115 protein-coding genes, 2 tRNA genes and 2 pseudogenes (2 of these 119 only partly in view) are annotated in these 112,873 nt (G+C 65.5%); 41 read left to right on the top strand and 78 right to left on the bottom strand.

Going from position 1 to position 112,873, the window contains the following annotated elements:
* Positions 1-189 carry the 5' portion of a hypothetical protein gene (locus tag OKW87_RS03360; protein ID WP_265542286.1) on the bottom strand. Its footprint begins 159 nt before the window's first position, so the window shows 189 of its 348 coding nt (coding positions 1-189); it begins with the start codon at positions 187-189; its stop codon lies off the left edge, out of view.
* A gap of 110 nt (positions 190-299) precedes the next feature.
* Between OKW87_RS03360 and OKW87_RS03355 the strand changes: the two genes are divergently transcribed.
* From OKW87_RS03355 to OKW87_RS03345, 3 genes are all read left to right on the top strand, one after another.
* Positions 300-1,622 (top strand): MFS transporter, encoded by a 1,323-nt coding sequence (locus OKW87_RS03355; RefSeq protein WP_265542284.1) that lies wholly within the window; start codon positions 300-302, stop codon positions 1,620-1,622.
* Complete coding sequence (gene cysK, locus OKW87_RS03350; RefSeq protein WP_265542283.1) at positions 1,619-2,539, top strand: cysteine synthase A; 921 nt, start codon at positions 1,619-1,621, stop codon at positions 2,537-2,539. Before OKW87_RS03355 ends, cysK begins: the two co-directional genes overlap by 4 nt.
* A gap of 287 nt (positions 2,540-2,826) precedes the next feature.
* Positions 2,827-4,143 (top strand): cell wall hydrolase, encoded by a 1,317-nt coding sequence (locus tag OKW87_RS03345; protein WP_265542282.1) that lies wholly within the window; start codon positions 2,827-2,829, stop codon positions 4,141-4,143.
* Here the strand turns inward: OKW87_RS03345 and OKW87_RS03340 are convergent.
* The 4 genes from OKW87_RS03340 to hisI are packed head-to-tail and all read right to left on the bottom strand — an operon-like array spanning position 4,140 to position 7,265.
* The gene (locus OKW87_RS03340; RefSeq protein ID WP_265542280.1) at positions 4,140-5,942 is read right to left on the bottom strand and encodes an acyl-CoA dehydrogenase C-terminal domain-containing protein; all 1,803 of its coding nucleotides are present in this window, start codon (positions 5,940-5,942) and stop codon (positions 4,140-4,142) included. The genes OKW87_RS03345 and OKW87_RS03340 overlap by 4 nt on opposite strands.
* A 10-nt stretch (positions 5,943-5,952) precedes the next feature.
* Positions 5,953-6,378 (bottom strand): MerR family transcriptional regulator, encoded by a 426-nt coding sequence (locus OKW87_RS03335; RefSeq protein ID WP_265542278.1) that lies wholly within the window; start codon positions 6,376-6,378, stop codon positions 5,953-5,955.
* Positions 6,379-6,414: 36 nt separating this feature from the next.
* A complete protein-coding gene (locus tag OKW87_RS03330) occupies positions 6,415-6,897 on the bottom strand; it encodes a hypothetical protein (protein ID WP_265542276.1) in 483 nt (160 codons plus the stop codon).
* 8 nt (positions 6,898-6,905) lie between these two features.
* Positions 6,906-7,265, bottom strand: a complete 360-nt coding sequence (gene hisI, locus OKW87_RS03325) for a phosphoribosyl-AMP cyclohydrolase (protein WP_265542274.1) — start codon at positions 7,263-7,265, stop codon at positions 6,906-6,908.
* 119 nt (positions 7,266-7,384) lie between these two features.
* On the opposite strand from hisI, the gene purF reads away from it, so the two are divergent.
* Together purF and OKW87_RS03315 are read left to right on the top strand one after the other, a co-directional pair.
* Complete coding sequence (gene purF / locus OKW87_RS03320; protein WP_265542273.1) at positions 7,385-8,842, top strand: amidophosphoribosyltransferase; 1,458 nt, start codon at positions 7,385-7,387, stop codon at positions 8,840-8,842.
* Positions 8,843-8,863: 21 nt separating this feature from the next.
* Positions 8,864-9,577: an SDR family NAD(P)-dependent oxidoreductase gene (locus tag OKW87_RS03315; RefSeq protein ID WP_265542272.1), complete on the top strand. Its 714-nt coding sequence runs from the start codon at positions 8,864-8,866 to the stop codon at positions 9,575-9,577.
* On the opposite strand, the gene OKW87_RS03310 is transcribed toward OKW87_RS03315, so the two are convergent.
* From OKW87_RS03310 to OKW87_RS03280, 7 genes are all read right to left on the bottom strand, one after another.
* Positions 9,574-9,909, bottom strand: a complete 336-nt coding sequence (locus tag OKW87_RS03310) for a type II toxin-antitoxin system RelE/ParE family toxin (protein WP_265542271.1) — start codon at positions 9,907-9,909, stop codon at positions 9,574-9,576. The two genes, OKW87_RS03315 and OKW87_RS03310, sit on opposite strands and share 4 nt — an antisense overlap.
* A complete protein-coding gene (locus OKW87_RS03305; protein ID WP_265542270.1) occupies positions 9,902-10,180 on the bottom strand; it encodes a type II toxin-antitoxin system Phd/YefM family antitoxin in 279 nt (92 codons plus the stop codon). The genes OKW87_RS03310 and OKW87_RS03305 overlap by 8 nt, the downstream gene beginning before the upstream one ends.
* 55 nt (positions 10,181-10,235) lie before the next feature.
* Positions 10,236-11,417, bottom strand: coding sequence for a serine hydrolase domain-containing protein (locus tag OKW87_RS03300; RefSeq protein WP_265542269.1), 1,182 nt, complete (start codon positions 11,415-11,417; stop codon positions 10,236-10,238).
* A gap of 2 nt (positions 11,418-11,419) precedes the next feature.
* Positions 11,420-12,586 carry an SAM-dependent methyltransferase gene (locus OKW87_RS03295; protein WP_265542268.1) on the bottom strand — a complete coding sequence of 389 codons (1,167 nt, stop codon included), beginning with the start codon at positions 12,584-12,586 and terminating at the stop codon, positions 11,420-11,422.
* A gap of 55 nt (positions 12,587-12,641) precedes the next feature.
* The gene (locus OKW87_RS03290; RefSeq protein WP_265543973.1) at positions 12,642-13,670 is read right to left on the bottom strand and encodes a 2-oxoacid:ferredoxin oxidoreductase subunit beta; all 1,029 of its coding nucleotides are present in this window, start codon (positions 13,668-13,670) and stop codon (positions 12,642-12,644) included.
* Between the two features lie 157 nt (positions 13,671-13,827).
* Positions 13,828-15,771, bottom strand: a complete 1,944-nt coding sequence (locus tag OKW87_RS03285; RefSeq protein WP_265542267.1) for a 2-oxoacid:acceptor oxidoreductase subunit alpha — start codon at positions 15,769-15,771, stop codon at positions 13,828-13,830.
* A gap of 78 nt (positions 15,772-15,849) precedes the next feature.
* Complete coding sequence (locus OKW87_RS03280; protein WP_265542266.1) at positions 15,850-16,764, bottom strand: histone deacetylase family protein; 915 nt, start codon at positions 16,762-16,764, stop codon at positions 15,850-15,852.
* A gap of 111 nt (positions 16,765-16,875) precedes the next feature.
* Here OKW87_RS03280 and OKW87_RS03275 point away from each other — a divergent pair, with 111 nt between their 5' ends.
* From OKW87_RS03275 to OKW87_RS03260, 4 genes are all read left to right on the top strand, one after another.
* Positions 16,876-17,355, top strand: coding sequence for an RNA pyrophosphohydrolase (locus tag OKW87_RS03275; RefSeq protein WP_265542265.1), 480 nt, complete (start codon positions 16,876-16,878; stop codon positions 17,353-17,355).
* A 42-nt stretch (positions 17,356-17,397) separates the two neighbouring features.
* Entirely contained in the window at positions 17,398-18,303 is a 906-nt protein-coding gene (locus OKW87_RS03270; protein ID WP_265542264.1) for a DUF481 domain-containing protein, read from the top strand.
* A gap of 174 nt (positions 18,304-18,477) precedes the next feature.
* Complete coding sequence (locus OKW87_RS03265) at positions 18,478-19,686, top strand: hydrolase (RefSeq protein WP_265542263.1); 1,209 nt, start codon at positions 18,478-18,480, stop codon at positions 19,684-19,686.
* Entirely contained in the window at positions 19,683-20,696 is a 1,014-nt protein-coding gene (locus OKW87_RS03260; RefSeq protein ID WP_265542262.1) for an arginine N-succinyltransferase, read from the top strand. Before OKW87_RS03265 ends, OKW87_RS03260 begins: the two co-directional genes overlap by 4 nt.
* A gap of 109 nt (positions 20,697-20,805) precedes the next feature.
* On the opposite strand, the gene OKW87_RS03255 is transcribed toward OKW87_RS03260, so the two are convergent.
* Positions 20,806-21,123: a DMT family transporter gene (locus tag OKW87_RS03255; RefSeq protein WP_265542261.1), complete on the bottom strand. Its 318-nt coding sequence runs from the start codon at positions 21,121-21,123 to the stop codon at positions 20,806-20,808.
* 93 nt (positions 21,124-21,216) lie between these two features.
* Here OKW87_RS03255 and OKW87_RS03250 point away from each other — a divergent pair, with 93 nt between their 5' ends.
* The 3 genes from OKW87_RS03250 to OKW87_RS03240 all read left to right on the top strand — a co-directional run bounded on the left by OKW87_RS03250 (position 21,217) and on the right by OKW87_RS03240 (position 24,440).
* Positions 21,217-22,488, top strand: a complete 1,272-nt coding sequence (locus tag OKW87_RS03250; RefSeq protein WP_265542260.1) for an N-succinylarginine dihydrolase — start codon at positions 21,217-21,219, stop codon at positions 22,486-22,488.
* A 64-nt stretch (positions 22,489-22,552) separates the two neighbouring features.
* A complete protein-coding gene (locus OKW87_RS03245) occupies positions 22,553-22,765 on the top strand; it encodes a hypothetical protein (RefSeq protein ID WP_265542259.1) in 213 nt (70 codons plus the stop codon).
* Positions 22,766-22,841: 76 nt separating this feature from the next.
* A complete protein-coding gene (locus tag OKW87_RS03240) occupies positions 22,842-24,440 on the top strand; it encodes a pectate lyase (RefSeq protein ID WP_265542257.1) in 1,599 nt (532 codons plus the stop codon).
* Positions 24,441-24,588: 148 nt separating this feature from the next.
* Here the strand turns inward: OKW87_RS03240 and OKW87_RS03235 are convergent, their stop codons facing one another.
* Together OKW87_RS03235 and OKW87_RS03230 are read right to left on the bottom strand one after the other, a co-directional pair.
* Positions 24,589-25,308: a DUF72 domain-containing protein gene (locus OKW87_RS03235; RefSeq protein ID WP_265542256.1), complete on the bottom strand. Its 720-nt coding sequence runs from the start codon at positions 25,306-25,308 to the stop codon at positions 24,589-24,591.
* Positions 25,309-25,334: 26 nt separating this feature from the next.
* Positions 25,335-25,411 (bottom strand) — tRNA-Arg (locus tag OKW87_RS03230).
* Positions 25,412-25,492: 81 nt separating this feature from the next.
* On the opposite strand from OKW87_RS03230, the gene OKW87_RS03225 reads away from it, so the two are divergent.
* Positions 25,493-25,984, top strand: coding sequence for a hypothetical protein (locus OKW87_RS03225; RefSeq protein ID WP_265542255.1), 492 nt, complete (start codon positions 25,493-25,495; stop codon positions 25,982-25,984).
* Here the strand turns inward: OKW87_RS03225 and OKW87_RS03220 are convergent.
* The 10 genes and pseudogenes from OKW87_RS03220 to OKW87_RS03175 all read right to left on the bottom strand — a co-directional run bounded on the left by OKW87_RS03220 (position 25,981) and on the right by OKW87_RS03175 (position 39,814).
* Complete coding sequence (locus OKW87_RS03220; protein WP_265542253.1) at positions 25,981-28,218, bottom strand: fused MFS/spermidine synthase; 2,238 nt, start codon at positions 28,216-28,218, stop codon at positions 25,981-25,983. The two genes, OKW87_RS03225 and OKW87_RS03220, sit on opposite strands and share 4 nt — an antisense overlap.
* A 22-nt stretch (positions 28,219-28,240) precedes the next feature.
* A complete protein-coding gene (locus OKW87_RS03215) occupies positions 28,241-28,792 on the bottom strand; it encodes a GNAT family N-acetyltransferase (RefSeq protein WP_265542252.1) in 552 nt (183 codons plus the stop codon).
* Positions 28,789-29,319: a GNAT family N-acetyltransferase gene (locus tag OKW87_RS03210; RefSeq protein WP_265542250.1), complete on the bottom strand. Its 531-nt coding sequence runs from the start codon at positions 29,317-29,319 to the stop codon at positions 28,789-28,791. Before OKW87_RS03210 ends, OKW87_RS03215 begins: the two co-directional genes overlap by 4 nt.
* A complete protein-coding gene (hemB, locus tag OKW87_RS03205; protein WP_265542249.1) occupies positions 29,316-30,302 on the bottom strand; it encodes a porphobilinogen synthase in 987 nt (328 codons plus the stop codon). Before hemB ends, OKW87_RS03210 begins: the two co-directional genes overlap by 4 nt.
* A 39-nt stretch (positions 30,303-30,341) precedes the next feature.
* A pseudogene (locus OKW87_RS03200) lies at positions 30,342-31,787 on the bottom strand (MATE family efflux transporter).
* Between the two features lie 129 nt (positions 31,788-31,916).
* Positions 31,917-34,715 carry a valine--tRNA ligase gene (locus OKW87_RS03195; protein ID WP_265542247.1) on the bottom strand — a complete coding sequence of 933 codons (2,799 nt, stop codon included), beginning with the start codon at positions 34,713-34,715 and terminating at the stop codon, positions 31,917-31,919.
* 161 nt (positions 34,716-34,876) lie between these two features.
* Entirely contained in the window at positions 34,877-36,913 is a 2,037-nt protein-coding gene (locus tag OKW87_RS03190; protein ID WP_265542245.1) for an alpha/beta hydrolase family protein, read from the bottom strand.
* A 50-nt stretch (positions 36,914-36,963) separates the two neighbouring features.
* On the bottom strand, positions 36,964-37,494 hold the full coding sequence (locus OKW87_RS03185; protein ID WP_265542244.1) for a DUF2497 domain-containing protein: 531 nt from the start codon (positions 37,492-37,494) through the stop codon (positions 36,964-36,966).
* 36 nt (positions 37,495-37,530) lie between these two features.
* Entirely contained in the window at positions 37,531-39,117 is a 1,587-nt protein-coding gene (locus OKW87_RS03180) for a TolC family outer membrane protein (RefSeq protein WP_265542243.1), read from the bottom strand.
* 13 nt (positions 39,118-39,130) lie between these two features.
* A complete protein-coding gene (locus OKW87_RS03175; protein ID WP_265542242.1) occupies positions 39,131-39,814 on the bottom strand; it encodes a protein-L-isoaspartate O-methyltransferase family protein in 684 nt (227 codons plus the stop codon).
* A gap of 176 nt (positions 39,815-39,990) precedes the next feature.
* Here OKW87_RS03175 and OKW87_RS03170 point away from each other — a divergent pair.
* Positions 39,991-40,064 (top strand) — tRNA-Cys (locus tag OKW87_RS03170).
* Positions 40,065-40,134: 70 nt separating this feature from the next.
* Here OKW87_RS03170 and OKW87_RS03165 read toward each other — a convergent pair.
* The gene (locus OKW87_RS03165; protein ID WP_265542241.1) at positions 40,135-40,560 is read right to left on the bottom strand and encodes a glycine zipper 2TM domain-containing protein; all 426 of its coding nucleotides are present in this window, start codon (positions 40,558-40,560) and stop codon (positions 40,135-40,137) included.
* A 214-nt stretch (positions 40,561-40,774) separates the two neighbouring features.
* Between OKW87_RS03165 and OKW87_RS03160 the strand changes: the two genes are divergently transcribed.
* Entirely contained in the window at positions 40,775-40,960 is a 186-nt protein-coding gene (locus OKW87_RS03160; RefSeq protein WP_265542240.1) for a hypothetical protein, read from the top strand.
* Positions 40,961-40,972: 12 nt separating this feature from the next.
* The gene (locus OKW87_RS03155; RefSeq protein ID WP_265542238.1) at positions 40,973-41,239 is read left to right on the top strand and encodes a hypothetical protein; all 267 of its coding nucleotides are present in this window, start codon (positions 40,973-40,975) and stop codon (positions 41,237-41,239) included.
* Positions 41,240-41,298: 59 nt separating this feature from the next.
* On the opposite strand, the gene OKW87_RS03150 is transcribed toward OKW87_RS03155, so the two are convergent.
* Genes OKW87_RS03150 through OKW87_RS03135 form a run of 4 tightly spaced genes read right to left on the bottom strand, consistent with a single transcriptional unit; the run spans position 41,299 to position 44,031 of the window.
* A complete protein-coding gene (locus OKW87_RS03150; protein WP_265542234.1) occupies positions 41,299-42,090 on the bottom strand; it encodes an SDR family NAD(P)-dependent oxidoreductase in 792 nt (263 codons plus the stop codon).
* 12 nt (positions 42,091-42,102) lie between these two features.
* Positions 42,103-43,290 carry a zinc-dependent alcohol dehydrogenase gene (locus tag OKW87_RS03145; RefSeq protein WP_265542233.1) on the bottom strand — a complete coding sequence of 396 codons (1,188 nt, stop codon included), beginning with the start codon at positions 43,288-43,290 and terminating at the stop codon, positions 42,103-42,105.
* A gap of 26 nt (positions 43,291-43,316) precedes the next feature.
* On the bottom strand, positions 43,317-43,865 hold the full coding sequence (locus OKW87_RS03140; protein ID WP_265542231.1) for an SRPBCC family protein: 549 nt from the start codon (positions 43,863-43,865) through the stop codon (positions 43,317-43,319).
* A gap of 10 nt (positions 43,866-43,875) precedes the next feature.
* Entirely contained in the window at positions 43,876-44,031 is a 156-nt protein-coding gene (locus OKW87_RS03135; protein ID WP_265542229.1) for a hypothetical protein, read from the bottom strand.
* Positions 44,032-44,262: 231 nt separating this feature from the next.
* On the opposite strand from OKW87_RS03135, the gene cysS reads away from it, so the two are divergent.
* Both cysS and OKW87_RS03125 read left to right on the top strand, forming a co-directional pair.
* Positions 44,263-45,711, top strand: a complete 1,449-nt coding sequence (gene cysS / locus OKW87_RS03130) for a cysteine--tRNA ligase (RefSeq protein WP_265542227.1) — start codon at positions 44,263-44,265, stop codon at positions 45,709-45,711.
* A 135-nt stretch (positions 45,712-45,846) separates the two neighbouring features.
* Positions 45,847-46,782 carry a D-2-hydroxyacid dehydrogenase gene (locus tag OKW87_RS03125; protein WP_265542225.1) on the top strand — a complete coding sequence of 312 codons (936 nt, stop codon included), beginning with the start codon at positions 45,847-45,849 and terminating at the stop codon, positions 46,780-46,782.
* 40 nt (positions 46,783-46,822) lie between these two features.
* Here OKW87_RS03125 and OKW87_RS03120 read toward each other — a convergent pair whose 3' ends face one another.
* From OKW87_RS03120 to rnk, 3 genes are all read right to left on the bottom strand, one after another.
* Entirely contained in the window at positions 46,823-47,938 is a 1,116-nt protein-coding gene (locus OKW87_RS03120) for a pyridoxal phosphate-dependent aminotransferase (protein ID WP_265542223.1), read from the bottom strand.
* 14 nt (positions 47,939-47,952) lie between these two features.
* Positions 47,953-48,777: a sulfite exporter TauE/SafE family protein gene (locus tag OKW87_RS03115; RefSeq protein ID WP_265542222.1), complete on the bottom strand. Its 825-nt coding sequence runs from the start codon at positions 48,775-48,777 to the stop codon at positions 47,953-47,955.
* Between the two features lie 204 nt (positions 48,778-48,981).
* Entirely contained in the window at positions 48,982-49,434 is a 453-nt protein-coding gene (gene rnk / locus OKW87_RS03110; RefSeq protein ID WP_265542219.1) for a nucleoside diphosphate kinase regulator, read from the bottom strand.
* 494 nt (positions 49,435-49,928) lie between these two features.
* On the opposite strand from rnk, the gene OKW87_RS03105 reads away from it, so the two are divergent.
* The 4 genes and pseudogenes from OKW87_RS03105 to OKW87_RS03090 all read left to right on the top strand — a co-directional run bounded on the left by OKW87_RS03105 (position 49,929) and on the right by OKW87_RS03090 (position 52,846).
* Entirely contained in the window at positions 49,929-51,296 is a 1,368-nt protein-coding gene (locus OKW87_RS03105) for a class II 3-deoxy-7-phosphoheptulonate synthase (protein ID WP_265543971.1), read from the top strand.
* Positions 51,293-51,754 (top strand): DUF2283 domain-containing protein, encoded by a 462-nt coding sequence (locus OKW87_RS03100; protein ID WP_265542217.1) that lies wholly within the window; start codon positions 51,293-51,295, stop codon positions 51,752-51,754. Before OKW87_RS03105 ends, OKW87_RS03100 begins: the two co-directional genes overlap by 4 nt.
* 5 nt (positions 51,755-51,759) lie before the next feature.
* Positions 51,760-51,966: pseudogene (locus OKW87_RS03095) on the top strand (3-deoxy-7-phosphoheptulonate synthase); the annotation flags it as partial.
* A gap of 520 nt (positions 51,967-52,486) precedes the next feature.
* Complete coding sequence (locus OKW87_RS03090) at positions 52,487-52,846, top strand: hypothetical protein (RefSeq protein WP_265542216.1); 360 nt, start codon at positions 52,487-52,489, stop codon at positions 52,844-52,846.
* A gap of 178 nt (positions 52,847-53,024) precedes the next feature.
* Here OKW87_RS03090 and OKW87_RS03085 read toward each other — a convergent pair whose 3' ends face one another.
* The 3 genes from OKW87_RS03085 to OKW87_RS03075 are packed head-to-tail and all read right to left on the bottom strand — an operon-like array spanning position 53,025 to position 54,455.
* Entirely contained in the window at positions 53,025-53,411 is a 387-nt protein-coding gene (locus OKW87_RS03085; protein WP_265542213.1) for a VOC family protein, read from the bottom strand.
* A gap of 20 nt (positions 53,412-53,431) precedes the next feature.
* On the bottom strand, positions 53,432-53,863 hold the full coding sequence (locus tag OKW87_RS03080; RefSeq protein ID WP_265542211.1) for a DUF488 domain-containing protein: 432 nt from the start codon (positions 53,861-53,863) through the stop codon (positions 53,432-53,434).
* Entirely contained in the window at positions 53,838-54,455 is a 618-nt protein-coding gene (locus OKW87_RS03075; protein ID WP_265542208.1) for a lysoplasmalogenase family protein, read from the bottom strand. Before OKW87_RS03075 ends, OKW87_RS03080 begins: the two co-directional genes overlap by 26 nt.
* 47 nt (positions 54,456-54,502) lie before the next feature.
* Here OKW87_RS03075 and trmFO point away from each other — a divergent pair, with 47 nt between their 5' ends.
* Positions 54,503-55,828 (top strand): methylenetetrahydrofolate--tRNA-(uracil(54)-C(5))-methyltransferase (FADH(2)-oxidizing) TrmFO, encoded by a 1,326-nt coding sequence (gene trmFO / locus OKW87_RS03070; protein ID WP_265542206.1) that lies wholly within the window; start codon positions 54,503-54,505, stop codon positions 55,826-55,828.
* Here trmFO and OKW87_RS03065 read toward each other — a convergent pair.
* Both OKW87_RS03065 and OKW87_RS03060 read right to left on the bottom strand, forming a co-directional pair.
* Positions 55,825-56,283 (bottom strand): EF-hand domain-containing protein, encoded by a 459-nt coding sequence (locus OKW87_RS03065; RefSeq protein WP_322740324.1) that lies wholly within the window; start codon positions 56,281-56,283, stop codon positions 55,825-55,827. The genes trmFO and OKW87_RS03065 overlap by 4 nt on opposite strands.
* 74 nt (positions 56,284-56,357) lie before the next feature.
* Complete coding sequence (locus OKW87_RS03060; protein ID WP_322740323.1) at positions 56,358-57,053, bottom strand: squalene/phytoene synthase family protein; 696 nt, start codon at positions 57,051-57,053, stop codon at positions 56,358-56,360.
* 59 nt (positions 57,054-57,112) lie between these two features.
* Here OKW87_RS03060 and OKW87_RS03055 point away from each other — a divergent pair, with 59 nt between their 5' ends.
* The 3 genes from OKW87_RS03055 to OKW87_RS03045 are packed head-to-tail and all read left to right on the top strand — an operon-like array spanning position 57,113 to position 60,335.
* Complete coding sequence (locus tag OKW87_RS03055) at positions 57,113-59,053, top strand: TadE/TadG family type IV pilus assembly protein (protein ID WP_322740342.1); 1,941 nt, start codon at positions 57,113-57,115, stop codon at positions 59,051-59,053.
* Positions 59,050-59,673: a TadE/TadG family type IV pilus assembly protein gene (locus OKW87_RS03050; protein ID WP_265542202.1), complete on the top strand. Its 624-nt coding sequence runs from the start codon at positions 59,050-59,052 to the stop codon at positions 59,671-59,673. Before OKW87_RS03055 ends, OKW87_RS03050 begins: the two co-directional genes overlap by 4 nt.
* Positions 59,670-60,335 carry a TadE/TadG family type IV pilus assembly protein gene (locus tag OKW87_RS03045; protein ID WP_265542200.1) on the top strand — a complete coding sequence of 222 codons (666 nt, stop codon included), beginning with the start codon at positions 59,670-59,672 and terminating at the stop codon, positions 60,333-60,335. The genes OKW87_RS03050 and OKW87_RS03045 overlap by 4 nt, the downstream gene beginning before the upstream one ends.
* Before the next feature lie 6 nt (positions 60,336-60,341).
* Here the strand turns inward: OKW87_RS03045 and OKW87_RS03040 are convergent, their stop codons facing one another.
* From OKW87_RS03040 to eno, 4 genes are all read right to left on the bottom strand, one after another.
* Positions 60,342-61,745 (bottom strand): pyruvate dehydrogenase complex E1 component subunit beta, encoded by a 1,404-nt coding sequence (locus tag OKW87_RS03040; protein ID WP_265542197.1) that lies wholly within the window; start codon positions 61,743-61,745, stop codon positions 60,342-60,344.
* A 1-nt stretch (position 61,746) separates the two neighbouring features.
* Positions 61,747-62,796, bottom strand: a complete 1,050-nt coding sequence (pdhA, locus tag OKW87_RS03035) for a pyruvate dehydrogenase (acetyl-transferring) E1 component subunit alpha (RefSeq protein WP_265542195.1) — start codon at positions 62,794-62,796, stop codon at positions 61,747-61,749.
* A gap of 120 nt (positions 62,797-62,916) precedes the next feature.
* Positions 62,917-63,234 (bottom strand): FtsB family cell division protein, encoded by a 318-nt coding sequence (locus OKW87_RS03030; RefSeq protein ID WP_265542193.1) that lies wholly within the window; start codon positions 63,232-63,234, stop codon positions 62,917-62,919.
* A 100-nt stretch (positions 63,235-63,334) separates the two neighbouring features.
* Complete coding sequence (gene eno / locus OKW87_RS03025) at positions 63,335-64,609, bottom strand: phosphopyruvate hydratase (RefSeq protein ID WP_265542191.1); 1,275 nt, start codon at positions 64,607-64,609, stop codon at positions 63,335-63,337.
* A 140-nt stretch (positions 64,610-64,749) separates the two neighbouring features.
* On the opposite strand from eno, the gene OKW87_RS03020 reads away from it, so the two are divergent.
* From OKW87_RS03020 to OKW87_RS03000, 5 genes are all read left to right on the top strand, one after another.
* Positions 64,750-65,280 (top strand): hypothetical protein, encoded by a 531-nt coding sequence (locus OKW87_RS03020; protein ID WP_265542190.1) that lies wholly within the window; start codon positions 64,750-64,752, stop codon positions 65,278-65,280.
* A 12-nt stretch (positions 65,281-65,292) separates the two neighbouring features.
* A complete protein-coding gene (locus OKW87_RS03015; protein WP_265542188.1) occupies positions 65,293-65,634 on the top strand; it encodes a phage holin family protein in 342 nt (113 codons plus the stop codon).
* On the top strand, positions 65,631-65,978 hold the full coding sequence (locus tag OKW87_RS03010; protein ID WP_265542186.1) for a hypothetical protein: 348 nt from the start codon (positions 65,631-65,633) through the stop codon (positions 65,976-65,978). Before OKW87_RS03015 ends, OKW87_RS03010 begins: the two co-directional genes overlap by 4 nt.
* Positions 65,975-66,343 (top strand): hypothetical protein, encoded by a 369-nt coding sequence (locus OKW87_RS03005; RefSeq protein WP_265542185.1) that lies wholly within the window; start codon positions 65,975-65,977, stop codon positions 66,341-66,343. The genes OKW87_RS03010 and OKW87_RS03005 overlap by 4 nt, the downstream gene beginning before the upstream one ends.
* A gap of 64 nt (positions 66,344-66,407) precedes the next feature.
* On the top strand, positions 66,408-66,635 hold the full coding sequence (locus tag OKW87_RS03000; protein ID WP_265542184.1) for a DUF4170 domain-containing protein: 228 nt from the start codon (positions 66,408-66,410) through the stop codon (positions 66,633-66,635).
* A 10-nt stretch (positions 66,636-66,645) separates the two neighbouring features.
* Here the strand turns inward: OKW87_RS03000 and OKW87_RS02995 are convergent, their stop codons facing one another.
* The 5 genes from OKW87_RS02995 to carA all read right to left on the bottom strand — a co-directional run bounded on the left by OKW87_RS02995 (position 66,646) and on the right by carA (position 72,756).
* On the bottom strand, positions 66,646-67,293 hold the full coding sequence (locus tag OKW87_RS02995) for a rhomboid family intramembrane serine protease (RefSeq protein ID WP_265542182.1): 648 nt from the start codon (positions 67,291-67,293) through the stop codon (positions 66,646-66,648).
* A gap of 1 nt (position 67,294) precedes the next feature.
* Positions 67,295-67,771, bottom strand: a complete 477-nt coding sequence (gene greA, locus OKW87_RS02990; protein WP_265542181.1) for a transcription elongation factor GreA — start codon at positions 67,769-67,771, stop codon at positions 67,295-67,297.
* 203 nt (positions 67,772-67,974) lie between these two features.
* Entirely contained in the window at positions 67,975-71,304 is a 3,330-nt protein-coding gene (gene carB, locus OKW87_RS02985; protein WP_265542179.1) for a carbamoyl-phosphate synthase large subunit, read from the bottom strand.
* Position 71,305: 1 nt separating this feature from the next.
* On the bottom strand, positions 71,306-71,572 hold the full coding sequence (locus tag OKW87_RS02980) for a hypothetical protein (protein WP_265542178.1): 267 nt from the start codon (positions 71,570-71,572) through the stop codon (positions 71,306-71,308).
* Complete coding sequence (gene carA / locus OKW87_RS02975) at positions 71,569-72,756, bottom strand: glutamine-hydrolyzing carbamoyl-phosphate synthase small subunit (protein WP_265542176.1); 1,188 nt, start codon at positions 72,754-72,756, stop codon at positions 71,569-71,571. Before carA ends, OKW87_RS02980 begins: the two co-directional genes overlap by 4 nt.
* A gap of 120 nt (positions 72,757-72,876) precedes the next feature.
* On the opposite strand from carA, the gene OKW87_RS02970 reads away from it, so the two are divergent.
* The 9 genes from OKW87_RS02970 to OKW87_RS02930 all read left to right on the top strand — a co-directional run bounded on the left by OKW87_RS02970 (position 72,877) and on the right by OKW87_RS02930 (position 83,056).
* Complete coding sequence (locus tag OKW87_RS02970; protein WP_265542175.1) at positions 72,877-73,329, top strand: GatB/YqeY domain-containing protein; 453 nt, start codon at positions 72,877-72,879, stop codon at positions 73,327-73,329.
* A 1-nt stretch (position 73,330) separates the two neighbouring features.
* The gene (dnaG, locus tag OKW87_RS02965; RefSeq protein WP_265542174.1) at positions 73,331-75,217 is read left to right on the top strand and encodes a DNA primase; all 1,887 of its coding nucleotides are present in this window, start codon (positions 73,331-73,333) and stop codon (positions 75,215-75,217) included.
* 43 nt (positions 75,218-75,260) lie between these two features.
* Positions 75,261-77,303 carry an RNA polymerase sigma factor RpoD gene (gene rpoD, locus OKW87_RS02960; protein WP_265542173.1) on the top strand — a complete coding sequence of 681 codons (2,043 nt, stop codon included), beginning with the start codon at positions 75,261-75,263 and terminating at the stop codon, positions 77,301-77,303.
* Between the two features lie 495 nt (positions 77,304-77,798).
* Positions 77,799-78,464, top strand: coding sequence for a DUF6975 family protein (locus OKW87_RS02955; RefSeq protein WP_265542172.1), 666 nt, complete (start codon positions 77,799-77,801; stop codon positions 78,462-78,464).
* A 36-nt stretch (positions 78,465-78,500) separates the two neighbouring features.
* Positions 78,501-79,346 carry an AAA family ATPase gene (locus OKW87_RS02950; RefSeq protein ID WP_265542171.1) on the top strand — a complete coding sequence of 282 codons (846 nt, stop codon included), beginning with the start codon at positions 78,501-78,503 and terminating at the stop codon, positions 79,344-79,346.
* Positions 79,343-79,765 (top strand): GFA family protein, encoded by a 423-nt coding sequence (locus OKW87_RS02945; RefSeq protein ID WP_265542170.1) that lies wholly within the window; start codon positions 79,343-79,345, stop codon positions 79,763-79,765. The genes OKW87_RS02950 and OKW87_RS02945 overlap by 4 nt, the downstream gene beginning before the upstream one ends.
* A gap of 100 nt (positions 79,766-79,865) precedes the next feature.
* Positions 79,866-80,438, top strand: coding sequence for a CHAP domain-containing protein (locus OKW87_RS02940; RefSeq protein WP_265542169.1), 573 nt, complete (start codon positions 79,866-79,868; stop codon positions 80,436-80,438).
* Between the two features lie 36 nt (positions 80,439-80,474).
* A complete protein-coding gene (locus OKW87_RS02935; RefSeq protein ID WP_265542168.1) occupies positions 80,475-81,869 on the top strand; it encodes a hypothetical protein in 1,395 nt (464 codons plus the stop codon).
* A gap of 8 nt (positions 81,870-81,877) precedes the next feature.
* Positions 81,878-83,056: a vWA domain-containing protein gene (locus tag OKW87_RS02930; RefSeq protein WP_265542167.1), complete on the top strand. Its 1,179-nt coding sequence runs from the start codon at positions 81,878-81,880 to the stop codon at positions 83,054-83,056.
* A 4-nt stretch (positions 83,057-83,060) separates the two neighbouring features.
* Here the strand turns inward: OKW87_RS02930 and OKW87_RS02925 are convergent, their stop codons facing one another.
* Both OKW87_RS02925 and OKW87_RS02920 read right to left on the bottom strand, forming a co-directional pair.
* Positions 83,061-83,948, bottom strand: coding sequence for a hypothetical protein (locus tag OKW87_RS02925; protein ID WP_265542166.1), 888 nt, complete (start codon positions 83,946-83,948; stop codon positions 83,061-83,063).
* A gap of 67 nt (positions 83,949-84,015) precedes the next feature.
* The gene (locus OKW87_RS02920) at positions 84,016-84,309 is read right to left on the bottom strand and encodes an Hpt domain-containing protein (RefSeq protein WP_265542165.1); all 294 of its coding nucleotides are present in this window, start codon (positions 84,307-84,309) and stop codon (positions 84,016-84,018) included.
* Positions 84,310-84,457: 148 nt separating this feature from the next.
* Here OKW87_RS02920 and OKW87_RS02915 point away from each other — a divergent pair, with 148 nt between their 5' ends.
* Positions 84,458-86,689 (top strand): hypothetical protein, encoded by a 2,232-nt coding sequence (locus OKW87_RS02915; protein ID WP_265542164.1) that lies wholly within the window; start codon positions 84,458-84,460, stop codon positions 86,687-86,689.
* A gap of 45 nt (positions 86,690-86,734) precedes the next feature.
* On the opposite strand, the gene OKW87_RS02910 is transcribed toward OKW87_RS02915, so the two are convergent.
* The 29 genes from OKW87_RS02910 to OKW87_RS02770 all read right to left on the bottom strand — a co-directional run.
* Positions 86,735-86,995: a DUF1467 family protein gene (locus OKW87_RS02910; RefSeq protein WP_265542163.1), complete on the bottom strand. Its 261-nt coding sequence runs from the start codon at positions 86,993-86,995 to the stop codon at positions 86,735-86,737.
* Position 86,996: 1 nt separating this feature from the next.
* Positions 86,997-88,574 (bottom strand): ribonuclease J, encoded by a 1,578-nt coding sequence (locus OKW87_RS02905; RefSeq protein ID WP_265543966.1) that lies wholly within the window; start codon positions 88,572-88,574, stop codon positions 86,997-86,999.
* A gap of 78 nt (positions 88,575-88,652) precedes the next feature.
* The gene (locus OKW87_RS02900; RefSeq protein ID WP_265542162.1) at positions 88,653-89,426 is read right to left on the bottom strand and encodes a type III pantothenate kinase; all 774 of its coding nucleotides are present in this window, start codon (positions 89,424-89,426) and stop codon (positions 88,653-88,655) included.
* An 11-nt stretch (positions 89,427-89,437) separates the two neighbouring features.
* Positions 89,438-90,199: a biotin--[acetyl-CoA-carboxylase] ligase gene (locus OKW87_RS02895; protein WP_265542161.1), complete on the bottom strand. Its 762-nt coding sequence runs from the start codon at positions 90,197-90,199 to the stop codon at positions 89,438-89,440.
* 2 nt (positions 90,200-90,201) lie between these two features.
* Positions 90,202-91,650: an NADH-quinone oxidoreductase subunit NuoN gene (nuoN, locus tag OKW87_RS02890; RefSeq protein ID WP_265542160.1), complete on the bottom strand. Its 1,449-nt coding sequence runs from the start codon at positions 91,648-91,650 to the stop codon at positions 90,202-90,204.
* Positions 91,650-93,230 carry an NADH-quinone oxidoreductase subunit M gene (locus tag OKW87_RS02885; protein WP_265542159.1) on the bottom strand — a complete coding sequence of 527 codons (1,581 nt, stop codon included), beginning with the start codon at positions 93,228-93,230 and terminating at the stop codon, positions 91,650-91,652. The genes nuoN and OKW87_RS02885 overlap by 1 nt, the downstream gene beginning before the upstream one ends.
* Before the next feature lie 7 nt (positions 93,231-93,237).
* Entirely contained in the window at positions 93,238-95,304 is a 2,067-nt protein-coding gene (gene nuoL / locus OKW87_RS02880; RefSeq protein WP_265542158.1) for an NADH-quinone oxidoreductase subunit L, read from the bottom strand.
* Positions 95,304-95,609, bottom strand: a complete 306-nt coding sequence (gene nuoK / locus OKW87_RS02875; protein WP_265542157.1) for an NADH-quinone oxidoreductase subunit NuoK — start codon at positions 95,607-95,609, stop codon at positions 95,304-95,306. Before nuoK ends, nuoL begins: the two co-directional genes overlap by 1 nt.
* Positions 95,606-96,220 (bottom strand): NADH-quinone oxidoreductase subunit J, encoded by a 615-nt coding sequence (locus tag OKW87_RS02870; protein WP_265542156.1) that lies wholly within the window; start codon positions 96,218-96,220, stop codon positions 95,606-95,608. Before OKW87_RS02870 ends, nuoK begins: the two co-directional genes overlap by 4 nt.
* Before the next feature lie 177 nt (positions 96,221-96,397).
* Positions 96,398-96,883, bottom strand: coding sequence for an NADH-quinone oxidoreductase subunit NuoI (gene nuoI / locus OKW87_RS02865; protein ID WP_265542155.1), 486 nt, complete (start codon positions 96,881-96,883; stop codon positions 96,398-96,400).
* Complete coding sequence (locus OKW87_RS02860) at positions 96,880-97,392, bottom strand: hypothetical protein (RefSeq protein ID WP_265542153.1); 513 nt, start codon at positions 97,390-97,392, stop codon at positions 96,880-96,882. Before OKW87_RS02860 ends, nuoI begins: the two co-directional genes overlap by 4 nt.
* Entirely contained in the window at positions 97,389-98,444 is a 1,056-nt protein-coding gene (gene nuoH, locus OKW87_RS02855) for an NADH-quinone oxidoreductase subunit NuoH (protein ID WP_265542150.1), read from the bottom strand. Before nuoH ends, OKW87_RS02860 begins: the two co-directional genes overlap by 4 nt.
* On the bottom strand, positions 98,441-100,456 hold the full coding sequence (gene nuoG, locus OKW87_RS02850) for an NADH-quinone oxidoreductase subunit NuoG (protein ID WP_265542148.1): 2,016 nt from the start codon (positions 100,454-100,456) through the stop codon (positions 98,441-98,443). Before nuoG ends, nuoH begins: the two co-directional genes overlap by 4 nt.
* 3 nt (positions 100,457-100,459) lie before the next feature.
* Positions 100,460-101,056, bottom strand: coding sequence for a hypothetical protein (locus tag OKW87_RS02845; RefSeq protein WP_265542146.1), 597 nt, complete (start codon positions 101,054-101,056; stop codon positions 100,460-100,462).
* A complete protein-coding gene (gene nuoF, locus OKW87_RS02840) occupies positions 101,053-102,357 on the bottom strand; it encodes an NADH-quinone oxidoreductase subunit NuoF (protein WP_265542145.1) in 1,305 nt (434 codons plus the stop codon). The genes OKW87_RS02845 and nuoF overlap by 4 nt, the downstream gene beginning before the upstream one ends.
* On the bottom strand, positions 102,357-102,530 hold the full coding sequence (locus OKW87_RS02835; protein ID WP_265542144.1) for a hypothetical protein: 174 nt from the start codon (positions 102,528-102,530) through the stop codon (positions 102,357-102,359). Before OKW87_RS02835 ends, nuoF begins: the two co-directional genes overlap by 1 nt.
* On the bottom strand, positions 102,527-103,195 hold the full coding sequence (locus OKW87_RS02830) for a complex I 24 kDa subunit family protein (protein ID WP_265542143.1): 669 nt from the start codon (positions 103,193-103,195) through the stop codon (positions 102,527-102,529). The genes OKW87_RS02835 and OKW87_RS02830 overlap by 4 nt, the downstream gene beginning before the upstream one ends.
* On the bottom strand, positions 103,195-104,430 hold the full coding sequence (locus OKW87_RS02825; protein ID WP_265542142.1) for an NADH-quinone oxidoreductase subunit D: 1,236 nt from the start codon (positions 104,428-104,430) through the stop codon (positions 103,195-103,197). Before OKW87_RS02825 ends, OKW87_RS02830 begins: the two co-directional genes overlap by 1 nt.
* Complete coding sequence (locus OKW87_RS02820; protein ID WP_265542141.1) at positions 104,427-105,338, bottom strand: NADH-quinone oxidoreductase subunit C; 912 nt, start codon at positions 105,336-105,338, stop codon at positions 104,427-104,429. Before OKW87_RS02820 ends, OKW87_RS02825 begins: the two co-directional genes overlap by 4 nt.
* Positions 105,335-105,871 (bottom strand): NuoB/complex I 20 kDa subunit family protein, encoded by a 537-nt coding sequence (locus OKW87_RS02815; protein ID WP_184083441.1) that lies wholly within the window; start codon positions 105,869-105,871, stop codon positions 105,335-105,337. The genes OKW87_RS02820 and OKW87_RS02815 overlap by 4 nt, the downstream gene beginning before the upstream one ends.
* Positions 105,862-106,236, bottom strand: a complete 375-nt coding sequence (locus tag OKW87_RS02810; RefSeq protein ID WP_265542139.1) for an NADH-quinone oxidoreductase subunit A — start codon at positions 106,234-106,236, stop codon at positions 105,862-105,864. The genes OKW87_RS02815 and OKW87_RS02810 overlap by 10 nt, the downstream gene beginning before the upstream one ends.
* 112 nt (positions 106,237-106,348) lie before the next feature.
* A complete protein-coding gene (locus tag OKW87_RS02805) occupies positions 106,349-107,170 on the bottom strand; it encodes an inositol monophosphatase family protein (protein WP_265542137.1) in 822 nt (273 codons plus the stop codon).
* 131 nt (positions 107,171-107,301) lie between these two features.
* The gene (efp, locus tag OKW87_RS02800) at positions 107,302-107,865 is read right to left on the bottom strand and encodes an elongation factor P (protein ID WP_265542135.1); all 564 of its coding nucleotides are present in this window, start codon (positions 107,863-107,865) and stop codon (positions 107,302-107,304) included.
* A 41-nt stretch (positions 107,866-107,906) separates the two neighbouring features.
* Positions 107,907-108,518, bottom strand: coding sequence for a M23 family metallopeptidase (locus OKW87_RS02795; RefSeq protein ID WP_265542133.1), 612 nt, complete (start codon positions 108,516-108,518; stop codon positions 107,907-107,909).
* A gap of 2 nt (positions 108,519-108,520) precedes the next feature.
* Positions 108,521-109,537: a L,D-transpeptidase family protein gene (locus OKW87_RS02790; RefSeq protein WP_265542131.1), complete on the bottom strand. Its 1,017-nt coding sequence runs from the start codon at positions 109,535-109,537 to the stop codon at positions 108,521-108,523.
* Positions 109,538-109,616: 79 nt separating this feature from the next.
* Complete coding sequence (thiE, locus tag OKW87_RS02785) at positions 109,617-110,306, bottom strand: thiamine phosphate synthase (RefSeq protein ID WP_265542129.1); 690 nt, start codon at positions 110,304-110,306, stop codon at positions 109,617-109,619.
* A gap of 127 nt (positions 110,307-110,433) precedes the next feature.
* Positions 110,434-110,829: a putative quinol monooxygenase gene (locus tag OKW87_RS02780; RefSeq protein ID WP_265542127.1), complete on the bottom strand. Its 396-nt coding sequence runs from the start codon at positions 110,827-110,829 to the stop codon at positions 110,434-110,436.
* A complete protein-coding gene (locus OKW87_RS02775) occupies positions 110,826-111,731 on the bottom strand; it encodes a fructose bisphosphate aldolase (protein ID WP_265542125.1) in 906 nt (301 codons plus the stop codon). Before OKW87_RS02775 ends, OKW87_RS02780 begins: the two co-directional genes overlap by 4 nt.
* A gap of 73 nt (positions 111,732-111,804) precedes the next feature.
* Positions 111,805-112,873, bottom strand: the 3' portion of a protein-coding gene (locus OKW87_RS02770; RefSeq protein WP_265542122.1) for a phosphoglycerate kinase. 122 nt of this gene lie beyond the right edge of the window; 1,069 of the gene's 1,191 nt are visible here — the last part of the coding sequence; the start codon falls outside the window, past its right edge; it ends in the stop codon at positions 111,805-111,807.

Genomic DNA, 112,873 nt, shown 5'->3' with positions numbered 1-112,873 from the left:
TTCGCGCGAAACCACCGACGCATCGACGTAAAGCGCGTCGTTGCGGGTGTAGAGGATGTGCGGCCCCAGGATCATCCGGGTGCGGTTATAGGTCACCGAGATGCAAAGCTGGCGGACGATCGCCTCCAGCACCGTTGGTGTCGGACCCGTGGGCGCTTCCGGGCGCTCGGCTTCTAGCGTCAGCTTCATCCCTCCTTATATCGTATTTTGCTGCGCTGCAGCAAGATGCAAATAATAGCTCGGTCGTTGAAAGGCGGTAGGGCGTTGCGATGAACCGCTCGACCCGCCAAGAGCCTTTGATGCCTCGCCATCCCTTCGCAGTCGCGAATTTTCGAGCCTATTGGATCGCCCGCCTGGCCGCCACGCTGGGCCAGATGGCGATGGTCATCGTCATCGGCTGGCAGGTCTACGACATCGCCCGCCAGACGATGAGCGTGAAAGAGGCGTCGTTCCAGCTCGGCATGATCGGGGTCGCCCAGTTCCTGCCGCTGCTCGCATTGTCGCTGTTCGCCGGCTGGGTCGCCGATCGGCTCGATCGCCGCTGGATCGCCCGCGCCGCGGTGACGCTCGAGGCAGGCTGTGCGCTTACCCTCGGCTTGCTGACCTACAGCGATGCGATCACCCTCCCCTGGCTGTTCGGTATCGCCGCCTTGCTCGGCGTCGGCCGCGCCTTCGCCGGTCCGGCGCTCGGCGCGCTCGCCCCCAATCTGGTGCCCAAGGCGATCCTGCCGACCGCGATCGCGCTCAGCGCCGTCGCCTGGCAGGCGGGCACGGTGATCGGCCCGGCGCTCGGCGGCTATCTCTATGCCGCGATCGACTGGCTGCCGTATGCGGTCTCCGCCGGCCTGTTCCTGCTCTCGCTGGCAATGCTGCTGCTGATCACCCCGGTGCCCCGCAGCGCCCGCAAGTTCGGGGGCAGCCCCTGGGCACAGATGATCGACGGCCTCCATTATGTCCGCCGCAACCGCCTCGTCTTCGGCGCGATCTCGCTCGATCTGTTCGCGGTATTGCTCGGTGGCGCGACGGCGATGCTCCCGGTCTATGCGCGCGACGTCCTCCATGTCGGTTCGGAAGGCTTGGGCCATCTCCGTGCCGCCCCGGCGCTGGGCGCCGTGATCACCGCAGTCTCCTTCTCATGGCGCCCGCTCAAGTCCGAAGTCGGCAAGAAGATGCTCATCGCGGTCGGAATTTTCGGCCTCGCCACGATCGTGTTCGGCGCAGCCGCCCCGCTGCTGCTGCCGATCCTCGGCCCGTCGGCGGTGGGCAGCGATTTCGCGCCGGCGGTATTGATCTCGCTGGTCGCACTGTTCGTGCTTGGTGCAGCGGACATGGTTTCGGTCTATGTCCGCCAATCGCTGATCCAACTCTATACGCCGGACGAGATGCGCGGCCGGGTCGGCGCCGTGTCTACCTTGTTCGTGTCGGGATCGAACGAACTGGGCGAGGCCGAATCGGGCTTCCTCGCCGCAGCGATCGGTCCGGTCGCCGCAGTAATCGGCGGCGGTATCGGTGCGATCCTTGTAACGATATTATGGGCGAGACTATTTCCCGAGCTCAGACGGGCGCGTACCTTCGACCCACCGGCCACCCTCGAACTGCCTCCCAAGGAGATGACGACATGAAGGCCAATTCGATTCTCGAGACGATCGGCAACACGCCGCACATCCGCGTCCAGAAGCTCTTTCCCGACACCGAGGTCTGGATCAAGTCCGAGCGCGCGAACCCGGCAGGCTCGATCAAGGACCGCATCGCGCTGGCAATGGTCGAGGCGGCCGAGGCTTCGGGAGACCTCCTCCCCGGCGGTACCATCATCGAGCCGACCAGCGGCAATACCGGCGTCGGCCTGGCGATGGTCGCCGCGGTGAAGGGCTACAAGCTGATACTGGTGATGCCCGAGAGCATGTCGCTCGAGCGGCGCCGGCTGATGCTGGCCTATGGCGCCAGTTTCGATCTGACCCCGCGCGAAAAGGGCATGAAGGGCTCGATCGAGCGTGCGATGGAGCTGATCGAGTCGACCCCCGGCGCCTGGATGCCGCAACAGTTCGAAAACCCTGCGAACATCGACGTCCATGTCCGTACCACCGCCCAGGAAATCCTGAACGACTTCCGGGACACCCCGATCGACGTGATCATCACCGGCGTCGGCACCGGGGGGCATATCACTGCCGTCGCCGAGACGCTCAAAAAGGCCTGGCCAAATCTCAAGGTCTTCGCGGTCGAGCCCGATCTCTCGCCGGTCATCTCGGGCGGCACCCCCGGCCCGCATCCGATCCAGGGCATCGGCGCCGGCTTCGTGCCGCGCAACCTGCATACCGACGCGATCGACGGCGTGATCAAGGTCGACGCCGGCGTCGCCAAGGATATGGCCCGCCGTGCGGCGGCCGAGGAAGGCATGCTGGTCGGTATCAGCTCGGGCGCATCGCTCGCGGCGATTCTCCAGAAGATTCCCGATCTGCCGGACGACGTGCGCATTCTCGGCTTCAACTACGATACCGGCGAACGCTATCTGAGCGTTCCCGACTTCCTGCCAGAGGCCTGAATCGAACCCGCGCAGGGACTCGCGGGCCGCGAGTCCCTGCCGCTTGCCCGCATGCGCCAGGCGTTTCGGTGCCGTTATGGTTCCATATGCCGCGCTGCTGCGTTATGGCCCGCGACCCCCGACCTGTGGAGCCGCCTGTGCCTGTTCGACCTCACCCCTTGCCTGCCGGGCCGCGCGCTCGCGCGACGGGCTGAGCGCGCGCCGATCGCATGACCTCCGTCTCCGATCTTCCGGCACTGCCCGACCACGCTCGCGCGGCGCCCGTCTCGCCGCTGTTGCAAGCCGTCATGGCGCTACTGGCGCTGCTGGCGATCGCAATTCCGATCCTCCTCGTCGCCACGACTCCGCGCGTCCTCATGCAGAAGCGCCCTCCGATCGTGGTGTCGAAGCGCGTGGTCCCCAAGGCGGAATTGCCCCCGGTCGAGCCGGTACTGCTCCAGGAAGTCGCGCCCGACGATGCCAAGGCGATCAATGGCGCCGTCCCCTTCTCGACGCTGCCCAATCCCGCCGCCCGCGCCTTCTCGCTGACAGGCGCGGTCGACAGCCGGGCGCGCGCGATCGATTGCCTTGCCGCGGCGGTCTATTACGAAGCCGGCGACGATGCGGTCGGCGAGCGCGCAGTCGCGCAGGTTATCGTCAATCGGATGCGCCACCCCGCCTTTCCCAAGACGATCTGCGGCGTGGTCTTCCAGGGATCGGAACGCAGCACGGGCTGCCAGTTCACCTTCACCTGCGACGGCGCCATGCTCCGCTACACGCCGAGCCCCGCCGCATGGGAACGCGCGCGCGAGATCGCCCGGATGGCACTCACCGGCTCGGTCTACCGCCCGGTCGGCCATGCCACCCATTATCACACCGATTGGGTCGTGCCCTATTGGAGCGCCAGCCTGGAAAAGATCAGTGCGGTCGACACCCATCTCTTCTTCCGCTGGGCCGGCTGGTGGGGCACCCCGCCCGCCTTCAACCGCGCTTATGCCGGCGTCGAGCCCAACATTCCCCAGATGGCCAGGCTCTCCCCCGCGCATCAGGGCGGCGCCGCAGAACTCGCCCTTCCCGGCGCCCCGGCAGGCGACGGCACGATCATCGATCCGGCCAGCATTGCCGACAGCGACGTCCCCGCAGCTGTTGGCGCGGGCGATGATGCCAATAATTTCCTGGTCACGCTCGATCGCTACATGAACCCGGACGCCTTCGCCGCGCTCGCGATCCGCACCTGCGGCGAACGCCCCTACTGCAAGTTCATGGCCTGGGCCGATCCGAAATACACGCCCGCCAGGCTACCGCTCGTGCCGGCGCAGTCGGCGGCGATGTCGTTCAGCTACCTGAGGGATGAGGCCCAGGGCTTCGCCAAGGCACTGTGGAACTGCCAGCAATATCGCCGGCCGAGCCCGCTGCAATGCATGCGCACCCAGCCTCCCCTCGCGTCGGCGCCCGTGCCCACGCCCAGCGTGAAAGCGGCGGAGCCCACACCGCTGCTCACCGGGGTGCGTCGCCGAGGCGAACCCGCCCCGGCCGCCGCCAAACCGCCAGTGGCCTTCACCTTGCCCGCCCCGCGCGCGACACCCGCGCCGAAAGCGACGCCGACCCCCGCCGCCCGGAACTAGGCCGCCCGGAACATCTCCGGGTCGAGCGCCATCACTGCATCGCTCCCCGCCTCGATCTTGCGACGCAGCCCGCCCGCGTTGGGCAGAAATCGCTCGGCGTAGAAGCGCGCGGTGACCAGCTTGGCTTCGAGGAACTTGGCATCCTCCGCACCAGCAGCGAGCCCCTGCGCTGCCGCCTTCGCCATGCGCAGCCACATCAGTCCGATCGCCACCGTACCGGTCAGCTGCATATAGGGGTAAGCGCCCGCACCGACATGGTTGGGGTTCTGGAAGCCGTTGGCGGCAAGCCACATCGTCGCACCCTGCAGATGGCCGAGCGCCTTCTCCAGCGCATCGGCGAAGCCCGCCAGCTTCTCGTCGCCCTTCGCGGCGGCGATCTCCTCGCTCACCATCTTGAAGAAGGCCTGCGCCGCGCGTCCGCCGTTCATAGCCAGCTTGCGGCCGACCAGGTCCATCGCCTGCACGCCGTTGGTGCCCTCATAGATCATCGCGATCCGGGCATCGCGGACATATTGCTCCATGCCCCATTCGGCGATGTAGCCGTGCCCGCCATAGACCTGCTGCGCGTCGGTCGCGACGCGGTAGCCGATGTCGGTGCCGACGCCCTTGATCACCGGGGTTAGTAGTCCGATCAGGTCGGCGGCGAGCTGGCGCTCTTCCTCGGTGGCGGCAGCATGCTCCAGATCGACCTGCAGCGCGCTCCACAGGCACAATGCCCGCAACCCCTCGGTCAGCGCCTTGCCCTCCATCAGCATGCGGCGGACATCGGGATGGACGAACAAAGTGTCCGCCTTCTCGCCGGGCTCCTGCGGCCCGGTCAGCGCGCGGCCCTGGCGGCGATCCTCGGCATATTGCACGGCATTCTGCTGCGCGACCTCGGCCACGCCGAGCCCCTGGAGGCCGACGCCGAGCCGCGCCGCATTCATCATGATGAACATCGCCGCGAGGCCCTTCATCTCGTCGCCGACAAGCCAGCCGGTCGCGCCGTCATAATTCATCACGCAGGTCGAATTGGCGTGGATGCCCATCTTGTGCTCGATCGAGCCGCAGGTGACGCCGTTGCGCGCGCCCGGCTCGCCATCGTCGCCGACCAGGAACTTGGGCACCACGAACAGCGAGATGCCCTTGCTGCTCTCCGGCGCGCCCGGCGTCTTGGCCAGCACGAGGTGGATGATGTTGCTGGTCAGGTCATGCTCGCCCGACGAGATGAAGATCTTGGTGCCGGTGATCGCCCAGCTGCCGTCCGGATTGGGCTCGGCGCGGGTGCGGATCAGGCCCAGATCGGTGCCGCACTGCGGCTCGGTGAGGTTCATCGTCCCGCCCCACTCGCCCGAGACCATCTTGGGGACGTACTTCGCCTTCTGCTCGTCCGAGCCTTTGACCAGCAGCGATGCGATCGCACCATGGGTCAGCCCGGGATACATGGCGAAGGCCATGTTCGACGAGATCATATATTCCTGGAAGGCGGTCGAGACGACGTGCGGCATGCCCTGCCCGCCAAATTCCTCGGGCGCGCTCAGCGTGCCCCAGCCGCTGTCGACGAACTGCCGATAGGCCTCCTTGAAACCGTCCGGCGTGGTGACGCTGCCATCCTCGTGGCGCGTGCAGCCCTGCTGGTCGCCCGAATGGTTGAGCGGAAACAGCACGTCGGCGACGAACTGCCCGCCTTGGTCGAGCACCGCCTCGACGACGTCCGGGGTGGCGTTCTGGAAGCCGGGCAGATTGGCGTAGCGATCGAGCCCGATCACCGAATCGAGGATGAAGCGCGTGTCGCGCACGGGGGGCGTATATTGCGGCATTTCAGGTTCCTCAGGGGGCGTCGCTGCTTTTGAGCAGTTCGACGAATTGCTGGAGTTCGGCGATGTGCGCGTCGATATCGTGCTTCTGATTCTCGAGCAGCGCGATGCGATCCTCGCACCGTTCGAGCGTGACCTGCCGCTGGACCCGGCGATCGTCGCCCACGTCATACAGGTCGATCATCTCGCGTATTTCGCCCAGGCTGAATCCGACTCGCTTGCCGCGCAGGATCCAGGCGAGCCGCGCCCGATCGCGATGCGAATAGACACGCTGGGTCCCCCGCCGCTCGGGCGAGATCAGCCCTTCATCCTCATAGAAGCGTAGCGCCCGCGGCGTGACGCTGAACTCGGCGCAAAGATCCGAAATCGAGAAGGCGTCCTGATCGGGACGCGGCTCGATCGGCGCCAGGGCCTCGACGGGAAAGGCGACTGCAGGCATGCCGCCTGTTACTTTCCCTTTACGTGAACGTCAAGCTCACTCGCTGCAGAGTCGCTTGCCGTCAGCATCGCGCATCGCCCGCGCCTCGGTCACCGATTCGCTCATCCGCGCCGCCTCCAGTCCTGCGAACGACGCGCGCCCGGCGCACAGCGAAGCGCAGCCGTCCGGCATACTGCCGGGAAAGTCGATCCGGTCGCCACCGAAGCGGGCGTCGAAGCCGCAGGCATCGCCCTGGCCCAATTCGACCCGCAGCCGGTCGCCGACGCGGCTGACCGTGCCCGATCCGCTGCAGGTGACTCCGTCGCCATAATCGACGAACGCGCCGATCCGGTAGCCGAGCCCCGCGGGGACGATGCACACGCGATCGGTGTCGCGCGCATACAGCCCGGCAATCTCGCTATTTTTGACATCGCGAACCAGACCGCGCTCGATCGCGACCGTTTCCAGGTCGCGCGGCTCGCTCTTGTCCGCCGGGGCGTCGCCGCCGGAGCACGCCGCCAGCGCCAGCAAGAGCGCCACCCCTGCCCTCATGCGTCGCGCACCAGCCGTCCGTCCTCGATCCGCCGGTAGAAACAGCTCGCCGCGCCGGTGTGGCATGCCGGCCCCTGCGGCTCGACCTTGAGCCACAGCGCATCCTGGTCGCAGTCGATCCGCACTTCCTGCACGAGCAGCACATGCCCCGACGTCTCGCCTTTCTTCCACAGCCGCCCGCGGCTGCGCGACCAGAAATGCGCCTCGCCGGTCTCCAGCGTCAGTGCCAGCGCCTCGGCATTCATATGCGCGACCATCAGCAGCTGCCCGCCGGGATCGGTGGCGACGGCGGTGATCAGTCCTGCGGCATCAAATTTGGGGTCGAGCGTCAGCCCGGTCTCGCGTTCGTCGGTCATGCAAACTCCTTACGGGGGCGGCATGGGAAGGGGGAAGAAAACATTTATGACCAATGGGCGACAAAGCCGTCGGGACCCCGTATAGCCCAGCTCGATAGTTCCGAACCCCTTGAGGGCCGATGCTTACCACGAACCCCTATGATGACGACAAGCTGCGCGAAGAGTGCGGCGTATTCGGCGTAGCCGGCTCCGAGGGCGCAGCCGCGCTGGTGGCGCTGGGGCTCCACGCGCTCCAGCACCGTGGCCAGGAGGCCGCCGGCATCACCAGCTGGGACGGGTACCAGTTCCACACCCATCGCGCGATGGGCCATGTCGCCGGCAATTTCGATCGCGACGATGTGATTCGCGCGCTCCAGGGCACGACCGCCGCCGGCCATGTCCGCTATTCTACCACCGGCGAGACCGCGATTCGCAACGTCCAGCCGCTCTATGCCGAGCTGGCGAGCGGCGGCTTCGCGATCGCGCATAACGGCAATATCTCGAACGCGATGCGACTGCGCCGCGATCTCGTACGCCGCGGCGCGATCTTCCAGTCGACCTCGGATACCGAGGTGATCATCCATCTGGTCGCCACCTCGCAATATCGCACGCTGATGGATCGCTTCATCGATGCGCTCAAGCAGGTCGAGGGTGCCTATTCGCTGATCGTGATGACCCCGGTGGGCATGATCGCCTGCCGCGATCCGCTGGGCATTCGCCCGCTGGTGATGGGCAAGCTCGACGATGCGGTGATCTTCGCGTCGGAGACGGTCGCGCTCGACGTGGTCGGCGCCGAATATGTCCGCGATGTCGAGCCGGGCGAGCTCGTCATCGTGCAGGACGGTGTGGTTTCCTCGCACAAGCCCTTCGCGCCCCAGGCGCCGCGGCCGTGCATCTTCGAATATGTCTATTTCTCGCGCCCCGATTCGATCGCCGAGGACCGCTCGGTCTATTCGGTGCGCAAGGCGATCGGCGCGCAGCTGGCGATCGAATCGCCGATCGATGCCGATCTCATCGTGCCCGTCCCCGATTCGGGCGTCCCCGCCGCGATCGGCTATGCCCAGCAGAGCGGCATCCCGTTCGAGCTCGGCATCATCCGCTCGCATTATGTCGGCCGCACCTTCATCCAGCCGGGTGACAAGGTCCGCCACTTGGGCGTCAAGCTGAAGCACAACGCCAATCGCGAGCTGATCAAGGGCAAGCGCGTCGTCCTGGTCGACGATTCGATCGTCCGCGGCACCACCAGCCTCAAGATCGTCCAGATGATGCACGAGGCGGGCGCCGCCGAAGTGCATATGCGCATCGCTTCCCCGCCCACCCGGCACAGCTGCTTCTACGGCGTCGATACGCCCGAACGCGCCAAATTGCTCGCCGCCAAGCTCGACGTCGGCGGCATGACCGACTTTATCCACGCCGACAGCCTGGCCTTCATCTCGATCGACGGGCTCTACAAGGCGCTGGGCGAAGCGCACCGCGCCGACATCCACCCCAAATATTGCGACGCCTGCTTCACCGGCGACTATCCGACGACGCTGACCGACCAGGACGAGCTCGCCCCGGTTGACCAATTCGCGCTTCTGGAGGAACGGGTCGGCTGAAGCCGTTTCCCGGAGCATACAGTGACCGACAAGCCCCTCGCCGACCAGATCGCCCTCGTCACCGGCGCCAGCCGCGGCATCGGCGCCGCCACCGCGCTCGCGCTCGGCCAGGCGGGCGCGCATGTGATCCTGACCGCCCGCACCGCCGGCGGGCTCGAGCAGGTCGAGGAAGCGATTTACGCCGCAGGTGGCACCGCGACGATCGCGCCGATGGACCTCACCGAGAATGAGAGCATATCCCGCCTCGCCGCCGCGGTCGCCGAGCGCTGGGCGAGCCTCGACATGCTCGTGCTCAACGCCGCCTCGCTCGGCACGCTCAGCGCCGTCGCCGCGATCGACTTCAAGGAATTCGCCAAGGTGCTGACGCTCAACGTCACCGCCCAGGCCGCGATCCTCGCCTCGTTCGATCCGCTGCTGCGCAAGGGCCGCCAGGCCCGCGTGATCGGCGTCACCTCCAGCGTCGGCCGCACCCCGCGGGCCTATTGGGGCATGTACGGCGCTTCGAAGGCGGCGTTCGACAATCTCGTGCTGAGCTATGGCGAGGAAGTCCGCCACGTTAGCGGCGTCCGCACCGCGATCCTCGATCCCGGCGCCACCCGCACCAAGATGCGCGCCCGCGCCTTCCCGGGCGAAGACGCGCTATCGGTGAAGCCCCCCGACGTGGTCGCCGAACGGATCGCGGCGCTGATGGTCGCGGGCTTCGAGACCGGGCATTTCGAGCGGGTAGACGCCTAGCCGCCAAGCAGGCGGCGGCGCAAAAGGGCCTTCATGTCGCGACGGCCATCGGCCACAAGGATCACGAAAACGCTGTTCTCGAGGACCCGATAGACGAGCCTGTATGGCGGCACGGTGAGCTGCCGGCTGTCGAGAACCCCCTCCTCTTCCAGTTCCTTGGGAACATTGCCGCGAAGTGGGTACGTCTCAAGCGACTCGATGCAGCCATCGAGCTTGTTGAGCAAGCGCGTGGCATCTTGTGGGGAGGCATTCTCGATAAGATAATTGCGGATTGATTCCAGGTCATCCTCGGCCTGAGCCATCAGGAAGACATTGAAACCCGGCTCAGCCATCGTGCGCGTCGGTCCTCTGCTTCATCTCGGCAATGACCTCGCGAAACGGACGATATTTGCCCTCCCGTATATCGCGTTCGCCCAGCGCCAGGATCTTCAAGAGCGCCAGCGTCTCTTGCACTTCCTGATACGAAGCGATATCCTGGATCACTGCCTTGGCTTCGCCATTCTGGGTGATGACCATTGGTTCGCGCGTATCGGCGAGATCGAGCATCACCTCGGCGGCATTGGCCTTGAAATAGCTGATCGGCTTGATCCGTTCCAAACGCATGGCTCACCTCAACTGAATGCGTACCGAATATAGTCCGATCGATCGCAATCCGCAATCATTTCGCCGCGGCAAACAGCCTGTCCAGAAACGCACTCCGCGCCGCGCCGTACGCCCCATCGGTCGCCTTTGCCGCCGCCGCGGAGATTACCACCACCGTGCGCGTCTTGGGATCCACCCGGATCGTCTGCCCGAAAATCCCCTGCGCGCCGTAGCGCCCCTCGGGATAGGTCCACCATTGATAGCCATAGCCATATCCCGGCCGCCCGACCTTTGCATGCGCCCGCGTCGATTCCGCGAACCAGTCGGCGGGCACCACGCCCTTCCCGCCCTCGAGCGCGAACTGCCCCAGCCGCGCATAATCGCGAAGCGACACCGAAAGGCAGCAGCCACTGACCTCGCTGCCCGAAGGATCGACCATCCAGAAGGCGTCCTGCTCCATGCCGTAAGGCTTCCAGACCTTCTCGCTCAGATAGGTCGCCAGCGGCTTCTTGGTCGCGCGCCTCACCAGCACGCCGATCAAATTGGTCTCGCCGGTCTTGTAGACCCATTTCGCCCCCGGCGCGGTCTCGCGCGGCAGCTTCTTCATGTAGAAGACGGTCGGATCCTCGCCCGCCGGCACCGGCTCGAGGAACATCCGCGCCACGTCCGAGGTCGGCGAGGTATAATCCTCGTTCCAGCGCACGCCCGACGTCATCGTCAGCAGTTGCGCGATCGAGACGCCGTCATAGCCGCTGCCCGCAAGCTCCGGAATATATTTGGTAACCGGCTCGTCGACCGACTTGATATAACCGTCGCGGATCGCCGCCCCCACCAGCGTCGAAGTGAACGACTTGGCGACGGAGAAGCTCGTCCACCGCCCCTTTGGCCCATAGCCCCGCGCGTAGCGTTCGAGCCGGACCTTGCCGTCCTGCAGGACGATCAGCCCGCTCACATTCTGCGCGGCGATGAAGGCGTCCACTTCCGCCGCGTCCACCGCCAGCGGCTTGCCGACAGGCAAGGCCCGAACCTTGCCGCCCGCCTTGACGATATGGCCGGGGAAGATCTTCTCCATATGGGGGAAGTTCGCGTCGCGCTGCGCCTGGCTCCAGAACAGCACCTCGGCGCCGACTTTACGCAACCCCGCATTGTCCGCGCGATTGACCGGCACCTCGGGCGAGGCCACCGCCTGCGCCGCGGCGCCGCCGCCCGTGAACAGACCCAGCGCCAGCGCACCTGCCAGCATCAACCCCTTGCCCATCCTCAATCCTTCACCAGCGTGATCTGCACCACGTCTATGCTTCCGCCGCGGAAGCCGCCTTCGCAATACATCAGATAATAGCGCCACAAGTCGACGAACTTCGCATCGAATTGCGCCGGCAGCCTGTCCGCATCCGCCGCGGCATCGAACCGCTCGCGCCACTGCCGCAGCGTCTCGGCATAGCTCGCGCCGAAATTGACCTGGTCCTGCCAGAGCAGCCCGTTCTCCGCCGCCAGCGCGCGGAAGGCGCTTTCGGAGATAAGCAAGCCGCCCGGAAAGACATGGCGCTGGATGAAGTCGACATTCGCGGCATAGGCCTCGAACATCGCATCGTCATAGGTGATGAACTGCAGCGCGGCATGCCCGCCCGGCTTCAACGCACGGGCGATCGCCGCGAGATAATCGGGCCAGTATCGGCGCCCCACCGCCTCCGCCATCTCGATGCTGGCCACCGCATCATAGGTCCCGGTCACGTCGCGATAGTCGGTCAGCGAAAAGCGCGCGCCCGCGTGCCCGGAAAGGCGCGTCTCTGCATAGGCCTTCTGCTCGGTCGAAAGCGTGATGCCGTGCACGCTCCGCCCCTCGCGCGCCGCCAGTTCGACGAACGGCCCCCAGCCGCAACCGATTTCGAGGATCTTGTCGCCGGGCGCCGTCGCGGTGCGCTCCAGCATCGCGCGCAGCTTGGCGGCCTGCGCATCCTCCAGCGACTCGGCGCCGCGAAAAATCGCGCTCGAATAGTTCATGCGCGAATCGAGCCAGGCTTCGTAGAAGTCGTTGCCCAGGTCGTAATGGAACCGGATATTGCGCCGTGAACCGCTGCGATGATTGCGCCGCAGCCAGTGCCACACGCGCTTGGCGAGCAGCGAAGGGCCCATCGCCCGCGCCTCCACGGCGAGCGCGGCGCGATTGCCCGTGAACAAGGCGAAAAGCTGCACAGGATCGGGGCTCGCCCACTCCCCCGCAAGCCACGCCGCATACCAGCCGCTCGAACCGTCCAGCGCCAGCCGTAGCATCGCCCGCCAGCTTCGCAGTTCGATCACCGCCGCGGGACCCGCTGCGCGTCCGCCCAGCACGCGCGTCTCGCCCGACGGCAGTCGCGCCGTCAGGCTGCCCTCGGCTATGCCACGGTTCATGCGATCGATCCGCCGCTCGAACAAAGGCGTGAGCATCCCGGCGAAACGCCGGTCCGCCAGCTCTCGATCTGCCCCCCGCGCGTTCACCGCCTCAGATCGCGTGCGGCGCCTTGTCCACCATCCAGGTCTGCCCCTTCGAGACCAGCTTCTGCAGATCGGCTGTCTTGCCCTCGGCCGCGGCCTTGTTCTGCGCAAGCAGTGCGCTCTCGAACGTCGGCGCGGGGTCGTCGTAGAGCACGCCCAACGCCATCGGGAAGGGCCCGAACGGCATCTCGACCAGCAGATGCGCGATCATCCGGTTGCGTACGTCGTGGACCAGCACGCCGGTCGTGTCGCCGTCGACCAGATCTACTACCTTCAGCGTCAGCGTCGTCGTATCGAGCGAAAGCCCCTTCGCACCATTTGCGAACACAAGCGGCTTGCCATGCTCGGCCCAGAGTTGGTTCAGCACCGCATTGGGCTTGGCCGTGAACGGCTCGAACACGTCGTCATTATAGACGATGCAATTCTGGAAAATCTCGACGAAACCGGTGCCCTGATGGGCATGCGCGGCCTTGAGAACCTCGGGCAAACGCTTGTGCACGTCGATCCCGCGCGCCACGAAGCGCGCACCCGAACCCAGCGCGAAGGCGCAGGGCTTGGCGGGGTGATCGACCGAGCCGAACGGGGTGGAAGGCGAACGGGTGCCCTCGCGCGAAGTCGGCGAATATTGGCCCTTGGTCAGGCCGTAAATCTCGTTGTTGAACAGCAATACCTGGCAGTTCAAATTCCGCCGCAGCAGATGCATCGTATGGTTGCCGCCGATCGACAGCGCGTCCCCGTCGCCGGTGATGATCCATACGTCCAATTCGGGATTGGCCAGCTTGACCCCCGTCGCCACCGCCGGCGCGCGGCCGTGGATCGTGTGGAAGCCATAGGTCTCCATATAATAAGGGAAACGCGACGAGCAGCCGATCCCGCTGACGAACACCGTATTCTCGGGCGTGCCGCCGATCTCGGGCATCGTGCGCTGCACGGCCTTCAGGATGGCATAGTCCCCGCAGCCGGGGCACCAGCGGACTTCCTGGTCGGTTTCCCAATCCTTGGGGGTGCTGGGGCGGATCGTGGTCAGTTCGTTCATCTTCATCTTACCTACTTTCCCTCTCCCCTTGTGGGAGAGGGAGGGAGCCGATGAAATCGGCGGAAGGGTGAGGGGGAGTGAGGTTCGTAACATCCCCCTCACCCTTCCCACCGCTGCGCGGCGGGCCCCTTCCCTCTCCCCATAAGGGGAGAGGGCGTTATGGATTTACGGCCTCGGTACTCGGCAACTGGCTATTGTCCGGCTCGACCGTTTCCGCCCGATCGCTGGTCAGATGCCGCGTGATCGCCGCCTCGATCTCCGCGATCGTGAACGGCTGGCCCGACACCTTGTTGAGCGGCACCGCGTTGACGAGATACTGATCGCGCAGCACCGTCTTCAACTGCCCGGTGTTCATTTCGGGCACCAGGATATGCTCATAACTCTTGAGCAATTCGCCCAAATTCTTCGGCAACGGCCAGATGTGGCGGATGTGGATATGGCTGACGTCCACCCCCTTGGCGCGCGCGCGGCGGACCGCCGTGGTGATCGGACCATAGGTCGAACCCCAGCCGACGACGACCAGTTTGCCGCCCGCCTGGCCCTGTTCGATCACCTGGTCGGGAATATCGATCCCCAGCACCTTGTCGCGGCGGATGTCGGTCATCGCCTGGTGGTTGCCCGGCGAATAATCGAGGTTGCCGGTGCCGACCGCTTTCTCGATCCCGCCGATACGATGGAGCAGCCCCGGCGTGCCCGGCTTGACCCAGGGGCGCTTGAGCTTCTCGTCGCGGGCATAAGGCAGGAACTTCTCGCCCTCGGCCGGCAGCTCGGTATGGTGCTTGACCGGGAAGGGCGCGTAGCTGCTCATGTCGGGCACCTTCCACGGCTCGGCGGCATTGGCGATATAGCCGTCGGTCAGCAGCATCACCGGCGTCATATATTGCGTCGCGATCCGCACCGCCTCGATCGCCACGTCGAAGCAGTCCGCGGCCGATCGTGCGGCCAGCACCGGCATCGGCGCGTCGCCGTTTCTGCCATACACCGCTTGATATAGATCGGACTGTTCAGTCTTGGTGGGAAGCCCGGTCGAGGGGCCGCCGCGCTGCGAATTGATGATCACCAGCGGCAGCTCGGTCATGATCGCCAGCCCCATCGCCTCGCCCTTGAGCGCGATGCCCGGGCCCGACGAGGAGGTGACGCCGAGCGAACCGGCATAGGATGCGCCCAGCGCCGAGGCGATCGCGGCGATCTCATCCTCGGCCTGGAACGTGGTGACGCCATATTCCTTGTAGCGCGCCAGGCTGTGCAGGATCGCCGAAGCCGGTGTGATCGGATAGCCGCCGAAGAACATCGGCAGATCCGCCAATTGCGCGCCGACGACCAACCCCATCGAGATCGAATCCGCCCCGGTCACGGTCCGGTACAGGCCAGGCTCGGCGGGAGCGGCCGACACATGCCGCTGCGAAATCCCCATCGCGCCAAGCTCGGCGGTCTCGCCATAAGCGTGGCCGGCGTTGAGCGCGGCGATGTTTGCCTGCGCCAGCTCGGGCTTGCTCGCGAACTTCGAGGTCAGCCAGTCGACGATCGGCTGGCGGTCGCGATCGAACATCCACAGCGCCAGCCCCAGCGTCCACATATTCTTGCAGCGCAGCGCCTCCTTGTTGCCAAGGCCGAAGGGCTTCACCGCATCGACGGTGAGCTGCGAGATGTTGAGCTTGAGCAATTGCCACTTGCCCAGGCTGTCATCCTCGAGCGGATTGGACGTGTACTTCGCCTTGTCGAGGTTGCGCTGCCCGAACTCGCCTTCGTCGGCGATGATCAGGCCGCCGGGCTTTAATGCCTCGACGTTGGTCTTGAGCGCCGCCGGGTTCATCGCGATCAGCACGTCGGGCTCGTCGCCCGCAGTCTCGATCGAGGTCGATCCGAAATTGATCTGGAAGGCCGAGACGCCGAACAGCGTCCCCTGTGGCGCACGGATCTCGGCCGGGAAGTCGGGGAAGGTGGCAAGATCATTGCCTTCCAGCGCGGTCGAGAGCGTGAACTGGCCCCCGGTCAGCTGCATGCCGTCGCCGGAATCGCCCGCGAAACGGACGACGACGGCTTCAGGAGTCGGATGGGCCGACGCCTCGGCGGGCGTCAGCATATGGGCGGCGGTAGCCATGGGCCGGATGTTCCTGCGTCTCTATTGTTGCGGGGGCTCTACGCCCCCCATGCGCGGAGCCCAAGGTAGAAAATCCCCTCATCGCTGCAACGGCTGCTTTGCCGTTCCTGAACCGAGCGACAGGATCGAGGCGACATGACGGCGCGAAACTTCGAGCGCGTCGAGGCCATAACCTCCGCCCAAAGCACTTGCGAGCGGCAGCCCGCGCGCGCGCATCGTCGCGGCGATCCAGCGATCGCGCGCGATCAGCCCGTCATAGCTCAGCCCCAGCCGCCCCAGCCGATCGCCCGCCAGGGGATCGACTCCCGCCTGATACAGGATCAGGTCCGGCCCAAAGCCATCGAGCAAAGGGATCAACGTCTCCTGCAAAGCCGCAAGATATTCCACGTCCCCCGTCCCGTCGGGCAACCCCACGTCGAGTGTCGAGCGCGCCTTGCGGGCGGGGAAATTCTTCTCGGCATGGATCGAATAGGTCGCGACGTCGGTCCGCCCAGCAGTCAGCGCCGCCGTCCCGTCCCCCTGATGCACGTCGCAATCGACGATGAGCACGCGCTCCACCGTCCCCTCCTCGACCAGCCGGATCGCGGCGATGGCGAGGTCGTTGAACACGCAGAAGCCCGCCCCCGTATCGCCCAGCGCATGGTGGCTGCCCCCGGCGCTGTTCGCTGCAAAACCCTGGTCGATCGCCAGCAACGCCGCCAGATAGGTGCCGCCCGGCACGCACTGCGCCCGCCACGCGACGGCGGGGGTGACGGGAAAGCCGATCCGCCGCTCCTTGTGCGCCGGCACCCGCGCCTCCAGCACCTCCGCGACATAATCGGGATCGTGCACCGCCTCCAGCCAGCGCCGCGGCATCGGCTCGGGCTCATGCCAGGCAAAGCTGTCGCCCTCGGCCAGCAGCAGGTCGCGGACGAGACCGTTCTTGTTCCACTGATACTGGCTGCGCTTCGGCGCCGGTGCGACATAGTCTGGATGGTGGACGATCGGGATCACTGCTCAGACCTAATCATTCCGTCATTCCCGCGAAAGCGGGGATCCAGAGCCAGGTGCGAACCAGCAGAGATCCCCGCTTTCGCGGGGATGACGATCTTTGTAGGTGAAGGCATGACCAATCCAACCACCCTCCCCTACCGCCCCTGCGCCGGCGTCATGCTCCTCAACCGCGAAGGGAAGGTGTTCGTCGGCCAGCGCCTGGATTCGACGCTGGAGGCGTGGCAGATGCCGCAAGGCGGGATCGATCACGGTGAGGAAGCGCTGGAGGCCGCCTATCGCGAGCTGTGGGAGGAAACCGGCGTCGAGCGCCGGTATGTCGAACTCGTCGCCGCCGCCCCCGACGAACTCTATTACGATCTCCCCGAGGATCTGATCGGCAAGGTCTGGAAGGGCAAGTGGCGCGGCCAGCGCCAGCTTTGGTTCCTGTTCCGCTTCCTCGGCGAGGATGGCGATGTGAACATCGCCACCGCCGATCCCGAATTCCGCGTCTGGCGCTGGGCCGATCCCGCCGACCTCCCCGACATCATCGTGCCCTTCAAGCGCGCGCTCTATCAGGAGATTCTCGGCATCTTTCAGCCCCATCTCGGCTGATCTGCCCTATTCCTGCCCGATCGACGGGGCTATCAGGCGGCCATGCGTGTCCTGCTTCTCGTCCTGCCGCTCCTGCTGTCCAACGCCGGCAGCGATCCGGCCACGACGGATCCGACGGTCCCCGATACGATCAGGTCGATGCTCGAAGCCGCGATGGATGCGGGCAATGAGGGCGATGTCGCGGTCATCGTCAAATATGCCCGCACCGCCGATCCGGCCAGCGCCGATCTCGTCGTCAAGATCGCCACCGATTGGCGCAACGATCGCATGGCCAAGGCACAGCGCCGCATCCGCGAGGCCGATTTCTTCGATCTGGTGAAGGGCCGTGCCGAAGTCGGCGGCTATGTCACCACCGGCAACACCCGCAACATCGGCGTGACCGCCGCGGTCCAGCTCCGCCGCGAGGCGCTGGAATGGCGCCACACGCTCAGGATCAACGCCGATTATCAGGAAAGCCTCGGCCTCGTCGCGCGCGAACGCTATCTGGTCGCCTACGAGCCCAACTGGAAGTTCGACGACCGGGCCTACATGTATGGCGCCGCCCAATATGAAAGCGATCGCTTCTCGGGTTTCAACGATCGCTTCTCGCTGTCCTCCGGCGCCGGCTACAGCGCGATCAAGCAGCCCGGGCTCAAGCTCGATCTCGAGCTCGGGCCCGCCTATCGCAACACCAGCTTCATCGACGGCAGCACCGAAAGCAACATCGCCGCGCGCGGATCGCTCGATTTCGACTGGAAGGTCAATCGCGGCATCACCCTCCAGCAAAATGCCTCGGCCTATCTCCAGGACGCGAACAGCACGGTCTCGAGCAAGTCGGCGCTGCTCGCCCGGCTGATCGGCCCGCTCTCGGCGCAACTCTCCTACACGCTGCAATATGAAAGCATGCCCCCGATCGGGCGCCAGACCACCGACACCACCACGCGCGCGGCGCTCGTCGTCGACTTCTGAGGCGTTTTCCTCGCTGCGAAGACGGGACTAAGGCGGACTTCGCCCATTTGCGCCCCACTCTCCTTCACGGGCGTAAGCGCAGGTCGAGCGCCGACCAGAGCTTATTCCCTGCGGGCATGCGTCTCCCCACTCACTGCGGATGACCGCAATGGCTTTCCGCGCTACGAACCCGCCATGACCAGCCTTTCGCCGATCGAGACCGACGCCGTCGCGCGCGCCGCGCAGGCGCCGATGCTCGCGCAGACCGAGGCCTGGGTGGCAATCAACAGCGGCACCCGCAATCTCGCCGGTCTCGCGACGATGGCAACCACTTTGGCCGACGCCTTCGCATTGCTCCCCGGCGACCTCAAACTGATCGAGCCCGACCCCGTCGAGACCGTCACCACCGAAGGCCGCGTCGAAGCGATCGGCCACGGCCGCCACCTCCATCTCGCAGTCCGCCCGCAGGCGCCGGTACAGATCCTGCTCACCGGCCATATGGACACCGTCTATCCGCTCGATCACCCCTTCCAGCACGGCCGCTGGCTCGACGACGGCCGCTACAACGCCCCCGGCGCCGCCGACATGAAGGGCGGCCTCGCGCTGATGCTCGCCGCGCTGGAGGCCGTGGAGGCCAGCCCCCTGGCCGCAAGGCTTGGCTACGAAGTCCTGATCAACTCCGACGAGGAAACCGGCTCGCTCTCCTCACGCGCGCTGATCGAGCGATCGGCGCGCGGCAAGGTCGCGGCCCTCACCTACGAGCCCGCGCTGCCCGACGGCACCCTCGCCGGCGCCCGCGGCGGCACCGGCAATTTCTCGCTCGTCGTTCACGGCAAGAGCGCCCATGCGGGCCGCAATCCCGACGAAGGCCGCAACGCAATCGTCGCCGCCGCCGATCTCGCGCTGCGGCTCTCGCGCGCAAAAGCCCCCGGCCTCTCGGTCAACCCGGCGCGGATCGAAGGCGGCGGCCCGAACAATGTCGTCCCCGATCTCGCCATCCTCCGCATTAATTTCCGCCCGCGCGATCCCGACAGCATCGCCCGCGCCCAGGCCGCGCTCGACGAGGCGACCGCTGCCGTCATGGCGGCGCACGACGTTCGCGTCGAAGTCCATGGCAGCTTCAATCGCCCGCCCAAGCCGCTCGATCCCGGCGCCGAGCGGCTGTTCGCGCTGGTCCAGCAGGCCGGCGCCGATCTCGGCATCCCGATCGCCTGGAAGGCCACCGGCGGGGTGTGCGACGGCAACAATATCGCCGCCTGCGGCGTGCCCGTGGTCGACACGATGGGCGCCCGGGGTGGCGCGATCCACTCAGACGAGGAATTTCTGATCCCCGAGTCGCTCCCCGAGCGCGCCGCGCTCTCCGTCCTCACTCTCCTGCGCCTGGCCGAGCGGGGCCGGCCATGAGCTTCGTCATCCGCGCCGCGCGCGACGAGGATCTCCAGCCGCTCTACGAAATGGCTAAGCTCACCGGCGGCGGCTTCACCAATCTCCAGCCCGAAAAGGATGTGCTGCGCGCCAAGCTCGCGCGCAGCCACGCCGCCTTCGATCGCACCGACGACAGTCCGGCCGAGGAGCTGTTCCTCCTCGTCCTCGAAAATACCCAGACCGGTGAGGTCCGCGGCACCTGCCAGATCTTCACCGCGGTCGGCCAGAAATGGCCTTTCTACAGCTACCGGATCGGCATCGACAGCAAGCATAGCCGCGAGCTCGACCGCACCTTCCAGTCCGAACTGCTCAACCTCACCAACGATCTGGTCGGCTGTTCCGAAGTCGGCGGGCTGTTCCTCCATCCGGGCGAGCGCGCCGGCGGCCTCGGCATGCTGCTCGCGCGCAGCCGCTATCTGTTCATCGCCCGCCACCGCGCCCGCTTCGCCGATCGCATCCTCGCCGAACTGCGCGGGGTGATCGACGAGGCCGGCGGCTCGCCTTTCTGGGACGGAGTCGCCGGGCGCTTCTTCGGAATGAGCTTCCAGCAGGCGGACAGCTTCAACGCCGTCCACGGCACCCAATTCATCGCCGACATGATGCCCAAGCATCCGATATACACCGCGATGCTCCAGGACAGCGCCCGCGCCGTGATCGGCCTCCCCCACCCCTCGGGCCGCGCGGCGATGCGGATGCTGGAGAATGAGGGGTTCGCGTTCGAAAACTATATCGACATCTTCGACGGCGGCCCGACGATGATCGCCCGCACCGATCAGGTGAAGACGATCCGCGATGCGCGAAGCACGACCGTGGCGGCGATCGAGGAGGGCGGCGAGCCGGTCCTCGCGGCGGCGGGCACGTTGGCCGGGTTTCGCGCGGCGTACGGTCTGGTGCAGCAACGCGAGGACGGGGTCGCCCTCGATCCCATCTGCGCGGAAGCGCTGGGGGTGCAGCAGGGCGACGCCCTGCTCCACGTCCAGCGGAGTTAGGGCTGCCCCTCTCTCAAACCGTCATCCCGGCGAAGGCCGGGATCCAGGGTTGCAAGGCGATGCCCTCTCGGCTCTGGATCCCGGCTTTCGGCGGGATGACGAAAAAATACTAAGGCGCCCCTACCTTCATCAACGCCAACCCGCCGACGATCATCACCGCGGCGAAAATCCGAACCGCCCCCGCCGCCTCGCCCAGCACGAAGATCCCCACTAGGAACGCCCCAACCGCGCCGATCCCGGTCCACATCGCATAGGCGGTCCCCAGCGGCAGCGTCTTCATCGAAACCGACAGCAATCCGAAGCTCGCAAACATCGCCACGAACGTCGCCAGCGATGGCCACAGCCGGCTGAACCCGTTCGATTGCTTCATGAAATAGGCCCAGACGACTTCGAGCACGCCGGCGACGATCAACAAAATCCAGGCCATGAAGCCCTCCTTGCGAAAGGCCGGGCCGTCCCGGACTTGTACCCATGTTTGGGGGAGGACGTGGCCTCGCCTTTCAGATAGCGTCGCCGGCCTATGGCTTCAAGCGACCCCCTGCGCACCGAGATCAACTTCGACGGCATCATCGGCCCGAGTCACAATTTCGCAGGCCTGAGCCCGGGCAACCTCGCCGCCACCCGCAGCCGCGGCCTCACCTCGAACCCGCGCGCCGCCGCGCTGCAGGGCGTGGCCAAGATGAGCGCCAATCTCGCGCTCGGCCTCCGTCAGGGCATCCTCCTCCCCCACCCCCGCCCGGATCACCGCTGGCTCGCCGGCCTCGCGACCGACTTCGCCACCGCCCCCGCGCACCTCCAGGCGCAGGCGATGTCCGCCTCGGCGATGTGGGCCGCCAACGCCGCCACCGTCTCCCCGGCCCCCGACAGCGCCGACGGCCGCTGCCACCTCACCGTCGCCAATCTCGCCACGCTTCCCCATCGCAGCCACGAATGGCCCGAGACGCTGGCCCAGCTGCGCCTCGCGTTCGCCAACCCCGCCTTCGCGGTCTACGGCCCCGTCCCCGCCCCCTTCGGCGACGAGGGCGCGGCCAATCACATGCGCCTCGCCGCCACGCACGGCGCGCCCGGCATCGAGATTTTCGTCTACGGCGTCCGCGGTGGTCCCTTCCCCGCGCGCCAGCATTTCGACGCCAGCCAGGCCATCGCCCGCCGCCACCGCCTCGATCCCGCCCGCACCTTCTTCGTCCAGCAGTCCGAGGAAGCGATCGCCGGCGGCGCCTTCCACAACGATGTCGTCGCGGTCGCCAACGGCAAGGTCCTCTTCGCGCACGAACAGGCCTTCGCCGAAAAGGACATCTTCTACGAACGCCTCCGCGCGGCGATGCCCGAAATCGAGATCGTCGAAGTCCCCGCCGCCAGCGTCACCCTCGCCGACGCAATCGCCTCCTATCTGTTCAACGCCCAGTTGGTCACGCCCCCCTCGGGCGAGATGACGCTGATCGTCCCCGAGGAAGCCCGCGAAACGGCGCCCGTGTGGAACTGGCTGCAGGCGCACATCGCCGGCAACGGCCCCATCCGCCGGCTCGAGACGGTCGACGTCCGCGAATCGATGGGCAATGGCGGCGGTCCGGCCTGCCTGCGCCTGCGCGTCGTCGCCGATCCCGCGACGATAGACCCGCGCTTCCTGGTCGACGAAGCAAGGCTGGATCGGATCGAGGAGGTGATCGCCGCCCACTGGCCCGACGCAATCCAGGCTTCCGCGATCGCCGATCCTGCGCTTGTTGCCCAGATCGAAAGCGCCCGCCGCGCGCTGCTCGAAGCGCTCGGAATCGTCGAGTTAATTGACAGGTAACCATCGGCGTTAACGCGAAACGACGCGTTTCCGCGCTTGGCCCAGGGCTTGCTACGCGACGCGCATGTTCCAGCGCTTACGCCAGCTTTTTACGATCAAATCCAAGTTCGAGGCCTATCTGATCATCTATGGCCTGGGCACCGGCGCCACCGAGCGCGGGCTCCATTACCTGCAGCAATTCCCCGGATGGGGCGGGTGGATGCTATTCCTCTTATGTCCCGTGGCGGTGTTCATGGCCGGGGCGAAGATACTCGACAGCTTCGACGTCCCCGAATGAGCGGCACGAAGGTGCTACCGGTGTCATCGTTCGCTTGCTAAGCTTCCGAAAGAAAAGAGACTCGGGAGATGGATGCATGACCTCGCTGCTTTCCAGGGCGTCGCGCTGGCTGTTGTTGACGATTGCGACGCTCGGCCTGGCCAGCCCCGTGCTCGCCGCTACCGACGACAAGCGCATCGAGGACACGATGAAGCGCGCCACCCGCTTCATGGTCGAAAAGGCGTCGACCAACGGCGGCTATGTCTGGTCCTACACGTCGGACTTCTCGCGTCGCTGGGGCGAGATGGAGGCCTTCCCGACGATGATCTGGATCCAGCCGCCGGGCACGGCGACAATGGGACATGTCTTCCTCGACGCCTATCACGCCACTGGCGATGACTATTATTACCAGGCCGCCGCCAAGGTCGGCGCGGCGCTGGTCGCGGTCCAGCATGCAAGCGGCGGCTGGCATTATTTCGGCGATTTCGGCGGCAAGGCCTCCACCGACCGCTGGTATGCCACGATCGGCAAGAATGCCTGGCGGCTCGAGGAATTCCAGCACGATTGGGGCAACGCCACCTTCGACGATGCCGGCACGTCCGAGTCGATGCAATTCCTGCTGCGCCTCTATGTCGAGAAGCATGATCCGGTCTGGCTGCCCGCGCTGCAGAAGGCGCTCAACTTCGTGCTCGAGAGCCAATATTCGATCGGCGGCTGGCCGCAGCGCTACCCGCTCAAGAGCGATTTCAGCCACCACGGGAAGCCGGACTATACCAGCTTCATCACCTTCAACGATGATGTCGCCGGTGAGAATATAGCCTTCCTCCTGATGTGCTACCAGGTGCTTGGGAGCGGCGACGCGCGCATCCGCGACGCGATCGTCCGCGCGATGAACGTCTATCTGGTGACGCAACAGGCCGCCCCCCAGGCCGGCTGGGGTCTCCAATATACGCTCGATCTCAAGCCCGTCGGCGCGCGCACTTATGAGCCCGACGCACTCGTCACCCACACCACCGCGGCCAACATCCGCCAGCTGCTGCGCTTCTATCGCCTGACCGGCGACAAGAAGTTCCTCGCGCGCGTCCCCGAAGCGCTAGACTGGCTCAAATCGGTCAAACTCCCCGCCGACCAGGTGAAGGGCGGCCGCGCCTACCCGACCTTCGTCGAGATCGGCAGCAATCGCCCGCTCTACGTCCACCGCCGCGGCTCGAACGTCGTCAACGGCGAATATTATGCGGATTATGACCCCGCCAATCCGATCACCCATTACAGCTCGGTCCGCGCAATCGACGTGCCCGCGCTGCGCCGCGAACATGCCGAGCTGCTCGCCTCCAATCCGGAAGAAATCACCAAGGATTCCCCCTTGCGCGCCGGCCCGGCCCGCCCGCTGCCGCGCTACTTCCTCGCCGACGGTCCCGAGACCTCGGACCTCAACACCGCCGCCGGCAAGCGCAGCGCCGACGCGCTGGTGAAATCGCTGAACGCCCAGGGCTATTGGCCAACCGAGCTCCGCGCCACCAGCAACCGCTACGCCGGCGACGGCCCCAGGACCCCGCCCCCGGGCGACTTTAGCCAGACCAAGGTCGGCGACGCCACCGACACCTCGCCCTACGAGACCGACAAGCCGGTAACCGGCATCTCCACCGGTACCTATATCGAGAATATGAAGGTGCTGATTAGCGCGATTCGGGGATAAGCCGCTCCGACCGTCACCCCCAACACCTTCGTCACCCCCCGCGAAAGCGGGGGCCCATCTCCTGCAGCGGCTGCGGGCGACACGGCGGTAGGGCACTTGGCAGCCTCCGGAGATGGGTCCCCGCTTTCTCGGGGATGACGACAGAGAGTTAGAGCAGCTCCAACAGCCCCAGCGCATTGCCCAAGGCAGCGCCCGAAGCCGTATTGTCGAACACCGTCCAAACCTCACCACCCCCCGCACGCAACCCGGCAATCCGGGCCGCAAGGTCCCGGAGAAACGGTGGCTCATAGGAGGAATAATAAACCCGCGGCGCCCCATGCAGCCGGATATAGGTCAGCCCCCGCCAGCCGCCCGGCTCGGAGGCCGCCACGGGCACCGGCGGATCCGCCATCACCCGCGCGATCCGGCGCGCGGCGAGCATCGCGTCCACCTCAGGCGTGTACCAGCTCGCATGCCGAGGCTCGACGACGACCTGCCCACCCAGCGACCCGGCAACCGCATCGAAGAACCGCTCCGCCACCGCGCCCGGATAGGCAAAGCTAGGCGGCAACTGCACCAGCAACGGCCCCCGCTTCGCGCCCAGCCCGGCAATCTCCGCCGCGAATGCCGCGAGCAGCCCCTCGCACTCCACCAGCCTGGCCTTGTGCGTAATCGTCTTGGGCAGCTTCACCGCGAACCGGAAATCCTCCGGCACGGCCTCGGCCCAGCGGGCATAGGTCGAAGGCCGGTGCGGGCGATGAAAACTGCTGTTGATCTCGGTGGCGTTGAGCCGCGCGGCATAACGCTGGAGATGCGTCCCTTCGCCGGGAACCTGCCCGGCCACCTCCCGCGGGATCGACCATCCGGCAGTGCCGATCCTCAGGATCATCGCGTCTGTCCGCGGATGGGGGGAAGTGGCGCGCCCGGAACGATTCGAACGTCCGACCCTCAGATTCGTAGTCTGATGCTCTATCCAGCTGAGCTACGGGCGCTTGGGAGAGGCGTCCTTAGAAGCCGAATCTCCGGAGCGCAACCCCGTTGCGTCGCCTTTTCCACAAGCATAGAGGATTGGCATGCGCCCCCTCACCCTGCTCGCCCTGATCTCCCTCGCCGGCTGCGCGCAGGGAACCGATCGCTATCCGTCGCTGCTGCCGCGCCCGATCGAGACGCAGAGTCTGTCCGAGCCGGACGTGCCGACCCCCGTCGCCACCGCCGACGCCGCGCTCGACAGGCAACTGGCCGAAATCACCGCCTCGCTTCAGGCCGCCAATGCGCGCTTCACCAGCGCCGCCCGCGACGCCGAGGCCAAGATTGCCGTGGCGCGCGGTGTGCCCGAGGGTTCGGAAGCCTGGCTCGACGCCCAGATGGCGCTCAGCACGCTCGACGTGTTGCGCGCGCCGATCTCCACCATCGCCGCCGATCTGGAAGCCCTGGCGATCGAACGCGGCCGGCTCGGCCAGCCGGCGTATCCGGCGATCGACGCCGCCATTGCCGAGGCGGCTGCCGCCACGAAGGCGCAGGGCGCGCGCGTAACCAGTCTCGAGGCCGCCCTTTCGGGGCGCTAATCGTCCGCCAGCGACGGATTGAGGGCGCGGATCACCGGCACCACCGACGCAAAATCGTCGGTCCATTCGGTAAAGCCCGGTCGCGGCTCGAGCGGCGCCCATCCCGAATTGCCCGCGGTTAGCCGCGCCAGCGTGCGCGGATTGCGCGAAAGCGCGATCCAGTCCGACGTGCTGGCCTGGTCGTTCTGCTCGAGCGCGGAGGGATGATAGACCATCCGCGCGGCATGCCAGCCGCCCTTGGTAGCGGCGGCGGCCACCACCGGCGCGAGCGCCAGGAAGCGGTTCGAGATGTGCACCAGTAGCAGCCCGTCCGGCTGCAGCACCCGGCCATAGGTCTGGAACGCCTCGCTCGTCATCAGGTGCATCGGCACCGCGTCGGACGAGAAGGCATCGAGCGCGAGCATGTCGAAACTATGCGGCGCCGCCTCGGTCAGCCGGATCCGTGCGTCGCCCAGCGATATCTTCGCGGTCGGCGCGCATTGCGGCAGGAACGTGAATTTCGCCGATTCGCGTGCCAGCGTCACCACGGCGGGGTCGATCTCGTAAAAGTGCCAGCTCTGCCCCGGCTGCGCGTAGCAAGCGAGCGTACCCGTCCCCAGCCCGACCACGCCCACCCGGGCGGCGGGTCCGTAAATCTCGGGCAGCGCCAGCATCGCCAGCCCCACGCCCGATCCGGGCACATAATAGGTCGTCGGCATCCGCGAGCGGGCGCCCTTCAGCTGGATGCCGTGCAGCGTCGTGCCATGCGCCAGCCGCCGCTCATCCCCGGAATCGGTGACGGTATAGACCCCGAAATAGCTCCGCGTCCGCGCATCGGCGAGCGACATCTCGATCGAGCGATAGCCGCCGAACAGGAACAGCCCGCCCGCCAGCGCCACCAGATAGGGCACCCGCCGTCCGATCGCGGCCAGCCCGACGACGGCAACCGCCAGGAAGGCGATCTGCTCGTGCATCCCGCCGAACAGCCCCAACGGGTTCGAAATGCCGATCCAGACCAGCCCCACCACCAGCAGCGCCGTCGCGAGTATCTTGATACGCAGCGCCTGCCCCTCGCCGCGCCACAGGCTGCCGAAGACCGGCAACAGGAAGGTCTGCGGGATCAGCGCCCCCGCCGCCAGGATCAGCAGCGGATATTCATAGGTCCAGTCGAACAGCACCGGCGCGACGAGCCCGGAAAATACGCCGCCGAGCGCCCCGCCGACCGACATCGCAAGATAGAAGCCCGTCAGCCGGTCTGGCGCCGGCCGCAGCTGGTACATCCGCGAGTGACAGGCGATCGCCACCAGGAACAGCAGCAGCAGCCCGATGAGCGCGTTCATATATGCGAGCTTCTGGTGCCCCGCGATCAGCGTCGCGCCGAACAGCAGCAGCACGACCGGCGCGAACTTGCCGATCAGCTGCGGGATCGCGTCGCTCTCGCGAAACGCCACCGAGAAGCTGAGCAGATAGAGGCCCAGCGGCATCACCCACAGCATCGGCACCGCGACGATATCCGTGGTCAGGAAGGTCGTCGTCGCCAGCATCAGCCCCGAAGGCACGAACGCGAGCGCGATCCAGTGCAACACCCGTCCCCGGCTGGCCGCCGGGCTTTCATAGGGCACATGCGTGGTCGCGGCTGGCTTGCGCGGAAGCATCGTCGCGCAGCCGGCGACGAGCAGGAACACGAGCAGATAGCCCCCGGTCCACAGCCAGCTCTGCGCCTTGAGCGCCAGCATCGGCTCGACCAGCAAGGGATAGGCGATCAGCCCGCCGAAGCTGCCGATATTGGATGCCGCATAGAGCGCATAGGGATCGCGCCCCCCCGTCGCCGCGCTATACCAGCGCTGGAGCAAAGGTGCCTGCGCCGAGATCGCGAAGAAGAGCGGCCCGATCGAGGCGCCGAACAGCCAGGGTACCCACACCGCCGGCTCGGCATCGGCGGGCAGCTCCATCCGCATCAGGCCGATCGGCAGCCACAGGGCCGCCACCGCGAGCACCGCCAGGTGGATCCCGGCCTGCATCCGCACCGGCACGCGCCCCAGCATATGCGCATAGGCGTAGCCGCCCAGCAGCAGCGCCTGATAGACCAGCATCGCGCTGTTCCACACCGCCGGCGCACCGCCCAGCTTGGGCAGCGCCATCCGCGCCACCATCGGCTGGACGAGAAACAGTAGGAACGATCCTGCGAGAATCGCGACGACGAACAGCCAGTGGTTGCGGCTTTGCACCGGTCCCTGGTCTTCGATTTCGGCCATGCACATACTCCCGGCGAGCGGTTTAGCCGTGGCCGCTTTCCAGCGGCTTAACCACTGGCCGATCGATGCGATAGGTGATATGCGCACGCAATCGTTCGATTGCCGCCGGATGGGCGAACGCCCCGCCGGGCACCGGGCGCATGCCAAGCCGTTCCATCAGTCCCCAGCTGCGGACATTGCCGGGCGTGGTGATCGCGACGACGGTGTCGATGCCGCGCACCCACGCCCAGTCCAGGTTCGCCTGCGCCGCCTCGCGCGCATAGCCCTGCCCCCAATGGCTGCGGCCAAGCCGCCATCCGATCTCCACTTGACCCTCGATCGGCGTCCCCTCGGCACCCGGATTGAGCCCGCAGAAACCCAGCAGCGCGCCGTCCTCGCGCCGCTCGATCGCCCAGAAGCTGTATCCCACGCGGTCGACATGGCCGTTCAGCCAGTCGATCAGTCCATCGCTTTGCGGTCGAGTCATCACCGGGCCCAGCGTCTCCATCACCTGCGGGTCCGAGCAGATGGCGTGAAACGGCGCGCGGTCGCGCTCCTCCCAGCGGCGCAGGATCAGCCGTTCGGTCGCGATCATCGCGCCGGCCGATCGATCGCGAAGGTCACGGTGCGCCGCATCGGATCGTCGGCGGCGAATTTGGGATGGTCGAAATCGCCGTCCGCAAGCCGCTGCATGCCCAGCCGCAGCATCAATTGCTGGCTCTTGATATGCTCCGCCGCGGTGATCGCCACCACGCGCGGCGCGCGCGTCTCGGCCCAGGCCCAGTCGAGGCTCGCCTGCGCCGCCTCGCGCGCCAGCCCCTGCCCCCAATAAGCGTGCCCGAAGATCCAGCCGATCTCGATCTCGCCGTCGATCGGCGTACCCTCGGCGCCCGGCTTGAGCCCGCAAAAGCCGGCGACGGCGCCTTCCTGCTCGACCACCCAGAAACCGAGCCCATGCGTCTCGCGAAACCGCACATGCCGGTCGATGCTGGCCTCGGCGCTTTCGGGGGTCGGATCGCGCACCAGGTCGCGCATCAGCTCGGGATCGCTCAGCATCGCCCGCAGCGCCGCCCGGTCGCGCCCCTCGATCGGACGCAACAGCAGCCGCGCCGTCCGGATCACGCCCCCAGCAGCCGCGCCGCCAGCGGCGCATGATAGGTCAGCACCCCCGAGCAGCCGGCGCGCTTGAACGCCAGCAGCGTCTCGAGCACCAGCGTGTCGCGATCGCCCGCGCCCACTGCCGCCGCAGCCTCGATCATCGCATATTCGCCGCTCACCTGATAAGCGAATACAGGCACCTGAAACTCGCTCTTCACTCGGACTATGATGTCGAGATAGGGCAGCCCTGGCTTGACCATCACGCTGTCCGCGCCCTCTGCCAGGTCGAGCGCGACTTCGCGCAGCGCTTCCTCGGCATTGGCCGGGTCCATCTGATAGGTCTTCTTGTCGCCCTTCAGCAGCCCGCGCGAGCCGACCGCGTCGCGGAACGGGCCGTAGAAGCCCGACGCATATTTGGCGGCATAGGCCATGATCTGGACATTGGCGTGGCTCCCCGCCTCCAGCGCCTCGCGGATCAGCCCGATCCGCCCGTCCATCATATCCGAAGGCGCGACGATATCCGCCCCCGCCGCCGCCTGCACCAGCGCCTGCTCGGTCAGCACCGCCGCGGTCGCATCGTTGAGCACATAGCCGGCGGCGTCGACCAGCCCGTCATGCCCGTGGCTGGTATAGGGATCCAGCGCGACGTCGGTCAGCACCCCCAGATCGGGCACCGCATCCTTGATCGCTTTGATCGCCCGGCACATCAGATTGTCCGGATTGAGCGCCTCGCGCCCGTCGTCGCTGCGCAGGCTCGCCGGCGTGTTCGGAAACAGCGCCACGCACGGGATTCCCAGCGCCGCCGCCTCGCGCGCGCGTTCGACGATCCCGCCCAGTCCCCAGCGCGAAACGCCGGGCAGCGATGCGATCGGCTCCTCGCCATCCCCCTCGGTCACGAACAGCGGCCAGATCAGGTCCGCCGGGGTCAGCACGGTCTCGGCATGCAGCCGCCGGCTCCAGGCCGAAGCGCGGGTACGGCGAAGGCGGAGCGCGGGATATTGAGTCATGGCCCGGCTTTTGCGGCAGCGCTGCGAAACAGGCAAGCGTCAGCCCGCAAGCTGCCCCCTGCCCGCAGGCTCGCTGGTGGCAAGCACATGCTCCTCGCCCTCGCGCTCCGGCGGGATGGCGATCGCCCCGCCCCGCCAATTCCCCCAGCGATAATAGGCCACCGCCATCGCCAGCGTCGCCATCGATCCGATCGGAAAGCTCCACCACAGCGCGTCGCTGCCCAGCCAGGGCCGTGCGAGGATCGCGAAGCCGAGCCGCACCGGATACAGCGCGACGATCAGCGCGAACAGCGGCGCCCATACCGCGCCATTGGCCCGCACGGTAGAGAACAGGACCATCGTCATTCCGAACAGCACGAAATTCCAGCTCGCGATCAGCTGGATATGCCGCCCGATTGGTAGCGCCGGGCTGTCCGGGCCGAGGAACAGCCCCATCACCGGTCGATCAAACAGCAGCACGGCGGCGACCATCGATCCGGTGATCGCCACCGAATAAAGAAGGCCCGATCGCGTGATCGCCCCCACCCGGTCCCAGCGACCCGCCCCGATATTCTGCGCCGCCATCGAACTCACGGCCGCACCGATCGCCATCGCCGGCATCTGGATATAGGTCCAGAGCTGCTGCGAGACCGCATAGGCCGCGGCGGTATCGACCCCGAGCCGGTTGATCAGCCCGATCATCGTCAGCCCCGATACGGTCATCACCAGCATCTGCACGCCCATCGGCAGCCCCTTGGCGACCAGCAGCGCGATCATCGCCCGCTGCGGGATCAGCCATCGGAGCTCATGTCCGCGCAGCCGGATCGAAAGGTCGCGCGCATAGATGGTCGCGATCAGCCCCAGCACCGCGACATGGTTGGCGATCAGCGTCGCGGTCGCCGAGCCCGCAATCCCCATCCGCGGAAACGGCCCGATCCCGTCGATCAACAGCGGGTTCAGGCCCGAATCGAGCAGCACGCTGAGCCCCATGAACCAGAGCGGCGTCATGGCGTCACCGCTCCCGCGCAGGCCCATCATCAGCACGACGAGCAGCATCGACGCCGGCAGGCCCAGGAAGATCACCCGCAAATAGGCCAGCGCGAGCGGCAGCGATTCGCCGGGCGTCGCGAGCAGCGCGAGGATCTGCGGCGCGAACAGCCAGCCGAGCGTCGCCACCACAACCGATATGCCCAGGATCAGCCCGATCGCCGATCCGAAAGCCCGCCGCGCCCCCTCGACATCGCCCCGCCCCATTGCCTGCGCCACCAATATGGTCGCGGCCATTCCGAAGCCGAACACGGCCTAAAACATCAGGAACATGATGATGTTTGCGTTCGAGGTCGCCGCCAGCGCACTCTCGCCCAGGAAACGCCCGACCCAGATCGAATTGATAGACCCGTTGAGCGACTGGAGGATGTTCGATCCCAGCGTCGGCAGCGCGAACAGCAGCAGCGTGCGACCGACATCGCCTTGCGTGAGATCGCGGCGTTGGGGGGATCGGGGCATTGCTAGTTCGCTATCCAGTAAACCCGTCGCCCTCACCCTTCCCACCGCCTGCGGCGGCGGGCCCCTTCCCTCTCCCGTTGGGAGAGGGAAGGAGGCGCGAAGCGCCGGAAGGGTGAGGGTGCGTGACGATTAGCCCAGCCGCGCCAACGCCGCCGACAACCGCTCGGCCTCGGCGGATTTCTCGGCATGGTCGGCCTTGGCCTTCTCAACCGCCTCGGGCTTGGCCCTCTCGACGAAGCTGGGATTGTTCAATCGCCCGGCAAGCCCGTCGCGCTCCTTCTCGGCCGCGCCGATCGCCTTGGTCAGGCGGGCGCGCTCGGCCTCGAGGTCGACCACCCCGCCCAGCGGCACCACGAAGGTCGCTTCATCGACCACCACTTGCAGGGCATTGCCCTCGGCGGCATCGCCCGCGGCCTGATCGACTCGCGCCAGTCGGGCGAGCACGGTCTGTTGCCGCGCCAGTCGCTCGCTGGTCTCAGCCGAAGCATCGCGCACATGGAGTGGCAAACGCGCACCCGGCGGCACGTTCAGCTCGGTCCGCGCCGCGCGGATCTCGCTCACCAGCCGGATCAGCCAGTCGATCTCCTGCGCCGCCGCCGGATCGAGCGCCCGCGCGTCCGCCATCGGCCACTGCGCGACGATCAGGTCGTGCGAGCGCGCGCCGGTCTTCGACCAGAGCTCCTCGGTGATGAACGGCATGAACGGGTGCAGGATCACCAATATCTGATCGAGCACCCAGCCCGCCACGGCGCGCGTCTCGTCCGCGCCGGCGCCCGTCGCCGGCACCCCGCCTTCGCCCTGGATCAGCGGCTTGATCAGTTCGAGATACCAGTCGCAGAAGCGGCTCCAGGCGAACTGGTAGATCGTGTTCGCCGCCTCGTCGAAGCGCAGGTCGGCCAGCGCCAGGTCGAGTGCCTGCACGCATCCCACCGTCTCCGCGATGATCCAGCGATTGACCGCCAGCTCGGCCGCGGGCGGCTCCAGCGTGGTGCGCGCCCCGATCCCGTTCGACTGGCAGAAGCGCGCCGCGTTCCACAGCTTGGTCGCGAAGTTGCGATAGCCCTCGATCCGCTTCTCATCCATCTTGATGTCGCGGCCCTGGCTCTCCATCGCCGCCATGAAGAAGCGCAGCGCATCGGCGCCATATTGGTCGATCAGCCCCAGCGGATTGACGACATTGCCCTTCGACTTGGACATCTTCTGCCCATCCGCCGCGCGCACCAAACCGTGCAGATACAGCGTCTTGAACGGCACTTCGCCCAAAAAGTGCAAGCCCTGCATCATCATCCGCGCATCCCAGAAGAACAGGATATCGAAGCCCGAGATCAGCACGTCATTGGGATAGCGGCCCGCCGCCTTCGCGTCCGCATCCGGCCAGCCCATCGTCGCGAACGGCCACAGCGCCGACGAGAACCAGGTATCGAGCACGTCAGGATCCTGCACCAGGACGACCCCCGCGCCCGCCTGCGCCTGCGCCTCGGCCTCGCTTTCGGCGACATAGATGCTGCCATCCTCGGCGAACCAGGCCGGGATCCGGTGCCCCCACCAGAGCTGCCGCGAGACGCACCACGGCTGAATATTCTCCATCCAGTTGAAATAGGTCTTTTCCCACGATTTCGGCACGATCTTGGTCGCGCCCGATCGCACCGCCTCGATCGCCGGCTTGGCCAGCGTCGCCGCGTCGACATACCATTGGTCGGTCAGCATCGGCTCGATCACCACGCCGCTGCGATCGCCGAACGGCTGCATGATCGTCTTGTCCTCGACGGTCAGCATCAGCCCCTCGGCAGCGATGTCCGCCACCACCCGCGCCCGCGCTTCGTAGCGATCGAGTCCGCGATAGGCGTCAGGCACCAGGTTCAGCGTATCGACCTCGGCCGCATCGACCGCCGCGCCGCCCGCAATCTCCCGCGCCCGCGCCGCCGCCTCGGCATAAGGCGCGCCGTCAGTCCGCATCGCGGCATGCTCGTCCATCAGCCGATAGAGCGGAATGCCGTTGCGCTGCGCCACGCCATAATCGTTGGCGTCGTGTGCGCCGGTGATCTTCACCGCGCCCGATCCGAACGCGGGATCGGGATAGTCGTCCGAGATGATCGGGATCAGCCGGCGATGCTCCTTGGGCCCCACCGGGATTTCGCACAGCTTGCCGACGATCGGGGCGTAACGCGCGTCGCGCGGGTTCACCGCGACCGCGCCGTCGCCCAGCATCGTCTCCGGCCGGGTCGTGGCGATCGCGATATAGTCGCGCTCTTCCTCCAGCACGATCTGCCCCTCGGCATCGCGCTCGACATAAAGATAGGTCTCGCCCCCCGCGAGCGGATATTTGAAGTGCCACATATGGCCCGCGACTTCGCGAGTCTCGACCTCGAGGTCGCTGATCGCGGTGCGCAGCGCCGGGTCCCAATTGACCAGCCGCTTGGCGCGATAGAGCAGCCCCTGCCGGTGCAGCTCGACGAACACCTTGAGCACGGCCTTCGAAAAGCCCGCATCCATCGTGAAGCGCTCGTTCGCCCAGTCCATCGAACAGCCGAGCCGGCGGAGCTGCTGGGTGATCTCGCCCCCGCTCTCTTCCTTCCACTCCCAGACCTTCGCGACGAATTCTTCGCGGCTGAAGTCGGTGCGCTTGGCGCGGGCGGCGTTCAACTGCCGCTCGACCACCATCTGCGTCGCGATCCCGGCATGGTCGGTGCCGACCACCCAGCGCGCGTTCTTGCCTTTCAGCCGCGCGTGGCGGACGAGGATGTCCTGCAGCGTATTGTCGAGCGCATGGCCGATATGCAGGCTGCCGGTAACGTTGGGCGGCGGGTTCACCAAGGTCCACGGATCGGCCCCCGGCCGCTCGGGCGCGAACAGGCCTTCGCGCTCCCAATGCGCATACCAGCGCGATTCGATTTCGGCGGGGTCGAAGGTCTTGGGAAGCTCGGTCATGCAGGGGCTTTAGCGGTGTACGGAAGTCTCGCACAACCCGTGCCGTAGTCGCTCCCCTCCCGCTTGCGGGAGGGGTCGGGGGGAGGGGCCGGCCACAAACTATATGGCCCGCGGCTCTCCCCTCCCCTAGCCCCTCCCGCAAGCGGTAGGGGAACGACCTGTCACTTCGTATATTTCCCCAGCCACCCCAGCACTTCGCCATACCATTGCATGCTGTTCTTCGGCTTCAGCACCCAGTGATTCTCGTCCGGGAACACCAGCAGCCGCGAGTCCACGCCGCGCCGCTGCAGCGCCGTGAACGCCGCCAGCCCCTGCGTATAGGGAATGCGGAAATCCTTCTCGCCGTGGATCACCAGCATCGGCGTCTTCCACTTGTCGACATGGTGGACCGGGTTCCATTTCTCATAGGCCGCGGGGTCCTCATGATAGGCCTTGCCGCCATGCTCCCATTCGTCGAACCACAGCTCCTCGGTCTCATAGGCCATCGCCCGCGCGTCGAACACGCCGTCATGCTGGACGATGCACTTGAAGCGATCGGGCCACCGGCCCTCGATCCAGTTCATCATGTAGCCGCCGTACGACGCCCCGAGCGCGCAGGCGTTGTCGCCGTCGAGATAGGAGAATCGCGCCGTCGCCGCCGCGAGACCCTTCTGCAGATCCTCGAGCGGCCAGCCGCCCCAATTGTTGCGGATCGCGTCGGTGAAGGCCTGGCCGTAGCCCGTCGATCCGTGGAAATCGACCGACACCACCGCATAGCCCGCGCCGGCAAACACCGCCGGGTTCCAGCGATACGACCAGCTGTTGTTGCTCGATCCCTGCGGCCCGCCATGGACGACGAACGCGACCGGCGCCTTGGCGCCCGCCGCCAGCGCCGCCGGTCGCACCGAATAGCCCCAGACCCTGTCGCCATTCGCCCCGGCAAACCTGAACCGCTCGACCTTGGGTAAGTCGATACCGGCCAGCTTCGTCGCATTCACCGCCGTCAGCCGCTCCTGTTTCTTCCCCGCGAGACGGTAGAAATCGTCGGGCGCAGTCAGGCTGTTCATCGCGAAGATCATGCCGTCGCGCGTCGGCACCACCGCGGACACCGCCCCCTCCTGCGTCAGACGTGTCATCGTGCCACTTTTCGGATCCACCGCGAAGATCGGCTGCTCCTGCACATCCTGCGCGGTGACATAGATGCGCTTGCCGTCGGGCGCCCAGGCGATCGAGCCGACCGAGCGATCCCAGCCCTCGGTGAGCGCCCGCGTCGCGCCTCTGGCCAGATCGCGCAACTTGAGCACCTGCCGGTCCGCCTCATAGCCCGCCCGCGCCATCGACATGTAGGCCAGCCACTTCCCGTCCGGCGATACGACCGGCAAGCTGTCGGTCCCGTCATTGTCGGGCGTCAGGTTTACCGGCGCCGCCGATCCGTCGGCAGGCGCCGCGAAGATGTCGAGATTGGTCGAGGTCGGCTCGATCCGCCCCGCTTCGCGCAGCGCGAAATAGACGGTCTTGCCGTCGGGGGACCAGTCGAGCTCCTCGCCGCCGCCGAACGGCTTAGACGGCGTATCGCCGATCAGCGCCCCGCCGATCGCAACCCCGTCGCCGCTGGCTCCGTTGGCGCCGAACGGCAGCACGAACAGTTGCGAGCGCTCGCCATTCGCCCATGTGTCCCAGTGGCGCACGAACAACTGGTCATAGGTGCGGCCCGAACCCGCATTGGGGTCCTTCTTGACCATCGCCGGCTCCAGGTTCGGCGCCCCCGGCTTGCGATCCGCCCAGACGAGCAACTTGTCGCCCGTCGGCGCTACCTTGAAGCCGCTGAACCCGCCCGGAATGCGCGTCAGCTGCGTCGCCGCGCCGCCGCCGACCGCGACCCCCCACACGGCATCCTCGCCGCCCTTGTCCGACTGGAAATACACGGTCGACCCGTCCGCCGAGAATTGCGGCCCGGTTTCATTGACTTCGGCCTCCGCCACCAGTTTCTCGGGCACGGCGCCCTTCCGGCGCAGGTCGAGCCGCCACAGGTCGAAGCGCCCGCGGTTGGCGGCAAGGTCGGTCTCGCGCTGCTGCCAGACGAGCCAGCGCCCGTCCGGCGATACCGCCGGCGCGCCGACTCGCGACAGCGCCGCGACGTCCTGGATCGTGAGGTCTCGTGCCGATGCCGGCACGGCGAAGGTGGCGAGCATGGCGCCCGCGAGCAGGAGATGCTTCATGCGGACGATAGAGCATCGAACGCCCCTTCCCGCAAGGGAAGGGCGCGGCGCTACTGCCGCCCGGTGATCCGCGAAATCTCGCGCGCCACCATCGTCTCGACGAGCTGCGGCAGATTGGAGTCGAGCCATTCACGCAACATCGGCTTCAGCATGTCGCGGACCATGCCTTCCAGCGTGTCGCTCCCGGCAACCTCCGGCCGCACGATCAGCCGCGACAACGCCTCGAGCGGCCCGCGAGTCGCTTCGGTGGCACGTTCGGACAGGATCGGCTCGGCCTTGGCGACCGGGTCGTGCGAGGGTTCGGCGCGGAGATTTTCGGCACGGGCGGGTTCGGGAGGCGTCGGTGCGCCCATCGCTCTTGGCCTTTCCCCGGGGAATTCGTCGGCGACCGGCTCGCTGAGCTCGAGCACTTCGTCGCTCCCCTGGTCGTCAAGTTCGTCGCGCGCCGCGCGGGCGGTGGCGGGCACGGCCCGGCTCCGCCGCGTACGCGTCGCAACCGCTGCATCGCCTTCCTCGGCGATGATGCGTTTGATCGATGAAAGGATTTCCTCCATCGAAGGTTCGGCGCTGATGTCCCCCATAGCCGGCCTATATCCTTCTGGCTGCCCCCCGCTCAATCAAGGATTAGTACGGGTGGTGTCAACCGATCGCTGCAGCAAGGGATCAACTTGTCCGGGCGGGACGATCGCGCCCTGCGCCGGGGTTCCGGTCGTCGGGGTGCTCGCGGCGGTCGGCGCGGGATCGTTCGACCAGTCGTTCCAGCGGCCCTTCACCCGATCGTAATTGACCGCCGGGTCGTACAGCGGCCCGCCGTCGAGGTTCAGGTCCTTCGCCTCCGCGCGGCCCATCGACGCAAGCAGCGTGAAGCCGGCGACATAGGCGTCGCGCTCGGCGGTGACATATTGCACCTGGCTGTTCAGCAATTCCTGCTCGGCGTTCAGGATGTCGAGGATCGTGCGGGTGCCGACGCTGTTCTCGGCGCGAACGCCCTCCAGGCTTAATTGGTTGGCCTCGACTGCGATCCGCGACGATTCGATCACCCGCAGCGAACTTTCATAGGTGGCGAAGGACGAGCGTGCCTGCGCGATCACGCCCCGCTCGGTGAGCGTCACATTCTCCATCGCCGCGGCCTCCCGCGCCTGCGCCTGGCGAATCTGGGCCGCTGGCCGCCCGCCCTGGAAGACCGGGATCGAGACCTGCGCGCCCAGCGTGGAGGCGAAGCCGTCGTCCTGAAAACCCAGCCTCGCGCCCTGGCTACCGACCGAGCCCAGATAATTATAATAATTGCCGCCCAGCCCGATGCTCACCTGCGGCAGCCGCCCGGCGCGCGCCACCCGCACGTCGAATCGGCTCGCATCGCGCGCGAGTTGCGTGGCCTCCAGGAAAGGATTGTTGCCCAGCGCGATCTGCTCCGCCGTCGCCACATCGTCGGGCAGATTGGGCAAGGGCGGCGGTGCGGCGAGCACCCCCGGCGGGGTGCCGACCACGCGGATATAATTTTCGCGGCTGCCGATCAGCCGCGCCTCGGCGGTCCGCAACTGGCCCTGCGCCAGCGCCAGCCGCGCCTCGGACTGGGCGACGTCGGTGCGGGTCAGGTCGCCTACTTCGAATCGATCGCGAGTTGCGCGCAGATTGACGTCGAGCACGCGAACATTCTGCTGGTTCAGCCGCACGATCGCTTCGTCGCGCAGCACGTCGACATAGACCGTCACCGCCTGGGTGAAGATATCCGATTCGGCGCCACGCAGATTGGCCTGGCCTGCATTCACCCGAGTCTCCGCCGCCCGAACCGAATTGCGCACCGCGCCGCCGCTGAAGACCGGCAGCGATATGTCGAGCCCCAGCCGGCCCGTTCGGCTCGGGCCGAAGGTCGCGTCGCTGTCGTACAGGCTGTCGCTGAGCGACATGTTCGAAGTGGCCCCGGGCCGTCCCTGCGATCGGGCGATCGGCACATTCTCGTCATTGGCGCGCTGGTTGGCGCGCTCGCCTGCCAGATCGGGGTTGCTCCGATAGGTCTGCACCAGCGCCGCGCGCAGGTCCGTCGTCGGTTGCGCGGCCGGGGCCAGCGCCGGAGTTGCGGTCTGCTCCCGCGTCTGGACGGTCACCGGCGTCGCGGTGCCCTGGCGAGTCGTCACGGTCTGCGCGGCGGCAGGCGTTACGACCGCAGTCAAGCTCGCGCCCAGAAGCAGAGAGGATAGTCGCATCATTGTCTTCTTTTCAGAAAGTGAAGGTCCGTACGCGTCGGAAACCAGGCAACAGGGCGCATTCCACGTCGAGGAAGTCGACCAGTCCGAAGCCCCCCTCGCTGCGCAGTCCGGAAGCGAGCCGCGTCACGCCGCGCTCGATCACCCCCGTCACCACGCGTCCGCCGATCGCTAGCTGCTCCACCAGCGCATCGGGCACCAATTCCACCGCGCCGTCGATCACGATCAGGTCATAAGGCGCCCCCGCGGCCCAGCCCGCCTCGAGCGATCCCTCCACGACTTCGACATTGCCGCCTGCCGCCAGCGCGGCGCGGGCGAGCCCTGCCAGCGATTCCTCGCTCTCCAGCGCCACCACCGAACCCGCGAGCAACGCCAGCACCGCCGCGGCATAGCCCCCCGCCGCGCCGATCAGCAGCACGCGATCGCTCGGCCGGATCTGCGCTTCGGTCAGCAGCCGCCCGGTCGCGAGCGGCGAATTATGGTTGCGCCCGCCGACCAGCGGCAGCAAGCCGTCGCGATAGGCGATCGCGCGCTGCGCTTCCGGCAGGAAGTCCTCGCGCGCCACTTTCGCCATCGCTTCCACCACGCGCGGGTCGTTGACCGCGTTGGTCCGCAACTGGCTCGCAACCATTGCGTGGCGCATCGCTTCGAAGCGGGTCGCTTCGACGGGCGAGGAATCGACGGGAAGGGCCATCATCACTCCGGCTCTGTCGCACAACCGTGTTAGTTGCGCAATACACTAGTTGATATCGCTACGCTTGTATCGCGCTGCAGCGTCATCGCCAAGCAAGGCCGGCGCATATTTGAAACAATGTTCGCACGTCCTTGTTGACAGGCGCCGCTCCCCCGGCGCATTTCGCCGCCTCGCATCGGGGCCCGATGGCGGAGTGGTGACGTAGAGGACTGCAAATCCTCGCACCCGGGTTCGATTCCCGGTCGGGCCTCCATCCTCAGACTGGAAACGCGCAAAGGGCGCCCGCGATTGCTCGCGGACGCCCCTGTCAATCCTGTGAGGGATTAGCGGCGGTAGCCGCGCCCGCCCCGGCCGCAATCGCCCCGGTCGATCTGGTTGCCGAGCAGCGCGCCTGCACCGGCGCCGAGCAGCGTTCCGGTTGTGCTGCGGCCGCGATAGCCCCGGCCGATCTCTCCGCCCAGAAGGCCGCCCGCGATCGCGCCGACGATCGTGCCGGTCGCGCCGTTGCTGCAGCGGCGGTCGTCAAAGCGCTGACGATAGGCGCGCTGGTTGCGATAGCCGCGATCGCCCCGATAACCGCGATCGTGGCCTCGGTCATACCCACGCCCGCCGCCGCGATAGTCCTGGCTGTAACCGCGATCGCCATAGCCATAGCCATAGCCATCATTCTGCGCGGCCGCCGGGGTGGCGGCAAGGCCGCCAAGGGCGACGCTGGTGGCAAGGGCTGCGCTGAGCAAGATCTTCTTCATGGGACATCCTCCGTGGGGGGCGGCATCGCCACCGTTGGTAGGGATATGCACCTTGCCACGTGCAGCGCGCCTGAACGCGTCCGTTAGCCGCCGTTCATAACCGGGATTGTGGCATCAGGGTCACGGCGCACGCGCGAAAGCTGCATCGGCCGCAGCCTCGGGAACAAACCGCGATTCCACACCGTTGCGGCAGGATCAGTTCGGAGAAAGACGGATGTATCGCGCTAGCTATCGGCCGCAGGAGGTCAATCATTGCCCAAGCTGCGGCAATTCGCAGTGGATGATCGGGCGGATGACCGCCGAATGCGCCTTCTGCGCAACCGCGCTTCCGCTCGTCGCCGGCGGCAATTTCGGCAACAACGTCCTGCGCAAGCGCCCGTTACGCGCGCTCGCCGCCTGATCGGAGTCCTGCATGACTGACATCGCCGTGACCTCGCCCGTCGAGCGGATTGCTCGCGTAATCGCCGCCGAGGCGCTCAGCATCAACGGCGAGGGCCAGGATCCAAGTGTCGGCAGTGCGGTCGACGCCGTCTGGGAGGCCGAAGTCGCGCGCGCCGTGGCGGTGCTCAAGACCTTGCGCGAGCCTACCTCCGAGATGGTCGAGGCAGGCCGCGCCGCCGGTTCGAACCCCGCCGAGATCTGGAACGCGATGGTCCGCGCAGCCGTCGAGTCCTACTGACGCGAACAGGGCGCCCCGGCCGAAGCCGGGACGCCCTCTTTCGCTTTGCGCATCAGGCCCTACCGCCCGCTTTTGCTCTCTTCCACACCGTCCGGCTTCGCCTGCCCCGTATGCATCTTGGCGAGCATGCTGTCCGGCGTCAGGTGGCTTATCGCCGCCTGGACCTTGTTCATGAAGCCCGAGACGACATGGCCCTTGCGGTCGGTCATCGCGTCCCAGCCGTCCTTCGCCACCTTGCCGGCATCGGCCTTCTCGCCTTCGCCCACCGGCGTGTCGAGCATGTCGGCGCGGCGGAAGAACTCGGTCTCGGTCGGCCCCGGCATCAGCACCGTTACGTTGACCTTGGTATCCTTCAACTCCTCGCGCAGCGCATAGGAGAAGCTGTCGAGATAGGCCTTGGTGCCGTTATAGACTGCCTGCCACGCGCCCGGGATCAGCCCGGCGATCGATCCGGTGATCAGCACATTGCCCTCGTCGCGTGCAACCATCTGCTGGAGCACCTTCTGGAGCAGATAGGTCGTGCCGACGACATTGGTGTCGATCACGTGGCGCCACTCGGCCGGATCCTGGGTCAGGAAGCCCTGCCCCAGCCCGCGCCCGGCATTGGCGACGAGGATGTCGATCTCCCGCCCGTTCGTGGCCGCAAGCAACGTGTCGTTGCCCTCGAAGGTCGAAAGGTCCGCCTCGATCGCCTCGACGCTCACGCCATAGCTGTCGAGTTCGCCCGCCGCGTCGACCAGCGGCTCGTCCGCCACCACGATCAGGTCATAGCCCTCGCTCGCGGCGATCTTCGCGATTTCCTTGCCGATGCCGGTCGAGGCGCCGGTGATCACTGCCAATTTGTTCGCCATTTTCGCTACTCCTTACGCCGCCGCAACCAAGCCCGGCTTGAGCACCACCTTGGTGCAGCTATTCTGCTCTTCCTTGAACTTCCGGTACCCCTCGGGCGCGTCCTCGAGCCCGAGCCGGTGCGAGATCAGGAAGGTCGTATCCAGCTCGCCATTGCCGATCATCTCCAGCAGCTGCGGGAGGTACTTCTGGACGTGCGTCTGCCCGGTCTTGAGCGTCAGCCCCTTCTCCATCACCGCGCCGAACGGGAATTTGTCGAGGAAGCCGCCATAGACGCCGGGCACCGACACGCGCCCGCCCTTGCGGCACGCGACGATCGCCTGGCGCAGCGCGTGCGGACGATCGGTGCCCAGGAAGGTGGACGCCTTGATCTGGTCGACGACATTGTCCGCGAAGAAGCCATGCGCCTCCAGGCCCACTGCGTCGATCACCGCGTCGGGACCGATCCCGCCGGTCATCTCCATCAGCGCATGATAGGTGTCGGTCTCTTCATAGTTGATCGTCTCGGCGCCGAATCCTGCCGCCAGCTCCAGCCGATGCGGGAAATGGTCAATCGCGATGACGCGCTCGGCGCCCATCTTGAACGCCGACTGCACCGCGAACAGCCCGACCGGACCGCAGCCCCACACCGCAACGGTATCGCCCGGCTCGATCATCGCATTCTCCGCCGCCATCCAGCCGGTGGGCAGGATGTCGGAGAGGAACAGGACCTTGTCGTCCTCCAGCCCGTCCGGGACCACGATCGGACCCACGTCGGAGAAGGGCACGCGGACCAACTCCGCCTGCCCGCCCGGATAGCCGCCGGTCAGATGCGTATAGCCGAACAGCGCCGACATCGGCTCGCCATACATTGTCTGGCCGAGGTCCTGGTTGTCGGCCGGATTGCCGTTCTCGCACGCCGAATATTGCGTCTTCGAGCAATGGAAGCAGCTGCCGCACGAGATGGTGAAGGGCACCACCACGCGCTGCCCCTTCTTCAGCGTCGACTTGGAGCCGACATCGACGACTTCGCCCATGAACTCATGGCCGAGGATGTCGCCCTTCTGCAGGGTCGGGATATAGCTGTCATAGAGATGCAAGTCGGATCCGCAGATCGCCGTCGAGGTGATCTTGATGATCGCATCGCGCGGATTGATGATTTCGGGATCGGGGACGGTTTCCATCCGCACGTCGTGCTTGCCGTGCCAGGTGAGTGCGCGCATTTCGAATTCTCCGGTAAAACTTTGAATCAGGAAGCGGGCTCGCGGTTCGGCGGCGTGGTCGTCGCGATCTCGCCGGCTTCCATGACCTGCTTGAAGCGCCGCAGGTCGCGCATCGACTGGATCTGCGGCTCCTTCTGCGTGAAGGTGGCGATCAGCTTGCCGATCACGCCCGCGGGCGGATCATAGGCCATCACCGCGCGCACGAAGGTGCCATGTCCCGCCGGCCCGTCGCGAAACTCGATGCGGCCGCTATTCTTGACGTCGCCATCGGCTTCCCAGGCGATCAGTTCGCCGGGCACGTCCTCGGTCACCACCGAATCCCATTCATAGGTCCCGTTCGGCCCCTTCACCTTCCAGTGCGAGCGCTTGTCGTCGAGGACGGTGATATCCTCAACGTTGAACATGAAGGTCGCCAGATTGCCGAAGTCGCGCCAATAAGCATAAAGCTCCGCGCGCGATCGATTGATGCTGACGGTCCGGCCCCACACGGTGCCTTCGCCGCCCTGGGCCTCGCTTTTCTGGATATCGCCGTCCTTGGAAACATAAGACGGAGCGTCGTCGCGAACATCGCTCATGGGATTCTCCTCAATTCTGCTCGTGCCCGCCGGGATAATCTTCCGGCACGGCCTTGCCCTGGTTCTTCACCGCCTGGCGGGATTCGTTCTGCAGGCCCGGATCGGAGTCTGGCGTCAGCTCGGCGCCCGCATCCTTCGCGCCGCCTTCGGATAGGTCCTTGGACATGAGTCATCTCCTCGGAAAGCAGGGCAATTTCCCGCTATCCGCCTGATATAGATCAGTTTTCGGGGCGCCGCGGGGCACGGACGCTTCGGATTTCTTAACCCTTCACAACGAGGGCCGTTCCCCACAAAACACCGTCATCCCGGCGAAAGCCAGGATCCAGGGTCACAAGTAATGTCCTAAGTGGCTCTGGCTCCCGCTTTCGCCGGGATGACGTGGAGAAACAGAGCCGCTATGGCCGCACGCATGTCTGCCCACCCCCTCACCCTCTACAACTCAATGACCCGCTGCCTCGAGCGTTTCACCCCGCTCGACCCGGCAAAAGGCGTGCGCGTCTATTCCTGCGGCCCCACCGTCTATAATTACGCCCATCTCGGCAATCTGCGCGCTTATGTCTTCACCGACACGCTGAGCCGCGTCCTCCGCTGGAAGGGATATGCCCTCACCCACGTCATCAACATCACCGACGTCGGCCACCTGACCAGCGACGCCGATGCCGGCGACGACAAGATGGAAGCCGCCGCCAGGGCGCAGTCCAAAAGCATCTGGGACGTCGCCGCGCATTACACCGCGGCCTTCAAGCAGAATATCGCCGACCTCAACATCAGCGAGCCCAGCCGCTGGGCGGTCGCCACCGATCACATCCCCCAGATGATCGCCTTCGCCGAGAAGATCGCGCCGCAGCACTGCTACGAGCTCGATTCCGGCCTCTATTTCGACAGCAGCACCGTCCCCGATTATGGCCGCCTCGCCGGCAATCAGGACGACGAACGCGAAGGCCGCATCGATCCCGTCGCCGGCAAGCGCCACCCCCAGGATTTCGCGATCTGGCGCAAGTCCCCGCCCGGCGAGCAGCGCCAGATGGAATGGGACTCCCCCTGGGGCAAAGGCGCCCCCGGCTGGCACCTCGAATGCTCGGTGATGAGCCTGCAATATTTAGGCGCCCCGTTCGACATCCACACCGGCGGCATCGATCATCGCGAGATCCACCACCCCAACGAAATCGCCCAGAACCAGGCCTTTTGCGGCTGCGGCGATTCGGGCGCGCGCTTCTGGATGCACAATAATTTCCTGGTCGATCGCCAGGGCAAGATGTCCAAGTCAAAGGGCGGCTTCACCACCCTCCAGTCGCTGATCGACGCCGGCGTGCACCCGCTGGCGTACCGCCTGATGTGCCTGCAAGCGCACTATCGCAGCGAGCTGGAGTTCACCGCAGAAAACCTGTCGGCAGCGCTCACCCGCCTGAAACGGCTAGTCATGGCGATCTCCGTACTAAAAGCACAAAGAGAAATTTCGCAGCAATCTCGCGCAAGCTTCGTATATTCAGAGCGACTTGATAAAGCCTTGTCGGACGATCTGAACACGCCGAAAGCCCTCTCTGTGCTTGACGAGCTGGTGAGCGACAAAGCTTTGATTGCGTATGATCGGATGGATCTCGTAAGAGAGTTCGACGCCGTCCTCGGCCTGAACCTGCTCGGCCTCACCCGCGAAGCCCTCCGCCTCGCCCCTAAAAGCGCAACGCTCACCGCCGAGGACGTCGAATCCCGCCTGACCGAACGCCGCGAAGCCCGCGCCGCCAAGGACTTCGCCCGTTCCGACGCGATCCGCGACGAACTCACCGCCGCCGGCGTGGAAGTCATGGACGGCGATCCGCTCGGCTGGGACTGGAAGCCCGCGCTTTAGGCGTTCACCGCCCCAACCCCAATCCGTCATCCCGCGAAAGCCGGGATCCAGAGCCAAGCAGCGCTGCCCTCCGCCACCCTGGATCCCGGCTTTCGCCGGGATGACGAACCAAGGTGGGTCGGCTATCCCACCCCCATGAAAGCCGTCCTCCCCGCTCTCGCCCGCCCGCTCGTCGAGCCCCACCTCCCCCCGGGCGTCGACGTCCACTGGTTCGCCACCCCGGAGCAAGCGATCGAGCTGGTCGCCGACGCCGATATCGGCTGGGTCGATTCCAACGTCCCCGGCCAATGGGCCGCCGCCGCCGCTGCCGGCACGAAGCTCAAATGGCTCTCCACCATCTATGCCGGGCTCGATCCGCTCGATAAGCCGAGACTCCTCGCACAGGGCACCCGCGTCACCAACGGCAGCGGCGTCAACGCGCATACGGTCGCCGAATACGCCGTGATGGGCGTGCTCGTCGCCGCCAAGCGCTTCGATCAGGTCGTCCGCGCCGCCGACCGGCACGAATGGCCGCGCGACGCCCCCGGCAAGCTCGAACTGTTCGAAACCCAAGCCCTCGTCATCGGCTACGGCACGATCGGCCGGCTGATCGGCGAGCGCCTCGCCGGCTTCGGCGTCACCGTCACCGGCGTCACCCGCACCGCCGCGCCCGGCACGATCGGCCCCGACGCCTGGCGCGCGCGCCTCCCCGAGTTTGACTGGATCGTCCTCGCCGCCCCCGCCACGCCCGAGAGCAAGGCGATGATCGGCGAGGCCGAGCTGCGCGCATGCAAACCCTCCGCCTGGATCGTCAATGTCGGCCGCGGCGATCTGATCGACCAGGAGGCGCTGATCGAAGCGATCAACAAGCGCCGCATCGCCGGCGCCTTCCTCGATACCGTCACCCCCGAGCCGCTGCCCCCCGAACACCCCTTATGGACCACCCCCAACATCATCCATTCGATGCACCTCTCGGGCCGCAGCCAGACGCGGATGTTCGTCCGCGCCGCGGAGCTGTTCGTGGCGAACGTGCACGCGTTCCTGGCCGGCGAGCCGCTCAAGAACGAAGTCGATCTGAGCGCGGGCTATTAGACCTACTAAAGCCCCTCCCCTGAAGGGGAGGGGCTAGAATTCAGGCCCTAACCACCCCCGGCAACGCCGCCACATAGCGCCGCACATCCTCGATCTTCCCCGTGCTCACCCGCGACCAGTTCTTCCACTTGCCATAAGCCCCGCGGATCAGGATCCCCTTCTCGGCCATCGCCTTCTGCACCGTGTCGGCATCGCCCACCTTCACGAACAGGAAGTTGGTCTCGCTCGGCAGCGCGGTCAGCCCGGCGCTCTTTACCGCCGCCTGCAGCATCCCCCGCGCCTCGCCGATCCGGTTCTTCGAGAAGGTCGTGAACGCCGTATCGTCATAGGAAGCGATCGCCGCGGCCAGCCCGGCGGTATTCCCCCCGAAGCTCGTCTCATAGTCGCGGATCTTCGCGATCGTATCGGGCCGCCCGACCGCATAGCCCACCCGCAGCCCCGCCATGCCGTAGATCTTCGAGAAGGTCCGGCAGACCACCACGTCGAGCCCTTCGTTCACCAGGCCCGCCACCGAGCTGTAGCCCGGCCGGTCGGTCAGCTCGATATAGGCCTCGTCGATCAGCACCGGCGCCTTGGGGCTCACCGCGCGGACGAAGCCGCGCAATTTGTCGCCGTCGAGCAGACGCCCGGTCGGGTTGTTGGGGTTGCAGATATGGACCATCCCGACATCGGGGCCCATCGCCGCGGCCATCGCGTCCAGGTCGACCTCGAGCCCGTCGGTCATCGCCACCCGCTTGAGCTTCGCGCCCTTCGCCTCGGCATAGAGCGCGGTCGTGTCCCAGAACAGTTCGGGGCACAGGATCGCGCCCTTCCCGGCGAAGGCCATCCCCGCCGCGCTCAGCACTTCGGTCGATCCGCTGCCGATCGTGACATGGTCGGGGGTCACGCCGAAGCGCTCGGCGATCATCGCGGTCAGCTTCTTCGCGCCGCCATCGGCATAATAGCATCCCTTGCTCGCCCACTGGTTGATCGCCGCGATCGCGCTCGGCGCCGGGCCATAGGGATTTTCGTTGCGCGACAGCAAAGCCACCCCCGCCGCCGGCCCGAAGAGCGGCGCCGCGTCCGTCTCGGCCCGCCGCGCATGCGCCGGAAATGCCGCGCACGCGGCGGTTGCGGCGCCTGCCGCGATCACGCCCCGTCGTGAAACCATCACCATCGCCCGTCTCCCTGTTAGGCCCGCAGGCCGTTGCCGATCATCAGGATGCCGATTGCCACCAGATACAGTCCGAACACACGCCGCAGCAGCAGCGGGCTCAGCGCATGCGCCGCCGCCACGCCCCACGGCGCCGAGATCAAAGTCGTAGAAGTCACCACCAGCGCGGCTGGCACGTTGACGAACCCCAGCGATCCGTAAGGCAGCCCCGGCGCCCCCAGCCCGATCGCGACGAACCCCACGGCCCCCGGCACCGCGATGATCGCCCCGATCCCCGAAGCGGTCGCGATCGCCCGGTGGATCGATTTGCCGCACAGCGTCATCACGATGATCGCGATCGTCCCCCCGCCGATCCCCAGCAGCGACGAGAAAGCGCCCAGCCCGCCCGCAATTCCGGCACGCGCCGCGCCGCCCGGCATCTCGGTCGCCAGCTGGCGCCCGCCGAACAAGGGAAACAGGAAATGCAGCGCCATCAGCGTCACCCCGCTGCCGAAGATGATCGCCAGCCCCGCCCCCGGCACCCGCGCCGCCAGCAGCACGCCGCCGCCGACGCCCAGCACGATCCACGGCGCCCAGCTCCTGAGCATCTCGAAATCCACCGCCCCGCGCTTGGCATGGGCATGCACCGATCGCAGCGAGGTCGCGACGATCGTCGCCAGCGAGGTCCCGATCGCGACATGCGCCAGCTCGGCCGCGCTGCCCCCCAGCAGCGGCAGCACGAAGAACAGGGCCGGCACCACGACGAACCCGCCCCCGATCCCGAACAGCCCGCCGGCGAAGCCCGCAAGCAAGCCCGCCGCCAGCATCGCGGCAATCGCCTCGACCCAGTCGACGATCGTCATGAAAAGGATATCCGCACGCGAACCAGCACGAAACTCTCCCGCTAGGAGCTTTCTGCCTCTCCGGACCGCCGCTCGTCCTTCGTGCCTGTGGCTATCGGAAGGGGCCGCGTTCTAGCTGGTTCCTCGGCGCATGGCCGCGCCTGCCGGGCCTGCGACTCCCGGCAGTGCGCATCCTATGCAGCGCCCCGCCCCCGCACAAGGGGCTTAGCTGGTGGCCAGCGCCGCCTCGCCGCGCTGGAGCGTCCGCTCGGGCGCGAACACCCGCACGATCCGCAGCGTGCGCAGGTGCCGCTCGCGATCGGGCCACAGGATCGAGCTCCCCGCCCGCATCCCGATCAGCCCCACCCCCACCGGCGACAGGATCGACACCCGCCCCGCCGCGATGTCGGCATGCTGCGGATAGACCAGCTCCACCGTCCGCCGCACCAGGCTGTTCTCGTCGACGAACTCCACCCGGCTGCCCATCGTCACCACGTCGTCGGGCAGGTCGCGCGCGGCATAGACCTCCGCCCGGTCGAGTTCGGCCAGCAGCATCGCCGCCAGATCGGGTTTGCGCGGCTGGATCGTCAGCGCCAGCGCATAGAGCGCATCGCATTCGCTATCGATGAGCCGGATCGCCGGGCGACTGTCGCCCGTCACGTCATGCAGTTTTTCCACAGGTTCACGCTTTCACATTCAAGGGTGGCCGCGCGGCATCAGGCAGGCGCGGCGGAGGATTGCTGATGACCGGACGTCGCCGCTGCGCACAGGCAGCCGGACGCGCCCGGCTAGCCGCGTGCGGCGAGCTGTCCCGAGTGGAAGCGAAAGCGCTTAAAGGTCGCAAAAGCGAGCATGCCCTCAAGATGGCCACCCCACCCCCTCCTGTCAAATGCGCAAATTACCCCGCCAGGGTAAAAACCCCTTGCCACCCTTTACCCCGCAAGGGTAAGCGCCCCTTCATGACAACACTCGCAGGTTCCAAGATCCGCCGCTTCCGCGAGGATCGCGCCCTTTCCCGCGCCGCATTCGGCGCCTGGTTCGATACGCCGGGCTCCACCGTCCAGGGCTGGGAGGAGGATGGCAAGCGCGCCTCCGCCGCCATCCTCAATCAGATCGCCGCCAACGGCATCGCCCACCATCAGGACTGGTACGTCCGCAATCTGGAGCAAGACATGGGATGGTCGCCCGACAGCTGGACCCAGGCCGAGGCCCGCCAGCTCCCCACCTATCCCGATCAGGCCGCGCTGAACGCCGCCACCGCCACGCTCGGCAACTATCCCCCGCTCGTCTTCGCCGGCGAGGCGCGCGAGCTCACCACCGAGCTCGCCAAGGTCGCCCGCGGCGAGGCCTTCCTCCTCCAGGGCGGCGACTGCGCCGAGAGCTTCGCCGAATTCCACCCCAACAATATCCGCGACACCTTCCGCGTCCTCCTCCAGATGGCGGTCGTCCTCACCTTCGCGTCCAAGCTCCCCACCGTGAAGCTCGGCCGCATGGCCGGCCAGTTCGCCAAGCCCCGCTCGGCCGACGACGAGACGATCGGCGGCGTCACCCTCCCCTCCTATCGCGGCGACAATATCAACGACATCGCCTTCACCCACGAAAGCCGCATCCCCGATCCGGCGCGCATGATCCAGGGCTACAGCCAGTCCGCCGCCACGCTCAACCTGCTCCGCGCCTTCGCGCAAGGGGGCTATGCGAACCTCCACCAGGTCCACCGCTGGACCCACGATTTCCTCGGCTCCAGCCCCTGGGCCGAGCGCTACAAGGATGTCGCCGATCGCATCGGCGAGGCGCTCGACTTCATGGCCGCCTGCGGCATCGATGCCGACAGCGTCCCCCAGCTCAAGGCCACCCAATTCTACACCAGCCACGAAGCGCTGCTGCTCCCCTACGAACAGGCCCTCACCCGACAGGACAGCCTGACCGGCGACTGGTACGATACCAGCGCGCACTTCCTCTGGATCGGCGATCGCACCCGCTTCGACGGCAGCGCGCATGTCGAGTTCCTGCGCGGCATCGGCAATCCGATCGGCATGAAGTGCGGGCCAAGCCTCGAGCCCGACGCGCTCCTGCGCCTGCTCGACACGCTCAACCCCGCGCGCACCCCCGGCCGCATGACCCTCATCACCCGCTTCGGCCATGACAAGATCGAGGCAGGCCTCCCCCCGCTCGTCCGCGCGGTCAAGCGCGAAGGCCATTCGGTGGTGTGGAGCTGCGATCCGATGCACGGCAACGTCGTCAAGGCCGCCAACGGCTACAAGACGAGGCCGTTCGACCGCATCCTCGCAGAAGTCCGCGGCTTCTTCGCCGTCCACCGCGCCGAAGGCACCTTCGCCGGCGGCATCCACGCCGAGATGACCGGCCAGAACGTCACCGAATGCACCGGCGGCGCGATCGACATCTCCGAGCTCGACCTGGCCGATCGCTACCACACGCATTGCGACCCGCGGCTGAACGCGGGGCAGAGTTTGGAACTGGCGTTCTTGCTGGCGGAGATGCTCAACCAGGAAATGTCGGAGCGCAGGAAGGCCGCCGCTTGAAGACGACCCGCTACTTCGAGGAGCAGGTCCTTCGCCAGCGCCCCTATATCGAGCGCGAATGGTGCCGCTCCGTCATCGAAGAGCCGGTCCACTACGAAGTGCAGGACGATGGACGCATCCGCTTCTGGGGCGCCGTCATTTTTGCCGGGCGAAACCGCGCCGCGCATGCTAAGGGTGGTCACGCTCGAAGACGGCGAGACAGTCCACAACGCCTTCCTCGCCCGCAACTTCAGGCAACCGACATGAAGCTTCACTATTACGCCGAAACCGACAGCCTCTGTATCGAGCTCAAGGCGGGCCCGAGCGTAGAGACGCGGGAAATTGCCTCAGGCGTAAACGCCGATCTGGACGCTGACGGTACGATGATCGGTCTCGACATCGACGGCGCCTCGACCGGGCTGGACCTCACGACGCTGGAGACCGTGGCGCTTCCGCTGACTCGGATGAAAGCGGCGTAACCGTCTTCGCCGGCGGTATCCACGCGGAGATGACGTGGCAGAACGTCACCGAATGCACCGGCGGCGCAGTTGATGTGACCGAGCTCGATTTGGCCGACCGCTATCATACGCATTGCGACCCGCGGCTCAACGCCGGGCAGAGCCTAGAGCTGGCAGTTTTGTTGGCGGAGATGTTGAATGAGGAGATGCGGGAGCGGCGGAAGGCGGGTTAGTCGATGTCTGGCCACGAGATATCGACGTTCCGGCAGGCATCCAGCGGAAGCGACGTCAGCGGTTAAAGCCTAAGGAATCTCTCGATCGACGAAGTGCTGACTAACAAGGTTATGTCGATTCACCGCGACCCGGACTAGCGCCTCGGCTTGTCAACGGCATCCGGGGAAAGGGCCTCAGCTAACCACTAAAGCGGCGGGCCGCCGAGCCCATAATTGCCAGAGCCAAGATAATGCTTATGGTCTAGCTTCGGGCAATCTGGGAAAACCACCAGGCTAATGGGCGGGACGAATGGCAAACAATGAGGAATCCCGACCGGCCGAGACGGAACGCTGAATTCGCCGGGCAGTCTATGCAGAACCTGTCGGCGCGGACGGCGTATTTGATCTAGCGGCGTTGAGGATTAACATCCAACAGGGTGATTCTTTCGATGAAATCCCACTGTACGCCGCGATATCCTGCGGCAAACCAAGCCTGCCCTTCGACGATGAGTATTTGCACCTAAATACTTGGCAAGTGTTGATGAGGCTCCAGCTCGACAATGCGCGTATTGTTCATGGCTCGATCCGCAAGTTCGTTATTCAGCGGGGCAGCTTCGATTCAGTCGACGAAGGCAAGATCAATCTGAGCTCGGTGGACCAGCAGCAGCGTAAACTCGGCTATGGTATCGACGCCGAAGCCGCGAAAAAGACCTGGTCGTTCAGCGCCTTTCTGAAATTTGGCCGTAACAAGGAGGTTGACCACACCCGCAGCAGTAACAACGAGAATACGACGCGGACAGTAGAGGAAGTTCGTCTGTTCGGCGATTTTGAACAGGACACGATCGGATTTGGTGACCGCGACTTTGGTGATGTGCGCCGCGAATATGGTTTTCTCGCATAGCTCGGCCCCGCCGGCAGCCCGCCGCGCACCCTCGCTCAGCGCGAGGCCAAGCGCAGGGCGGCGCGCACCGTAAGCCCGCCGCCCCCGCCTGCCCCGCCGCCGAGCGTGCGGGAGTTATAAAACGGAGTTTCACGAAACACGAGAAAAGTGGGAATCCAAGCGCGCGCAGCCCCGTCGGTCACTCAGGCGCGTGGCACACCGCCTCGACATTGACCCCGTCGGGATCATGCACGAACGCGGCATAACAAGTCGGGCCATAATGCGGGCGAAGACCCGGCGCGCCATTGTCCGTGCCGCCTGCCGCCAAAGCGGCAGCGTGGAAGGCGTCGACCGCCGCCCGGCTCGCCGCGGCGAATGCGACATGGGTCCCCGCGCCCACCGTCTCCTTGTCACCGATCCAGAAGAAGGGATGCTCCTTGCCGAAGCCAATCGCGGTGCCGCTGCACTCGGGATCGCCGGAGCCGAAGCGCATCATCTCCTTGATGCCGAGCGGCGCCAGCGCGGCAGCATAGAAGGCCGCGGACGTCTCGGCGTCCGCGACGGCAAATCCGATATGGTCGATCATCATCTTGCTCCTTTTTGGGCTCAGGGAAACAGGTCGATCACCTCCGCGCCCTCGCCCTCGGCGTCGAGCAGCAGGGTGCGGTGGCAATGGCTCGGATCGCGCTCGAAGCAGAGCAGGGCGCTTGGCTTCTCCGCCGCCAGCGCGCGCATCCGCGCCGCTTCCGCCTGCGCCTCCGGCAGCCCGAGCTGGACGTCGTACGCCGCCTCCAGCGTCGCCACGTCGCCCTTCTTGGCGGCATCGCGCCCCGCCTTGGGCGTGCCGAGATTTTTCAGGTGGACGTAGTCGATGCCCACGTCGCGCAGGCTGGCCGCGAGGATGTTCTTCGAAAAGCCCGGGCGCCTCGAAAGCGGCAGCGCGCGCACGTCGATCAGCCGCTCCACCCCCGCGCCCTTCAGCGCCGCGAGGAACTCGCCCATCGTCGTCGCTTCATATCCGATCGTGTAGATTTTCACGCCGCTCGCTCCGAACCACGCTCCACGCAATCAACGCCTGGCCGGCAAAATAGGTCGGCCAGATGACCAACCCGGGTACATCCGATGCCGAAAGCGGCCCCATCTTCGCAAAGATGAGCAGGTCCGAGAGAAGGAACGACACTGCCCCGACCCCAGCCAGCCGGTACGAACTAGCCACCGCCGCCCCCGCCATCGCCCCGACCCCGAGCCCATAGAATGCAACGCCGATGTCGCCGCTCAACAGAAAGGAGACGACAGAAACCGCCAAGGCAATCCCAACCGGCACAGCAGCGGCCAACCGCCGGCTCCGCCAGTAAAAGCTCACCGCAAGCACATGACCAACCAAAAAAGCCACCGCCCCGATCGTCAGCCCCATAGTCTCGAGCAACACATCGCCCAATGCGCCCAGACCAAGCACCAGTCCGATCCAAGGCCTCCCCCGCGCAAAGGCCCAAGCAGAAAGCAGCCCGACCCCCGACCCTTTCCACACCACCTTCGCCCAGCCCGCCACCTCCAGCCAATGCGTGAAATAGAAACTGACTCCCGCGATCAGCGCAGCCAGCAAAAGGAGATCGACCAGCCGGACTTTCATGGCGCCAGGTCATAGTCATCCGCGCGGCGACACGCTAGGCGACGGGCATGACATACGACGTCCACATCATCGGCGGTGGCCTCGCCGGCTCCGAATCCGCCTGGCAATTGGCCAATGCCGGCCACACAGTCCGCCTCTCCGAAATGCGAGGGTCCGGCCACATGACCCCGGCGCATCAGAGCGATCGACTAGCCGAGCTCGTCTGCTCGAACAGCTTCCGCTCCGACGATGCCGAGCGCAACGCGGTGGGCCTGCTCCATTCGGAGATGCGCCAATTGGGCTCGCTGATCCTGGCGCAGGGCGACAAGCACCAGGTCCCCGCCGGCTCCGCGCTTGCCGTCGACCGCGACGGCTTCGCCGACGGCGTCACCGCGATGCTCGAGGCCCATTCCAATATCACGATCGTCCGCGAACGGATCGAGACGCTGCCGACCGAAGGCCTCACCATCGTCGCCACCGGCCCCTTGACCGCCCCGGTCTTCGCCGAAAGCATCGGCGCCGCAACGGGCAAAGACAGTCTCGCCTTCTTCGACGCGATTGCCCCGATCGTCCATTTCGAAAGCATCGACTTCAGCACCGCCTGGTACCAGTCGCGCTGGGACAAGGTCGGCCCGGGCGGCACCGGCAAGGACTATATCAACTGCCCCATGTCGAAGGACGAGTACCTCGCCTTCCACGCCGGGCTGCTGGCCGGCGAGAAGACAGAGTTCCGCGAGTGGGAGAATGTCCCTTATTTCGAAGGCTGCATGCCGGTCGAAGTAATGGCCGAACGCGGAGTCGATACGCTGCGCTACGGTCCGATGAAGGGCGTCGGCCTCGACGATCCGCGCACCGGCCGCTGGCCTTATGCCGTCGTCCAGCTCCGCCAGGACAATGCGTCGGGTACCTTGTGGAACATGGTCGGCTTCCAGACCAAGCTCAAACATGGCGCCCAGGTCGAACTGTTCCGCACGATTCCGGGCCTCGAGAAGGCCGAATTCGCCCGGCTCGGCGGGCTGCATCGCAACACCTTCATCAAGTCCCCCGAGCTGCTTGATGGAACGCTGCGCCTGAAGGCACGCCCCAACATCCGTTTCGCCGGCCAGATCACCGGGTGCGAGGGCTATGTCGAAAGCTCGGCGATCGGGCTGCTCGCGGGCCGCTTCGCCGCGGCGGAGCTCGCCGGCACCACGCTACCCACGCCACCGCGCGAGACGGCGCTGGGCGCCCTGCTCGCCCACATCACCGGCGAGGCGGAGGTCGAGACCTATCAGCCGATGAATGTCAATTTCGGCCTGTTCCCGCCGATCGCCGGCCGGACCAAAAAAGCCGATCGCAAGCTGATGTACACCGCACGCGCCCGGGAAGCGTTCGACGACTGGCTCGCGGCCTAGTCGTCTGCCTCGTCCTTCGGGGCCGCCGCCGGACAGACGCATTTGGCCTTTGCAGGGCGCGGCTTGAGCGCGGTGGACGCGAATTCGGTACGGGTCAGAACGCCGGATTTATCGGCATCGGCCCCACCAAACTTCGCCGTAGTCTTCGCCCCCCATTCTTCGAACCCCAGCTTGCCGTCACGGTCGACGTCGAGCTTCGCAAATGCCTTGCGCCGCGAGAGCAGATATTCCTCTCGCGAGATTCCGTCGTTGCGGTCCTTGTCGTAGCGATCGAATCGCTTCTGCTTGCGCGTCTTCGCCGTCGCGCTGGGCACTTCGCTGGGCAGAGGATCGTCAGCCGCTGTCGCTGCAAGAACCGCCTCCGGCGCGGGAGGCACGCTAGGCTCGGATGCGGCGCTGCCCCGCATCAGGAAGATCCCGGCAAGCGCCAGCTGCACCGCCGCGCCCGCTCCCACCAGATAGCGCCATATCGGCCGTCTCCGTGCAGCCAGACCCCAAGGCTAGCGCACCTGCACGAAATGGCAAGCGTCTAGCGGCCGCTGAGCCGATGCCAGGCCAGGCGAGCGACGCGACGCGGCGACCCTAACGGCACGGGCGCGCCGTCGCCGACAACCAGGTCCATCCGGGCAAGATGCGCAAGTGCGCCCAGCGCGCGGCCGTTGCGGCTCCAGCGGGCGGCCGCCGCTTCACACAGCTCGGGGATCGCCAGGTCTCGGGCCGCTGCGGCCTCCCCGGCACCATCGAGATTGCGTGCGAGATCTGCCAACGCCCAACCCTTGCCTGCCGCGGTCAGCGGGTCGCCTCGCCCTGCGCCCAGCACCCGCCCGGCCGCGTTGAAGAGCGTCGCACGCTCTGCGGCGAACCTGCCAAGCGCGCGCTCGTCGAGCGCCGCGTCCTCGATCAGCACCTCCCAGCCGTGCACGATCGGCACCAGCGATGCGCCGCTGACGCCATGGGGCAACACATGCTCGGCAATCCCGCGCAGCGCGGGCTCGGCGGGCGCAGGTCCGGAATCGAGTGCCGCCAAGGCCTCGCGCCACCAGGCCAACCGAAGCTGCCCCACCGCCGGCTCGCGGGTCGTGCGCAACAGCCTGGCGAGCGCCGCGTCGAGCGCCAGCAGCGCGGCGAGACCTTCGCGCCGCTGCACAGGCGCGTAGGACAGGATTAGCGCCCGCTCGGGATCCGGATCGTCCATCAGCGCCTCCATAAGGCAAGCGTTAACCACGGGGGTTTAGGGGGAATTAGCGAGAGGTGGTGCATGACGCCTCGTTGATCGGGGATCGTATGCGAATGACGGGGCACAAGGTGCGAAGTTGGGCCGGAGCACGGGGGTTCCTCACGAGGTTCGCTCGCGATACGCGTGCCAACACGCTGGCGCTTACCGCACTCTCGTTGATCCCGCTCGCGGGCATGGTCGGCGGTGGTGTCGACATAAGCCGCATGTACATCGTCAAGACGCGGCTGCAACATGCCTGCGATGCCGGCGCGCTTGCCGGCCGCAAGATGATGGGCGGCGGAACCTGGGGCTTCAACAGCTACGCGCCCCGCACCCAGGCAGAAAAATTCTTCGACGCCAATTATAACAGCGCGGCCTATGGCGCGACCAACGTGACGCGCAGCTTCTCCGAGGCCGCCGGCAAGGTGAGCGGCACCGCGTCCGCCGTGCTGCCTATGACGCTGATGCGCATTTTCGGTCGTACCACCGAGACTCTGGCGGTGGCCTGCGACGCCGAGATGCGCTTGCCCAATACCGACGTGATGTTCGTGCTCGATACGACGGGATCGATGCGAGACGTCCCGTCCGGCGACAACAAAACGAAGATCGCCGGCCTGCGCATTGCGGTCAAATGCTTCTATCAGATCGTCGCGCGCCTCGACATCACCGACACCGATTGCGACGGCGACGAGCCGTCGGGCGGCACCGGCAACCAGGTGCAGATCCGCTTCGGCTTCATGCCCTATGCGACCAATGTGAACGTCGGCAAGCTTCTTAAGCCGGAGTGGTTCGTCGATAGCTGGAATTATCAGACGCGCGAGGCACAGTGGAACGCTGGCACGTCTACGGATTGGCGGGAGGTGAGCGCGACCCTGCTCTCTTCTGCGCCATTTACGCAAACCGGCGTACCGCAGAATATGTGCAACAACAATACGGCAGAAGCCTATGGGTTCAATCCCCAGACCGCTTACGTCTATAGCAACAACAATACCCGTCGCACCTTCGAGAAAACATTGACCAACATAACGGGCTGGTCAGCAACGAACAGCACCTGTAGCGCAACGCGGACGGTGACGCGTAAGGTGGAAGATCTTCAGAACGGCACATTTGCTCGGTGGCGCTACAACCAGCTCCCGGTCTCGGTCGGCGTCCTCAAAAACGGCACGAGCTGGAACAACAGCTTCGTCCTGCCGATCGAGGATGGCGGAACGAACAAGACGATAAACTGGGCAGGCTGCATCGAGGAACGCAAAACCGAGCGTACCACCAATTACAGCCCGATCCCCACGACCGCGCTCGATCTCGACTTTGAATCGATCCCGACCACGAGCGACGACACGAAGTGGAAGCCCTGGCTGCCCGGACTGATCTATACGCGCCGCGGCAACAATAATTGGAACCGTTCGTCGATCGACACGACCGACAATTACGGAAATCAGTCCGCTGGGTACTGCCCGAGCGAGGCGAAACGGCTGCAGACGTGGCCGACAGCCAGCGATTTCGACGACTATGTCGATGGCCTGACGACGGATGGCAATACCTATCACGATATCGGTTTGCTGTGGGGCGCGCGGTTTGCTTCGCCGACAGGGCTGTTCGCTGCCGACAATGCGTTCACCTCGCAGGGCGGCGAGATCGAACGTCACATCATCTTCATGACCGATGGCGATACCAACACGAGCGAACGCGATTATAATGCCTATGGCATTCCCTGGTTCGATCGCCGCCAGACGCCCGACAACACCGCCCCCAATCAGGCGTTGCTGGATCAGCAGGTCGACCTTCGCTTTGCGGCACTGTGCGCGAAGATCAAGAATTCGACCTTCAACGGCAAGGCGGCCTACACCTTGTGGGTCATCTCGTTCGGATCGGTAACCAGTGATACAGAAGCCAGGCTCAAAACCTGCGCAACCTCGGGCCGCTATTTCAGTGCCAAGGATTCGACCGAGTTGCAAAAGACCTTCCGCTCGATCGCCGATCAGATCTCACAGTTGCGGCTGACGCGGTGAGGATCCGGGCGACTGCCATCCGCGGCGGTATCGCGCGCCGCCTCGTAAGCGAGACCCGCGGCGCGACGGTTATCGAATTCGCTATCGTGGCGCCGGTGCTGTGCATGCTGCTGGTCGGTGCGTTCGATGTCTCGCACACGCTCTACATGCGCGGCGTCCTCCAGGGCGTCGTCCAGAAGACGGCGCGCGACTCCTCGCTCGAAAGCGGCACCGAGGCGACCCGGCGGGCCACGCTCGACGGGCGCGTGCGCAGCCAGGTCGGGGCGCTGGCGAACAATGCGACGGTAACAATCACGCGCGAATATTACCGCACCTTCTCGGACGCCGCGGCCGCCCAGTTCGAGCCCTATACCGACACCGACGGCAACAATACGTGCAACGGTGGCGAGCCGTATGAGGACAACAACAACAACCAGAACTGGGACGCGAGCGGCGGCAATAGCGGTCAGGGCGGCGCGAAGGATGCGGTGCTGTACTCGGTTACCGTCAGCTATCCCCGCTTCTTCCCGATTTATCGCTTCATCGGCGGCTCGAACCAGACGACCGTGAAGGGTTCGACCGTGCTGCGGAACCAGCCTTATGGCGATCAGGCCGTGCCCAAGGTTCGGAATTGCGCATGACCCGTATTAGCACCCAAGCAAAGGCGTTCCTGGCCAGGCTCGGCCGGGAAACCAGCGGCCTGGCGCTGCTGGAGTTCGCCTTGTCGCTGCCGATCCTGCTGACCTTGAGCCTCACAGGCGCGGAGCTGACCAACTATATCATCACCAAGATGCGGATCAGCCAGATCGCGCTGCATCTGGCGGACAACGCCGCGCGTATCGGCAGTGGCAGCCAGCTTCAGGCAAAGACGATTACCGAAGCCGATATCAACGATCTGCTGACGGGAGCCGATATGCAATCGGGCGAGCTAGACCTTCTGGAAAACGGTCGCGTGATCATTTCTAGTGTCGAGCCGGTCGCCAATCCCAATACGAACAGCCGCTACAAGATCCGCTGGCAGCGCTGCAAGGGGAGCAAGACCAGCTTGAGCTCGAGCTGGGGAACCGTCGCCACCAAGACCAACGAGCCCGGCATCGGTCCGACGGGGCGGCAGACCATCGCTCCGGACGACGGCGCGGCGATGTTCGTCGAAGTCCGCTATATCTATAGGCCGCTGGTGAAGACGCCGTGGGCGGGCGAGATCAACGAGGTCGCCTCGATGATGGTCCGCGATCGGCGCGATCTGATTGGCGGCACCAGCGGGGTCTATCAGGTGGCGGGAGTTACCCCGTCCACCTGCTGACCGCGCTTAGCGGTACGTTACCTTCTTAACCGCTTCGATCACCTTGGCCGTGTTGACCAGTGCGAGCTTCTCGAGGTTGGCCGCATAGGGCAAAGGCACGTCCTCGTTGGTCACCCGCAGCACGGGCGCATCGAGATCGTCGAAGCCCTGCTCCATCGCCACCGTAACGATTTCCGATGCGATCGAGCAGGTCGGCCAGCCTTCCTCGACCACCACCATGCGATTGGTCTTCTTCAGACTCTTGAGCACCGTCGCGGTGTCGAGCGGGCGCAGCGTGCGCAGATCGATCACTTCGGCATCCACGCCTTCCGCCGCCATCGCCTCGGCGGCTTCGAGCGCAAGCCCGACGCCGATCGAGTAGCTGACGATCGTCACGTCCTTGCCCGGGCGCACGATCCGCGCCTTGCCGATCGGCAGGACATAATCGTCGAGCTTGGGCACTTCGAAGCTGCGCCCGTACATCAGCTCGTTCTCGAGGAAGACGACGGGATCGTCGCTGCGGATAGCGGCCTTGAGCAACCCCTTGGCATCCGCCGCGTCATAAGGCGCGATTACGATCAACCCGGGCACGCTAGCATACCAGGGACCGTAATTCTGCGAATGCTGCGCGCCGACGCGCGACGCCGCGCCGTTGGGGCCGCGGAATACGATCGGGCAGCGCATCTGTCCGCCCGACATATAATTGGTCTTGGCGGCGGAATTGATGATGTGGTCGATCGCCTGCATCGCGAAGTTGAAGGTCATGAACTCGACGATCGGCTTCAAGCCGCCCATCGCCGCGCCCGTGCCGATGCCGGCAAAGCCATATTCGGTGATCGGCGTATCGATCACCCGCTTGGCGCCAAACTCCTCGAGCAGGCCCTGGGTGACCTTGTAGGCGCCCTGATATTCGGCGACTTCCTCGCCCATCACAAAGATGCGCGGATCGGTCCGCATTTCCTCGGCCATCGCGTCGCGCAAGGCTTCGCGGACGGTGGTCTTGACCATTTCGGTGCCCGCGGGAAGATCAGGGTCGGAAACCGTCGCCGCCTTCGTGCTGGCCAACTGCTCGGTGCCGCTCGCGGCCTTCTTGGGCGGGGCGACATCGGACTCGGCGGCCTTCTGCTCGGCCGCAGGAGCCTCCGCCTTTGCAGCCGGCGCAGGAGCCGGCGCGGCGGACGCATCCTCGTCCTCGCCTGCGATCATCGCGATCACGGTGCCCACTTTCACATTGTCGGTGCCCTCGGCGACGAGGATCTGGCTGACCGTGCCTTCGTCGACCGCCTCGAACTCCATCGTCGCCTTGTCGGTCTCGATCTCGGCGAGGATGTCGCCCGACTTGACCACGTCGCCTTCCTTGACGAGCCATTTGGCCAGCGTGCCTTCTTCCATCGTGGGCGACAGCGCAGGCATTTTCAGTTCAACGGCCATCTCAGTAGGACTCCACCAGCACGTCGGTATACAGCTCGGCCGGATCGGGCTCGGGCGTCTGTTCTGCGTAATCGGCCGCTTCGTTGACGACCTTGCGGATCTCCTGCTCGAGCGGCTTGAGCTGTTCCTCGGTCACGCCCAGCGTTTCGAGCTCGCGCTTCACCGCCTCGATCGGATCGGACTTGTCGCGCACCGACTGGACTTCCTCGCGGCTGCGATATTTGGCCGGATCGGACATCGAGTGCCCGCGATAGCGATAGGTCTTCATCTCCAGGATGATCGGACCCTTGCCCGCGCGCACCCAGGCCAGCGCCTCTTCGGCCGCGCCGCGGCAGGCCAGCACGTCCATCCCATCGACCTGGATGCCGGGAATGCGGAAAGATTCGCCGCGCTTGTAGAGCTGGTCCTCGGAGGAGGACCGATTGACCGACGTGCCCATGGCATATTGGTTGTTCTCGATCACATAGATGATCGGCAGCTTCCACAGCTCGGCCATGTTGAAGCTCTCATAGACCTGGCCCTGGTTCGACGCGCCGTCGCCGAAATAGGACATGGCGACGCCGCCATCCTCGTTATACTTGTGCGCGAAGGCGAGCCCGGTGCCGAGCGAGACCTGCGCACCGACGATGCCGTGCCCGCCGTAGAACTTCTTCTCGGTCGAGAACATGTGCATCGAGCCGCCCTTGCCGCGGCTGATGCCGGCGCCGCGCCCGGTCAGCTCGGCCATGATCACCTTCGGATCGATGCCGTAAGCGAGCATGTGGCCATGGTCGCGATAGCCGGTGATCACCGAATCCTTGTCGCCGTCGAGCGCCGACTGGAGCCCGACCGCGACCGCTTCCTGGCCGATATAAAGGTGGCAGAAGCCGCCGATGAAACCGAGGCCGTAAAGCTGGCCGGCTTTCTCTTCGAAGCGGCGGATCAGCAGCATCTGCTTGTAGAATTCGAGCAGCTGGTCCTTCGATGCCTTGAACCGTTCCGGCTCGGCGGGACGCTCGCGATTGGATGCTGCGGGGAGTGTCGGTGCTTGACGCGCCGGTGATTTGGCCACGGTAAATCCTCGTCCCGGATAAGGTCAGGGGCCGAGCCTATAAGCGTGTTGTTGGCCCGGACGCAACGTCAACGCGCGGGGAAATCGGGCTTTCGTGGCAGTGGCGAACCGGGCCGGCGCTCACTTGTCGAGCGGAACGATCACTTCGTCGGGGCGCGCGACGTTGAGTTGCTTGCGTACCAGCTCGTCGACCATGTCCGGATCCGCGCCGCGCTTCGGATCGAGCAGTTCGACCCGATTCTTCAGCTCTGCCCGCTTCTTGGCGAGCGCCGCATATTCCACATCCTTCTGCGCCAGCTCGGTCTTGAGCGCTTTGGTCGCCACGACCCCGGTCGGGCCGAGCGCCGCATTGTAGCCGAAGAAGCCCACCGCCATCAGCACCGCGGCGGGAAGCCCGGCACGGCGGAGGAGCGAACGGATCGGTGAGGTGCGCGTCATGTGGTTGATTCTCGCTTAACCAGCCTGGCGACGCAAGACCGCAGTTATACCGAGATGAAAAAGAAGCCGCCGCCCCGACGAGGGCCGGGGCGACGCTTCCTCATTTCAGGACCGAGCGCCCGGCGTACACCGCGGCATCGCCCAGCTCCTCCTCGATCCGGATCAGCTGGTTATATTTCGCCAACCGGTCCGAGCGCGCGAGCGAGCCCGTCTTGATCTGCCCGCAATTGGTCGCCACCGCGAGATCCGCGATCGTCGCATCCTCGGTCTCGCCCGAGCGGTGCGACATAACCGCGGTGAAGGCCGAACGCTGCGCCAGGCTCACTGCCTCGAGCGTCTCGGTCAGCGTCCCGATCTGGTTGACCTTCACCAGCAAGGAATTGGCATAGGCGCCGTCGATGCCGCGCTGCAGCCGCTTTGGATTGGTCACGAACAGATCGTCGCCGACAAGCTGGCACTTGGCGCCGAGCCGCTCGGTCAGCAGCTTCCAGCCCTCCCAATCGTCCTCGGCCATGCCGTCCTCGATCGAGAAGATCGGATAGCGCGCCGCCAGATCGGCCAGGAAATCGACATTCTCGGCGGAGGACAGGGTCTTGCCCTCCCCCACCATGCGATAGGCGCCGTCCTTATAATATTCGGTCGCGGCGCAATCGAGGGCGAGCATCACGTCGTCGCCCGGCGAATAGCCCGCCGCCTCGATCGACGACATGATGAAATCGAGCGCATCGGTAGTGGAGGAGAGCGCCGGCGCGAAACCGCCTTCGTCGCCGACGCCCGTCGCCAGCCCCTTTTCCGACAGCTTCTTCTTCAGCGTATGGAAAATCTCCGAGCCGCATCGCACCGCCTCGACGATATTCGCCGCGCCCACCGGCACGATCATGAATTCCTGGAAATCGATCGGATTGTCGGCATGCTCGCCGCCATTGATGATGTTCATCATCGGCACCGGCAGCACATGCGCGTTGACCCCGCCGACATAGCGATAGAGCGGCAGCCCGCGCGCGTCGGCCGCGGCCTTGGCGGCGGCCAGGCTCACGCCCAGGATCGCGTTGGCGCCCAGCTTGCTTTTGTTCTCGGTCCCATCGAGGTCGATCATCTCCCGATCGAGGTCGGACTGGTCCTCAGCGTCCATGCCGAGCACTTCCTCGGCGATGTCGCGATTGACCGAATCGACGGCGTCCTGGACGCCCTTGCCGCCCCAGCGGCTCTTGTCGCCGTCGCGCTTCTCGACTGCCTCATGCGCGCCGGTCGACGCGCCCGAGGGCACCGCCGCGCGGCCGAAGCTGCCATCCTCCAGCATCACATCGACTTCCACCGTCGGGTTCCCCCGGCTGTCGAGGATCTGGCGGGCATGGATGTCGATGATTGCGGTCACGTAACGGTCTCCCTATTTAGGGTGTTGGGGCGCGGGCGTGCCTCTAACCCCTCCCTGCCTTCGCGGCAACGGCGGCGGAGCATGGAACCTGCGCAGGCGCCTGTGGTTCTTCGATCCGAGTAACAGAAAGGCTTTTCGGCATGGCTGACAATAGCAACAACGTTGGTAGCGCGGGCACGACGTCCGGCACGGATTCGACGCTTCAGGGCAGCGGTCCGGCGATCAATTTCGAGGCGTCGAACGATCTCGGCGGCGAAACTGAGACCAAGCGCAGCGCGTCGCAGACCCTCAAGGATGAAGCCGGCAAATTCGGCACGCAGGCGGCGGATCGCGCGCGCGAATTCGCCGGCCAGGGCAAGGATCGCGCGACCAGCGCGCTCGACGACCTTGCCAAGATGATGGCGGGCGCCGCCGACGACGTCGATGCCAAGCTGGGCGCGGAATATGGCCGCTATGCCCGTACCGCTGCGGACGGCATCACCAACTTCGCGGAATCGCTGCGCACCAAGGAAGTCGACGATCTGATCGCCGATGCCGGCGAATTCGTCCGCAAGAGCCCGGTCATCGCCGTCGGCGCCGCCGCCGCGATCGGCTTCGCCCTCGCTCGCCTCGCCAAGTCCGGCATCGATGCGGCGGCGGACCTCGGCGACCCCGAGCCCCCCAAGGCATAAGGGCGCAAGGGGGTGGCCGAGCCGCAACTGCCCGACGAAGGTCTGGGCGATCTGCTCGGCCGGCTGGTCGATGAAGGCAAGGGCTATGCCCGGGCCGAGGTCGGCTATTACAGGACGCTGGTTCGTTCCAAGCTTCGCGACGCCCGCGCCATGCTGTGGATGGGCGCGGCGGCATTGACGCTGGCGCAGGCGGCGATGATCGCCTTGGTCGTCGGGCTCGTGCTGACGCTTTCCCCTTATGTCGGCCCGGGATGGGCGACCCTCATCGTCGTGGTCGCGATTCTGCTGGTCGCAGGGATCATGGCGCGGCTGGCATGGGTCCATGTCAAGCGGATCATCGGGGAAAAGCCATGATCGCCCCCAATCCGCACGACGTGGCTGCCGCCCGAGCGCGGGCGGTGGCCGCGCGTGGGCAGTTGCTGGCCACATTGAGCGCCGTGCAGACACGGCTCAGGCCGGCGAACCTCGCGCAGGGAGCGGTCGACAGCGCCACCGAGCGGATGACGTCGGTTGCGCGTAGCGCGGTCGACACTGCCCGGGAGCGCCCGGTCGCCACCGCCGCGATCGCCGGCGCGATCGGTCTCGTGCTCGCGCGCGGCTGGATATTCGACATCTTCAAGCGCCGCGGCGGGAGCGGTGAAACCGCCGCGCCGGCCGATGGTTTGAACAACAAGCAGAAAAAAGGACAGCCACGATGAGCAATGGCACTACAAGCAACGGCACCGCTACCCAGCCGGTCGAAGCGCAGGCTCCGAGCGCGCGTGAAAAGGCCGCTCGGACCGTCGAAGGACTCGGCGAGAACCCTCTGGCGCTGGTGGCAGGCGGCATCGCGGTCGGCGCACTCGTCGGCGCGCTGCTCCCGCGCCTCGACAAGGAACGCGAGCTTCTCGACCCGGTCGGCCGCAAGCTGGCCGAGCGCGCGACCGCCGCAGTCGGTGCCGCCAAGGAGGCCGGGCGTCAGGAGATCGACTCGCTGATCCCCAACAAGGACGACACCAAGGAGCGCGTGACGGCGCTGCTCGGCAACATCGTCGATGCCGCAAAGGGCGCCGGCAAGGCCTGAATTAGAGGTTGAGCGTTCGCCCCGAGCCGCTAAGGCCGGCGCGAACGCACTTCCGGAGGCCAAATTGAGCAAGTTGCATCTCGTATTCGGTGGCCGAGTCACCGATCCCATGACCCTGGATTTCCAGGATCCGGCCAATCTCGACGTGATCGGGATATTTCCCGATTATGCCGCCGCCGAGAAAGCCTGGCGCGCCGCCGCGCAGCGCACCGTCGACGATGCTGAAATGCGCTATGTGATCGTCCATCTGCATCGGCTGCTCGATCCCGACCAGACCACATCGGCCAGCTGACCCGAAAGGCTCAGGCCTTCCGCCAGTTCCACCAGAGCAAGGGCTTGGCCAGCGCCAGCCCTGCTAGGAATCCGCCGATATGCGCCGCGGCTGCGACCGCGATCCCTGCGCCCAGAAAGGCGAAGGCGGTCAGCAGATTGACCACGGTCCAGGCGATCGCCAGCCACAGCACGTGCACCGCCTGCGCGGGGATCGGCCCGATGGCCCGCGCGCGCGAGCGTCCGAACAAGAGCGAATATGCCCCGACGACCGCCGAGGCCGCGCCGCTCGCGCCGATCATCGGCGTTATGGAATCGGGATCGGGCAGCCACTGCGCGAACGCAGCGGCAAAGGCGCCGACCACATAGAGTATCAGCAGCCCCATGGGGCCGACCACGCGCTCGGTCTCGCGCCCGGTGAAGCCGAGCATCAGCATGTTCATGCCGAGATGGAAGAAGCCGGCGTGCAGCAACGTGCAGCTGAGCGGCGTCAGGATCGCAGGCACCGCGGCGAAATCGGTCTCGATCCCGCTCAGCCGCGCCGGGATGAACCCGCCGCGCATGCTTGCCTCGACTCCGAAATTCCCGAGCGTGACGAACAGGCTCACCGCCACCGTCACCAGGATCACGATCGCAGTCGCCGTCAGCCGGCGGCTCGCTCCGCCTTCGTACTGCGCCACCTCAGATGAATTCGATCTTCGAGACCAGATAATAGCGGTCGCCTGCGGGCACCGAGACTTCGACCTCTTCGTCCACCTTGCGCCCGATCAGCGCACGGCCGATCGGCGAATTATACGAGATGCGGCCATTGCTGGCATCGGCCTCGGTCTCGCTGACGATCTGGTAGCGGATCGGCTTGTCGTCCTCGTCGAGCAACGTCACGGTTGCGCCGAAGACGACCTTGTCGCCCGACAATTCGGTGGGATCGATGATCTGGGCGCGGCTGAGCTTGCCTTCGATGTCGGAGATCGTGGCCTCGTTCTGGCCCTGCTGCTCCTTGGCGGCGTGATATTCGGCATTTTCCGAAAGGTCGCCATGCGCCCGCGCTTCCTCGATCGCGTCCACGATCAGCGGGCGTTCGATTTTCAGCCGTTTGAGTTCAGCCGTAAGCTTCTCATAGCCCTCTTTGAGTATCGGCAGCTTGTCGACCGTCGCCATCACATTCGTCCTTCAACGCCCCGTCCCCCAAGCGGCCCAAGTGGAGACGCCCGCACATAGTTATCGATGGAGGGATCAATTGTGCGAGTGCGAATAATAATAGCGCAAGGGGCAAACTTCAAGCACTTGGGGACCCCGAGGCTGTAACAGCCGCCGACGCCCCCTCCTCTGTCCGCCCCCGCAAAGACGGGGATGACGGCGGATTAATCCCGCGCCGCGTAGAAATCCTGCAACGGGCGCACCTCAAGCGGCTTCGTCCGCAGCGATTCGATCGCCCGCGCCGCCGCCACGCTCGCCGCCGCCGTCGTGAAATAGGGCACTTTCTGCCCCATCGCGGTTTTGCGGATGCTCGAACTGTCCTTGAGCGACTGCCAGCCCTCGGTGGTGTTGAAGATGATATCCACGCGACCGTCCTGGATGCGGTCGACGATATGCGGCCGCCCCTGCGCCACCTTGTTCACGCGCTCGATCGCGATACCCTCGGCCTCGAGATAGTCGGCGGTCCCGCTCGTTGCGACGATCGTGAAGCCCAGCACGGCAAGGATCCGCACCCCCGGCAGCACCACCGGCTTGTCGCTCTCCTTGACGCTGACGAACAGGGTGCCGGCGAGCGGCAGCACCGTCCCCGCCCCCAGCTGCGACTTGGCGAAGGCGGTCGCGAAATCGCTGTCGATCCCCATCACTTCGCCGGTCGAATGCATTTCGGGCGAGAGCACCGGATCGACGCCCGGAAAGCGCGACCAGGGGAACACCGCTTCCTTCACCGCGATATGATCGATGTGCCGGTCGATCTTGGGCAGATGCGCCAGCTTCTCGCCGGCCATCACCCGCGCCGCGATCTTGGCGATGGGCACCCCGACCGCCTTCGCCACGAACGGCACCGTCCGGCTCGCGCGCGGATTGACCTCGATCAGATAGACCAACCCGTCCTTCACCGCGAACTGGATGTTCATCAGCCCGACGACCGACAGCGCATGCGCCAGCGCCTCGGTCTGGCGCTCGATTTCGGCGATGATCTCGGGGCTCAGTGAATAAGGCGGGATCGAGCAGGCGCTGTCGCCCGAATGCACCCCGGCTTCCTCGATATGCTGGAGCACGCCGGCGACCACCACGTCGGTGCCGTCGCAGATCGCGTCGACATCGACTTCGATCGCGTCGCGCAGATATTGGTCGATCAGCACGGGTGAGTCGCCCGAGACCTGCACCGCGGTCTGGATATAATCGTCGAGCTGCTGGAGCGTATCGACGATCTCCATCGCCCGGCCCCCAAGCACATAGGAAGGCCGCATCAGCACCGGGAAGCCGATCCGCTCCGCCGCCGCCACCGCCTCGTCGCGGCTGCGCGCCAGCCCGTTGAGCGGCTGGCGCAGCCCGAGCTTGGAAACCATCGCGGCGAAGCGCTCGCGATCCTCCGCCAGGTCGATCGCATCGGGCGAGGTGCCCAGGATCGGGATCCCCGCATCCTCCAGCGCCTGCGCCAGGTTGAGCGGGGTCTGCCCGCCAAACTGGACGATCACCCCCACCAGCGTGCCGTTCGACTTCTCGACGTCGAGCACCTCGAGCACATCCTCGGCGGTCAGCGGCTCGAAATAGAGCCGGTCGGACGTGTCGTAATCGGTGCTCACCGTCTCCGGATTGCAGTTGATCATGATCGTCTCATAGCCCGCATCCGCCAGCGCGAAGCAGGCGTGGCAGCAGCAATAATCGAACTCGATCCCCTGCCCGATCCGGTTCGGCCCGCCGCCCAGGATCACGATCTTGCGCCGATCGGTCGGCTCGGACTCGCTCTCGGGCGCGCCGAAGCTCGGCGCTTCATAGGTCGAATACATATAAGGCGTCTTCGCCTCGAACTCGGCCGCGCAGGTGTCGATCCGCTTGAACACGGGCCGTACGCCAAGCTTGTGGCGCAGCGCGCGCACGTCGGTCTCGGTCACGCCGCCGGTCATCATCCGCGCGACGTCGCCGATCAGCCCGTGGCTGCGCGCCATCGCCCCGCTGCCCTCGCGCAGGTTCAGCGATTTGAGCGCGAGATAGGCGAGGCGCTTGTCGCTGAAGCCCATCGCCTTGAGCCGGCGCATGCCCGCGGCATCCTGCGGCAGCCCGCCGCGGCACACGACTTCCTCGGCAGCGACGATCTCGGCGATCCGCTCGAGGAACCAGGGGTCGAACCTCGTCAGCGCATGGATTTCGGGCACGGTGAAGCCCTCGCGCAGCGCCTGTGCCGCGATCAGCAGCCGGTCCGGCGTCCGCTCGGCCAGCGCCGCCTCGATCTCGTCGCGCGGCGCGCCGACCAGCCGGTCGACCTGGTTGAAGCCCGAAAGCCCGGTCTCGAGCCCGCGCAGCGCCTTCTGCAGGCTCTCATGGATCGAACGCCCGATCGCCATCACCTCGCCGACCGACTTCATCGCGGTGCCGAGGGTGTTTTCGGCGCCCTTGAACTTCTCGAAGGCGAAGCGCGGGATCTTGGTGACGACATAGTCGATCGTCGGCTCGAAGCTCGCGGGGGTCGCACCGGTAATGTCATTCGTAATCTCGTCGAGCGTGTATCCCACCGCCAGCTTCGCCGCGACCTTGGCGATCGGGAAGCCGGTAGCCTTGGAAGCCAGCGCCGACGAGCGAGAGACGCGGGGGTTCATCTCGATGACGATCAGCCGGCCGTCTTTCGGATTGACCGCATATTGGACGTTCGATCCGCCCGTCTCGACGCCGATCTCGCGCAGCACCGCGATGCTGGCGTTGCGCATGATCTGATATTCTTTGTCGGTCAGCGTCAGCGCGGGCGCGACCGTGATCGAATCGCCGGTATGGACGCCCATCGGATCGATATTCTCGATCGAGCAGACGATGATGCAATTGTCGTTCCTGTCCCGAACGACCTCCATCTCATATTCCTTCCAACCGAGCAGCGACTCCTCGATCAGCACTTCGGTGGTCGGCGAGAGATCGAGCCCCGAGCGGACGATCCCCAGAAATTCCTCGCGATTATAGGCGATCCCGCCGCCCGATCCGCCCATCGTGAAGCTCGGCCGGATGATCGCCGGCAACCCGACATAGTCCAGCCCCTCCAGCGCCTCGGCTTCGGTGTGGGCGATATGCGAACGGGCGCTCTCCAGCCCGATCCTGGTCATCGCATCCTTGAACTTCAGCCGGTCCTCGGCCTTGTCGATCGCCTCGGCGTCCGCACCGATCATGATGCAGCCGTACTTTTCCAGCGTGCCGTCGTTCGCCAGCGCCAGCGCGGTGTTGAGCGCGGTCTGCCCACCCATCGTCGGCAGGATCGCGTCGGGGCGCTCCTTCGCGATGATCTTGGCGACGATCTCGGGCGTGATCGGCTCGACATAGGTCGCGTCGGCCAGTTCGGGATCGGTCATGATCGTCGCCGGGTTCGAATTGACCAGGACGATGCGATAGCCCTCCTCCTTGAGCGCCTTGATCGCCTGCGTGCCCGAATAATCGAATTCGCACGCCTGGCCGATAATGATCGGCCCCGCGCCGATGACGAGGATCGAGGAGATGTCGGTGCGTTTGGGCATTTTATTCCGGAGCCTGTTCGTTGCCGACGAATCCAAGCTTCATCGGGACGGCGCTTTCGCGCAATTGTTTCAGCAGGCAGTCGACCTGCTCATATCTGGCCTTGGGGGAAGGCCGAAACTGAACCTGCTCTCCAGCGAGGTGCTTCAACCACTTCCGTGGCGTACGGCACGCAACCGACATTTCATCCAATCGCGCCTGCGAAATTTCAGGTTGCGGCTTGGTTTCCTGCCCTGACGCTAGCAGCGTGAATGCAAGCAACAGTTTCACTTCGCCGAGTCCCGCAGCATCCCCACAAACTTCTCGAACAGATACAGGCTATCCTGCGGCCCCGGGCTGGCCTCGGGGTGATACTGCACCGCGAAGGCCGGCTTGTCCGTCAACTCGAAGCCCGCATTCGACCCATCGAACAGCGAAACATGCGTCTCGCGCGCATTCGCCGGCAGCGACTCGCTCAGCACCGCGAAGCCGTGGTTCATGCTGGTGATTTCGACCGCGCCGTCGCTCAGCCGTTTGACCGGATGGTTGGCGCCGCGATGGCCCTGGAACATCTTGCTCGTCCGCGCGCCCACCGCGAGCGCGAGCAACTGGTGCCCCAGGCAGATGCCGAACAGTGGCTTGCCCGTCTCCAGCATCGCCTGGATCACCGGCACCGCATATTCCGCGGTCGCCGCCGGATCGCCGGGGCCGTTGGAGAGGAAGAAGCCGTCGGGCGCGAAGGACATCACCTGCTCGAACGTGGCCGTCGCCGGCAGCACGGTTACTTCAGCTCCAGCCTTAACAAGGTTCCGGAAGATATTGCGTTTGCTGCCATAATCCACCGCGACCACATGCGGGGGTTTTTCGCTGCTGGTGTGACTTTCTGTGACTTTCGAATAGCCCGGCCCCAGCCGCCACACGCCGTCCTTCCACCCGAAATGGGTCTCGCAGCTCACCGTGATCGCCAGGTCCATCCCCTCGAGCCCCGGCCACGCCCGCGCCATCTCCAGCAGCAGCGGCACGTCGAAGTCGCCACTGGCCGAATGCGCGATCACCCCGTTGGGCGCGCCGCCGACGCGGATCCGCCGGGTCAGCGCGCGCGTGTCGATCCCCGCAAGCCCGATCCGGTCATGCGCCTTCATCCAGGCATCCAGCCGCTCGACCGCGCGGAAGTTGGAGGGCTCGGTCACGTCCTCGCGGACGATCATGCCCAAAGCATGCGGATCCTCGGCCTCGACATCGTCGGGATTGGCGCCGACATTGCCAATATGCGGGAAGGTGAAGTTGATGATCTGCCCCGCGAAGCTCGGGTCGGTCATGATCTCCTGATAGCCGGTCATCGCGGTGTGGAAGCACACCTCGCCCACCGCCTGCCCCTCGGCCCCGAAGCCGCGGCCCCACACCACGTCGCCATTGGCCAATACGAGTACGCCGGTGGCGCCATCAGGCACGGACAAGGGATTGGCTTCGGCCATTTGCGGGTGGCGCTCCAGTTGGTTGCTCGCGATGTCGCTAAGGGGTGGCGGCTAGACCCCCTGCCCCCCCGCGTCAACCGCTGCTAGGGTCGGCCTTTCCGTTTCAATCGAAAGTAGAGCATGATTCGCGACGATATCAAGGCCGCCCAGATCGCCGCCATGAAGGCCGGCGACAAGACCGCACGCGGCGCCATCACCCTGATCCAGAGCGCGATAAAGAACCGCGACATCGAAGCCCGCACCGGCAAGGCGCCCGAGGATGACGACGCGCTGGTCGTCGAAGTGCTCCAGAAGATGGTCAAGCAGCGCCGCGAATCGATCGACATGTATGTGAAGGGCGGACGCCAGGAACTGGCCGACGCCGAAGCCGCCGAAGTGGCGGTGATCGAGCGGTTCCTGCCCGCGCAGATGAGCGAGGCGGAGACTGCGGCTGCGATCGAGGCGATCAAGGTTGAGCTGGGCGCTGCGGGGATGAAGGACATGGGCCGGGTGATGGCCGAGCTGAAGGCGCGGCATGCGAGCGAATTGGATATGAGCAAGGCGAGCGGCCTCGTGAAGGCGGCGCTCTCCTAAGGTGAGCCTCACTCCCGCCTTTCTAGACGAACTCCGCGCCCGAACCCTCCTCTCGGGCCTCATCGCCAAGTCGGTGAAGCTTCAAAAAGCCGGCCGAGAGTTCCGCGCCTGCTGCCCGTTCCACAACGAGAAGACCCCCAGCTTCTACGTCAACGACGACAAGGGCTTCTATCACTGCTTCGGCTGCTCGGCGCATGGCGACGCGATCCGCTGGATGACCGAGCAGCGCGGACTCCCCTTCATCGATGCGGTGAAGGAACTGGCGCAGGCCGCCGGCATGGAAATGCCCGAGCAGGACCGCCAGTCCGCCGCCAAGGCCGAGCGCGCCAAGGGGCTGCACGAGGCGATGGCGGACGCCGCCGCCTGGTTCAGCGAGAAGCTGGCAGGCATCGAGGGCGCCGAGGCGCGCGCTTTGCTCAAGAAGCGCGCCGTGACCGAGGAGACCGCACGCACCTTCGGCCTCGGTTTCTCCCCCGATTCGCGCGGCAAGCTTAGGCAAGCGCTCAAGGGCTATGGCGACGAGATGCTGGTCGAGGCCGGGCTGCTGATCAGCCAGGAGGAGAAGGACCCCTACGATCGCTTCCGCGGCCGGCTGATGATCCCGATCCGCGACGTGCGCGGCCGGGCGATCGCGTTCGGCGGTCGCATCATCGGCGACGGCGAGCCGAAATATCTCAACTCGCCCGAAACCCCGCTCTTCGACAAGGGCCGCACGCTCTACAATCTCGATCGCGCGCAGGCGGCGGCACGCAAGAGCGGCCGGGTCATCGTCGTCGAAGGCTATATGGACGTGATCGCGCTCGCCCAGGCCGGGTTCGACGAGGCGGTCGCGCCGCTGGGCACCGCGCTCACCGAACATCAGCTCGAGCGGCTGTGGCGGATGGCCGAGGTGCCCCTGCTCTGCTTCGACGGCGATGCGGCCGGCCAGAAGGCCGCGCTGCGCGCAGCGCACCGTGCGCTGCCGATGCTCCAGCCGGGCCGCAGCCTCGCCTTCGTGACGCTGCCCGAGGGGCTCGATCCCGACGATCTGGTCCGCAGCAAGGGGGCACCCGCGTTCGAGGCATTGCTGGCGAAACCCCAGCCCCTCGCCGATCGCCTCTGGCAGAGCGAGGTGGCATCCGGCCCGCTCACCACCCCCGAGCAGCGCGCCGGGCTGAAGCAGCGACTCACCGATCTCGCCGGCCAGATCGGCGATCCCAATGTGAAGTCGGAATATCTCGCCGAGTTCCGCCAGCGACTCGACACGCATTTCGGCCGCGGCCAGCGCGAGTTTCAGCCGCGTGGCTCCTTCCAGGCCGCCCGTCCCGCCCGCGGCAAGCGTAATGCCCGCGGCGGCTGGCAGCCCCCGGAACTGCCGCCCGGAGTCGCGATGCGCGGTGTCCAGTTGGGCGGGCTCGATCCGATCCTCGCCAAGGCGGTGCTCGCCGGGTTGCTCCGCCATCCTGCCGAGATAGCGCGCCACATGGAGGTGCTCGGCAGCCTGCGCAGCGCCTCCGGTGCGCTCGGCAAGCTGTTCGAGGCGGTGATCGAAGTGGCGCTGGAGGATCGGCAGCTTGATAGCGGCAAAGTGCTCACCATATTGGCGAAATCCGGGTTCGATTCGGTGGCCAGCGACTTGTTGAGAGCCGACACCTTGCCCTTCTCTTTCGCCCGTCCCAACGGGGCGGACGAAGCGCGGGCGCGGGAGGATCTGAGCGAGGCGATCGCAGTGATGGTGGCGTTGCCTGCCGTCGATGCGGCGCTGGCGCAGGCCACGGCCGCCTTGGCGATGGAAGGCTCGGAAGAAGGCGCGTTCACCCGTCAGGTGGCGCTTTCGCGGAAGCGCAAGGAGTTGGAAGCGCGGCTTGCGAATCTGATGCTTGCGGATGACGAAGAATTTGACGATTAGGGCGGCTAGTAAAATAGCCGCTATCAGATTTCGAGGATAGTTGATGGCTAAGGCGAACGGCGGCGGCAATGGCGGCGGCGACGATACGACGATCGACACCGGCGATGCGCCCCTCATCGATCTCAACGAAGGCACGCTGAAGAAGCTTGTCGCCCGCGCCAAGAAGCGCGGTTACATCACCGTCGACCAGCTCAACGAGATGCTGCCGCAGGACCAGATGTCCTCCGAGCAGATCGAGGACGTGATGTCTGCGCTCAACGACATGGGCATCAACGTCGTCGAGAATGAGGAAGGCGGCGAGGACGCCGAAGCCGAGGACGACACCCCTGACGAGGTGGATGCCGAGGCCAAGGACGACGAGCCCGCCTTCGAGATCGCCAAGAAGAAAGAGACGGTCGATCGCACCGACGATCCCGTCCGCATGTATCTGCGCGAGATGGGCGCGGTCGAGCTGCTCAGCCGCGAGGGCGAAATCGCCATCGCCAAGCGGATCGAGGCCGGCCGCGACACGATGATTCTCGGTCTGTGCGAATCGCCGATCACCTTCAACGCGATCATCGGCTGGTCCAACGCGCTCAACGAAGGCACGATGCAGCTGCGCGAGATCCTCGATCTCGATGCGATGCTCTCCAAGGGTCCCTCGCCCGAGCAGGTCGAGGGCGCCGAGGAAGACGATAATGGCGAGATCAGCGAAAAGACCGCTGGCGCCACGTTCAAGGAAGAAGCCGAGCCCGAAGAGGCGCCCGCCGACGACGAGGACGAGGATTCGATGACCGAGCGGCGCACCCCGCGCCCCTCGGACGACGAGGAAGAGGATAATACCCTCAGCCTCGCGCAGATGGAGGAACAGCTCAAGCCGCAGGCGCTCGAGCGGTTCGCCAACATCACCTCGATCTACAAGAAATTCTCGAAGATCCAGCTTGCCCGGCTCGACGCAATGTCGGCCGGCGGCGAGCTCGCGTCGGCACAGGAGCGCAGCTACCACAAGCTGCGCGAGGAACTGACCGCAGAGGTCGAATCGGTCCAGTTCCACAACGCCAAGATCGAGTATCTGGTCGACCAGCTTTACAGCTTCAACCGGCGCCTCACCGCTTTGGGCGGCCAGATGCTGCGCCTTGCCGAGCGACACAAGGTGCCGCGGAAGGATTTCCTCGATCGCTATGTCGATCACGAGATGGACGAGAGCTTCATCGCCACGGTCGAGAAGCTGGACAAGAAGTGGAAGGCCTTCGCCGAGAATGAGGCGCCGGCGGTCGATCGCATCCGCATCGAGATCAGCGAAATCAGCCAGGCGACCGGCATGTCGCTCACCGAGTTCCGCCGCATCGTCAACATGGTCCAGAAGGGCGAGCGCGAGGCGCGCATCGCCAAGAAGGAAATGGTCGAGGCGAACCTGCGCCTCGTCATCTCGATCGCCAAGAAATACACCAATCGCGGCCTGCAGTTCCTGGATCTGATCCAGGAGGGTAATATCGGCCTGATGAAGGCCGTCGATAAGTTCGAATATCGCCGCGGCTACAAGTTCAGCACCTATGCGACCTGGTGGATCCGCCAGGCGATCACCCGCAGCATAGCCGATCAGGCGCGCACGATCCGCATCCCGGTCCATATGATCGAGACGATCAACAAGCTGGTCCGCACCAGCCGCCAGTTCCTCCACGAGCAGGGCCGCGAACCCACGCCCGAGGAAATGGCCGAGCGCCTCTCCATGCCGCTGGAGAAGGTGCGCAAGGTGATGAAGATCGCCAAGGAGCCGATCAGCCTCGAGACGCCGATCGGCGACGAGGAGGATTCGCATCTCGGCGACTTCATCGAGGACAAGAATGCGGTTATCCCGGTTGATGCCGCGATCCAGGCCAACCTCAAGGAAACCGTCACGCGGGTGCTCGCGTCGCTCACGCCGCGCGAGGAGCGCGTGCTGCGGATGCGCTTCGGCATCGGGATGAACACCGATCACACGCTCGAGGAAGTCGGCCAGCAATTCAGCGTGACTCGCGAGCGAATCCGCCAGATCGAGGCGAAGGCGCTGCGCAAGCTGAAGCATCCGAGCCGGTCGCGAAAAATGCGGTCCTTCCTGGATCAGTGATAGCGGGGGGTTGAGCGCTGCGGTGGTAAAGGGCGGTGTAACTCCCGCCCTTTTCGCTGCAGGCTGCTGCAGCGCAATCCAACGATTCTTGCTTAGCCACTGATCAGACTCACGCGCGTACGGAACGCGCGTTCGCAGCCGTGCGTTGCCTACTGATCAGCTAAGGAATTATCGCATGCCGTATTTATGGGTGTGGATCCTGGGCGCGCCGCTTCTGGTGGCTCTGGTGGATCTCTTCACGACGGGCAGCACGCGCAAGCGTCAGAACTAAGCGCGCTGCTTCGCGTCAGGTCGTCGGTCCGGGCGAGGTCGAGTCTGGAGCAGGTATGAAAAATCCCGAATCCGGACTGGGGTGCGCCGGGCGCATCCCGGCACGGCACACTGTGTTTCCTTAAGGTTAACCCCACCTAAACCACGTCTTTACGCGCTTCGGTATAACCCTCTGCGGCATGCATGACGCGCCGGCCGCCGCCGGCGTTCAGGTCCTGGGGGCATATGCCGTTTGATTCCGCACAGATTGCCCGATCGGGCAGCGCCTGGGGCGCGATGGGTTCGCTCGTCGCTTCCGATGGCAGCGCCAATCATCCCTATTTGCGCCGCCTAGCCGAAAATCTGGAATCGCTTCGCGATCTCGCCGACGCCGCACATTATATCTGCGTGCTGCACGGGCGCCATCCCGGCGTGATCGATCATGCCCGGGCCCACGCCCATGTGACGCTCGAACGCGATTGGGCCGAAGCCGCCGCCGAAGCCTTCGCCGCCGAACGTGCCTATCTCGTCCGGATTGTCGCCGCCGCCGGGCCGCTGCCGAGCACCCCGGGACACGCCGAATCCGAAGCCGCCGCACATGCACAGCGCCATGCGCTAGAAATGCTCGCCCAATCCGACCGCGCGGGCTGCGCCGCGGGCGCCGCGCTGGCGCTGGCGATCGATTGGGCAACAATCCGCGAGGTGCTCGACGCCGCCGCGAACCGCCTCGGCATCGTCGTCCCCGCTTCCCGCCTCCCGATCGTCGAGGAGACGGTCAGCGTCGTCGACGCGCTGGCGCGCCAGGGGTCGATGGAGCGGGCGATGCTGTTCGGCGCGCAACAGGTCTTCGCGCAGCATCGCGGGCTGTGGGATCTGCTCGAAGCTCGCGCGAGCGCAAGGGGCATCCACTGAGCTTGCGTTAGCCGCACGGCCCGCTAACCCGGAGCCATGCGTTTCCAAGGCACCCAAAGCTATGTCGCGACGGAGGACCTCAAGGTCGCCGTGAACGCGGCCGTCACTCTCCGCCGCCCCTTGCTCGTCAAGGGCGAGCCCGGCACCGGCAAGACCGTGCTGGCCTATGAGATCGCCAAGGCCGTCGGCGCGCCGCTGATCGAGTGGAACGTCAAATCGACCACCAAGGCGCAGCAGGGCCTCTACGAATATGATGCGGTCGCCCGCCTTCGCGACGGCCAGCTCGGCGACGAACGCGTCCACGACATCGCCAACTATATCCGCAAGGGCAAGCTGTGGGAGGCGTTCACCGCCCCCGAAGTGCCGGTGTTGCTGATCGACGAGATCGACAAGGCAGACATCGAATTCCCCAACGATCTGCTACAGGAGCTCGATCGCATGGAATTCCATGTTTATGAGACCGGCCAGACGGTGCGCGCCGCCGAGCGGCCGATCGTGGTTATCACCTCCAACAACGAGAAGGAGCTGCCCGACGCGTTCCTGCGTCGCTGCTTCTTCCATTATATCAAGTTCCCCGACCGCGATACGATGCAGGCGATCATCGACGTCCACTTCCCCCGCATCCAGAAGATCCTGGTCGGCAAGGCGATGGACATCTTCTACGAGATTCGGGACGTTCCGGGTCTCAAGAAAAAGCCCTCGACAAGCGAATTGCTCGACTGGCTCAAGCTGCTCCTCCACGAGGAAATGCCGCTCGAAGTGCTCCAGTCGAAGGACCCGAGCAAGGCGATCCCCCCGCTCCACGGCGCATTGCTCAAGAATGAGCAGGATGTGATGCTGTTCGAACGCCTCGCATTCATGAGCCGGCGGCAGGTCAAGTGAGCCGCTACACCGGTCGCTGCGCCTGCGGGGCGGTTACTGCTACGATCGACGGAGAAGCACAGGCCGTGCGTCAATGCTGGTGTCGCCAATGCCAGCAGATCGCGGCCGGCTCGCCGACCAACAATGCGATGTTCGCCACCGGCGTGATCACGATCGAAGGCGAGCTCGCTACCAGATCCTATGTTGCCGCAAGCGGCAACACGCTCACCCAGAGCTTCTGTGGTGCATGCGGCACGCCGGTGATGGGCCAATCCTCGGCGCGCCCTCAATTCCGCACCCTTCGGCTCGGCTTTCTCGACACGCCCCATGACCTGTCCCCGCAAATCGCGATCTGGACCGAAGACGCGCCTGCCTGGGCGGTGATAGACCCCCAGCTCGAACAATTTGCGCGCCAACCGCCACCGCCGCCGATCGTCTGAATCGACGCCATTTGCCGCGAGGAGCCGAAAGCAGTTAACGCGATTTTGACCGCTTCCCGATACCGGATGGTCGGGGGGGTATCTCTAAGGGTACCCGGATATGCGTTGTCTTGCGTTCACTGTCCTGCTCGCCGCCGCCTCTTTGTCGGCCGTCCCCGCGCAGGCGCAATCGCTCCTCGATTATGTCGGCCAGTGCGTACCCTTCGCGCGTGCCGCCTCGGGCATCCAGATCTATGGCGACGCCTGGACCTGGTGGGCGCAGGCAGATGGCCGCTATCAGCGCGGGCAGAAGCCCCGCGTCGGCGCTGTGCTGGCTTTCGCCAAGAGCGCGAAGCTGCCGCTCGGCCATGTGGCGGTGGTAAGCCGGATCGTCGAAAAGCGCGTGCTGATGGTCACCCATGCCAATTGGTCCCGCTTCGACGGCAAGCGCGGCCGCCCGGAGCAGGACGTCACTCTGTTCGACGTCTCGCCGCGCGGCGACTGGAGCCAGGTCAAGGTCTGGTATCGCGACACCGACGGGCTCGGCGGCTCGATCTATCCGGCGCACGGCTTCATCTATGGAACGCCCGATCCGGACGCTAGCAAGCAGGTCCGCACCGCCAAGCCATCGCCTGAGCTGACGAGCAAGAAACCCGATTATGTCGGCTCGCTGATCGATGCCTATGCACGCTGACTTGTACGTACCCCGCCACTGACGCATTAGGTTCGCATGCAGGGGGGCAGCCTCGACAGGCGGATAGGATGGCTGCTCGCGGCAGTCGTGCTGCTCGGCTTCGCGCTGCGAATCGCCGGGGCGCAGGGCGCGCTGTGGCTCGACGAGGCATGGTCCGCCAAGCACGCGCACGAAGCGGGCACCCCGCTGGGCGTGTTCCTCAATATCAACCACGACAACAACCACCATCTGACCTCGCTGTGGCTCCAGTGGGTCGGCTTCGATTCGCCTCCGCCGCTCGCCCGTGCGTTGTCGATCGTCACCGGGACTGCCGCGATCCTAGTCGCAGCGCTGATCGGTGCCCGACGCAGCCCATCGCTCGCGGTGATCACCGCCTTGCTTTTCGCCGTCTCGCCCGTCCTCGTGACCTTCGGCTCGGAGGCGCGGGGCTACGCGCCCATGTCGCTCGCCTTGCTGACCGCGATTCTCCTGGTCGACCGTTGGCTGGCAGGCGACGCAGAGCGCAGCCCGGCTCTCGCACTGGCGATAACCTTCTTCCTCGGCGCCTTTTCACAGCTGATCATGGTCTTCGGCTTCTGTGCAATCAGCGGCTGGGTGTTTTTCACGCTGTGGAAGCGCAGCGCGCTCAAGCCCGCGCTCGTCGACACGATCCGGCTGTTGCTTCCATCGGTGATCGCGCTCGTGCTGGTCGCGTCGATCATCGCCGGTGCCGCCGCGGCGCATGGTGGTTTCAGGATCGGCGCCTACGATCCATACCGGACGATCGCCTTGCTCCATGGCGTATCGGAAATGGTCCAGTACAGCCTCGGATTTCCGATCGTCGGCGTCTGGTGGTTCGCTGCGATCCCGATATTGATCGTGCTCGCACCTTCGGCCGGCGTGTCGCGCATCGCGTTCCACCGCCTGGCGATCCTCGGCTTCCCGCTAGCGCTGGTTTTGCTACGAGTGGGCAATGTCGCGCACCCGCGTTATTATCTGCTCGTCGGGATCGCGCTGCTGATCCTGGTAGCGGAGTTCATCTGGCTGGGCTGGCGCGCCGGCGGGTGGAAGCGCTGGCTTAGTGGAGGCGCGCTCGCCGCGATCGCCGCCGCAAGCCTGGTGTGCGATGTCGATCTCGCGATCAACCGTCGCGGCGATATCGGCGCAGCGATTCGCGCGATGCAGGCGCGCGCACCGCAAGGCGCCCTCCTGCTGATCGACCGTGCGCCCAGCATCGCCACGCTCCAGGTCGCGGCGGGTGCCGCCGACTACCCGTTGAAGATTCGGCTTTCTGATTGCACGGGCGCGCGATTCTTCCTGGCCGATCGCTTCAGGGGCGAAGAGCCGCCCGAGCAGATCCCCCTCTGCGGCACCCGCTTCGTGCCGATCGCCGCGGCCCATGCGCACGGCATGTCGGGCACCCACTGGACGCTGTATCAACGCCAGCCCTAAGAGGGCGCATGTTCTTCTCCTTCCTCGACGAGCTGCGCGCTGCGGGCATTCAGGCTAGCCTGAAGGAGCATCTGGTCCTGCTCGAGGCGCTTGACCGCGAAGTCATCGAGCGAACCCCCGAAGCCTTTTACTATCTCGCCCGCGCCACCTTCGTGAAGGATGAGGGCCTGCTCGACCGTTTCGACCAGGTCTTCGCCAAGGTCTTCAAGGGCATTTCCACCTCCTACGGCGTCGCTCCCGCCGACATCCCCGAAGATTGGCTCAAGGCAGTCGCCGAGAAATTCCTCACGCCCGAGGAGATGGCCCGGATCGAATCGCTCGGCTCATGGGACGAGATCATGGAGACGCTCAAGCAGCGGCTCGCCGAGCAGCAGGAACGCCATCAGGGCGGGAGCAAGTGGATCGGCACCGGCGGCACCTCGCCCTTCGGCAATGGCGGCTACAATCCCGAAGGCGTCCGCATCGGCGGCGAATCGAAGCACGGCCGCGCGCTGAAGGTGTGGGAAGGCCGCGAGTACAAGAATCTCGACAACAGCCGCGAGCTGGGCACCCGCAACATCAAGGTGGCGCTACGCCGGCTGCGCCGCTTCGCCCGCGAAGGCGCCGCCGACGAACTCGACATCGACGGCACGATCGACGGCACCGCGCGCCAGGGATGGCTCGACATCCGCATGCGCCCCGAGCGGCACAATGCCGTCAAGCTGCTGCTCTTCCTCGACGTTGGCGGATCGATGGACCCCTTCGTCAAGCTTTGCGAGGAACTCTTCTCGGCGGCGACCAGCGAATTCAAGAATCTCGAATTCTTCTACTTCCACAATTGCCCGTATGAAGGCGTTTGGAAGGACAACCGCCGCCGCCTCACCGAGCGGACGCCGATGTGGGACATCCTCCATAAATATGGCCATGATTACAAGCTGATCTTCGTCGGCGATGCGTCGATGAGCACGTACGAAATCAGCCACCCGGGCGGTTCGGTCGAGCATTTCAACGAAGACCCGGGCGGGGTCTGGATGCAGCGGCTGGTAAACACCTATCCCGCCGCGGTCTGGCTCAACGTCCTGCCGGAAGCGCATTGGGGATATACCCAGTCGATCCGGATCATCCGCGAGCTGATGCACGACCGGATGTACCCGCTCACTCTCGCCGGCCTCGACGAAGCGATGCGCGAGCTGAGCCGCAAGCGTTAGGCGCTCATTCGAGTCCCACGCGCTCCCGCGAATCGTTGCTGATCGTCCGGGCGATCGTATTTGCCTGCGACGAGCCGCGCCCCGTCGGGCGACTCTGATAAAGTCCCTTGAGATAGGATCGGTCGATCTGCGTCGCGCCGGCGGGCGACGCCGTCGTCGGATCGAACAGCGTCAGGATCGTATCCGCCGGCAGACCCGCTTTGGGGGGCCGCGCGCTTGCGAGTGTCCGCATTGCGACATAGTCGCCCAGCTGGGCAAGCGTCTTGCCGAGCATCGCGTCGTCATCGATCACGATCACCGATTGAACGGTTGCCTGCTGGCTCGATAGCTCGAGCATCGACGCCGTCCTCACCTGCAGCACACCCCCATTCATCGAACGACCGTCGAGGCCGCCCGAGCTAATCCCCTGGCCGTCCTCATTGCGCACCTCGACGGCGCTCCAGACATGCACCGGCCCGCTTCGCAGCGCGCGCTTCATTTCCTTCGGGCTGGTTCCGGCAAAGATGGTGGGCAGCGTGTTCCGCATGTCCTTCACAAGCCTGTCCGCATCGGCTGCGACGATGATGATGATGTTCGGCGCACACTTCTCGCCGCCAATCGGTATCCCGGCCTCCTGGGCCATCAGGCGGATGCGCTTCGAGACGATCGCACCATATTCGTCTCCGATCCCGACCATCGTCGGGCAGACCGGCTCGCGAAAGCGCGCGAACTGGCCTTCTACCGTGGTCATCACTTCGCGGATGAACTGCTTGGCCTGGGCGCGGGGGATTTCGGGCTGACCGGTCACCACGATGGGGTCTTCCGGTTTCAGGTCCTGCGCGGCGGCACCGCTGGCGGCCACCAAAGTCCCGAGTGCCGCCCCGAATATCCAGCTGGTCAAATGATTTCGCACGCGCGGTTCCTCACCCGGTGAGCCATATGACTAACACACCTGAACCTGTCTGGAAGCTGAACGGCAATCAGAGTCGTTCGATCGCCCGCTGCAGGCGCCGCAGAACTCCGCCGTCATGCGGTGCCCCGCTTGCGGCTTCGGACGCCAGCGCCATCAGTCGCACGGCGCCGAAGCTTGCCGCCAGCCCCTTCAGGCGCAGTGCTGCCGACGCCCAGCCGTCGGGGCTGTCGGCGCCGTTCATCGCATCGACGCAGCGCTTCACGCCATCGAGAAACGCCTCGCGCAACTCCGCGATCAGCTGGGGTTCGTCGCCCACCGCCGCCGCCAGCGTCGCATCGATTGCACCGGGATCATAAGCCATGGCCGACCTCTACTTCGAACAGGCTTAATCCTTCGTATAGGCCCTATGGTGGTGCGCGAGGATAATGTGGTAAATACGCGCCATGATTGGGGGCAAACCAGCGCAATTCGCCAATGACGCGCAAGCGGCTGGCGACGGGGACTTCATCTTGTCGGAGGCGGCAGTGCCGCGTCGCGACGAGACCATGTTCATCGAGGAGGAAGTGGGGGAAGAGCCGAGTCGCAGCTGGCGGTGGCTCCTTCCCGCCGCGGCCTGGCTGGCGGTCACCGCTTGGTTCGGCGGAATGACCTGGCTAGCTTTGCCCTCGCTTCAGGCGGGGCTAGCCCCGCTCGCGTTGATCCAGCTGATCGCCGCACTGTGTGTGCCCCCTGCCCTCATCGCGATTCTCTACTTGCTCGCGCTGCGCACCAGCCGAGCCGAAGCGCAGCGCTTCGGGGCCACCGCACGCGCGATGCGCGCCGAGGCCGACTCGCTCGAGCGCGTGATCGCCGCACTCGCCCGCAAGGTGGACGAGAACCGCCATTTCCTCGCCGATCAGACGACCGTCCTGATGGCAATGGGCGATCGCGCGGTCGAGCGGATCGAAACGGTGTCGACCACCGTCAGCCAGCAGGCGCGCAGCCTGGACGCGAGCACCCGCACGCTGGGGGATGCCGCGTCGGAGGCGGAGCGGCGAGTCGAAATCGTCCTGTCTTCGCTTCCCAAGGCGCATGAGGAGATGCGCGGCCTTGCCGAGCGAGTCGACGATGCCGGCCTTCTCGCCAGTCAGCGAGCCGCGTCGCTTGATACGCAGCTGACCGCGCTCGCAGAACGGGGTCGCGAGGCGGACCAGATCGCCGGCGGCGCAGCGGAGAGGCTTGCGGCGCACATCGCGCGGATGGAGGCCACCAGCGAGACCGCCGGCGCGCGGCTCGAACAGGTCACCGGCGAGATGTCGATTGCAGTCGACAACGTCCTTGATCGCGCCGCGCACGCCGTCGACCAGGCACGCTCGGGCATCGCCGCGCAAGGCGAAGCGATTCTGGCGATGCTCAGCGCAAACCAGGCCGCTCTCGACCGCGCCGGCCGCGACAGTGCAGAGGCGCTCGGCGAGCGCATCGTCTCGATCGAGGAATCGATCGGCCGGATCGGCGTTCGGCTCGGCGAGGAGCAGGGCCGTGGCGACGCGATGTTCGCGGGGATTTACGCAGGCGTCGATCGCCTGGACCGCGAGCTGCAGGTGCTCCACGCCTCGGGTTCGGATCGCACGCAGTCGCTCGCCGCCTCGATCAGCGCGTTGCACGGGTCGGTAGATGCGATGTCGGAAGCCCTGCGCACCGGCGACTCGCTCGCGCACAAGGTGATCGGCACGTCCGAGGAACTGCTCACCGCACTCGACGCATCGGCGCGCGAGATCGATGAGACATTGCCCGAAGCGCTGGAACGGCTCGATACGCGGATCACCGCGAGCCGCACGATCGTCTCCGGCGCCAAGCCCGAGCTGCTTGCCTTGGTCACTGCCGCCGAGAGCACTCATGACGCCATCGAGGCGATTGCCGACGTCGTCGCGCAACAGCGCGATACGCTGGCCAAGACGCAGGCATCACTGTTGGAGACGCTCACCAGCGGCGGCGAGCAGGCCGCAAATCTCGGCGCGATCGTCGACGACACGATCGCCACCACCCGCCGGTTCGCCGAAACCGCCGCGCCCCAGCTGGTCGAGGCCCTGGTCCGCGTCCGCGAAACGGCCAACGCCGCCGCGGACCATTCGCGCGAAACGCTGGCCTCGATTGTCCCCGGCGCCACCCGCGCGCTCGAGGAAGCCAGCAGCACCGCGCTCAAGCGTGCGATCGACAATTCGGTTCGTCGCCAGATGACAGAGCTCGCCGAGATCACCGAGGCCGCGGTGACCGCCGCGGCACGCGCCTCCGAACGGCTCACCGAGCAGATGCTCGTCCTCGCCGAAACCACCGGCGAGGTCGAGGCGCGGATCGACGCGGGTCGCGCCGAGCGCGAAAAGGCCGATACCGACAATTTCGCACGTCGCACCTCCCTGCTGATCGAGGCGCTCAACTCCGCCTCGATCGACATCGCCAAGGCCTTTTCGACCGAAGTCACCGACAGCAGCTGGGCCGCTTATCTGAAGGGCGATCGCGGCGTCTTCACGCGCCGCGCTGTGCGCCTGCTCGAACCCGGCGACACCCGCGAGATCGCCCGACTCTATGACGAGGATGATCCGTTCCGCGTCAACGTCAATCGCTACATCCACGATTTCGAGGCTATGCTACGCCAGATCCTCGCGCTCCGCGACGGATCGCCGCTGGGCGTGACCTTGCTTTCGTCGGACATGGGTAAGCTCTACGTCGCGCTGGCGCAGGCGATCGAGCGACTGCGGACCTGAAGCTTCAACCCGTCATCCCGGCTTTCGCCAGGATGACGGACGAGGTCAGCGCACCCAGTCCAGCATCTCGGTCGTCACCCAACCGAACACATAGTTCAGATAAAAAATTAGGAAGAGCACCGTCGCCACGATCGTTGTTCGAATGACGACACGACGCGCGCTGAAGCCGTGAGGGGCGCTTTCGGCCTGGCCGGGGACCAGCTCGGCCCCCGCCTCCTGCGAAGTGCGCACCCCGAAGGGCAGCACCAGGAACACCGAAAAGGCCCAGAACAGGATGTAGATGGCAAGGATCGATTGCCAGCGCATCTCAGATTTCCACGATCAACACGTCGACGATCGGCTTCTTGCCCGTGAAGCGGGTCGCCACGCGGCGTACCGCGAGCCGCACCGCCTCGCGCAGCTTGTCCATGTTACGCCCGTCCTTCTTGACCGCCGCCGCCGCCGCGCTTGCCGCTTCATCGAGAAACTCGTCGCGATCCTCTTCCACGGGTATGCCCTGGACCCGCACGACCGGCGATCCCGCCAACCGGCCGCCGCGGATCGCCACCGCCACCGAAACCTGGCCGTAGAGCGCGAGGCGCCGCCGTTCGTTGATCGTCGATCCATCGGCGGGAAGAATCACATCGCCGTCGAGCACCAGCCGTCCGGTCGGCGCCTCGGCGATGCGCTGCGGTGCGCCCGGAGCAAGCCGCCAGACTTCGCCATTCTCCTGGACCAGCGCCGTCGGGATGCCCTGCTCGAGCCCGAAGCGGCGATGTTCGTGCAGATGCCGGGTCTCGCCATGCACCGGGACCAGGATATCGGGCCGGATCCAGCCATACATCGACGCAAGCTCGGGACGCCCGGGATGGCCCGAGACGTGGATGAACGCCTGCCGCTCGGTGACGATCGAGACGTCGCTCTTGGCGAGCTTGTTCATGATCCGCCCGATCGCGACTTCATTGCCGGGGATCTGGCGCGAGGAAAAGACGACGGTATCGCCCTTACCGAGCTTGATGACATGGCTGCCCTCGGCAACGCGGGCCAGCGCCGCGCGAGGCTCGCCCTGCCCGCCGGTCGCGACGATCAGTACGCGCGACGGCGGCAGCGTCATCGCCGTGTCGAAATCGATCGTGTCGGGAAGGTCGCGCAGATAGCCGGTCGCCTTGGCGACGCGGATGATCCGATCGAGCGAGCGCCCCGCCACGCAAAGCTCGCGCCCCGAGTCGCGCGCCACTTCGCCCAGCGTCTGCAGCCGGATCGCGTTGGACGCGAAGGTCGTTACCATCACTCGGCCCTTGGCGGCGGCGATGACCTCGCGAAGCCCCTCGCGCACATCCGCCTCCGACCCCGAAGCCTCGGGATTGAACACGTTGGTCGAATCACAGACCAGCGCGAGCACGCCCTCGTCACCGATCGCGCTCAGCTCCTCAGCGGTCGAAGCACCACCCAGCGAAGGCGCCGGGTCCAGCTTCCAGTCGCCAGTGTGGAAGATCTTGCCATAGGGCGTCTCGATCAGCAGCGCATTGGCCTCGGGGATCGAGTGTGCGAGCGGCACGTAAGTAATCCCGAAGGGCCCGACGCGAAACGCCTCGCCTTCCTGAATCATCTTCAGGGTGATGCGATCGTCATTGCCCTCTTCCTCCAGCTTGCCGCGGATCAGCCCCGCCGTGAACGGCGTGGCGTAAAGCGGCACGCCCAGATCGGCGGCGAGATAGGGCAGCGCACCGATATGGTCCTCATGGCCATGCGTCAGCACGATGCCAACCAGATCGTCGAGCCGTTCTTCGATGAACTGCAGGTCGGGCAGGATCACGTCGACGCCCGGATAATCGGCGTCGCCAAAGGTGATGCCGCAATCGACCATCAGCCACTTGCCCTGCGTGCCGTAGAGATTGACGTTCATGCCAATCTCGCCCGAGCCGCCGAGCGCGAGGAATAGTAGTTCTTTACCGGGTTTCACTTCGTTTCCTTGGAAATGCGGTCAACGGCTGCGTTCCCACAGCATCGCCAACCCTTGTATCGTCAAATCGGGTTCGATCGCGTCGAAGACGTCGGTTCGTTCCTCGAACAATATCGCCAGCCCGCCCGTCGCGATCACCTTGAGCGGTCGGCCTACTTCGTCCTTCAGCCGCGCCACCAGCCCCTCGATCATCGCCACATAGCCCCAATAGATGCCGATATGCATCTGATCGACGGTATTGCGGCCAATCACGCTGGCCGTCTGCGGGGCGGAAATTGCAATGCGCGGCAGCTTCGCCGCTGCAGTCACCAACGCATCGAGCGACAGATTGATGCCCGGCGCGATGATCCCGCCTTTATAGGCTCCGCTATAGTCTACCACATCAAAGGTCGTCGCGGTGCCGAAATCGATCACGATCAGGTCGCCGGGGTGACGGGCATGCGCGGCGATGACGTTGAGCGCCCGATCGGCCCCTAGATTCTGGGGCTCCTCTACGTCGAGATGGATGCCCCACTCCGCCCCCGCCTGACCCGCGATCAGCGCTTCGGTCTTGAAATACTTCTGGCTCAGCACCTGCAGATTGTGCAGCGCGCGCGGCACCACCGTCGCGATGATCACCCCACTCACCGCCGAGCGATCATAGCCCTCCAGGCTCAGCAACTGGCTCAGCCACACCGCATATTCGTCCGCCGTGCGCCGTGGATCGGTCGCGATCCGCCAGCGCGCGCGGATCCTGCCCTCGTCCAGCAATGCGAACACGACATTGGTGTTGCCGGCGTCGATCGCGAGCAGCATCGGCCTCTCCCCTAGAGCAGGAACACGTCGGCGGCGTGAATGACACGCGCCGTGCCATCGGCCAAGCGCAGGATGAGCGCGCCGCCCGAATCGAGCCCGTCGAACAGACCATCGATAGTGCTGCCGTCCGCCAGCCGGGCAGTAAGCGCGGTCCCCTTGGGATGCGCGCGCGCCAGCCAGCGTTCGCGCACCGGCCCCAACCCTTCGCCCCGCCAGCGGGAGAGCCAGCGCTCGAATGCCTCGGCCTGCGTTTCAGCGAAGAGATCGGGGTCAGGCGTCACGCCATGTTCCGCCATGCTTGTCGCGACGCGATCGAGCCCATCAGGCTTGTGCGCGATGTTGACCCCAAAGCCGATCACCACTGCGTCGTCCGCACGCTCGAGCAGGATTCCAGAGATCTTCGCGCTGCCGACAAGCAGGTCATTCGGCCACTTCAACTGAACGTCACCCCGGCGAAGGCCGGGGCCCAGTTGCGAGCTGCCCGATGTCGAGCCCCGACCTTCGCCGGGGAACAGGAACGTGGAAACAGACTCCTCCAGCGCCACCGCCGCCACCAGCGCCAGCGTGGCAGCAGCTGGATCGCTCGGCCGCAGCCGAACCAGCGTCGAAACGTACAAATTACCGACCGGCGAGACCCACGCCCGCCCCTGCCGCCCGCGCCCGGACGTCTGCCGCTCGGCGCGCAGCCACAGCCCCTCGGCCGCACCGCCGCGCGCCAGTTCCAGCACATCGGCATTGGTCGATCCCGTCTCGGCGACGGTCCGGATCGTCACGCTCAGAAGATCGACCGCGCCGCCAGCGTCGTCCAGCCGCCCAGCAGCGGGATCAGCGCATAGCCGAGCGGCGACACGAACACCGCCGCCGCGACGATAAGCCCGCCCTCAACCATGTCGGTCCGCCCCGAAAAGGCCGGTGCCGGCTCGTCGAAATACATCGTCTTGACGATCTTGAGATAATAATAGGCCCCGATCGCCGACGCCGCGATGCCGACCACCGCCAGCGGGAACAGCCCCGCCGCGACCGCCGCCTCGAACACCGCGAACTTTGCATAGAAGCCGAACAAGGGCGGAATCCCCGCAAGGCTGAACATGAACATCGCCAGCGCCAGCGCGAGACCAGGCCGCGTGCGCGACATGCCAGCAAGGCTCGCAATCGTCTCTACCGGCTGGCCATCGGCGCCCCGCATCTGCAGCACCACCAGGAACGATCCCAGCGTCATCACCACATAGATGGTCAGGTAGACGAGCACGCCCGCCACGCCCTGCTCGGTGCCGGCGGCGAGGCCGATCAGTGCGAAGCCGACATTGTTGATCGACGAATAAGCCAGCAGCCGCTTGATATTGCTCTGCCCGATCGCCGCGACCGCCCCGAGCAGGATCGACGCCAGCGCCGCGAAGACTACGATCTGGCGCCAGTCCTGCAGCGCCGGCCCCATCGCCTCGATTGCCACGCGCATCGCCAGCGCTATCGCCGCAACCTTGGGGGCCGAGGCGAAGAAGGCCGTCACCGGGGTCGGTGCGCCTTCATAGACGTCGGGCGTCCACATGTGGAACGGCACTGCGCTCATCTTGAAGGCAAGCCCGGCGAACACGAACACCAGCCCGAACAACAGCCCCATCGAACGCTCGCCGCCCGCATAGGCCGTGGCGATATCGGTGAACATCGTCGTGCCCGAGAAGCCATAGACCAGGCTGATGCCATAGAGGAGGATGCCCGACGCCAGCGCGCCCAGCACGAAATATTTGAGCCCCGCCTCGGCCGAGCGCGTATCGCGCCGCATAAAGCTGGCGAGGATGTAGGCCGAGAGGCTCTGCAGCTCGAGGCCGACATAGAGGCTCATCAGGTCGCCGGCGGATACCATCATCCCCATGCCCACGGTCGAGAGCAGGATCAGCACCGGATATTCGGGGCGCAGGTCGTCGCCCGAGGTCTGCTGGAAGAAGCGCGGTGCGATCAGGATCGCAACAGCGGCGGCGAAGAAGATCAGCACCTTGCAGAAGGCTGCGAACATATCGGCGCGGTACAGCCCGTCGAATGCCTCACCGCCCGCCGATGCCGGCCCGATCAACGCGATCCCGGCACCGATCAGAACTGCAACCGCAGTCCAGCTGACAAGGTTGGTCGACGCCTGGCCACCCCATGCCGCAACCAGCATCAGCGCTATGGCGCCGAGCGACAGCACGATCTCAGGGAGGATCATCAACAATTGAGTAGAATAGGACATCAGTGCGCACCCCCCTGTGCGGCTTCAGCGGGAGCGGCATGGCCTTCGACATGCGCAGGGGCGGCAGCGGGCTTGCCGGCGGTCGGCTGCGAGTCACCCGGAGGCGCCGCGCGCGACAGGCGTTCGACCAGGCGTGCGGTATCCGGACGCATCGGCTTCAGGAAGCTCTCGGGATAAACGCCCATCCACAATACGACTGCGGCGATCGGGCCCAACAGCGCGATCTCGCGGAGCGACAGATCGGGCATCGCCTTCACGTCATCCTTGGTCAGTTCGCCGAACACAACGCGGCGGTACAAGTACAGCATATAAGCCGCACCCAGGATGATGCCGGTGGTGCCTACCAAAGCAGTTAAGGTCGAGACTTTATAGACGCCTGCAAGTCCCAGGAACTCGCCGATGAAGTTGCTCGTGCCGGGAAGCCCGACCGAGGCCATCGTGAAGAGCAGGAACAGCAGGGCATAACGAGGCATGTTGATCGCAAGCCCGCCGTAGCGGTCGATCTCGCGGGTGTGCAGCCGATCGTAGATCACGCCGACGCACAGGAACAACGCGCCCGAAACCAGGCCGTGGCCCAGCATAACCATCATGGCGCCGTCAATGCCCTGCGCGTTGAACGCGAACAGGCCCATCGTCACGATCGCCATATGCGCGACCGAGGAATAAGCGATCAGCTTCTTCATGTCGCTCTGCACCAAGGCGACCAGCGACGTATAGACCACCGCGATGCCCGAGAGCAGGAACACCAGCCACATGAACTGCGCCGAAGCTTCGGGGAACATCGGCAGCGAGAAGCGCAGGAAGCCATAGCCGCCCAGCTTCAGCAGCACGCCCGCCAGGATCACCGAGCCCGCGGTCGGCGCCTGCACGTGCGCGTCGGGGAGCCAGGTGTGGACCGGCCACATCGGCATCTTGACTGCGAACGAAGCGAAGAAGGCGAGCCACAGCCAGGTCTGCACGCCGACCGGGAAGTCATGCTCCATCAACGCAGGGATGCTCGACGTGCCGGCGTCCATCGCCATGTAGAGCATCGCGATCAGCATCACGAGGCTGCCCAGCAGCGTGTAGAGGAAGAATTTGTAGCTCGCGTAAATCCGGTTCGCGCCGCCCCAGATGCCGATGATCAGGAACATCGGGATCAGGCCGGCTTCGAAGAAGATGTAGAAGAGGAACATGTCCTGCGCCGCGAAGGTGCCGATCATCAGCACTTCGGTCAGCAGGAATGCCACCATATATTCGGGCACGCGCTTCTGGATCGCTTCCCAGCTCGCGCCGATGCAGATCGGCATCAGGAACACGCTGAGCATGATCAGCATCAGCGCATAGCCGTCGATGCCCAGCGCCCAGGCGAAGCTCACGCCCTCGGGCTTGCCGAACAAGGCCGCGAACTCGACGAACTGCCACTGCGCGGCGCCCGCGCTCATGTCGAAATTGACCCAGAGCAATATACCCAGGACGAAATCGATCAGCGTCGCGATCAGCGCGATCCAGCGCGCCGACTGCGCGCCGACGAACAGGCATGCCACCGCCGCCAATGCGGGCACGGCGAGCATGAGCGAAAGGATGGGAAAGCCGTTCATTGCCCGATCACCGCGTGATGACCCAGGTGAGCGCGGCGGTAAGCCCGATCAGCATGATGAAGGCATAGGTATACAAATATCCCGATTGCAGCCGGGCAGCGCCGACGCCGCCCCACTGGACGACTTTGGCGAGCCCGTTCGGACCAAAGCGGTCGATGGTCTTCTCGTCGCCCGCCTTCCAGAAGATGCGGCCGATCGCAAACGCCGGCTTCACGAACAGGAAATTGTAGAGCTCGTCGAAATACCATTTGTTGAGCAGGAAGACGTAGATGACGTTGAACTGCGCGGCGACCTTCGCCGGGAAGCTTGGCGAGCGAATGTAAGCCAGCCAGCCGATCAGCAGCCCGCTGAGCATCGCCACCGTCGCAGAGAGCTTCACCCAGGTCGGCACTTCATGCATCGCATGCATCAGATGCGTGTCGAAGGCGATCGCGCCGTTCCAGAAATGCGCGCCCTCCTCCGCTTCGATGAAGAAGCCGTGGAAGACGAATCCGGCGGCAATCGCACCGATCGTCAGCAGGATCAGCGGGATCAGCATCGCGAACGGGCTCTCGTGCGGATGATAGCCCGCCGTGCCGGTTGCCGGCGCGTGATCGTGCGCATGGGGATCGTGGCCGGCATCTTCCTCCGCGGGATGATCGTCATGATGCCCGTGGGCATCGTGGACGGCATGCTGGATATGCTCGGAGCCTGCCCAGCGCGGCGTGCCGTAGAAGGTCAGGAAAATGACGCGCCACGAATAGAAGCTCGTCAGCAGCGCCACGAACACCCCGACCCAGAAGGCGCTCGGCACGCCGGCAGCCCAAGCGGCCTCGATGATCGCATCCTTCGAATGGAAGCCGGCAAAGCCGATCGCCAGATGATTGCCGAATACCGCGGGCAGCCCCACGCCGGTGATCGCCAGCGTGCCCGCCATCATCGCCCAGAAGGTGATCGGGATATGCTTTCGAAGGCCGCCATAGAAGCGCATGTCCTGCTCATGGTGCATCGCGTGGATCACCGAGCCGGCGCCGAGGAACAGCAGCGCCTTGAAGAAGGCATGCGTGAAGAGGTGGAACATCGCCGCGCCATACGCGCCGACGCCGGCCGCGAAGAACATGTAGCCCAGCTGCGAGCAGGTCGAATAAGCGATCACGCGCTTGATGTCGGTCTGCACCGTGCCGACCGTCGCGGCGAACAGGCAGGTCGCGGCGCCGACGAAGGTCACTACGCCCAGGGCCACCGCGCTCGTCTCGAACATCGGCGACAGGCGGCAGACCATGAACACGCCGGCGGTGACCATCGTCGCGGCATGGATCAGCGCGGAGACGGGCGTCGGGCCCTCCATCGCATCGGGCAACCAGGTGTGGAGGCCGAGCTGCGCCGATTTGCCCATCGCGCCCAGGAACAGCAGCAGGCAGATCACCGTCATCGTATCGGCGCGCATCCCCAGGAAGCCGATCGTCGAGCCGGCCATATTGGGCGCAGCCTCGAGGATCGCGGGGATCGAGATCGTCCCGAACACCAGATAGGTCGCGAAGATGCCGAGCATGAAGCCCAGATCGCCCACGCGGTTGACCACGAACGCCTTGATCGCCGCGGCGTTCGCACTCGGCTTGCGGAACCAGAAGCCGATCAGCAGATAGGAAGCGAGCCCGACCCCTTCCCAGCCGAAGAACATCTGGACGAGGTTGTCGGCGGTCACGAGCATCAGCATCGCGAAGGTGAACAGCGAGAGGTACGCGAAGAAGCGCGGCTGATCCGGATCCTCGTCCATATAGCCCCAGCTATACAGGTGGACGAGCGCCGAGACGCTGGTGACCACGACCAGCATCACCGCCGTAAGCGAGTCGACACGCAGCGCCCAGGCGACGCTCATGTCGCCGCTGGTGAACCAGGTGAATACCGGCACCACGGTCGCCTCGGCGCCGCCGTGCAGATAGTCGATGAAGATTGGCCAGGAGAGCGCGCAGGCGGCGAACAACGCGCCCGTCGTCACGATTTTGGGGAAGACCGATCCGAACGCCTTGTTGGACAGGCCGGCGACCACCGCCGCGAGCAGCGGCAGGAAGACGATGAAGAGGATTGGATGCATCAGCCCTTCATCCGATTGACGTCGTCGACCGAGATCGTACCGCGGCCGCGGAAGTAGATGACGAGGATGGCGAGCCCGATCGCGGCCTCACCCGCGGCGACGGTCAGCACGAACATCGCGAAGACCTGGCCGACGAGATCGCCCAGCGCCGCCGAGAAGGCGACGAAGTTGAGGTTCACCGCGAGCAGGATCAGCTCGATCGCCATCAGGATAACGATGAGGTTCTTCCGGTTCATGAAGATGCCGAGCACCCCCAGCGTGAACAGGATCGCCGAGACGACAAGATAATGGGTGACGCCGATCACAATTCGACCCCTTGCCCCGATGCCTGGTTCGTCACGTTGCGGGTCGCATCCTTCGAGCGGCGGTTGATCTGGCGGCTGATATTCTGCGGCCGAACATCGCTGCGCTGGCGATAGGTCAGCACGATCGCACCGATCATTGCGACCAACAGCACCAGCCCGGCGCCTTCGAACACGAAAAGGTAGCGCGTGTAGAGCAGCCGACCGATCGCCTCGATGTTCGGCACGTCCGGATCGATCGGCGCGATGCGGCGACCGAGCTCGATCCCGCCCGCGCTCCACGCGCCGATCGCGATGACGATTTCCGCCACCAGCGCCACGGCGAGCGCCAACCCGACCGCGGCATAGCGCATCACGCCGGCGCGCAGCTCGGCGAAGTCGATATTGAGCATCATCACCACGAACAGGAACAGCACCGCGACCGCGCCGACATAGACGATCACCAGCAGCATCGCGATGAACTCGGCGCCCGCGAGAATCATCAGCCCGGCCGCGTTGAAAAAGGCCAGGATCAGCCACATCACCGAGTGGACCGGATTGCGCGACAGAATCGTCATCGCGCCCGAGGCCAGGACGACGGCTGCGAACAGGTAAAAGGCGAGGACCTGGATCATGCCGATCCTCCCCGGCACGGGGAGGGGGACCAGCCGCAGGCTGGTGGAGGGGGGGCGCCGCAAGCGGTGCGCCGGTGGAGAGCCCCCTCCACCACGTCGCTTCGCGTCGCGGTCCTCCTCCCCGTGCCGGGGAGGATCAAGTCGTGAATCATCGGCTGTCCCACTGTTGCCGCGCGCTTAACGGTACGGTGCATCGGCGGCAAGGTTGGCGGCGAGTGCGCGTTCCCAGCGATCGCCATTCGCGAGCAATTTATCCTTGTTGTAGATAAGCTCCTCGCGCGTCTCGGTCGAAAATTCGAAGTTCGGCCCCTCGACGATCGCGTCCACCGGGCACGCCTCTTGGCAGAGCCCGCAATAGATGCACTTGGTCATGTCGATGTCGTAGCGCGTCGTGCGGCGGCTGCCGTCGTCGCGCGGCTCTGCCTCGATCGTGATCGCCAGTGCCGGGCACACCGCTTCGCACAGTTTGCACGCGATGCAGCGTTCTTCGCCGTTGGGATAGCGACGCAAGGCGTGCTCGCCGCGGAAACGCGGGCTGATCGGGTTCTTCTCGTACGGGTAGTTGATCGTCGCCTTGGGCTTGAAGAAATATTGCAAGGTCAGCCAGTGCGCCTTGAGAAATTCCCACAGCGTGTAGGAGCGGACGATTTGGGCGAAACTCATGGAACGGTCCTTTTGGCCCAATAGACACTGTACGGGACGCCTGGCGTCACGGCGCAACTACCGGTCAACAGCACGCTATACGTGGCCTTTGCGGGAGCGCGGGTGACGTCGCTGTTGGCGAACAGTGCTTGATACCGGCCAGGATTTTCGGCCGCTGGCTTTTCCCCGAACACATGGAGCACGCGCCTTGCCGAAGCCGGGCCAGAGGTCAGTCTAAAAGCCTTGGGCCATGTGCCGGCCGCTTGGTATTGTTGCCCCCTCTCCACGAGGAGATTTTCCCGATCGACAATCAGCGCAATCGGGCTGCCGCGGGTTTCCTTCCGAGCGGCAAGCAGCCGACCGTACCAAACGTATAGCTTGGAGATTTTTGAGCCAGGCTTTGGAGTTGCCTGCGAAGAGTTGGACGGATCGAGCGGACGAAGCTCGCAATCAATGGCCAATCCGGGCTCGCGCAGCTGATCTTGCGCACCCATAGCGGCAAGGGGAAGGATAGCTGCCGCGAGCATCATGCCGGCAACCCCACGCGATCGAGCATCAGATATCCGGACACCAGAAAGACAAAGATGAGACTGAGCGGCAGGAAGATTTTCCAGCCCAGCCGCATCAGCTGGTCATAGCGGTAGCGCGGCACCGTGGCCTTGATCCAGCTGAACACGAAGAAGAAGAACAGGATCTTGGCGAACAGCCAGATGATGCCCGGCACCCAATATAGCGGCGCCCAGTCGATCGGAGGCAGATAGCCGCCCCAGAACAGCACCGCGTTGAGCGTGCACATCAGCAGCACGTTCGCATATTCGCCCAGCCAGAACAGCGCGAACGCCATCGACGAATATTCGGTCTGATAGCCGGCGACGAGCTCGGACTCCGCCTCGGTCAAGTCGAACGGCGCGCGTGCCGTCTCCGCCAGCGACGAGATCAGGAACACGACCCACATCGGGAACAGCAAGGGGTTGAAGCCGAAGCCATTCAGCAGCCCGAAGACATGCCCGCGCTGCTCCTCGACGATGATCGAGAGATTGAAGCTCCCTGCCCACAGTACGACCGAGATCAGCACGAAGCCGATCGCGACTTCGTAGGACACCATTTGCGCGGCGGCACGTAGCGCGGAGTAGAAGGGATATTTCGAGTTGGACGCCCAGCCCGACATGATCACGCCGTAGACACCCAGCGACGACGCCGCGAGGATGTATAGCAGCCCGACATTGATGTTCGCGAGCACCACGCCCGCCTGGAACGGGATCACCGCCCAGACGATCAGTGCCACCGTGAAGGTGATGATCGGCGCCAGCAGGAACAGCCCCTTGTTCGCCGACGACGGGATGATCGTTTCCTGGAGGAACACCTTCAACCCGTCGGCGAAGCTCTGCAGCAGGCCGAAGGGGCCGACCACATTGGGCCCGCGCCGCAGCGCCATCGCCGCCCAGATCTTGCGATCGGCATAGATCACCATTGCCACCGCCAGCATCAGCGGCAGCGCGATCAGCAGGATGCCGGCGATTGTCGCGATGAACCAGGCCCAGCCATAAGGCAGTCCGACGGTATTCTGGAAGAAGGCGGTCATTCGGCGGCCTCCGCATAATCCTGGCCGTGGACCAGCTCGGACGAGCAGCGCTGCATCGTCGGCGAGGCGCGGCAGATCGCGTTGGTCAGATAGAAATCAGCGATCGGATAGGAGACCTCGCCGTTCGCCGCGGCCGCCAGCGCCGGAGGTGCCCAGGCGTAGGAAACGAGCCCCTCCTGCCCCAGTTCGGGCACTTCGGATGCCATCGCCGCGCGCAATTCGTCGAAACTGTCGAACGGCAGCGTTGCCCCGAGCTTGTCGGACAGCGCCCGCAGGATCGCCCAATCTTCGCGCGCATCCCCCAGCGGGAACACTGCACGATCGGCACGCTGCACGCGGCCTTCGAGGTTCACATAGGTGCCATGCTTCTCGGCATAGGTGGCCGAGGGCAGGATCACATCGGCATGATGCGCGCCCTTGTCGCCATGATGACCGACGAACACCTTGAAGCTGCCCGCGAACTTGGCGAAATCCACTTCGTCCGCACCCAGGAAGAAAGCCAGCTTCGGCGACGCGGCAGCCACGTCGGCGATGCCACCCTTCTGCGCGAAGCCGAGCATCAGTGCCCCCATCCGCGCCGCGGCGGTGTGGATCACGCCGAAGCCGTTCCAGGCCGTGCCGTCCTCCAGCGTCCGCACCAGATTTTCACTCGCGGCAAAGGCCAACGCCGCGCCATGCCCTTCGGCCAGCGCACCCGGGCCAAGGATGACCATCGGCCGCTTGGCATTGTCCATCGCCTGCGCGAGCGATTCGGGCAGCTTCGAGAGCATGCCGAGATCGTTGCCGAGCCATTCGACCTTGTAAGTCAGCTCGGTCTCGGGCCCGATCGCAAAAACCTTCGCGCCACGCTTGATCGCCTTGCGCACCCGCGTGTTGATCAGCGGCGCTTCCCAACGGAGATTGGTGCCGGCCAGCAGGACCGCATCGGCCTCCTCGACCCCCGCGATCGTCGGGTTGAACGCCACCGCGCCCAGATTGGTCACATCATAAGACATGCCGGTCTGGCGGCTCTCGATCAGATCGGAGCCGAGCCCGCGTAGCAGCGCCTTGGCCGCATACATCGTCTCGCAATCAAGCAAATCGCCGGCAATCGCCGCGACGCTCGATCCAGCATTGACCGCGGCGATAGCGTCGAACGCCTCGTCCCAGCTCGCCTCAACCAGCTTTCCGTTCACGCGCACGAACGGGCGGTCGAGCCGCCGCCGCACCAGCCCGTCGACATGGTAGCGCGTCTTGTCGTGCGCCCATTCCTCGTTGACGTCCTCGTTGATCCGCGGAAGCACGCGCATCACCTGGCGTCCGCGGCTGTCGAGGCGAATGTTGGTGCCCACGGCGTCCATCACGTCGATGCTCAGATGCTTGCGCAGTTCCCACGGGCGATACTCGAACGCCACCGGCTTATGCGTCAGCGCGCCGACCGGGCAGAGATCGACCGTATTGCCCGAAAGCTCGCTCTTGAAGGCGTGCTCCAGATAGGTCGTGATCTGCATATCCTCGCCGCGATGGATCGCGCCGATCTCTTCCACCCCGGCCACTTCCTCGGCGAAGCGCACGCAGCGCGTGCACTGGATGCAGCGGGTCATGATCGTCTTGATGATCGGACCCATATACTTTTCGGTCACGGCGCGCTTGTTCTCGGTATAGCGGCTGTGCCCGCGGCCATAAGCCAGGCTCTGGTCCTGCAGATCGCATTCGCCGCCCTGATCGCAAATCGGGCAATCGAGCGGATGGTTGATCAGCAGGAATTCCATCACGCCCTCGCGCGCTGCCTTCACCATCGCGCTGTCGGTGCGGATTTCCTGATTGTCGGCAGCCGGCAGCGCGCAACTGGCCTGCGGCTTGGGCGGACCCGGCTTCACTTCGACCAGGCACATCCGGCAATTGCCGGCGATGCTCAGCCGCTCATGGTAACAGAAACGCGGAATCTCCTTCCCCGCAGCCTCGCAGGCCTGGAGCACGGTCGCCCCCTGGGGAACCTCCACTTCTATTCCGTCTACCGTCAGCTTTGGCATGGCTTAGTTCGTAGCTCCAGGAACCGCGGTTGCGTTGCGGACCTTGTATATTCCTTCGGCGGTCATCGCGCGCAGCTGGGCGCGGTTGAAGCCGACCTTCGCGCCGCCCGGCGTGCAATTGCCTATTGCGGCGATCAGGCGCTGCATTGCCGCTTTCTCATCGGCCGACGCCGGCGCCGATCGCACCAGCTGGTCGGCGGCCACGGGATCGCGCGACGCGGCGCATCGCGTGACGTCGTACAGAACCTGACCCGGCTGTCCGCTCCCTTCGAACGGCGCAGGCGGGCCCACGATCGCTGCCGGCGCAGCGGCGAAACTGTCCAGGTAAAGCCGCTCCGCGATTGCCCCGCGCACGGCGGCAGCGTCGGGCCGATCCTTGGTAAACGCGGCACCGCACGCCGACTTCTTGTCGACGAACTTGCGCGCCGCGTCACGCGATTGGCCGCTCTGGGGTTCAAGCGCGATCAGCGCGCGCGCGCCCGCGGCATCGGCGCTTACCACGCAACTGCCGAACGCCTTGAGCACCGCGTCGTCCTGCGCCAGGGCCGGCAACGGCGCCAGCATCAGGCCGAGCCCGGCCAGTTTCAGAACCATGCTCATTCGGCGGCCTCCATCATCGGTGCTTCGCCATTGCCCTGACGCTCGTTGATCCGCCGCTCCATCTCCGGGCGGAAATGCTTGATCAGCCCCTGTATCGGCCACGCCGCGGCGTCGCCGAGCGCGCAGATCGTGTGACCCTCGACCTGCTTGGTGACCTGAAGCAGCGTATCGATCTCGCTGAGGTCGGCGTCGCCGGTGCGCATCCGCTCCATCACGCGCCACATCCAGCCAGTGCCTTCGCGGCACGGAGTGCACTGGCCGCAGCTCTCATGCTTGTAGAAATAGCTGAGTCGCGAAATCGCGCGGACGATGTCGGTCGATTTGTCCATGACGATGATCGCCGCGGTGCCGAGCCCTGAGCCGACGGCCTTCAGGCCATCGAAATCCATCGCGCAGTCCATGATCTGCGCCGCCGGAACCAAGGGCACTGAGGAGCCACCTGGGATCACCGCGAGCAGATTGTCCCAGCCACCACGAATGCCGCCGCAATGCGTCTCGATCAGTTCGCGGAAGCTGATGCTCATCGCCTCCTCGACCACCACAGGCTTGTTCACATGGCCGCTAATCTGGAAGAGCTTGGTGCCCTTGTTGTTCTCCGCGCCGAAGCTGGAGAACCATTCGGGCCCGCGCCGCAGGATCGTCGGGACGACTGCGATCGATTCGACATTGTTGACCGTCGTCGGGCAGCCATAGAGCCCTGCGCCCGCCGGGAACGGTGGCTTCAACCGCGGCTGGCCCTTCTTGCCCTCGAGACTCTCGAGCATCGCGGTCTCTTCGCCGCAGATATAAGCGCCGGCGCCGCGATGGACGAAGACGTCGAAATCATAGCCCGAGCCCGCGGCATTCTTGCCGAGCATGCCCGCATCATAGGCCTCGGCGACCGCCGCGAATAGCGTCTCCGCCTCGCGAATATATTCGCCGCGGATGTAGATATAGGCCGCCCGTGCGCGCATCGCGAAGCCGGCGATCAGCGCGCCTTCGATCAATTTGTGCGGATCATGGCGGATGATCTCGCGATCCTTGCACGAGCCCGGCTCGGATTCGTCGGCGTTGATCACCAGGAAGTTGGGCCGCTCGGGCTTGGGTTCCTTGGGCATGAAGCCCCATTTCACGCCCGTCGGGAAGCCCGCACCGCCACGCCCGCGCAGGCCCGAAGCCTTGACGCGATCGATGATCGTGTCCTGCCCCAGCGCCATCAGCGCCTTGGTATTGTCCCAGTCGCCGCGGACACGCGCCGCGGGCAGGTTCCAGGGCTGGAACCCGTAGACATTGGTGAAGATGCGGTCCTTGTCGGCGAGCATTACCGGCCGCTTCCCTTGTTCTTGAAGAACATCATGTAAATCAACACCGCGATGCCGATCAGGATCAGCGGGCCGAGCAGCGAGAAGGTGATGCGCAGGACCCAGCCGAGCACGACCAGCCCGCCGATGACCGCCAGGATCGTGACGATCAGATTCTTGTTCTCGCGGATCATGCCCATTCCCCCCGATAGTCGTGATTCTCGGATACCATCGCGGTCAGATTGGTGGGCCCGCCCTCGGCGGCGCTGGTCTGGCGATCGATCTGCGGGCCGGGCTTGGGGCTTTCGCCGCGTGCCAGCGCATCCAGGATCGCGACGGTCTTGTCGTAATCGAGATCCTCGAAATTATCGTCGTTGATCTGCACCATCGGCGCATTGGCGCAGGTTCCCAGGCACTCGACTTCGCTGAGCGTGAACATGCCGTCGGCGGTCGTGTGCCCCTTGCTCATCCCGCGATTCTTGCACGCGGCCATCACATCGTCCGAACCGCGCAGCATGCACGGCGTCGTCCCGCAGACCTGCACATGATAGCGGCCGACCGGCACCAGATTGAACATCGTGTAGAAGGTCGCGACTTCGAACACGCGCATATAGTGCATGCCCAGCTCGCGCGCGACGAACTCGATCACCGGGATCGGCAGCCAGCCCTGCGTATTGGTCTCCGCCCCCACCTGGCGCTGCGCCAAATCGAGGAAAGGGATCGACGCCGACTGCTGCCGCCCCGGCGGATAGCGCCCGACGATCTCGCGCGCCTTCTCGGAATTTTCCGGCGTCCAGGCGAAATTGCCCCAGCGGGCGCGGGTCTCGGCTTCGTCGGGAAGGGTTGGTGCGTCAGCCATCAGCGGTCACATTCACCAAAAACAATATCCATCGCGCCCAGGATCGCCGTCGTGTCGGCGAGCATGTGCCCGCGCGACATGAAATCCATCGCCTGCAAATGACTGAACGCGGTCGGCCGCACCTTGCAGCGATACGGCTTGTTGGTGCCATCGCTCACCAGATAGACGCCGAACTCGCCCTTGGGGCTCTCGGTCGCGACATACACTTCGCCCGCCGGCACGTGATACCCTTCGGTGAACAGCTTGAAGTGGTGGATCAGCGCTTCCATCGATTGCTTCATCTCGCCCCGCTTGGGCGGTGCCACCTTGCGATCGAGCGTCAGCACCGGCCCCTCGGGCATGTCCGCCAGGCACTGCTTCATGATCCGCGCCGATTGGCGAACCTCCTCGACGCGCACCATGAAGCGATCATAGCAATCGCCGCGGGTGCCGACGGGAATGTCGAACTCCATCCGGTCATACACGTCGTAAGGCTGTGACTTGCGCAGATCCCAGGGGATGCCCGCGGCGCGGATCATCGGCCCCGAGAAACCCCATTTGATCGCATCGTCGCGGCTCACCACGGCGATGTCGACGTTGCGCTGCTTGAAGATGCGGTTCTCGGCCACCAGGCTGATCGCATCCTCGAACAGGCGCGGCAGCCGCGTGTCGAGCCAGTCGCCGATGTCGGTCAGCAGCTTGAGCGGCACGTCCTGCCGCACCCCGCCGACGCGGAAATAGTTCGCATGCATCCGCGCGCCGGAGGCACGCTCATAGAAATTCATGCAATCTTCGCGCAGCTCGAACAGCCACAGGTTCGGCGTCATCGCGCCGACGTCCATCACGTGCGAACCCAGGTTCAGCATATGATTCTTGATGCGCGTCAGCTCGGCGAAGAAGACGCGGAGATATTGCGCGCGGATCGGCACTTCGAGGTCGAGCAGCTTCTCGACTGCGAGCACATAAGTGTGCTCCATCGCCATCGGCGAGCAATAATCGAAGCGATCGAAATAGGGCAGCGCCTGGGTGTAGGTCTTGTACTCGATCAATTTCTCGGTGCCGCGATGGAGCAGCCCGATATGCGGATCGACTCGCTCAACGATCTCGCCATCCAGCTCGAGCACGAGACGCAGCACGCCGTGCGCCGCAGGATGCTGCGGACCGAAATTGATCGTATAGTTCTGGATCTCGACATCGCCCGTAGCCGTGTCGTCGAGCGTCTCGCGCCCCATGATCTGGTCGATGGTGTCGCTCATTGGTTCTGGCCCTTGCCCTTGGTCGGGACGACATCCGGATCCTTGGGCTTGTCCTCAGGCTGGTTGCCGGGATCGGGCTCGCCCGCGCCGGTATCCTCGGTGCCTTCGGTGGTCTTGCTGGTCTTGGCGTGCGGCGTCACGGTCTTGTCGTTCCTGACCCCGGCCTTGATGATCTCGTCGGCGGAAAGCGGCGTCGGTGCGCCCTTCGCCTCGGGCACTGCCGGCGTGGCTGCAGGCTGTGCGGGCGTCGGCGCGGGCTTGCCCTGCGGCGTATCGCCCGGCCCTGGGCCGCTCGGCGCCTTCTCGTCGCCCGGCAGCACATATTGCGCGCCTTCCCACGGGCTCATGAAATCGAAATTGCGGAAATCCTGCGCCAGATTGACGGGCTCATAGACCACGCGCTTGGCCTCTTCCGAATAACGCAGCTCGACATAGCCGGTCATCGGGAAATCCTTGCGCAGCGGATGCCCGACGAAGCCATAGTCGGTCAGGATGCGCCGCAGGTCGGTATTTCCCTCGAACAGCACGCCATACATGTCGTACACTTCGCGCTCGAGCCAGCCCGCCACCGGCCAGATGCCCGTGACGCTGGGGATCGCCTGCTCTTCGTCAGCCGAGGCCCGCACCTGAATGCGGTGGTTGCGGGTCAGCGACAGCAGGCAATAGACCACTTCGAACCGCTCGGGCCGCTCGGGATAATCGACGCCGGCGATTTCCATCAGCTGCTGATAGGCCAGCCCCGGCGTGTCGCGCAGCGCGATCATCGCCTCGACCAACCGCGCGCGATCCACGTTAAGCGAAACTTCGCCGACCGCATCCTTGGCCGACAACAGCATGTCGCCGAGCGCAGCCTCGGCCGCCTCGATCACGCCGTCATTGGCAGTATATCGGGGTGCGGGCGCCCTCACCGTTCGAGCGTCCCGATGCGGCGGATCTTCCGCTGCAGCTGCATCACGCCATACAGCAACGCCTCGGCGGTCGGCGGGCAGCCCGGGACATAGATGTCCACCGGCACGATCCGGTCACAGCCGCGGACGACGGAATAGCTATAGTGGTAATAGCCGCCGCCATTGGCGCAGCTGCCCATCGAAATCACATATTTCGGCTCGGACATCTGGTCGTAAACGCGGCGCAGGGCCGGAGCCATCTTGTTGCAGAGCGTACCCGCGACGATCATCACGTCGGACTGACGTGGGCTCGCGCGCGGCGCGGCGCCGAAGCGCTCCATGTCGTAGCGCGGCATGTTGACGTGGATCATCTCGACCGCGCAGCAGGCCAGCCCGAAGGTCATCCACCACAGCGAGCCGGTGCGCGCCCACTGGAACAGCTCCTCGGTCGACGTGACCAGGAAACCCTTGTCGCCGATCTCGGCATTGATGTCGTCGAGGAACGCGACGTTCGGCAACGTCCCCGGCGGCGGAGGGCTCAATTCTACTCCCACTCCAACGCACCTTTCTTCCACGCATAAACCAGGCCGAGCGCGAGCTCGCCGATAAACACCATCATCGAAATCCACGCGGTCCAGCCGAGATCGAACACCGATACCGCCCAAGGGAACAGGAAGGCCGCTTCGAGATCGAAGATGATGAAGAGGATCGCGACCAGATAGAAACGCACATCGAACTGGCTGCGGCTGTCCTCGAACGCCGGGAAGCCGCACTCATATTCGGTGAGCTTCTCAGGGGTAGGCTGATGCGTGCCCGTCAGGCGGCCGACCGCCATCGGCGCGAACACGAAGACGCTCGAAAGCACCAGCGCCACGCCGAGGAACAGCAGGATCGGCAGATATTGCGATAAATCGACCAAGACACCTTCTCGCGGATGCGGAATCTAGGGGTGGCTTTAGGAGCATGCCCCCGGTGCGGCAAGGCCCGGAGGCCTGAGAATGCTTCGCAATAAGCGGGGCTTGCGCCGCCCCTTACTGGTTGCGCAGCGCGTTCGCGACGAGCTTGTGCAGCTTGGAGTGAATCACGTCGTTTGCCGCCAGGAACTGGTTGCGCTCGCGCGCCATGTCCTGCCCGCGGAAATCGGTGACGAAGCCCCCGGCCTCCTTGACCATCAGCATCCCCGCCGCGACGTCCCAGGGCTTAAGGTGCGATTCCCAATAGCCGTCGAAGCGCCCCGCCGCGACCCACGCCAGATCGAGCGCCGCGGCGCCCAGCCGGCGAATCCCCGCGACTTCGGGCGCCACTGCGCCGAAAATCCGGCTCCATTCGGCGAAATCGCCATGCCCCATGAAGGGAATGCCGGTCGCGATCAGCGAATCGGCCAGATCGCGCCGCGCCGATACGCGCAGCCGCTGGTCCTGCACCCAGGCCCCCCTGCCCTTTTCGGCCCAGAAGCTCTCGTCGGTCATCGGCTGGTAGATATAGCCGGTGGTGACCTCGGGCCGCCCCTGGCTGCCATGCGGATCTTCCACCGCGACCGAGATGCAGAAATGCGGGATGCCGTGGAGGAAGTTGCTGGTGCCGTCGAGCGGATCGATGATCCAGCGCGGCTTGTTGGGATCGCCGGCAATCTCGCCGCGCTCCTCGACCAAAAAGCCCCAATCGGGCCGCGCATGCTGCAGCTCCTCGATCAGCGTATCCTCGGCGCGACGATCGGCGATAGACACGAAGTCGGCCGGGCCCTTGCGGCTCACCTGCAGCTGCTGGACCTCGTTAAAGTCGCGCCGAAGCCGCGGCCCCGCCTTGCGGCAGGCACGCTCGATGACGGTGATGAGGCCGGAATGGGAAACCACTATCTATCTCCCCCCTCCCGCTTGCGGGAGGGGTCGGGGGAGGGCCTGTCAGATCATCAGAGGGGAAAGCGTGAGGCCCTGAACACCCCCTCCCCTAACCCCTCCCGCAGGCGGGAGGGGAACAAGAAGTATCAGTCGGCGCGCTTCACGTAGGTCTGCTCGTAAACGTCGACCACGATCCGCGTGCCCGCGCCGATATGCGGCGGCACCATCACGCGCACGCCGTTCTCCAGCACCGCAGGCTTGTAGCTCGAAGAGGCGGTCTGCCCCTTCACCACCGCATCCGCCTCGACGATCATCGCCTCGATCGTGTCGGGCAGCTGGACCGAGATCGGCCGCTCGTCCCAAAGCTCGAGCACCACGTCCATCCCGTCCTGCAGGAAGGCCGCGGCATCGCCCAGGATCCCGGCGTCGAGCGTGATTTGCTCGTAATTGTCCTTGTCCATGAAGGTCAGCGCGTCGCCGTCGCGGAACAGGAACTGGAAGTCCTTGGTGTCGAGCCGCACGCGCTCCACCGTCTCCGCCGAGCGGAAACGGACGTTGTTCTTGCGGCCGTCGATGAGGTTCTTCATCTCGACCTGCATATAGGCGCCGCCCTTGCCGGGCTGGGTGTGCTGAATCTTGACGGCCTTCCAGATGCCGCCTTCATATTCGATGATATTGCCGGGACGGATGTCCACGCCGCTGATCTTCATGGGAAGAGACCTGTATACTGAGAAAGAGCGAAGGCGGGCCTTTAGCCCCGGGGCGCCGAACCCGCAAGCAGCGGATAGGGATTGACCGGCCGCCCCTGGTGCCAACGCTCTTCGGGCCGCATCCGCGACACGCCGAAATGAAGGTGGAAGTTGCCCGTGCCCGAATTGCCCGTGTCGCCGACATAGCCCAGCAAGTCGCCCGGTCGCACCTGCATTCCTTCGACAAGGCCGGGGGCGTAGCCTTGCAGATGCGCATAATAGTAGCTCCACAACCGATCTGGCGAGCGAACATAGACTGAAATTCCGCCCACGCCCTTGCTGTCGAACAGCTTCTCCACGGTTCCGGGTGCGGCGGCGATCACCGGCGTGCCGCCTGCCGCCATGATGTCCGTCGCCTGATGCTGCCGCGCGCCCGCGTCCCGGCTCTGACCCCAGGTATCGACGATCTGTCCGCGCGGGACGCCCTGCACGGGGACCGTAAGAAGCGCGTGGCTGAAGCTATTTCCCTCGTTCGCCCGGGTCATCGGCGTTGCTGGCTGGGGCACCGGAGCGGCGACCGGGGCGGACGCCGGCACGATGCGGACCATCGACGCCACGGCAATAAGCAAGAGCAGCAGGACCGCCCCGAGCCCGATCGTAGCCCGCCTAGCCATATTTACTCTTGGAAGAGCGCTTCGGTGCCGGCCTTGACCATCAGCGCAAGTCGCGCGGCGTCCCAATTGGTCAATCGGATGCAGCCATGGCTCTGGGTACGGCCGATATTCTGCGGTTCGGGAGTGCCGTGGATGCCGTAATGCTCCTTCGACAGATCAAGCCATACCACGCCCACCGGCCCATTCGGACCCGCCGGGAGCAACGTTTTCTCGTCGCCCGGCTTGGAATCCCAGAACAGGTCCGGGTTGAAATGAAATTTGGGATTGGTGTCGACCACATTGATCTTCCACGTACCCAGCGGCAGCGGATCGTGCTGGCTGCCCATCGAGGCGCTGAATTGCGCCACGAGCTTGTCGTCCTTGTCGAAAACCTTGAGCACCTTTTCCGACTTGTCGACCACGATCCGCTCACCCGCAGGCTGAGTGCCGTTGACGTTCAGATCGGCCAGCGTCTGGCGCCATTCGGGCTTGAGATCGCTCGCATATTCGCGCGCTTCGGGCACGACGTTGGGAAACAGGAAGGCGGCACCCGACGCGATCGAACCACCGCCCGGATTGAGCTCCACCAGCAGCTCGGGCGTCGTGTGGAACATCTCGGCGAGCTTCTCGAGCGGACGGGCATAGCCGAGCGACGCGAGCATGGCCTGGTCCTCCGGCTTGTCCGGCATCGGATTGACGTACGGCCCGCGCAGCATCGCCGCATCGAGCGCCACCCGCACCACCGGCCGGCGCGCGCGATAGGGATGCAGCGCGCTCAGCGTCGCTTTGTCGAGCTTTCCGCTCGTCGTGAGCCCGCGGGCGCTCTGGAAGCCCTTGAGGGCCGCAGTCAGCGACTGCCCCTCGCGCCCATCGACGATCCCCGGCGAGAAACCAAGCGAGTCGAGGATCACCTGCGCGTGCATGACAGTATAGTCGATCGCCGGCTTGGCCTTGGAAGCCTTGGCCTCGGGCTGTGCTGCCAGCGGAGTGACGGAAATCAACGCGAGACAGGCGGCGGCACCGAGAACTTTCTTACGCACAAACAGGCTCCTGACCAAAGGGATCAGCCGGTGAACGAATACGACTTGATCTTGTTTCCCAACGGAAACGACTGGCCTGTCAGGCGGCCAGTACAGCGTCGAACGCCCTCACGGCAGCTGCCTCGTCGCCACCCCAAACCGCGTGCGAGACGGCCAGGAAGTCGGCGCCTGCGGCTACCAGCGCCGGCGCGTTCTCGGGCGTGATTCCCCCAATCGCGACGCACGGAATCTCGAAGACCGTCGTCCACCAGCTCAGCAGCGCCGGGTCGGCGACGTGGCGGGTTTCCTTGGTCGGGGTGGGATAGAAGGCCCCGAACGCGACATAATCGGCCCCCGCCTCGCCGGCTTCCATCGCCAGATGCCGGCTATTGTGGACCGTCATACCGATCTGCGCGCTCGGCCCGAGGACCGAACGCGCTTCGCGCGCATCACCATCGTCCTGCCCCAGATGCACTCCGTCCGCGCCCAGGCGCCTAGCCAGGCTGATGCTGTCGTTGACCAGGAACGCCACGTCGCGATCGCTGCAGATCCGCTGCAGCGGTTCGGCAAGCTTCACCGCTTCATGCTGATCCACGCCCTTCACGCGAAACTGGAACGCCGCCACAGGCCCCGCATCCAGCGCGCGCGCCAACCGATCGGCGAATCCCCCCGTCACGTCCAGCGGCGAGATGAGGTAGAGCTGGCAGGCCGGCCGACGCGGATCGCGAACGAATTGGTCCGCAAATCCCGCCAGCGCATTTTCTTCGATCATGTCCTCGGAATCATCCATGCCATACTCCACTATCCGCCTTGGCGATTCCGAACGGAACTGCCGCCATTCGCGTGGCCGCTTCTACCTCGCGGCGCTCGTGGTCAAGCGCCGTGCAGGCCGACGCCAAGAGGCGATGAGGGCGAAACTAGGCTTTGCGAAAGCTCGCCCCCGGAACAGGCCTGGTCTCCGCACTCAGTTCGAAACCCGCAATTAGCGGCCGCCCCTTGGCGATGGCTTCGCGTACAGCCGGCAGCTGCAGCGACGCCGCATGGCTTTCCTTCTTGTCCCAGATTTCGGTAATCCAGATTGCCTCGACGTCCGTCGCGTCCTCCGCGACCAGATAGGCCAGGCAGCCCGGCATTGCCGCAGTTCCCGCGCCGAGGATTTCGATCAGCTCGGTACGCTTGCCCGGCTGTGCCTTCATCTTGCCGATCATCCCGAACGTCGCTTCACGCTCTTCCACATGCAGTCCTTTCGCGAAGGCGCCGCCGCCCAGCAAGCCGATCGCCAGCCCGGCCAGGACGGGACGCCGGCCCGTCATACCGACGCGAGGCTCTTCTGGGTCGACGCGGTATAGATTTCGTCGATCGCCTCGCCCAACGCTGCGTCGAAGGCGGAATCGCTCATCCCGTGTCGCAAATCTTCCAGAAGCGCGCGGCTGAAGCTCGCGATCATGCCGCGGTTCTTCGCCAGCTCGGCACAGGCCTCAGCGCGCGCGAAGCCGCCCGACAGCGCAACCACCCGCAACACCCTGGGATGTTCTACCAGCGCATCGAACGTGCCCGGAACCTCGGGAATGGAAAGCTTCAGCATCACCTTGGGGCCGTTTGCGTCATCGTCGAGCGCGGACAATATCTCGTCGCGGAGGATCAGGTCGGCGGAACCGCGCTCGGGCGACTTGATGTTGATCTCGGGCTCCAGGATCGGCATCAGCCCGGCCGCGATCACTTGATCGGCAACCTCGAACTGCTGCGCGACGATCGCCGCGATCCCGTCCTTGTTCGCCAGAGCGATCACCGAACGTTCCTTGGTGCCGAAAACCCCCAGCCCCTTTGCCCGCGCGAGGAGGGTATCGAGCCCGGGAATCGGCTTCATCAGCTGAACGCCGTTCGCTTCCGCCTCCAGACCCTTGTCGATCTTGAGGAACGGCACGACGCCCTTGTCGATCAGCGCCTGTGGTGCCGTCTTGCCGGCAACCTGACCGTCCATCGTCCGCTCGAAGAGGATCGCCCCGATCACCTTGTCGCCAGTGAAGGCGGGCGAGCTGATGATCCGGCTGCGCATCTCGTGGATGAGCGCGAACATCGCCTCGTCGCCATCATAGGCGCTCTCGTCGATGCCATATCCCTTGAGCGCCTTGGGGGTGGAGCCGCCCGATTGGTCCAGCGCGGCGATGAAGCCCTTTCCGTCGGCGATCTTGGCAGTCATCTCGGCAGCGTTCATGTCGAATCCTCTTGGGTGCTTTGCGATGCGCTATTGCAGCGCGTCGCGCACCTTGGAAGGCTGACAACGCAGGTCAGCGTGCGAGCGCGGCCACTCCGGGCAATTCCTTGCCCTCCATCCATTCCAGAAACGCACCGCCGGCCGTCGAGACGAAGCTGAAATCGTCGGCCACCCCCGCCTGGTTGAGCGCGGCGACGGTGTCCCCGCCCCCGGCGACCGATACCAGCGAGCCCTCGCGGGTCAGCGCCGCTGCGGTTTTCGCCAGCGCCACCGTCGCGGTGTCGAAAGGCGGGGTCTCGAACGCGCCGAGCGGCCCGTTCCACACGAGCGTGCGGCAATTCTTGAGCACGTCGGCCAGCGCCTCGGTCGCAGCCGGGCCGATGTCGAGGATCATCTCGTCGGGCCCGACTTCGTGCACATTGACGGTCCGCACCGGCGGATTGGCACGAAATTCGATCGCAACCACCACGTCATAGGGAAGATGGACGACGCAGTTCGCCCGATCCGCCGCGTCGAGAATTTCCTCGGCGGTGGCCGTCAGATCATGCTCGCATAGCGACTTGCCGACATTCACGCCGCGCGCGGCGAGGAACGTGTTCGCCATCCCCCCGCCGATGATCAGATGATCGACCTTCGCCACCAGATGCCGCAGCACGTCGAGCTTGGACGAGACTTTGGCGCCTCCGACCACCGCCGCCACCGGATGCTCGGGCGTGCCTAGCGCCTTGTTGAGGGCGTCGAGTTCGGCCTCCATCTGGCGCCCCGCATAGGCCGGCAGCGCACGCGCCAGTCCCTCCGTCGAGGCATGTGCACGGTGCGCCGCCGAGAAGGCATCGTTGACGTAGAGATCGCCGAGCGCCGCGAGGCGCGCGACGGTCTCGGGCGCATTCTTCTCCTCGCCAGAGTCGAAGCGGGTGTTTTCGAGAATGCCGACTTCGCCGTCCGCCATCTTGGCGATCACGTCCGCCGCCTGCTGGTCGTCGATGAAGCGCACCGGGCGTCCCAGCACCGCCTCGAACGGCTTGGTCACCAGCGCCAGGCTCATGCTGGGATCACGCTGCCCCTTGGGCCGCCCGAAGTGCGCTAGGACGATCACCTTCGCGCCCTTGTCCGAAAGCTCGGCCACGGTCTGCACCGCGGCG

The organism is Sphingomonas sp. M1-B02 (assembly GCF_026167525.1).
Lineage (GTDB): Bacteria > Pseudomonadota > Alphaproteobacteria > Sphingomonadales > Sphingomonadaceae > Sphingomonas.
This window is presented reverse-complemented; position numbering and strand designations above follow the sequence as displayed.

Coding starts and splice junctions, on each gene's coding strand:
- OKW87_RS03355 (WP_265542284.1), top strand. CDS start 300: ATGCCTCGCCATCCCTTCGCAGTCGCGAATTTTCGAGCCTATTGGATC.
- cysK (WP_265542283.1), top strand. CDS start 1,619: ATGAAGGCCAATTCGATTCTCGAGACGATCGGCAACACGCCGCACATC.
- OKW87_RS03345 (WP_265542282.1), top strand. CDS start 2,827: ATGGCGCTACTGGCGCTGCTGGCGATCGCAATTCCGATCCTCCTCGTC.
- OKW87_RS03340 (WP_265542280.1), bottom strand. CDS start 5,942: ATGCCGCAATATACGCCCCCCGTGCGCGACACGCGCTTCATCCTCGAT.
- OKW87_RS03335 (WP_265542278.1), bottom strand. CDS start 6,378: ATGCCTGCAGTCGCCTTTCCCGTCGAGGCCCTGGCGCCGATCGAGCCG.
- hisI (WP_265542274.1), bottom strand. CDS start 7,265: ATGACCGACGAACGCGAGACCGGGCTGACGCTCGACCCCAAATTTGAT.
- purF (WP_265542273.1), top strand. CDS start 7,385: ATGCTTACCACGAACCCCTATGATGACGACAAGCTGCGCGAAGAGTGC.
- OKW87_RS03310 (WP_265542271.1), bottom strand. CDS start 9,909: ATGGCTGAGCCGGGTTTCAATGTCTTCCTGATGGCTCAGGCCGAGGAT.
- OKW87_RS03305 (WP_265542270.1), bottom strand. CDS start 10,180: ATGCGTTTGGAACGGATCAAGCCGATCAGCTATTTCAAGGCCAATGCC.
- OKW87_RS03300 (WP_265542269.1), bottom strand. CDS start 11,417: ATGGGCAAGGGGTTGATGCTGGCAGGTGCGCTGGCGCTGGGTCTGTTC.
- OKW87_RS03295 (WP_265542268.1), bottom strand. CDS start 12,586: ATGCTCACGCCTTTGTTCGAGCGGCGGATCGATCGCATGAACCGTGGC.
- OKW87_RS03290 (WP_265543973.1), bottom strand. CDS start 13,670: ATGAACGAACTGACCACGATCCGCCCCAGCACCCCCAAGGATTGGGAA.
- OKW87_RS03285 (WP_265542267.1), bottom strand. CDS start 15,771: ATGGCTACCGCCGCCCATATGCTGACGCCCGCCGAGGCGTCGGCCCAT.
- OKW87_RS03275 (WP_265542265.1), top strand. CDS start 16,876: ATGACCAATCCAACCACCCTCCCCTACCGCCCCTGCGCCGGCGTCATG.
- OKW87_RS03270 (WP_265542264.1), top strand. CDS start 17,398: ATGCGTGTCCTGCTTCTCGTCCTGCCGCTCCTGCTGTCCAACGCCGGC.
- OKW87_RS03265 (WP_265542263.1), top strand. CDS start 18,478: ATGACCAGCCTTTCGCCGATCGAGACCGACGCCGTCGCGCGCGCCGCG.
- OKW87_RS03260 (WP_265542262.1), top strand. CDS start 19,683: ATGAGCTTCGTCATCCGCGCCGCGCGCGACGAGGATCTCCAGCCGCTC.
- OKW87_RS03255 (WP_265542261.1), bottom strand. CDS start 21,123: ATGGCCTGGATTTTGTTGATCGTCGCCGGCGTGCTCGAAGTCGTCTGG.
- OKW87_RS03250 (WP_265542260.1), top strand. CDS start 21,217: ATGGCTTCAAGCGACCCCCTGCGCACCGAGATCAACTTCGACGGCATC.
- OKW87_RS03245 (WP_265542259.1), top strand. CDS start 22,553: ATGTTCCAGCGCTTACGCCAGCTTTTTACGATCAAATCCAAGTTCGAG.
- OKW87_RS03240 (WP_265542257.1), top strand. CDS start 22,842: ATGACCTCGCTGCTTTCCAGGGCGTCGCGCTGGCTGTTGTTGACGATT.
- OKW87_RS03235 (WP_265542256.1), bottom strand. CDS start 25,308: ATGATCCTGAGGATCGGCACTGCCGGATGGTCGATCCCGCGGGAGGTG.
- OKW87_RS03225 (WP_265542255.1), top strand. CDS start 25,493: ATGCGCCCCCTCACCCTGCTCGCCCTGATCTCCCTCGCCGGCTGCGCG.
- OKW87_RS03220 (WP_265542253.1), bottom strand. CDS start 28,218: ATGGCCGAAATCGAAGACCAGGGACCGGTGCAAAGCCGCAACCACTGG.
- OKW87_RS03215 (WP_265542252.1), bottom strand. CDS start 28,792: ATGATCGCGACCGAACGGCTGATCCTGCGCCGCTGGGAGGAGCGCGAC.
- hemB (WP_265542249.1), bottom strand. CDS start 30,302: ATGACTCAATATCCCGCGCTCCGCCTTCGCCGTACCCGCGCTTCGGCC.
- OKW87_RS03195 (WP_265542247.1), bottom strand. CDS start 34,715: ATGACCGAGCTTCCCAAGACCTTCGACCCCGCCGAAATCGAATCGCGC.
- OKW87_RS03190 (WP_265542245.1), bottom strand. CDS start 36,913: ATGAAGCATCTCCTGCTCGCGGGCGCCATGCTCGCCACCTTCGCCGTG.
- OKW87_RS03185 (WP_265542244.1), bottom strand. CDS start 37,494: ATGGGGGACATCAGCGCCGAACCTTCGATGGAGGAAATCCTTTCATCG.
- OKW87_RS03180 (WP_265542243.1), bottom strand. CDS start 39,117: ATGCGACTATCCTCTCTGCTTCTGGGCGCGAGCTTGACTGCGGTCGTA.
- OKW87_RS03175 (WP_265542242.1), bottom strand. CDS start 39,814: ATGATGGCCCTTCCCGTCGATTCCTCGCCCGTCGAAGCGACCCGCTTC.
- OKW87_RS03165 (WP_265542241.1), bottom strand. CDS start 40,560: ATGAAGAAGATCTTGCTCAGCGCAGCCCTTGCCACCAGCGTCGCCCTT.
- OKW87_RS03160 (WP_265542240.1), top strand. CDS start 40,775: ATGTATCGCGCTAGCTATCGGCCGCAGGAGGTCAATCATTGCCCAAGC.
- OKW87_RS03155 (WP_265542238.1), top strand. CDS start 40,973: ATGACTGACATCGCCGTGACCTCGCCCGTCGAGCGGATTGCTCGCGTA.
- OKW87_RS03150 (WP_265542234.1), bottom strand. CDS start 42,090: ATGGCGAACAAATTGGCAGTGATCACCGGCGCCTCGACCGGCATCGGC.
- OKW87_RS03145 (WP_265542233.1), bottom strand. CDS start 43,290: ATGCGCGCACTCACCTGGCACGGCAAGCACGACGTGCGGATGGAAACC.
- OKW87_RS03140 (WP_265542231.1), bottom strand. CDS start 43,865: ATGAGCGATGTTCGCGACGACGCTCCGTCTTATGTTTCCAAGGACGGC.
- OKW87_RS03135 (WP_265542229.1), bottom strand. CDS start 44,031: ATGTCCAAGGACCTATCCGAAGGCGGCGCGAAGGATGCGGGCGCCGAG.
- cysS (WP_265542227.1), top strand. CDS start 44,263: ATGGCCGCACGCATGTCTGCCCACCCCCTCACCCTCTACAACTCAATG.
- OKW87_RS03125 (WP_265542225.1), top strand. CDS start 45,847: ATGAAAGCCGTCCTCCCCGCTCTCGCCCGCCCGCTCGTCGAGCCCCAC.
- OKW87_RS03120 (WP_265542223.1), bottom strand. CDS start 47,938: ATGGTGATGGTTTCACGACGGGGCGTGATCGCGGCAGGCGCCGCAACC.
- OKW87_RS03115 (WP_265542222.1), bottom strand. CDS start 48,777: ATGACGATCGTCGACTGGGTCGAGGCGATTGCCGCGATGCTGGCGGCG.
- OKW87_RS03105 (WP_265543971.1), top strand. CDS start 49,929: ATGGGATGGTCGCCCGACAGCTGGACCCAGGCCGAGGCCCGCCAGCTC.
- OKW87_RS03090 (WP_265542216.1), top strand. CDS start 52,487: ATGAGGCTCCAGCTCGACAATGCGCGTATTGTTCATGGCTCGATCCGC.
- OKW87_RS03085 (WP_265542213.1), bottom strand. CDS start 53,411: ATGATCGACCATATCGGATTTGCCGTCGCGGACGCCGAGACGTCCGCG.
- OKW87_RS03075 (WP_265542208.1), bottom strand. CDS start 54,455: ATGAAAGTCCGGCTGGTCGATCTCCTTTTGCTGGCTGCGCTGATCGCG.
- trmFO (WP_265542206.1), top strand. CDS start 54,503: ATGACATACGACGTCCACATCATCGGCGGTGGCCTCGCCGGCTCCGAA.
- OKW87_RS03055 (WP_322740342.1), top strand. CDS start 57,113: ATGCGAATGACGGGGCACAAGGTGCGAAGTTGGGCCGGAGCACGGGGG.
- OKW87_RS03045 (WP_265542200.1), top strand. CDS start 59,670: ATGACCCGTATTAGCACCCAAGCAAAGGCGTTCCTGGCCAGGCTCGGC.
- OKW87_RS03040 (WP_265542197.1), bottom strand. CDS start 61,745: ATGGCCGTTGAACTGAAAATGCCTGCGCTGTCGCCCACGATGGAAGAA.
- OKW87_RS03030 (WP_265542193.1), bottom strand. CDS start 63,234: ATGACGCGCACCTCACCGATCCGTTCGCTCCTCCGCCGTGCCGGGCTT.
- OKW87_RS03020 (WP_265542190.1), top strand. CDS start 64,750: ATGGCTGACAATAGCAACAACGTTGGTAGCGCGGGCACGACGTCCGGC.
- OKW87_RS03010 (WP_265542186.1), top strand. CDS start 65,631: ATGATCGCCCCCAATCCGCACGACGTGGCTGCCGCCCGAGCGCGGGCG.
- OKW87_RS03005 (WP_265542185.1), top strand. CDS start 65,975: ATGAGCAATGGCACTACAAGCAACGGCACCGCTACCCAGCCGGTCGAA.
- greA (WP_265542181.1), bottom strand. CDS start 67,771: ATGGCGACGGTCGACAAGCTGCCGATACTCAAAGAGGGCTATGAGAAG.
- carB (WP_265542179.1), bottom strand. CDS start 71,304: ATGCCCAAACGCACCGACATCTCCTCGATCCTCGTCATCGGCGCGGGG.
- carA (WP_265542176.1), bottom strand. CDS start 72,756: ATGGCCGAAGCCAATCCCTTGTCCGTGCCTGATGGCGCCACCGGCGTA.
- OKW87_RS02970 (WP_265542175.1), top strand. CDS start 72,877: ATGATTCGCGACGATATCAAGGCCGCCCAGATCGCCGCCATGAAGGCC.
- rpoD (WP_265542173.1), top strand. CDS start 75,261: ATGGCTAAGGCGAACGGCGGCGGCAATGGCGGCGGCGACGATACGACG.
- OKW87_RS02955 (WP_265542172.1), top strand. CDS start 77,799: ATGCCGTTTGATTCCGCACAGATTGCCCGATCGGGCAGCGCCTGGGGC.
- OKW87_RS02950 (WP_265542171.1), top strand. CDS start 78,501: ATGCGTTTCCAAGGCACCCAAAGCTATGTCGCGACGGAGGACCTCAAG.
- OKW87_RS02940 (WP_265542169.1), top strand. CDS start 79,866: ATGCGTTGTCTTGCGTTCACTGTCCTGCTCGCCGCCGCCTCTTTGTCG.
- OKW87_RS02935 (WP_265542168.1), top strand. CDS start 80,475: ATGCAGGGGGGCAGCCTCGACAGGCGGATAGGATGGCTGCTCGCGGCA.
- OKW87_RS02930 (WP_265542167.1), top strand. CDS start 81,878: ATGTTCTTCTCCTTCCTCGACGAGCTGCGCGCTGCGGGCATTCAGGCT.
- OKW87_RS02920 (WP_265542165.1), bottom strand. CDS start 84,309: ATGGCTTATGATCCCGGTGCAATCGATGCGACGCTGGCGGCGGCGGTG.
- OKW87_RS02910 (WP_265542163.1), bottom strand. CDS start 86,995: ATGCGCTGGCAATCGATCCTTGCCATCTACATCCTGTTCTGGGCCTTT.
- OKW87_RS02905 (WP_265543966.1), bottom strand. CDS start 88,574: ATGAACGTCAATCTCTACGGCACGCAGGGCAAGTGGCTGATGGTCGAT.
- OKW87_RS02900 (WP_265542162.1), bottom strand. CDS start 89,426: ATGCTGCTCGCGATCGACGCCGGCAACACCAATGTCGTGTTCGCATTG.
- nuoN (WP_265542160.1), bottom strand. CDS start 91,650: ATGTCCTATTCTACTCAATTGTTGATGATCCTCCCTGAGATCGTGCTG.
- OKW87_RS02885 (WP_265542159.1), bottom strand. CDS start 93,230: ATGAACGGCTTTCCCATCCTTTCGCTCATGCTCGCCGTGCCCGCATTG.
- nuoL (WP_265542158.1), bottom strand. CDS start 95,304: ATGCATCCAATCCTCTTCATCGTCTTCCTGCCGCTGCTCGCGGCGGTG.
- OKW87_RS02870 (WP_265542156.1), bottom strand. CDS start 96,220: ATGATCCAGGTCCTCGCCTTTTACCTGTTCGCAGCCGTCGTCCTGGCC.
- nuoI (WP_265542155.1), bottom strand. CDS start 96,883: ATGAGTTTCGCCCAAATCGTCCGCTCCTACACGCTGTGGGAATTTCTC.
- OKW87_RS02860 (WP_265542153.1), bottom strand. CDS start 97,392: ATGATGCTCGCGGCAGCTATCCTTCCCCTTGCCGCTATGGGTGCGCAA.
- nuoH (WP_265542150.1), bottom strand. CDS start 98,444: ATGACCGCCTTCTTCCAGAATACCGTCGGACTGCCTTATGGCTGGGCC.
- nuoG (WP_265542148.1), bottom strand. CDS start 100,456: ATGCCAAAGCTGACGGTAGACGGAATAGAAGTGGAGGTTCCCCAGGGG.
- OKW87_RS02845 (WP_265542146.1), bottom strand. CDS start 101,056: ATGAGCATGGTTCTGAAACTGGCCGGGCTCGGCCTGATGCTGGCGCCG.
- nuoF (WP_265542145.1), bottom strand. CDS start 102,357: ATGCTCGCCGACAAGGACCGCATCTTCACCAATGTCTACGGGTTCCAG.
- OKW87_RS02835 (WP_265542144.1), bottom strand. CDS start 102,530: ATGATCCGCGAGAACAAGAATCTGATCGTCACGATCCTGGCGGTCATC.
- OKW87_RS02830 (WP_265542143.1), bottom strand. CDS start 103,195: ATGGCTGACGCACCAACCCTTCCCGACGAAGCCGAGACCCGCGCCCGC.
- OKW87_RS02825 (WP_265542142.1), bottom strand. CDS start 104,430: ATGAGCGACACCATCGACCAGATCATGGGGCGCGAGACGCTCGACGAC.
- efp (WP_265542135.1), bottom strand. CDS start 107,865: ATGAAGATCAGCGGCGTGGACATCCGTCCCGGCAATATCATCGAATAT.
- OKW87_RS02795 (WP_265542133.1), bottom strand. CDS start 108,518: ATGGCTAGGCGGGCTACGATCGGGCTCGGGGCGGTCCTGCTGCTCTTG.
- thiE (WP_265542129.1), bottom strand. CDS start 110,306: ATGGATGATTCCGAGGACATGATCGAAGAAAATGCGCTGGCGGGATTT.
- OKW87_RS02780 (WP_265542127.1), bottom strand. CDS start 110,829: ATGACGGGCCGGCGTCCCGTCCTGGCCGGGCTGGCGATCGGCTTGCTG.
- OKW87_RS02775 (WP_265542125.1), bottom strand. CDS start 111,731: ATGAACGCTGCCGAGATGACTGCCAAGATCGCCGACGGAAAGGGCTTC.